This window comes from Pseudomonas helvetica (assembly GCF_039908645.1).
Taxonomy (GTDB): domain Bacteria; phylum Pseudomonadota; class Gammaproteobacteria; order Pseudomonadales; family Pseudomonadaceae; genus Aquipseudomonas; species Aquipseudomonas helvetica.
In genome coordinates, this window is the sequence record NZ_CP150917.1 from 4,849,343 (window position 1) to 4,964,685 (window position 115,343).

At 59.0% G+C, this 115,343-nt stretch carries 98 protein-coding genes and 1 tRNA gene (1 of these 99 cut by a window edge); 42 read left to right on the forward strand and 57 right to left on the reverse strand.

The features are described 5' to 3' along the window. A protein-coding gene (locus AABM55_RS22565; protein WP_054593675.1) for a MaoC family dehydratase crosses the window boundary here: on the forward strand, positions 1–218 show its final stretch. The gene continues 253 nt to the left of window position 1, outside the view; the window shows 218 of its 471 coding nt (coding positions 254–471); its start codon lies off the left edge, out of view; it ends in the stop codon at positions 216–218. 67 nt (positions 219–285) lie between these two features. Here the strand turns inward: AABM55_RS22565 and AABM55_RS22570 are convergent, their stop codons facing one another. Further along, positions 286–753: a PA2169 family four-helix-bundle protein gene (locus AABM55_RS22570; protein ID WP_347927813.1), complete on the reverse strand. Its 468-nt coding sequence runs from the start codon at positions 751–753 to the stop codon at positions 286–288. 203 nt (positions 754–956) lie between these two features. On the opposite strand from AABM55_RS22570, the gene AABM55_RS22575 reads away from it, so the two are divergent. After that, positions 957–1,193 (forward strand): DUF3820 family protein, encoded by a 237-nt coding sequence (locus AABM55_RS22575; RefSeq protein ID WP_019693207.1) that lies wholly within the window; start codon positions 957–959, stop codon positions 1,191–1,193. 21 nt (positions 1,194–1,214) lie between these two features. Continuing rightward, positions 1,215–2,396, forward strand: a complete 1,182-nt coding sequence (locus AABM55_RS22580) for an aminotransferase class V-fold PLP-dependent enzyme (RefSeq protein WP_347927814.1) — start codon at positions 1,215–1,217, stop codon at positions 2,394–2,396. A 24-nt stretch (positions 2,397–2,420) separates the two neighbouring features. Here AABM55_RS22580 and AABM55_RS22585 read toward each other — a convergent pair whose 3' ends face one another. The 4 genes from AABM55_RS22585 to zwf all read right to left on the reverse strand — a co-directional run bounded on the left by AABM55_RS22585 (position 2,421) and on the right by zwf (position 6,364). Then, positions 2,421–3,146 carry an intradiol ring-cleavage dioxygenase gene (locus AABM55_RS22585; RefSeq protein ID WP_347927815.1) on the reverse strand — a complete coding sequence of 242 codons (726 nt, stop codon included), beginning with the start codon at positions 3,144–3,146 and terminating at the stop codon, positions 2,421–2,423. 365 nt (positions 3,147–3,511) lie between these two features. After that, positions 3,512–4,177, reverse strand: a complete 666-nt coding sequence (locus tag AABM55_RS22590) for a bifunctional 4-hydroxy-2-oxoglutarate aldolase/2-dehydro-3-deoxy-phosphogluconate aldolase (protein WP_024264889.1) — start codon at positions 4,175–4,177, stop codon at positions 3,512–3,514. 17 nt (positions 4,178–4,194) lie between these two features. Then, positions 4,195–4,908, reverse strand: coding sequence for a 6-phosphogluconolactonase (gene pgl, locus AABM55_RS22595; protein WP_347927816.1), 714 nt, complete (start codon positions 4,906–4,908; stop codon positions 4,195–4,197). Next, entirely contained in the window at positions 4,895–6,364 is a 1,470-nt protein-coding gene (gene zwf, locus AABM55_RS22600; protein WP_054593680.1) for a glucose-6-phosphate dehydrogenase, read from the reverse strand. The genes pgl and zwf overlap by 14 nt, the downstream gene beginning before the upstream one ends. Before the next feature lie 206 nt (positions 6,365–6,570). Here zwf and AABM55_RS22605 point away from each other — a divergent pair, with 206 nt between their 5' ends. Next, a complete protein-coding gene (locus AABM55_RS22605; protein WP_173859948.1) occupies positions 6,571–7,431 on the forward strand; it encodes a MurR/RpiR family transcriptional regulator in 861 nt (286 codons plus the stop codon). A 72-nt stretch (positions 7,432–7,503) separates the two neighbouring features. On the opposite strand, the gene AABM55_RS22610 is transcribed toward AABM55_RS22605, so the two are convergent. The 11 genes from AABM55_RS22610 to edd all read right to left on the reverse strand — a co-directional run bounded on the left by AABM55_RS22610 (position 7,504) and on the right by edd (position 21,119). Beyond that, positions 7,504–8,358, reverse strand: coding sequence for a D-hexose-6-phosphate mutarotase (locus AABM55_RS22610; protein ID WP_054593681.1), 855 nt, complete (start codon positions 8,356–8,358; stop codon positions 7,504–7,506). Positions 8,359–8,654: 296 nt separating this feature from the next. Next, entirely contained in the window at positions 8,655–10,001 is a 1,347-nt protein-coding gene (locus tag AABM55_RS22615) for a carbohydrate porin (RefSeq protein ID WP_347927817.1), read from the reverse strand. A gap of 105 nt (positions 10,002–10,106) precedes the next feature. Further along, on the reverse strand, positions 10,107–11,267 hold the full coding sequence (locus AABM55_RS22620; protein ID WP_019693216.1) for an ABC transporter ATP-binding protein: 1,161 nt from the start codon (positions 11,265–11,267) through the stop codon (positions 10,107–10,109). Positions 11,268–11,270: 3 nt separating this feature from the next. Further along, positions 11,271–12,116, reverse strand: a complete 846-nt coding sequence (locus AABM55_RS22625; protein ID WP_054593683.1) for a carbohydrate ABC transporter permease — start codon at positions 12,114–12,116, stop codon at positions 11,271–11,273. Then, entirely contained in the window at positions 12,109–13,017 is a 909-nt protein-coding gene (locus AABM55_RS22630; RefSeq protein WP_019693218.1) for a carbohydrate ABC transporter permease, read from the reverse strand. Before AABM55_RS22630 ends, AABM55_RS22625 begins: the two co-directional genes overlap by 8 nt. 122 nt (positions 13,018–13,139) lie before the next feature. Continuing rightward, positions 13,140–14,447 carry an ABC transporter substrate-binding protein gene (locus AABM55_RS22635; protein ID WP_347927818.1) on the reverse strand — a complete coding sequence of 436 codons (1,308 nt, stop codon included), beginning with the start codon at positions 14,445–14,447 and terminating at the stop codon, positions 13,140–13,142. A 117-nt stretch (positions 14,448–14,564) separates the two neighbouring features. Next, positions 14,565–15,824 (reverse strand): AGE family epimerase/isomerase, encoded by a 1,260-nt coding sequence (locus tag AABM55_RS22640; RefSeq protein ID WP_347927819.1) that lies wholly within the window; start codon positions 15,822–15,824, stop codon positions 14,565–14,567. A gap of 130 nt (positions 15,825–15,954) precedes the next feature. Further along, on the reverse strand, positions 15,955–17,376 hold the full coding sequence (locus tag AABM55_RS22645) for an ATP-binding protein (RefSeq protein ID WP_347930080.1): 1,422 nt from the start codon (positions 17,374–17,376) through the stop codon (positions 15,955–15,957). Positions 17,377–17,407: 31 nt separating this feature from the next. Then, positions 17,408–18,139, reverse strand: a complete 732-nt coding sequence (locus AABM55_RS22650; protein WP_103314995.1) for a response regulator — start codon at positions 18,137–18,139, stop codon at positions 17,408–17,410. 206 nt (positions 18,140–18,345) lie between these two features. Next, on the reverse strand, positions 18,346–19,296 hold the full coding sequence (locus AABM55_RS22655) for a glucokinase (RefSeq protein WP_347927820.1): 951 nt from the start codon (positions 19,294–19,296) through the stop codon (positions 18,346–18,348). Beyond that, the gene (gene edd, locus AABM55_RS22660; protein ID WP_054593688.1) at positions 19,293–21,119 is read right to left on the reverse strand and encodes a phosphogluconate dehydratase; all 1,827 of its coding nucleotides are present in this window, start codon (positions 21,117–21,119) and stop codon (positions 19,293–19,295) included. Before edd ends, AABM55_RS22655 begins: the two co-directional genes overlap by 4 nt. Positions 21,120–21,343: 224 nt before the next feature. Between edd and gap the strand changes: the two genes are divergently transcribed. The 7 genes from gap (at position 21,344) to AABM55_RS22695 (ending at position 29,392) form a co-directional block, all read left to right on the forward strand. Beyond that, the gene (gap, locus tag AABM55_RS22665; RefSeq protein WP_054593689.1) at positions 21,344–22,345 is read left to right on the forward strand and encodes a type I glyceraldehyde-3-phosphate dehydrogenase; all 1,002 of its coding nucleotides are present in this window, start codon (positions 21,344–21,346) and stop codon (positions 22,343–22,345) included. 38 nt (positions 22,346–22,383) lie between these two features. Continuing rightward, positions 22,384–22,848 carry a methylglyoxal synthase gene (locus tag AABM55_RS22670; RefSeq protein WP_347927821.1) on the forward strand — a complete coding sequence of 155 codons (465 nt, stop codon included), beginning with the start codon at positions 22,384–22,386 and terminating at the stop codon, positions 22,846–22,848. A gap of 75 nt (positions 22,849–22,923) precedes the next feature. Then, complete coding sequence (locus tag AABM55_RS22675; RefSeq protein WP_347927822.1) at positions 22,924–23,442, forward strand: sigma-70 family RNA polymerase sigma factor; 519 nt, start codon at positions 22,924–22,926, stop codon at positions 23,440–23,442. Between the two features lie 118 nt (positions 23,443–23,560). Further along, a complete protein-coding gene (locus AABM55_RS22680; RefSeq protein WP_054593692.1) occupies positions 23,561–24,532 on the forward strand; it encodes a FecR domain-containing protein in 972 nt (323 codons plus the stop codon). A 120-nt stretch (positions 24,533–24,652) separates the two neighbouring features. Beyond that, complete coding sequence (locus AABM55_RS22685) at positions 24,653–27,217, forward strand: TonB-dependent receptor (RefSeq protein ID WP_347927823.1); 2,565 nt, start codon at positions 24,653–24,655, stop codon at positions 27,215–27,217. Positions 27,218–27,329: 112 nt separating this feature from the next. Beyond that, positions 27,330–27,938 carry a biliverdin-producing heme oxygenase gene (locus tag AABM55_RS22690; protein WP_054598163.1) on the forward strand — a complete coding sequence of 203 codons (609 nt, stop codon included), beginning with the start codon at positions 27,330–27,332 and terminating at the stop codon, positions 27,936–27,938. A 107-nt stretch (positions 27,939–28,045) separates the two neighbouring features. Beyond that, positions 28,046–29,392, forward strand: a complete 1,347-nt coding sequence (locus AABM55_RS22695) for a CoA transferase (RefSeq protein ID WP_347927824.1) — start codon at positions 28,046–28,048, stop codon at positions 29,390–29,392. Positions 29,393–29,443: 51 nt separating this feature from the next. Here the strand turns inward: AABM55_RS22695 and AABM55_RS22700 are convergent, their stop codons facing one another. Next, positions 29,444–30,307 (reverse strand): DNA-3-methyladenine glycosylase, encoded by an 864-nt coding sequence (locus AABM55_RS22700; protein WP_347927825.1) that lies wholly within the window; start codon positions 30,305–30,307, stop codon positions 29,444–29,446. 496 nt (positions 30,308–30,803) lie between these two features. Here AABM55_RS22700 and arcD point away from each other — a divergent pair, with 496 nt between their 5' ends. The 12 genes from arcD to AABM55_RS22760 all read left to right on the forward strand — a co-directional run bounded on the left by arcD (position 30,804) and on the right by AABM55_RS22760 (position 45,537). Further along, positions 30,804–32,231 carry an arginine-ornithine antiporter gene (gene arcD / locus AABM55_RS22705; protein ID WP_347927826.1) on the forward strand — a complete coding sequence of 476 codons (1,428 nt, stop codon included), beginning with the start codon at positions 30,804–30,806 and terminating at the stop codon, positions 32,229–32,231. A 42-nt stretch (positions 32,232–32,273) separates the two neighbouring features. After that, positions 32,274–33,530: an arginine deiminase gene (arcA, locus tag AABM55_RS22710; protein ID WP_103315005.1), complete on the forward strand. Its 1,257-nt coding sequence runs from the start codon at positions 32,274–32,276 to the stop codon at positions 33,528–33,530. 71 nt (positions 33,531–33,601) lie between these two features. Beyond that, a complete protein-coding gene (locus tag AABM55_RS22715) occupies positions 33,602–34,612 on the forward strand; it encodes an ornithine carbamoyltransferase (RefSeq protein WP_054593697.1) in 1,011 nt (336 codons plus the stop codon). A gap of 223 nt (positions 34,613–34,835) precedes the next feature. Then, positions 34,836–35,765, forward strand: coding sequence for a carbamate kinase (gene arcC, locus AABM55_RS22720; RefSeq protein WP_054593698.1), 930 nt, complete (start codon positions 34,836–34,838; stop codon positions 35,763–35,765). 57 nt (positions 35,766–35,822) lie between these two features. Beyond that, positions 35,823–36,179: a DUF5064 family protein gene (locus AABM55_RS22725; protein WP_054593699.1), complete on the forward strand. Its 357-nt coding sequence runs from the start codon at positions 35,823–35,825 to the stop codon at positions 36,177–36,179. Positions 36,180–36,361: 182 nt separating this feature from the next. After that, positions 36,362–37,870, forward strand: coding sequence for a sigma-54-dependent transcriptional regulator (locus tag AABM55_RS22730; RefSeq protein ID WP_347927827.1), 1,509 nt, complete (start codon positions 36,362–36,364; stop codon positions 37,868–37,870). Between the two features lie 495 nt (positions 37,871–38,365). Beyond that, positions 38,366–38,749 carry a glycine cleavage system protein GcvH gene (gene gcvH, locus AABM55_RS22735; protein WP_347927828.1) on the forward strand — a complete coding sequence of 128 codons (384 nt, stop codon included), beginning with the start codon at positions 38,366–38,368 and terminating at the stop codon, positions 38,747–38,749. A gap of 9 nt (positions 38,750–38,758) precedes the next feature. Beyond that, a complete protein-coding gene (gcvP, locus tag AABM55_RS22740) occupies positions 38,759–41,611 on the forward strand; it encodes an aminomethyl-transferring glycine dehydrogenase (RefSeq protein ID WP_347927829.1) in 2,853 nt (950 codons plus the stop codon). Between the two features lie 184 nt (positions 41,612–41,795). Continuing rightward, a complete protein-coding gene (locus tag AABM55_RS22745) occupies positions 41,796–43,172 on the forward strand; it encodes an L-serine ammonia-lyase (RefSeq protein ID WP_347927830.1) in 1,377 nt (458 codons plus the stop codon). Between the two features lie 41 nt (positions 43,173–43,213). After that, the gene (gcvT, locus tag AABM55_RS22750; protein WP_054593704.1) at positions 43,214–44,338 is read left to right on the forward strand and encodes a glycine cleavage system aminomethyltransferase GcvT; all 1,125 of its coding nucleotides are present in this window, start codon (positions 43,214–43,216) and stop codon (positions 44,336–44,338) included. A gap of 401 nt (positions 44,339–44,739) precedes the next feature. Further along, positions 44,740–44,952 (forward strand): cold-shock protein, encoded by a 213-nt coding sequence (locus AABM55_RS22755; protein WP_019693243.1) that lies wholly within the window; start codon positions 44,740–44,742, stop codon positions 44,950–44,952. Between the two features lie 96 nt (positions 44,953–45,048). Continuing rightward, positions 45,049–45,537: an RDD family protein gene (locus AABM55_RS22760; protein ID WP_347927831.1), complete on the forward strand. Its 489-nt coding sequence runs from the start codon at positions 45,049–45,051 to the stop codon at positions 45,535–45,537. A 164-nt stretch (positions 45,538–45,701) separates the two neighbouring features. Here AABM55_RS22760 and AABM55_RS22765 read toward each other — a convergent pair whose 3' ends face one another. The 21 genes from AABM55_RS22765 to AABM55_RS22865 form a co-directional block, all read right to left on the reverse strand. Further along, positions 45,702–45,833 (reverse strand): hypothetical protein, encoded by a 132-nt coding sequence (locus AABM55_RS22765; RefSeq protein ID WP_347930105.1) that lies wholly within the window; start codon positions 45,831–45,833, stop codon positions 45,702–45,704. 460 nt (positions 45,834–46,293) lie between these two features. Then, positions 46,294–46,428 (reverse strand): hypothetical protein, encoded by a 135-nt coding sequence (locus AABM55_RS22770; protein ID WP_285379968.1) that lies wholly within the window; start codon positions 46,426–46,428, stop codon positions 46,294–46,296. A 163-nt stretch (positions 46,429–46,591) separates the two neighbouring features. Next, positions 46,592–46,726, reverse strand: coding sequence for a hypothetical protein (locus AABM55_RS22775; protein ID WP_347930106.1), 135 nt, complete (start codon positions 46,724–46,726; stop codon positions 46,592–46,594). A gap of 759 nt (positions 46,727–47,485) precedes the next feature. After that, positions 47,486–48,544, reverse strand: a complete 1,059-nt coding sequence (gene nadA, locus AABM55_RS22780; RefSeq protein ID WP_054593706.1) for a quinolinate synthase NadA — start codon at positions 48,542–48,544, stop codon at positions 47,486–47,488. 263 nt (positions 48,545–48,807) lie between these two features. Next, positions 48,808–48,883, reverse strand: a tRNA-Lys gene (locus tag AABM55_RS22785). Between the two features lie 63 nt (positions 48,884–48,946). Beyond that, a complete protein-coding gene (queC, locus tag AABM55_RS22790) occupies positions 48,947–49,639 on the reverse strand; it encodes a 7-cyano-7-deazaguanine synthase QueC (protein WP_347927832.1) in 693 nt (230 codons plus the stop codon). 1 nt (position 49,640) lies between these two features. After that, on the reverse strand, positions 49,641–50,288 hold the full coding sequence (gene queE / locus AABM55_RS22795; RefSeq protein ID WP_054593708.1) for a 7-carboxy-7-deazaguanine synthase QueE: 648 nt from the start codon (positions 50,286–50,288) through the stop codon (positions 49,641–49,643). 169 nt (positions 50,289–50,457) lie between these two features. Beyond that, on the reverse strand, positions 50,458–51,291 hold the full coding sequence (gene ybgF, locus AABM55_RS22800) for a tol-pal system protein YbgF (protein WP_054593709.1): 834 nt from the start codon (positions 51,289–51,291) through the stop codon (positions 50,458–50,460). Between the two features lie 6 nt (positions 51,292–51,297). Continuing rightward, a complete protein-coding gene (pal, locus tag AABM55_RS22805) occupies positions 51,298–51,795 on the reverse strand; it encodes a peptidoglycan-associated lipoprotein Pal (RefSeq protein WP_054593710.1) in 498 nt (165 codons plus the stop codon). A 52-nt stretch (positions 51,796–51,847) separates the two neighbouring features. Beyond that, positions 51,848–53,128 (reverse strand): Tol-Pal system beta propeller repeat protein TolB, encoded by a 1,281-nt coding sequence (tolB, locus tag AABM55_RS22810; RefSeq protein ID WP_173859947.1) that lies wholly within the window; start codon positions 53,126–53,128, stop codon positions 51,848–51,850. Positions 53,129–53,145: 17 nt separating this feature from the next. Then, on the reverse strand, positions 53,146–54,225 hold the full coding sequence (tolA, locus tag AABM55_RS22815) for a cell envelope integrity protein TolA (RefSeq protein ID WP_347927833.1): 1,080 nt from the start codon (positions 54,223–54,225) through the stop codon (positions 53,146–53,148). After that, positions 54,225–54,677, reverse strand: a complete 453-nt coding sequence (tolR, locus tag AABM55_RS22820; protein ID WP_162174768.1) for a protein TolR — start codon at positions 54,675–54,677, stop codon at positions 54,225–54,227. Before tolR ends, tolA begins: the two co-directional genes overlap by 1 nt. A gap of 23 nt (positions 54,678–54,700) precedes the next feature. Further along, entirely contained in the window at positions 54,701–55,396 is a 696-nt protein-coding gene (tolQ, locus tag AABM55_RS22825) for a protein TolQ (RefSeq protein ID WP_019693256.1), read from the reverse strand. Further along, complete coding sequence (gene ybgC, locus AABM55_RS22830) at positions 55,386–55,853, reverse strand: tol-pal system-associated acyl-CoA thioesterase (RefSeq protein WP_347927834.1); 468 nt, start codon at positions 55,851–55,853, stop codon at positions 55,386–55,388. The genes tolQ and ybgC overlap by 11 nt, the downstream gene beginning before the upstream one ends. A gap of 139 nt (positions 55,854–55,992) precedes the next feature. After that, the gene (gene ruvB / locus AABM55_RS22835; RefSeq protein WP_054593713.1) at positions 55,993–57,054 is read right to left on the reverse strand and encodes a Holliday junction branch migration DNA helicase RuvB; all 1,062 of its coding nucleotides are present in this window, start codon (positions 57,052–57,054) and stop codon (positions 55,993–55,995) included. Next, a complete protein-coding gene (gene ruvA, locus AABM55_RS22840; RefSeq protein ID WP_054593714.1) occupies positions 57,055–57,663 on the reverse strand; it encodes a Holliday junction branch migration protein RuvA in 609 nt (202 codons plus the stop codon). A 118-nt stretch (positions 57,664–57,781) separates the two neighbouring features. Beyond that, positions 57,782–58,306 carry a crossover junction endodeoxyribonuclease RuvC gene (gene ruvC, locus AABM55_RS22845; protein ID WP_019693260.1) on the reverse strand — a complete coding sequence of 175 codons (525 nt, stop codon included), beginning with the start codon at positions 58,304–58,306 and terminating at the stop codon, positions 57,782–57,784. Between the two features lie 203 nt (positions 58,307–58,509). After that, positions 58,510–59,256 (reverse strand): YebC/PmpR family DNA-binding transcriptional regulator, encoded by a 747-nt coding sequence (locus tag AABM55_RS22850; RefSeq protein ID WP_054593715.1) that lies wholly within the window; start codon positions 59,254–59,256, stop codon positions 58,510–58,512. A gap of 129 nt (positions 59,257–59,385) precedes the next feature. Further along, the gene (gene aspS, locus AABM55_RS22855; RefSeq protein ID WP_054593716.1) at positions 59,386–61,161 is read right to left on the reverse strand and encodes an aspartate--tRNA ligase; all 1,776 of its coding nucleotides are present in this window, start codon (positions 61,159–61,161) and stop codon (positions 59,386–59,388) included. Between the two features lie 108 nt (positions 61,162–61,269). Then, positions 61,270–61,491, reverse strand: coding sequence for an FmdB family zinc ribbon protein (locus AABM55_RS22860; protein WP_010457489.1), 222 nt, complete (start codon positions 61,489–61,491; stop codon positions 61,270–61,272). Between the two features lie 167 nt (positions 61,492–61,658). After that, complete coding sequence (locus AABM55_RS22865) at positions 61,659–62,006, reverse strand: ribbon-helix-helix domain-containing protein (RefSeq protein ID WP_173859946.1); 348 nt, start codon at positions 62,004–62,006, stop codon at positions 61,659–61,661. 654 nt (positions 62,007–62,660) lie between these two features. On the opposite strand from AABM55_RS22865, the gene AABM55_RS22870 reads away from it, so the two are divergent. After that, positions 62,661–63,263 carry a cold-shock protein gene (locus AABM55_RS22870; RefSeq protein ID WP_054593717.1) on the forward strand — a complete coding sequence of 201 codons (603 nt, stop codon included), beginning with the start codon at positions 62,661–62,663 and terminating at the stop codon, positions 63,261–63,263. A gap of 92 nt (positions 63,264–63,355) precedes the next feature. Here the strand turns inward: AABM55_RS22870 and AABM55_RS22875 are convergent, their stop codons facing one another. Together AABM55_RS22875 and AABM55_RS22880 are read right to left on the reverse strand one after the other, a co-directional pair. Beyond that, positions 63,356–63,562 carry a SlyX family protein gene (locus AABM55_RS22875; RefSeq protein ID WP_019693266.1) on the reverse strand — a complete coding sequence of 69 codons (207 nt, stop codon included), beginning with the start codon at positions 63,560–63,562 and terminating at the stop codon, positions 63,356–63,358. A 3-nt stretch (positions 63,563–63,565) separates the two neighbouring features. Beyond that, on the reverse strand, positions 63,566–63,991 hold the full coding sequence (locus tag AABM55_RS22880) for an HIT domain-containing protein (protein ID WP_054598166.1): 426 nt from the start codon (positions 63,989–63,991) through the stop codon (positions 63,566–63,568). Positions 63,992–64,915: 924 nt separating this feature from the next. On the opposite strand from AABM55_RS22880, the gene AABM55_RS22885 reads away from it, so the two are divergent. Next, the gene (locus tag AABM55_RS22885; RefSeq protein WP_347927835.1) at positions 64,916–66,274 is read left to right on the forward strand and encodes an OprD family porin; all 1,359 of its coding nucleotides are present in this window, start codon (positions 64,916–64,918) and stop codon (positions 66,272–66,274) included. Between the two features lie 245 nt (positions 66,275–66,519). Here the strand turns inward: AABM55_RS22885 and AABM55_RS22890 are convergent, their stop codons facing one another. Both AABM55_RS22890 and AABM55_RS22895 read right to left on the reverse strand, forming a co-directional pair. Then, positions 66,520–67,356 (reverse strand): mechanosensitive ion channel family protein, encoded by an 837-nt coding sequence (locus AABM55_RS22890; protein WP_054593719.1) that lies wholly within the window; start codon positions 67,354–67,356, stop codon positions 66,520–66,522. Positions 67,357–67,495: 139 nt separating this feature from the next. Continuing rightward, a complete protein-coding gene (locus AABM55_RS22895) occupies positions 67,496–67,981 on the reverse strand; it encodes a YajQ family cyclic di-GMP-binding protein (protein ID WP_019693270.1) in 486 nt (161 codons plus the stop codon). Positions 67,982–68,124: 143 nt separating this feature from the next. On the opposite strand from AABM55_RS22895, the gene AABM55_RS22900 reads away from it, so the two are divergent. The 3 genes from AABM55_RS22900 to AABM55_RS22910 are packed head-to-tail and all read left to right on the forward strand — an operon-like array spanning position 68,125 to position 71,711. Next, positions 68,125–69,042 carry a putative 2-dehydropantoate 2-reductase gene (locus AABM55_RS22900; RefSeq protein ID WP_054593720.1) on the forward strand — a complete coding sequence of 306 codons (918 nt, stop codon included), beginning with the start codon at positions 68,125–68,127 and terminating at the stop codon, positions 69,040–69,042. Positions 69,043–69,087: 45 nt separating this feature from the next. Beyond that, positions 69,088–71,127, forward strand: coding sequence for a HAMP domain-containing sensor histidine kinase (locus AABM55_RS22905; RefSeq protein ID WP_054593721.1), 2,040 nt, complete (start codon positions 69,088–69,090; stop codon positions 71,125–71,127). 2 nt (positions 71,128–71,129) lie between these two features. Then, complete coding sequence (locus tag AABM55_RS22910; RefSeq protein WP_054593722.1) at positions 71,130–71,711, forward strand: cob(I)yrinic acid a,c-diamide adenosyltransferase; 582 nt, start codon at positions 71,130–71,132, stop codon at positions 71,709–71,711. A gap of 144 nt (positions 71,712–71,855) precedes the next feature. On the opposite strand, the gene AABM55_RS22915 is transcribed toward AABM55_RS22910, so the two are convergent. The 4 genes from AABM55_RS22915 to secA form a co-directional block, all read right to left on the reverse strand. After that, a complete protein-coding gene (locus tag AABM55_RS22915; RefSeq protein ID WP_019693274.1) occupies positions 71,856–72,797 on the reverse strand; it encodes a Nudix family hydrolase in 942 nt (313 codons plus the stop codon). After that, complete coding sequence (locus tag AABM55_RS22920) at positions 72,794–73,426, reverse strand: glutathione S-transferase family protein (protein ID WP_103315020.1); 633 nt, start codon at positions 73,424–73,426, stop codon at positions 72,794–72,796. The genes AABM55_RS22915 and AABM55_RS22920 overlap by 4 nt, the downstream gene beginning before the upstream one ends. A 96-nt stretch (positions 73,427–73,522) precedes the next feature. After that, entirely contained in the window at positions 73,523–74,740 is a 1,218-nt protein-coding gene (gene argJ, locus AABM55_RS22925) for a bifunctional glutamate N-acetyltransferase/amino-acid acetyltransferase ArgJ (RefSeq protein ID WP_054593724.1), read from the reverse strand. Between the two features lie 138 nt (positions 74,741–74,878). Further along, the gene (secA, locus tag AABM55_RS22930) at positions 74,879–77,614 is read right to left on the reverse strand and encodes a preprotein translocase subunit SecA (protein ID WP_103315021.1); all 2,736 of its coding nucleotides are present in this window, start codon (positions 77,612–77,614) and stop codon (positions 74,879–74,881) included. A 306-nt stretch (positions 77,615–77,920) separates the two neighbouring features. Here secA and AABM55_RS22935 point away from each other — a divergent pair, with 306 nt between their 5' ends. The 5 genes from AABM55_RS22935 (at position 77,921) to AABM55_RS22955 (ending at position 83,626) form a co-directional block, all read left to right on the forward strand. Then, entirely contained in the window at positions 77,921–78,376 is a 456-nt protein-coding gene (locus AABM55_RS22935) for a DUF721 domain-containing protein (protein WP_103315022.1), read from the forward strand. 315 nt (positions 78,377–78,691) lie between these two features. Next, positions 78,692–80,581 carry a methyl-accepting chemotaxis protein gene (locus tag AABM55_RS22940; RefSeq protein WP_347927836.1) on the forward strand — a complete coding sequence of 630 codons (1,890 nt, stop codon included), beginning with the start codon at positions 78,692–78,694 and terminating at the stop codon, positions 80,579–80,581. Positions 80,582–80,776: 195 nt separating this feature from the next. Beyond that, positions 80,777–81,865, forward strand: a complete 1,089-nt coding sequence (locus tag AABM55_RS22945) for a glycosyltransferase family 1 protein (RefSeq protein ID WP_347930081.1) — start codon at positions 80,777–80,779, stop codon at positions 81,863–81,865. Then, complete coding sequence (locus AABM55_RS22950) at positions 81,858–82,634, forward strand: polysaccharide deacetylase family protein (RefSeq protein WP_347927837.1); 777 nt, start codon at positions 81,858–81,860, stop codon at positions 82,632–82,634. Before AABM55_RS22945 ends, AABM55_RS22950 begins: the two co-directional genes overlap by 8 nt. Continuing rightward, entirely contained in the window at positions 82,631–83,626 is a 996-nt protein-coding gene (locus AABM55_RS22955; protein ID WP_347927838.1) for a lysylphosphatidylglycerol synthase transmembrane domain-containing protein, read from the forward strand. The genes AABM55_RS22950 and AABM55_RS22955 overlap by 4 nt, the downstream gene beginning before the upstream one ends. A 183-nt stretch (positions 83,627–83,809) precedes the next feature. Here the strand turns inward: AABM55_RS22955 and AABM55_RS22960 are convergent, their stop codons facing one another. Continuing rightward, positions 83,810–84,016 (reverse strand): hypothetical protein, encoded by a 207-nt coding sequence (locus AABM55_RS22960; RefSeq protein ID WP_054593731.1) that lies wholly within the window; start codon positions 84,014–84,016, stop codon positions 83,810–83,812. Positions 84,017–84,096: 80 nt separating this feature from the next. Then, positions 84,097–84,945 carry a formyltetrahydrofolate deformylase gene (gene purU, locus AABM55_RS22965; RefSeq protein WP_103315028.1) on the reverse strand — a complete coding sequence of 283 codons (849 nt, stop codon included), beginning with the start codon at positions 84,943–84,945 and terminating at the stop codon, positions 84,097–84,099. A 340-nt stretch (positions 84,946–85,285) separates the two neighbouring features. Here purU and mvaT point away from each other — a divergent pair, with 340 nt between their 5' ends. Next, positions 85,286–85,660: a histone-like nucleoid-structuring protein MvaT gene (gene mvaT / locus AABM55_RS22970; RefSeq protein ID WP_005790963.1), complete on the forward strand. Its 375-nt coding sequence runs from the start codon at positions 85,286–85,288 to the stop codon at positions 85,658–85,660. 100 nt (positions 85,661–85,760) lie between these two features. Here the strand turns inward: mvaT and sbcB are convergent, their stop codons facing one another. Next, positions 85,761–87,188: an exodeoxyribonuclease I gene (gene sbcB, locus AABM55_RS22975; protein WP_347927839.1), complete on the reverse strand. Its 1,428-nt coding sequence runs from the start codon at positions 87,186–87,188 to the stop codon at positions 85,761–85,763. A gap of 174 nt (positions 87,189–87,362) precedes the next feature. Between sbcB and AABM55_RS22980 the strand changes: the two genes are divergently transcribed. The 6 genes from AABM55_RS22980 (at position 87,363) to AABM55_RS23005 (ending at position 94,286) form a co-directional block, all read left to right on the forward strand. Continuing rightward, positions 87,363–88,088, forward strand: a complete 726-nt coding sequence (locus AABM55_RS22980; protein WP_347927840.1) for an RDD family protein — start codon at positions 87,363–87,365, stop codon at positions 88,086–88,088. Beyond that, complete coding sequence (locus tag AABM55_RS22985; protein ID WP_347927841.1) at positions 88,085–89,065, forward strand: stage II sporulation protein M; 981 nt, start codon at positions 88,085–88,087, stop codon at positions 89,063–89,065. The genes AABM55_RS22980 and AABM55_RS22985 overlap by 4 nt, the downstream gene beginning before the upstream one ends. Beyond that, complete coding sequence (locus AABM55_RS22990; RefSeq protein WP_347927842.1) at positions 89,052–90,590, forward strand: DUF4129 domain-containing protein; 1,539 nt, start codon at positions 89,052–89,054, stop codon at positions 90,588–90,590. Before AABM55_RS22985 ends, AABM55_RS22990 begins: the two co-directional genes overlap by 14 nt. After that, complete coding sequence (locus AABM55_RS22995; protein WP_347927843.1) at positions 90,587–91,744, forward strand: DUF4350 domain-containing protein; 1,158 nt, start codon at positions 90,587–90,589, stop codon at positions 91,742–91,744. The genes AABM55_RS22990 and AABM55_RS22995 overlap by 4 nt, the downstream gene beginning before the upstream one ends. Beyond that, positions 91,741–92,742, forward strand: a complete 1,002-nt coding sequence (locus tag AABM55_RS23000; RefSeq protein ID WP_347927844.1) for a MoxR family ATPase — start codon at positions 91,741–91,743, stop codon at positions 92,740–92,742. Before AABM55_RS22995 ends, AABM55_RS23000 begins: the two co-directional genes overlap by 4 nt. Positions 92,743–92,954: 212 nt before the next feature. After that, positions 92,955–94,286 carry a DUF58 domain-containing protein gene (locus tag AABM55_RS23005; protein WP_347927845.1) on the forward strand — a complete coding sequence of 444 codons (1,332 nt, stop codon included), beginning with the start codon at positions 92,955–92,957 and terminating at the stop codon, positions 94,284–94,286. Between the two features lie 31 nt (positions 94,287–94,317). Here the strand turns inward: AABM55_RS23005 and AABM55_RS23010 are convergent, their stop codons facing one another. From AABM55_RS23010 to AABM55_RS23025, 4 genes are all read right to left on the reverse strand, one after another. Beyond that, on the reverse strand, positions 94,318–99,015 hold the full coding sequence (locus tag AABM55_RS23010) for a hypothetical protein (protein ID WP_347927846.1): 4,698 nt from the start codon (positions 99,013–99,015) through the stop codon (positions 94,318–94,320). 63 nt (positions 99,016–99,078) lie between these two features. Continuing rightward, entirely contained in the window at positions 99,079–103,173 is a 4,095-nt protein-coding gene (locus tag AABM55_RS23015; RefSeq protein WP_347927847.1) for a neuraminidase-like domain-containing protein, read from the reverse strand. A 59-nt stretch (positions 103,174–103,232) separates the two neighbouring features. Then, entirely contained in the window at positions 103,233–106,886 is a 3,654-nt protein-coding gene (locus tag AABM55_RS23020; protein ID WP_347927848.1) for a Tc toxin subunit A, read from the reverse strand. A 155-nt stretch (positions 106,887–107,041) separates the two neighbouring features. Next, positions 107,042–110,191: a hypothetical protein gene (locus AABM55_RS23025; RefSeq protein ID WP_347927849.1), complete on the reverse strand. Its 3,150-nt coding sequence runs from the start codon at positions 110,189–110,191 to the stop codon at positions 107,042–107,044. A 461-nt stretch (positions 110,192–110,652) separates the two neighbouring features. Here AABM55_RS23025 and AABM55_RS23030 point away from each other — a divergent pair, with 461 nt between their 5' ends. Then, positions 110,653–111,042 carry a DUF6124 family protein gene (locus AABM55_RS23030; RefSeq protein WP_347927850.1) on the forward strand — a complete coding sequence of 130 codons (390 nt, stop codon included), beginning with the start codon at positions 110,653–110,655 and terminating at the stop codon, positions 111,040–111,042. A gap of 78 nt (positions 111,043–111,120) precedes the next feature. On the opposite strand, the gene AABM55_RS23035 is transcribed toward AABM55_RS23030, so the two are convergent. The 4 genes from AABM55_RS23035 to AABM55_RS23050 all read right to left on the reverse strand — a co-directional run bounded on the left by AABM55_RS23035 (position 111,121) and on the right by AABM55_RS23050 (position 113,402). Then, positions 111,121–111,567, reverse strand: coding sequence for a hypothetical protein (locus tag AABM55_RS23035; protein ID WP_347927851.1), 447 nt, complete (start codon positions 111,565–111,567; stop codon positions 111,121–111,123). A gap of 251 nt (positions 111,568–111,818) precedes the next feature. Continuing rightward, positions 111,819–112,178, reverse strand: a complete 360-nt coding sequence (locus tag AABM55_RS23040) for a PilZ domain-containing protein (RefSeq protein WP_347930082.1) — start codon at positions 112,176–112,178, stop codon at positions 111,819–111,821. 419 nt (positions 112,179–112,597) lie between these two features. Further along, a complete protein-coding gene (locus tag AABM55_RS23045) occupies positions 112,598–112,972 on the reverse strand; it encodes a tol-pal system YbgF family protein (RefSeq protein ID WP_103315042.1) in 375 nt (124 codons plus the stop codon). A gap of 127 nt (positions 112,973–113,099) precedes the next feature. Continuing rightward, positions 113,100–113,402: a hypothetical protein gene (locus AABM55_RS23050; protein WP_347927852.1), complete on the reverse strand. Its 303-nt coding sequence runs from the start codon at positions 113,400–113,402 to the stop codon at positions 113,100–113,102. A 245-nt stretch (positions 113,403–113,647) separates the two neighbouring features. Here AABM55_RS23050 and pyk point away from each other — a divergent pair, with 245 nt between their 5' ends. Beyond that, on the forward strand, positions 113,648–115,099 hold the full coding sequence (gene pyk, locus AABM55_RS23055; protein WP_054593742.1) for a pyruvate kinase: 1,452 nt from the start codon (positions 113,648–113,650) through the stop codon (positions 115,097–115,099). Positions 115,100–115,343 lie beyond the last annotated feature (244 nt).

A 115,343-nucleotide genomic window follows, 5' to 3' on the forward strand; every position in this document is an offset into this window, starting at 1 on the left:
GTCAGCAAATGAGCTTTCAGAAGCCGGTAAAAATCGGCGACACCCTGACCGTACGCCTGGAAATCCTCGAAAAACTGCCGAAGTTCCGCGTGCGCATCGCCACTCGGGTATTCAACCAGCGCGATGAACTGGTCGTGGACGGCGAGGCCGAAATCCTCGCACCGCGCAAGCAACAGACCGTGACCTTGCCGACACTGCCCGCGATCAGCATTGGCTGATGCCCATATATGATCGCTCCCACGCTCGCGTGGGAACGATCCTCTGAACCCGGCGTTTTTAACCGACTTACGACCGGGCACGAGCCTGATAACACAAGGCTTTGACCTGATCGTGGTTGCGTTGCGCCCCGTGATACTGACGTTCGACCAGATCACGAATCCCCAGCAGATTGTCTTCGTTGATCTTCTCGAGCGCTGCTTTGTAAGCCTTCAGGGCGTGGTCCTCACCACGCTTGGCTTCGTTGAGCACCACGTCTTCACTCTTTCCAGTGACCAATGATTTGACGCCGACCCAACGACGATGCCTATCACCGCCGACACGAGTCCTGGTCTCGGGATCGCCACCCATCGAACGCACGGTACGTTGAAGTTCGGCAGCGGCCGTGGCGCACTCGGCAGCGCGTTTGACAAACAGCGCCTTGAGTTCAGGATGCTTGATGTCCTGGGCACAGGTCTTGAAACCCTCCTGACCGTCCTTGCTGATCTCGATCAGGTCGTTCAGGACTGAAATCACTTCTCTATTGATGTCAGTCATTCTTCAATTCCTCGCAGACCAAGAGGGATACCTAAAACACTGCATCTCGTGTGCCAGCCCTCGAGTTGAAGTTTTTACGATAAATTTCAATACATTAACTTTTAAGCAAACATCTGCACCCGAGTTATTTGCATGATCTGTCAATTGGCCTGCATGCAGAATGCCTGTATTTTCCAGATTGTTTGAATCAAAACGAGCGATCGATGAATCCCGAAAAGCTTGAACTGCTGGTCACCCGCGAAATGCCCTTTGGCAAATACAAGGGGCGCATCATTGCCGACCTGCCCGGCCAATACCTGAACTGGTTCGCCCGCGAGGGTTTCCCCCACGGTGAACTGGGTGGCTTGCTGGCCCTGATGCAGGAAATCGATCACAACGGCCTGTCCGACTTGCTCGACCCGCTGCGCGCCAAACATGGCAAACCCAAACCACGCCACTGAACCACTGAACGAGTCGCCCCCATGCCCGAAAACACGCGCCGTGCCCTTGATGAAGCTTTTTGGCAGACGTTCGCCGACCGCTACGAAGTCCAGCCAGGCCCGATCAATCTGGAGAATGGTTACTTCGGCCGCATGTCGCGTACCGTGGTCGAGGAGTACCAGCGCAACATCGAGCTCATCAACCGCAGCAACTCGGTGCATGTGCGCCAGCGCTTCGAAAAACTCGAAAGCCTGGAAATACGCGGGCAACTGGCCGAGCTCTTGCAGGTGCCCGCCGAAGCGGTAGCCCTGACACGCAACGCCTCGGACGCACTGCAATCGCTGATTCGCAACTACAACGGCTTGCAACCGGGCGATCAGGTGCTGTTGTGCGACCTGGAATACGACACGGTCAAAAGTGCGATGCGCTGGCTAGCTCGCTATCGCGGTGTCGAAGTGATCGAGATCGAGCATGCTCATCCCGCCAGCTTCGAGACGTTGGTGGCGACCTACCGCGAGGCGTTCGTGCGTTATCCACGGCTCAAGCTGATGGCACTGACCCACGTCGCCCATCGCACCGGCCTGGTGATGCCGGTCAAGGCGATTGCCGCGGCGGCCAAAGAGCACGGAATCGACGTGATCCTCGACGGCGCCCACGCCCTCGGCCAGATCGAATTCAACCTCGATGACCTGGGCATCTCCTTTGCCGGCTACAACCTGCACAAATGGATCGGCGCACCGTTGACCCTGGGGTTCATCTACATCGCACCACAGCGTCTGGCCGATATTGATCCGGACATGGGCGAGTTTCACTTTCCGCCCACCGACATCCGCTCGCGCACGCCTTACAGCACGCCAAACATTCCGGCGTTACTGACCTTGCCGCTGGTGTTCGAAGAACATCGCTCCATCGGTGGCGCAGCCGCCAAGGGTGCACGGCTTAACTACCTGCGCAATTTGTGGGTCAAGGCTGTTCGCGATGTGCAGGGCATTGAAGTCATGACCCCGGATGATCCGCGCCTGTATTGCGGCATCACCTCGATGCGCTTCACCCGGCATGCCGACCAGCAAGCGATGGTCGAGCGCCTGCTCAATGACTACAACCTGTTCACCGTGGCCCGCAACGGTTCGGTGTGCGGCAGCTGTATTCGCATTACACCGGGCCTGACCAACACCTCACAGGAAATGCAGCTGCTGGCTCAGGCCCTGATCGAGCTGAGTTGAGGTGATGAACACCTAGGCTGGTGTTCACACGGTATAGATGTCGAAGTCTTCGGGTTTGATCTGCGCAGACATCGCACGCTTGTCGATCCCGATGGTCAACTGCCCGAAATAACCGTCTTCCCAGGAATCACGGGCAATGGTGTGGATTTTCAGGATCGAGTCTTCCCCATGCATTTGGGTAAAAAGCTCATCCTGATCGTTGCGCAACGGTGAGACGCCTCGCCCGGTATAGTCTTTGGCGCTCAGTACCGAACGCGATGTCACCTCGGGAAGGTACAGTTGACCGACCCAGGCAACATGCCGCGCCTCCAGGTGATTGCTGCCGGTTACGATTCGAACGGCAACGTGGATGTGCACGCTGCGCCCCGCATAAAACCCCGGATAAATCGTGGTAAACCTGACGGCGCCTTTGCGATCGGTGAATTGCCCACCGCGCAAATAAGTGTCGTCATCGGTACGTGGAACCGAGCCGATATCGCCGACATCGACCTCTTTATCCGGATTGATCTTGCTCCAGCCTGAATAGGCCCCTCGCGCATTGCATTGCCAGATATCCACCAGGGCATCCGTCACCGGTTCGCAGGTGCTGACGTCGACAAGGCTCAGTTTGAGCAGCAAGGGAATGCCACTGGCGCCTTCACTGATGTTCCTTCGGATCAACCTGGGGTTCCTGAAGTACGGGCCGGCAATCTGCTCGGGAGCCAATAAACAGACTGGCCCGGTTGCCTTGATTGTTGCGTGTTCTTCCATGAGTCGCTTCCTCCATAAGTTGCTCGAAGGATAAACAGATCTGCGGGGTGGGTTGCGGTAACTATGTATGCCGCTATAGGCGTTCCAACTCCCCGTAGCAGCTGTCGAGCCCGCGAGGCAGCGTTCGGCCGCGCAGCGGTCGTAAATTCAGGCGGCGCGTTCTTCCATGCAAACCGCATTCGCAGGATTTGCGAGGACTTCGCCCGAACGCGGTCCGCCTCTAACGCAGCCTCGCAGGCTCGACAGCTGCTACGGGGCAGCCACCTTTTCTACAGGCAAAAAAAACGGCGCACTGACCAAGTGCGCCGTAAAGCCGTAGAACACAACTACAACGATTCTGCGTAAAAAACAGCCGGTAAAACCAATCAGTCCAGCAGAGCCAGCGCCTCGGCGGTGCACTCCTGGATACGTGCCCAGTCGCCGTTCTTGATCCACTCCGGATCAAGCATCCAGCTACCGCCGACGCACATCACGTTTTTCAGTGCCATGTAACTCTTGATATTGGCCGGGCCAACACCGCCAGTCGGGCAGAAACGCACTTCGCCGAACGGGCCGCCAAGGGCCTTGATCGCCGCAACGCCACCGCTGACTTCCGCCGGGAACAGCTTGAAGCGGCGATAGCCCAAGGCGTAGCCCTCCATGATCCCGGAGGCGTTGCTGATGCCTGGCAACAGCGGAATCGGGCTGGCGACGCTGGCTTCCAACAGATCACGGGTAATGCCCGGGGTCACGATGAACTGCGAACCGGCAGCTTCAGCGGCGGCCAGCATGTTGCGATCGAGCACGGTGCCAGCACCGGTGACCAGCTCCGGACGCTGCTCACGCAGAACCTGGATGGCCTTGAGGCCGAACTGCGAACGCAGGGTCACTTCCAGGGCCGTCAACCCACCCGCGGCAAGGGCATCGGCCAGTGGCAGAATGTCTTGTTCGCGGGCAATGGTGATCACCGGCAGAATCCGCGCCTTGACGCAGAGGCTGTCGATCAGGGCAACTTTGTCCGCCATGGAAACGGTCGGTTGAGTGTTTGTCATAGCGGCTGATCCTTGGTTCATGGGCACCAGTAAATCTCTAACGTGGGTTTCAGAAACGCACGAATCGGCATTGCGGCAACATCGTCACCGGCCAGTGCGGCACTCAGGGTAGTCAACTTGGACTGACCGGAAATCGATAGCACGGTGAACTTTGCCGACGCCAGCAGCGCACGACTCATGGTCAGGCGCTGATGTGGCACCGTCGGCGCCAGCATCGGCCAGCAACGGCGCGTGCCGTCGGGCCGCAAGGCTTCGGCGAGGTTCGGGCTGTTGGGGAACAGCGAGGCGGTGTGACCGTCGTCGCCCATCCCCAGCACCAGCGCGTCGATTGCCGGCAACTCGGCGAGCAAGCGATCGGCCTGCTCGGCAGCCTGTTCAAGGTTGGCAGTGGCGCTGTAGAGGCTGAGGAACTTCGCCTTGGCCGCCGGGCCTTGCAACAAGTAACGCTTGAGCAGACCGGCATTGCTGTCGGCGTGCTCTACCGGTACCCAGCGCTCGTCGGCCAGGGTCACCACGACCTTGGACCAGTCCAGCGTCTGCTTGGCCAGATGCTGGAAAAACGCCACCGGGCTGCGTCCGCCGGAGACCACCAGCGTCGCGGCGCCTCGGGCATCGATAGCGTCGCTGAGTTGCTTGGCCACCTTCAGTGCCAGGCCTTCGGCCAGCAACACCGGGCTGCGAAACTCATGAGCGCTGACGCCCTTAGGCAGTTTGAATTCAGATATCGCCATACCACGACCTCCCGTCCCGCGTGATCAGTGCAATGGAACTCATCGGTCCCCAGGAGCCCGCCGCGTACGGCTTGGGCGCATCACCGGACTTCTTCCACCCGGCAATCAGCTGGTCACACCACTTCCACGCGGCTTCGATTTCATCTTTACGGACAAACAGGTTCTGATTGCCGCGCATCACTTCCAGCAACAACCGTTCGTAGGCATCGGGAATCCGCGCGCTGCGATAGGTATCGGAAAAATTCAGCTGCAACGGACCGCTGCGCAGCTGCATGCCCTTGTCCAGGCCCTGTTCTTTGGTCATCACGCGCAAGGAAATACCTTCGTCCGGTTGCAGGCGGATGATCAGCTTGTTGCTGATCTGCAAGCGCTGCTCGGGAGCGAAGATGTAGTGCGACGGTTCCTTGAAGTGGATGACGATCTGCGACAGTTTCTGCGGCATGCGTTTACCGGTACGCAGGTAAAACGGCACGCCCGCCCAACGCCAGTTGCGGATGTCGGCACGCAGGGCGACGAAGGTTTCGGTGTCGCTCTGGGTGTTGGAGTTTTCTTCCTCCAGGTAACCCGGTACCGACTTGCCTTCGCTGTGACCGGCTATGTACTGGCCGCGCACCACCTGGGTGGTCAGGCCTTCCGGACTGATCGGCGCCAGCGCCTTGAGCACTTTGACTTTCTCGTCACGGATGCTGTCGGCCGAAAGATCCGCTGGCGGGTCCATGGCGATCAGGCACAGCAACTGCAACAGGTGGTTCTGAATCATGTCGCGCAGTTGGCCGGCCTTGTCGAAGTAGCCCCAACGGCCCTCGATCCCGACTTTCTCGGCGACGGTGATTTCCACGTGGGAAATGTAGTTCTGGTTCCACTGGGTTTCGAACAGGCTGTTGGCGAAACGCAGGGCGATCAGGTTCTGGACCGTCTCTTTGCCCAGGTAGTGGTCGATACGGTAAGTGCGGTTTTCCGGGAAGTACCGCGCCACTGCGTCGTTGACCTTGCGCGACGACTCGAGGTCCGAACCGATTGGCTTTTCCAGCACCACACGGGTGTTTTCGGCCAGGCCGACCTTCGCCAGGTTCTCGCAAATCGCGCCGTACACCGCAGCGGGCGTCGCGAAGTAGGCAATCATCCGCTGCGTCGAACCGGCCAGCTCGGCCAAGGCGACGTAGTCGTCAGGCTGGAGGAAGTCGACATGCAGGTACGTCAGGCGTGCCAAGAAGCGCTCGACCACCGCTTCGTCGAGTTCCTTGGCATCAACGTAATGGCGCAGTTCACGGGCAATAAATGCCAGATGCTCTTGCTCGCTGCCTGGTTCACGGGCCAGTGCGATAATGCGCGTGTCCTCGTGCAGCAGGCCAGCGCCATCCAGTTGGTACAAAGCAGGAAACAGCTTGCGAAGGGCCAGATCGCCCAAGGCGCCGAACAAGGCAAAGGTGCACGGTTCAACCGTAATCGAAGGCATGATGTTTGTTCTTTTATCAAGTTAAGCTACAAATACCTTTTTTTAAGGCATCGCTCAAGGAAAAATGTAGTAATAACCACAACATTTTTCCAAAATACAGATTCCGAGTGGTGGTCGGTCGGGGCCATCAGTAGGATAGGCCACCATTATGGGCCGCTTCACAGGCCCAATCTGCATAGCCGACCTAAGGAACATAAATGGACCGCGTGCGAAATTTACTGGAACAAATCCAGAATCGCCTTGCAGACCTGAACAAGGCCGAACGCAAGGTCGCCGAAGTGATCCTGCTCAACCCGCAGCAGGCCACTCGCTTCAGTATTGCCGCCCTCGCCCAGGCCGCCTCGGTCAGCGAGCCGACGGTCAACCGTTTCTGCCGTTCGTTCGGTGTCAGCGGCTACCCGGAACTCAAACTGCAACTGGCCCAAAGCCTGGCCAGCGGCGCGGCCTATGTCAGCCGCGCCGTGGAAGCCGACGACAACCCTGAAGCCTACACCCAGAAAATCTTTGGCAGCGCCATCGCCTCACTGGACAGCGCCTGCCAGGCACTGGACCCGAACCTGATCAGCCGCGCCGTGGATTTGTTGATCCAGGCCCGGCAGATCCACTTCTTCGGCCTCGGTGCGTCAGCCCCGGTGGCGCTGGATGCGCAGCACAAGTTCTTCCGCTTCAACCTGGCGGTCACCGCCCATGCCGACGTGCTGATGCAGCGGATGATTGCCTCGGTGGCCCACACCGGCGAACTGTTCGTGATCATCTCCTACACCGGGCGTACCCGCGAACTGGTCGAGGTGGCGCGCATTGCCCGTGAGAACGGTGCCTCGGTGCTGGGTCTGACGGCCGAGGGTTCGCCACTGGCCAAGGCCAGCACCTTGAGCCTGAACATCCCACTGCCGGAAGACACCGACATCTACATGCCGATGACGTCGCGAATCATCCAGCTGACCGTGCTCGACGTGCTCGCCACCGGTATGACCCTGCGCCGCGGCGTCGACTTCCAGCCGCACCTGCGCAAGATCAAGGAAAGCCTCAACGCCAGCCGGTATCCGATCGGGGATGAGTTCAGCTGACGTCTGTCCAAGCCGAGTGCCCACTTGTGGCGAGGGGGCTTGCCCCCTCGCCACAGGGTTTGTGTGCCACCTCTACCCTCCCATCCGCGCCTGCAAACTCAAATGCGCCCGCTCCCCCGGTGCCAGGCTCAGGCTATCGGTGCCTCCGCAGGCTGCCTCTACACAGACAAACTCCGAGACCTCATTCCAGCTCACTCCCAGCAGCGGCCGTGACCCGGGATGCCAGACCACGGTGTCAGCGCTGTCACCGGTATCGATGCACAACTGGCGCTGCCAGGCGTGGTCCTTGAGCTGTAACTCGCCCTCATGCTGGAACACCCGCTGACAGCCACCTTCCACCCGCAACTCGCCCTTTTGCTCGCAGAACTCGCGCTTGAGCTGGTCATAACCTTGCGCGCCATCGAGTCCAGACAGCGCTATCTCAGCAACGTCGCCAATACGCCAATAGGCGTGCAATGCATGGCTCAACTGGCACGGCAGGCTGTCCTGATGCTCAGTGCTCAGGCGTAAATCCATACGCTCGCCCAAGTGCGCATGCAGGTCCACCTGCCAGTCACACAACTGCAATTGCCAATGCAGGCGCACGCCGTCGTCATCGGTGCTGCTGTCGATCAGCTTCCAGTCGATCAGCCGCGCCCAACCATGGGACGGCCAGGCATTTTCGCTGGGATGACGGCCAAACCACGGCCAGCACACCGGTACCCCACCGCGAATCGCGCCGACCTGCGGCCACTTCGCCGCGCACCAGAGCCAGGGCTTCTGGCCCGTGGGCTGGAAATGCAGCAACTGCGCGCCCTGACGACTGAACACCGCCTGACACAGCGGATGGTCGATCACCAGCACTTCACGCTGCTGATAGCGCTCCCAGGCAAACACCGGGCGCTCGCGCAGGGATTTGAAGAAGCGTTGTAGCGGATGCTCAAGCATGTGCCGCGGTCCTGAAAATCATGGATGTACTCATCACCATTGTCACAACAGCGCTTTTTTGTGGCGAGGGAGCTTACTCCCGCTGGGCTGCGAAGCGGCCCCAAAACCAGTCATCGCGCTGCTTCAGCTAAACCACATTTAGCGGATTTACGACTGCTGCGCCCAAGCGCGGACCGGCCGGCGGGAGCAAGCTCCCTCGCCACAGAAAACCGTCGTGTGCGCCGCCCCAAAAAAAAGCGGACAGCCTTGGCCGTCCGCAAAAATGCGCACATGGAGAGGAGCTTATCGCAGCTGCGTTAGAACACCGACTGAATTTTCAAACCGGCGACCAGCGCGTTGTCGACTTCATCAACACCGCCCGGGTGAGTGATGTATTGCAGGTTAGGACGCACCGTCAGCCAGTTGGTAACGTGGAAACCGTAGTTGATCTCGTAGTTGTACTCGGTGGAACGCAGTGGCGAGAACAGCGGATTGTCGTAGTCGCTGACACCATTGGCGGCGTTGACCAACTCGGCATTTTTCTTCACGTCATCGTTGACATGGATACGGGCAAAACCGATTCCGACGTCATCTTTTGGACGCGCATCGAATGGGCCCTTGTACACAAACATCAGCGACTGGTAGTTGTCGACGACGTTAGTGTCCTTGTCGTGGAACGTCGCGTTGGCCGCGACGTTCAGACCGCGAGAAGCATCACCGTTGTGGGTGGTGAGTTGTTGCTGCGCCACAAACCAGTAGCCGTGCTTGCTGTCGTGGCTACGGAAGGCCTTGCCTGTGGTCGCTGCATCATCGCCATTGTCGTCTTTACGGACGTCATTGGCGTCGGCAGTGCTCTTGTAGTAACCCACGCGGTATTCGCCCGGCAGGTTGTTGACCTTCGGCGACCAGACCAGTTCGACCGGCAAGACGGTGCCTTTGGTACCACTGCCACTGAGCTTGAAGCCGTTACCGTGTTCCAGTTGCGATGGGTTCTGGTTGTATGCGCCGATCTGCGCATAGAACTCAGGCGTGATGTTGTACTTCACGCGAACCGCCGCCTGCATGACTGGCCAGTTGAACCAGATACCGGTCGCCCAGTTACCCGCCTGGGAACCGCAGAACGCCAGGTTCTGGAACTCGCAAGGGAAGGTGTTGAAGTCTTCGCCTTCACCGAAGTAACCGGCTTTGACGTCCAGTTTACCGTCGAGGAACTGGTGCTGGACCCACAATTGGGTCAGACGGACCATATGGCCACGGCCGTAGACTTCCTGGGAGGAACTCAAGGTGCCGGCACGCGGGTCGCCGACACGGTCATTGGAAATGTTCTGACCGTTACGGTTGGTGAGCTGGATCTTGGCCTGGGTGTTGTCCCAGCCCCACAGTTTTTGCAGGTCCAGCGCCACGCCCAGACCAAACTGGTCGGCGTAACGTGCGGTCTTGTCGTGGTTGTAGCCGCCATGGAGGTTGGCGCCCACTTCACCGACGTAATCCGCCTTGATGTCGATACCTTGGTCGATCAGCTTGGTCCGCTCGCCCCCCCAGTCACCCGTCATCCACTTGGAGTCGGCGCTGAATGCATCAGCTGCGTGTACGTTACCGGCCATGGTCAGCACCGCAACAGCCGACAATTGGCAGATAAGCTGAGCGTTGTTCTTCTTTTTCATCCCTACATCCTCGTCTTTATTGTTATTAACTGTTTTTATCTAACGCGGTTTACAGCGGTTGCGACGGATGTCCCCATCCGCCGCGAATCCCCCACAACTTGATCTTCAGCGCCCTTTGAACTGAGCGACGTTGTCGCTGTGAGTCCCGGTTTTCGCTTGACCGGCCGTCCCCAGGCGTTCGCCCGTCTTGGCATCGAACAGCAGCACTTTCGATGGGTCGAATTGCAAGGTCAGGGTCTCGCCCACGGCCGGCGCAACATCCGGCGCCAGACGGCAGCAGACTTTGGTTTCGTTCAAATTGACGAACACCAACGTATCGGGACCGGTCGGCTCGGTAACCTGGACTTCGGCGCGAATGGTCGGCAAACCATTGGCCTCGCCGTTCGCCAAGACAATTTGCTCCGGGCGCATGCCGAGGATCACTTCGCGGTCCTCAAGACCGGCGTCCTGCATGCCCAGCGGCAGCTCGCAACGCGCCTGGCCGCTATCGAGCAACGCCAACAGACGGCCGTCCTTGCGCTGCAAACGCAGTGGGATGAAGTTCATTGGGGGCGAGCCGATGAAGCTGGCAACGAAGAGGTTGGCCGGATCGTTGTAGATCTGCTTCGGCGTGCCGAACTGCTGGATGATCCCGTCCTTCATCACCGCCACTTTGTCGCCCAGAGTCATGGCTTCGATCTGGTCGTGAGTCACGTAGACCGTGGTGGTTTTCAGGCGTTGGTGCATCAGTTTCATTTCGGTGCGCATCTCGACCCGCAGCTTGGCGTCGAGGTTGGACAACGGTTCGTCGAACAGATAAATCTTCGGCCGCCGCGCCAGCGCACGGCCCATGGCCACGCGCTGTTGCTGACCACCAGAGAGCTGGCCGGGCTTGCGGCTGAGCAGGTGTTCGATTTGCAGCAGCTTGGCGACCCGCGCCACTTCTTCGTCGATTTCAGCCGCCGGCATTTTGCGGATCTTCAGGCCGAAGGCGATGTTGTCGCGCACGCTCATGGTCGGGTACAGCGCGTAGGACTGGAACACCATGGCGATGTCGCGATCCTTGGGGCTCATGCCGCTGATGTCAGCGTCATCCACCAGAATCGCCCCGCCACTGATGTTTTCAAGGCCGGCGATGCAGTTCATCAAGGTCGACTTGCCGCAACCGGACGGGCCGACGAGGATCAGGAATTCACCGTCATCGATCTTCAGTTCGATGTTTTTCAGGGTGTCCGGCAAGCCGCTGCCGTAGGTTTTGTTGACGTTGCGTAATTCGAGAGTTGCCATGTTCTACCCCTTGACCGCGCCGGACGTCAGCCCACGCAGGAAATACTTGCCAGCGAATATGTAGACCAGCAGTGTCGGCAGCCCGGCGATCATCGCCGCCGCCATATCAACGTTGTATTCCTTGACCCCGGTGCTGGTGTTGACCAGGTTGTTCAGGGCCACGGTGATTGGCTGGGCATCGCCACTGGCGAAGACCACACCGAACAGGAAGTCATTCCAGATTTGGGTGAACTGCCAGATCAGGCAGACCATCACGATCGGAATCGACATCGGCAGCAGGATCTTCCCGAAGATCGTGAAGAAGCCCGCACCATCCAGCCGCGCCGCCTTGACCAGCGCATCCGGAATGCTCACGTAGTAGTTACGGAAGAACAGCGTGGTGAACGCCAGCCCGTAGACGATGTGCACCAGCACCAGCCCTGTGGTGGTGTTGGCCAGGCCGAGTTTGCCGACGGTGAACGAGGCTGGCAGCAGCACGGTCTGGAACGGCAGGAAGCAGCCGAACAACAGCAGGCCGAAGAACAACTGCGAACCACGGAAGCGCCACATCGACAGCACGTAGCCGTTCATTGCACCGATGAAGGTCGAGATCAGCACCGCCGGCACGGTAATTTTCACCGAGTTCCAGAAGTAGCCACCTACCACGTCCCAAGCCTTGATCCAGCCAATGCCATCAATCACTTGCGGCCAGCTCAAGAGGTTGCCGGTGCGGATGTCTTCCGGGGATTTGAAGCTGGTCAGCAACATCACCACCAGCGGAATCAGATACACCGCAGCGGCCAGCAACAAGGTCGCGTAGATCGCAATGCGGCTAAAGCTCAAGGCTGGTTTGCCAAGTTGATTACTCATGGCGTTTGCCTCGCAGTTCGGAGTACAGGTACGGCACCAGAATCGCCAGGATCGCGCCGAGCATCATCATCGCGCTCGCCGAACCGATGCCCATCTGGCCACGGCTGAAGGTGAAGGAATACATGAACATTGCCGGCAAGTCGGAGGAATAACCCGGACCGCCCGCGGTCATCGCCGCCACCAGGTCGAAGCTCTTGATCGCGATGTGCGCGAGGATCATGAAGGCGCTGAAAAACACCGGACGCAGGCTTGGCAGGACGATCTTCAAATAGATGGTCGGCAGGCTCGCACCGTCGACTTGAGCGGCACGGATGATCGACTGATCGACACCGCGCAGGCCGGCCAAAAACATCGCCATCACAAACCCGGAGGCTTGCCATACGGCAGCGATCACCAGGCAGTAAACCACGCGATCCTGATCCACCAGCCAGTCCAGGCGAAAGCCTTCCCAGCCCCAGTCACGCAGCATCTTGTCCAGGCCCAGGCCTGGGTTGAGCAGCCATTTCCAGGCAGTACCGGTGACGATCATCGACAGCGCCATCGGGTACAGGTAGATGGTGCGGATGAAGCCTTCCTTGCGAATGCGCTGATCGAGCAGCACCGCCAGAAACACCCCGAGCACCAGGCTGATACCGATGAACATGCCGCCGAAGACCGCGAGGTTCTTGCTCGCGACCCACCAGCGGTCGTTCTCCATCAACCGGACGTATTGCTGCAGGCCGACCCACTTGTAGCTCGGCATGAAGCTGGAGTTGGTGAAGGACAAAACGAATGTCCAGATGATGTAACCGTAAAAGCCAACCAGGACGATCAGCATACTCGGCGCCAAAACCAGTTTGGGAAGCCAGCGCTGCAGTGCGTCGAACGGTGAGGCTTTGCTGAAAACCGCCACAGAGCTCATCGGGATAATCCAGTTGAAGAAGTGAAATCCGGACCGAGCGCCCCCACAACACGAGCCATGGCCCGTGCAGGGAGACGAAGATCTGGGGTTGGCCGCAGGTCGGGCCCGCGGCGGTCCTGGTGTTACTGGGCGGCTTTGATGGCCGATGCCAGTTGGGCGCTGGCCTTGGCCGGGTCAGCGCTCTTGTCGTTCATGAAGTTGGTCACCACATCGAAGATCGCGCCTTGCACAGCCAGGGAAGTGGCCATGTTGTGCGCCATGCTCGGTTGCAGGCCGCCGGTCTTCTCGTCAGCCAGGAAGTCCTTGGCCGACGCCTGGGCGCAGGAGTCGAAGCCCGACGCGCTCATGTCATTGAGCATGTCGGTGCGCACCGGGATCGAACCTTTGTTGATGCTGAAGACCTTCTGGAAGTCTTTACCCAGCGCGACCTTGGCCAGGTCTTGCTGAGCGGCGATATCGCCGGTGCGATCAGCCTTGAGCTTGAACACCGCCAGAGAGTCGATGTTGTAGGTGAAGGCTTTTTCAGTGCCAGGGAACGGCACGCACTGATAGTCCTTGCCCGCTACCTTGTGGGCGGCGGTCCATTCGCTCTTGGCCCAGTCACCCATCATCTGCATGCCGGCCTTGCCGTTGATCACGTCGGCGGCAGCGATGTTCCAGTCACGGCCCGCGCGGTTGGGGTCCATGTAGCCGGTGAGTTTTTTCAGCTCGGTGAAGGACTTGACCATTTCCGGGCCGGACAGGGTTTTCTGGTCCAGATCGACCAGGGCTTTCTTGTAGCCCTCAGGGCCCATGACCGAGAGCACCACGTCTTCAAACACGGTGCTGTCCTGCCAAGGCTGACCACCGTGGGCCAGGGCAATGAAGCCCGCAGCTTTCAGTTTGTCGCCAGCGGCATAGAACTCTTCGAGGGTGGTCGGGGCTTTGTCGATACCGGCTTTCTTGAAGACCGCCGGGTTGATCCACAGCCAGTTGACGCGGTGAATGTTCACCGGAACGGCGACGTAATCGCCTTCGTATTTGACGGTATCGGAGACTTTCTTCGAGAGCAGGCCGTCCCAGTTTTCAGCTTTGGAAACGCCTTTCAGCGCATCGGTGCTGAGCAGGCCAGTGCTGCCCCACTCCTGGATATCCGGACCTTTGATTTGCGCAACGCCTGGCGGATTACCCGCTACGGCGCGGCTTTTGAGTACGGTCATGGCCGTAGCGCCACCACCGCCGGCGACTGCACCGTCCTTCCAGGTGAAGCCGTCTTTTTCGACTTGAGCCTTGAGGACATCGACCGCTGCTTTTTCACCACCCGAAGTCCACCAGTGCACGACTTCCACGGAACCTTTGGAATCGGCGGCAAGGGCGCTGAGAGGAAATGCAGTCAGGGGAAACAGCGTGGCAAGAGAAACGACAGTGGCGAGGCGAGAAATCGCATTCATCTAGCAGTACCTTTCTTGTTGTTATGCATGCAAGTCTGGTGCTTGCGCTGCAAATGAGTTTAAACAGCGTAGATCGCTTGGCAGGTAACGAAGCGACGGCAAAATGTCACCGCATGGTTACATAAGTACCGAGACAGAGCCTTGAGCCAATGCACTGGCCATGCTCGGCGCCAGCGGCAAGCGTGGAATCAACACCGCTTGCCAGGCGTGATAAAGATCTGGTTTGCCACCCCAGATCTCGGCGCTCGGACGGTTTTGCGGGTCGAGTTCGTGGTGCCAGCTGCCGTGAATCCGGTCGATCAAGTTGCGGTCGCTGAACTCCCAGAAACGCCGGTACCAGGTTTCGTATTGCGCCTCACCGGTACGCTTGAGCAAGGCACTGGCGGCGGCACTGGCTTCGCAGTGAACCCAGTGCAAACGCTGGCGCACGACCGGGCGATTGTCCCAGTCGAGGGTGTAGACAATGCCTGGCGCGCCATCGACGTCCCATCCGTGAAGGCAGTTGTTGGCGAAGAGTTGTTGCGCGTCGCTCACCAGCCAACCGGGGGTTAACATCCCGGCCTGCCCGCGTGCAGCCTCCAGGTGCAACAGCAGTCGTGACCATTCGAAACCATGGCCCGGCGTGGTGCCGTACGGTCGGAAGTGGTCAGCCGGATTGGCCTGGTTGTAGTCGCGCAACGGTTGCCAATCGCGATCAAAATGCTCGACCACCAAATGGTCGTTGGACGCTGCGTGCCGGTGAATCACCCGTTCGACAATCCGCAGGGCGCGGTTCAGCCAACGGCTGTCCTGCGTGACATCGGCCAGCGCGAGAAAGGCTTCGGTGGCGTGCATGTTGCTGTTGGCACCGCGATAGGGTTCCTCTTCGCTCCAGTCGCGATTAAAGGATTCGCGCATCGCGCCCTCCTCTTCGCTCCAGAAATGCTGCTCGATAATCGCGATGGCATCGTTGAGCAACGCCTCTGCACCGGGCCTTTGGGCAATCACCGCAGAACTCGCCGCGAGTGCCACGAAAGCATGCAGATAAGCGGCCTTGCCGGTATCGCCATCACGGTGATCGGGGGCCGCAAACCAGCCACCGAATTCGGCGTCACGCAGCGGGCCATTGAGGGCATTGATGCCGTGATCCACCAGCTCGGCAAACCCCGGTAAGCCTTGGATGTGGGCCATGGCGAAGCTGTGGGTCATGCGGGCGGTGTTCATGGTGTGGGCCTGGGCGTCAGCCGATAATTGGCCGTGTTCGTCCAGGTTGCCGAAGCCTTCGGACAGCTTCGAGGCCTTGGCGAAAGCCAGCAGGCGCAAGCCTTCATCGGCCAGCCATTGCTGATGGGCAGGTGCGTTCAGCCAACTGCTGAAAGCAGGAGGGGCGGTGTTCATGGGATGCCTTTTTTGTTGTTATGACTGAGGGGAGTCTAAACAACGGGCGGTGGCGGGCAGGTAACGAAGGGGGCCGGGTATGTCACTGACTTGTGACATTGATCGTTCCCACGCAGAGTGGGAACGATCATCAATCTCTGGGTAGCTGCAACGTTACCCGCAGTCCGCCCTCGCGCAAATTCTGCAGGCTGACTTCTCCACCATGGCTATGGGCGATATTGCGCGCAATGCCCAACCCCAACCCGTAACCCTGCTGCTGTCCGGCCAGACGAAAGTGCGGCTCGAACACTTGCTCCAGTCGCTGCTCAGGCACGCCCGGGCCTTCGTCGTCGACGTGCAAGATAAACGCGCTGTCATCATCATCGATGTGCAGATGGGCGTTCTGCCCATACTTGAGGGCGTTGTCGATCAGGTTGCCAATACAGCGCTTGAGCGCCAGCGGCTTACCCGGATACGGCGCCAGCGCCCGGCCTTGCTGGGTTACGCGACCATTGCCGTTGGGCGCCAGGTAAGGCTCGACCAGGCAATCGAGTACATGATTGAGGTCCACCGGCTCGATGTTTTCGTGAATGTCGGTGTCCTTGACGCATTGCAGCGCGCCTTTGACCAGCAGCTCCAATTCATCCAGATCACGCCCGAACTTGGCTTGCAGCCGCTCATCTTCCAACAACTCGACCCGCAGGCGCAGACGCGTGATGGGGGTGCGCAAGTCATGGGAAATGGCGCTGAACAACTGGCTGCGCTCCGTCAGGTAGCGGCTGATGCGCTCGCGCATGGCGTTGAAGGCGCGGCCGACTTCGACCACTTCACTGCCACCGCCCTCGGCCACCGGCTCCACTTCGGCGCCCAGCGACATGTCCCGTGCGGCCCGTGCCAGACGCTTGAGCGGCCGGCTCTGCCAGTGCACCAACAGGCCAATAAACAACAACAGAAAACCGCTGGTGAGCACGATGAACCAGACCTGCTGCGACGGCAGGCCCTGCTCTTCCAGACTGGTATAGGGCTCGGGCAACAGCGAAGCGATGTACAGCCATTCGCCTTGGGCCAGTTTGATTTGGGTAACCAGCACTGGTGGATTGACTGGCTCCAGGGTCAGCGCGTAATGCGCCCAGGACCTCGGCAATTCGTCGAGTTTCAAACCGCCATTGAAGATCCGCAGATCGTCCGGGCTGACGAATTGCACCGAGATATTGGTGTCCGCGCCCAGCGATTCGCGCAACACGTCATCCACCGCCGCCAACACTGCTTGTTTGCGCGGGGTCGGCGGCAACAGCTGCATTTCCAGCGGTTTGTCGTTGAGCGTCACCACGAAACGAGTACCGCCCATGCTGCGCAACTGGTCGAGAACCAGCGGCCGGTACGCCACCGGCAAGGAACGAAAGTAACTGACGCTGGCGGTCATCGAATGCGCCAGGCTGCGGGCCGCGGTGACCAGTCCTTCCAGCTGCGTTGCACGCAATTGCGAAACCCAGATCACGCTCGACAGCGTCTGCGCGAACAACACCGCCAGCAGGGTCAGCAACAGCATCCGCCCAAGCAGCGAACGCGGCACCGGCACCCGCCGTATCAGGCGAGTGAAGAACTCAGTGGCCATTGCTGGCGACTACATTGGCGGCCAGTTGATAACCACTGCCGCGTACGGTGCGGATCAGGCGAGGAGGTTTGTCGGTATCGCGCAGACGCTGACGCAAACGGCTAACGGCCATGTCGACGATGCGATCGAGCGGCATCAGGTCGCGGCCACGAGTGGCATTGCCGATGGTGTCGCGGTCGAGGATTTCCTGCGGGTGATCGAGGAAGAGTTTCAGCAGTGCGAAATCGGCGCCGGAGAGAATCACCTCTTCGCCATCGGTGTGAAACAGCCGGTGGCTGACCATGTCCAGCCGCCATTCATCGAAGGCCAACACCTCGCCGCCAGAGCGCTCCTGACCGAACTGGGCACGTCGTAGCAAGGCTTTGATTCGCGCCTGCAACTCACGAGGGCTGAAGGGTTTGCCAAGGTAATCGTCGGCGCCGAGTTCCAGGCCAATGACCCGGTCGGCCTCGTCGGAACTGGCGGTGAGCATGATGATCGGCACCTGGGCCTGACGCGGGTGCTGGCGAATCCAGCGACACAGGCTGAAGCCGTCTTCGTCGGGCAACATCACATCAAGGATCACCAGATCACTCGGCGCCTCGTTCAACGCCTGGCGAAAACCGGCGCCGTCGGGCGTGGTCCGCACCTGAAACCCTGCGCGGCTGAGGTAGGTGTCCAGCAACTCGCGTATCTCTTGATCGTCATCGACCAACAAAATCGACTTGTTGACTGAGCTCACGGGGCGGCATCCTTGTTGTTAGTGTTGGGGCGGATTATGCCTGATCAAAAATGCATCGCGAACGAGCTTTTGTGGCGAGGGAGCTTGCTCCCGCTGGAGTGCGAAGCGCTCCTGAACCCGGCGAACGCGGATTATCCGAGAACCGCAGTGTCAGGTTTTGCGACTGCTTCGCCGCCGAGCGGGAGCAAGCTCCCTCGCCACAGGTATCAAGCCTGTTCCAGTGCCACTCCCGCGCCGGTCAAACCGGAATACGGTGCGGTCACCAGCCAGACCGGAATGCCCTTGAAGTACTCACTCATGCAGCCCTTGTCGGCGAAGCAGCGGGCAAAACCGCTCTTGAGAAAGAAATCGGCAAACCGTGGAATCACTCCGCCGACGATGTAGACACCGCCACGCCCACCGACGGTCAGCACGTTGTTGCCGGCCACCCGACCGAGCCAGCAGCAGAACTGCTCAAGCACTTCCACGGCAATCGGGTCGCCCGCAAGTCCGGCGGCGGTGATGGCTTCCGGGGTATCGAGCACAGGTTCATGCCCGTCGACAGCACAGATCGCCCGATAGACGCGCGGCAAACCGCTGCCGCTCAGCGCTGTTTCGGCACTGACGTGACCGATCTCGTTGTAGATGTGCTGCCACAGTTGGGTTTCTCGCGGACTGCTCAGTGGCAGGTCGACATGTCCACCCTCCCCTGGCAATGCGGCCCAACGGCCTTCGCCAAGATCCAGCAAGGTGCCGACCCCAAGGCCAGTACCGGGACCGATCACCACGGCCGGGCGCAACGGCTCCGGCGTGCCTTCGCAGACCACCCGGAACTCGCCTGGTTGCAGGCGCGTCATGCCCAGCGCCATGGCCGAAAAATCGTTGACCAGCAATAGCCGGTCGACCTGCAAGGTCTGGCAAAAGGCCTTGCGGCTCAGCCGCCAGTGGTTGTTGGTAAAACGGAACTCGTCGCCGCTGACCGGGCCGGCTACCGACAAGCACACCGCGCCTATCGAACCGGGCGCCAGGCCGAGGCCGCTCAGGTAGACGCCGATGGCGTCTTCCGGGCAGGCATAGTCGGCCGTCGCCAGCACCTGGATCGACTCCAGTTGCTGGTCTTTCCACAACGCAAAACGCGCATTGGTTCCACCAATGTCACCGACCAGCGCTAGTTTCACTTAAGGGTCTCCAGGGCAGAGGTAAAGGCGCTGGCGCCCTGCTCTGCCGAGCTGAAGGCCATGCGCATGAAGCCAAACAACTCGCGACCACAACCAATGCCGTTGTCCAGCAGGCCTTTGGCCGGTGTGCGAGCGGCAAATTCATCGGCGTCCACCAACAGCTGCAAGGTGCCTTTGACGCCATCGACGCGGATGATATCGCCCTCTTGCACGCGAGCCAAAGCACCACCGACAAAGGCTTCCGGGCTGACGTGAATCGCCGCAGGGATTTTCCCCGACGCGCCGGACATCCGCCCGTCAGTCACCAGCGCAACCTTGAAGCCGCGGTCCTGCAACACGCCAAGGAACGGCGTCATCTTGTGCAGTTCCGGCATGCCGTTGGAGCGCGGGCCCTGGAAGCGCATCACCGCGACAAAGTCCTTCTCCAACAGGCCGGCCTTGAACGCATCGGCCAGGTCCTGCTGATCCTGGAAGACCATCGCCGGTGCTTCGACCACTTGATGTTCCGGTGCCACGGCCGAGACTTTCATCACCCCGCGACCGAGGTTGCCTTCCATCACCCGCAGGCCGCCTTCTGGCGAGAACGCACGGGCGACCGGACGCAGGATGTTTTCATCGAGGCTTTCGATCGGACCTTCGCGCCAGACCAGCTCACCGTTTTCCAGGAACGGTTCCTGGGTGTAGCGGCTCAGGCCATGGCCGGCCACGGTGTTGACGTCTTCGTGGAGCAGACCGGCTTCCAGCAGTTCGCGGATCAGGAACGACATGCCGCCCGCGGCCTGGAAGTGGTTGATGTCGGCCTTGCCGTTCGGGTAGACGTGGCTCAGCGTCGGTACAACCTCGGAGAGGTCGGCCATGTCCTGCCAGGTCAGTTGAATACCGGCTGCCATGGCGATGGCCGGCATGTGCAGGGTGTGGTTGGTCGAGCCGCCCGTAGCGTGCAGCGCAACAATCGAGTTGACCAGCGAACGCTCGTCGACAATTTCGCCGATCGGCATGAAGTTGCCGCTTTGCTTGGTCAGGCGGGTGATCTGGTGCGCAGCTTCACGGGTCAGGGCATCACGCAACGGGGTGTTCGGGTTGACGAAGGACGCGCCCGGCAAGTGCAGGCCCATGACTTCCATCAGCAACTGGTTGGTGTTGGCGGTGCCGTAGAAGGTACAGGTGCCAGGGCTGTGGTAGGACTTCATTTCCGACTCCAGCAGCTCTTCGCGGCTGGCCTTGCCTTCGGCGTAGCGCTGGCGCACGTCGGCTTTTTCCTTGTTGGAAATGCCCGACACCATCGGCCCACCCGGAACGAAAATCGTCGGCAGATGACCGAAACGCAGCGCGCCCATCATCAGGCCCGGCACGATCTTGTCGCAGATGCCGAGCATCATTGCCGCGTCGAACATGTTGTGCGACAGCGCGACAGCGGTCGACATCGCGATCACTTCACGACTGGCAATGCCCAGTTCCATGCCCGGCTCGCCCTGGGTCACGCCGTCACACATGGCCGGTACGCCGCCGGCGAACTGGCCGACCGAACCGATCTCGCGCAATGCGTGTTTGATTTGTTCCGGGTAGTGCTCGTACGGCTGATGCGCCGAGAGCATGTCGTTATATGACGAAACAATCGCCACGTTGGCGGCGTTCATCATCCGCAGGCTTTGCTTGTCTTCGGTGCCACATCCGGCCACGCCGTGGGCGAAGTTGGCGCATTGCAGCTTGCCGCGCATCGGGCCATCGCTGGCGGCGCCGCGAATCAGTGCAAGGTAGGCCTCACGGGTAGCGCGGCTACGGGTGACAAGCCGTTCAGTGACCTCAAGTACGCGGGGATGCATGTGTAGAACTCCAGGCTAACGGATGTGGCGACCTGTTCGTGTCTATGCTGATCAAGAGGCATCGACGCGTGACGCGCTGACGGTTTTCTTGACCACTCGGACCAGTTGATTCAGGTCACTCGTTGTAGATAAAACAAAATATTGCCACTAAAAAGGCTTGTTTTCTATTTTTTTGCGAATAATCTTGTAATTCCAACAACAAATATGACGAAGGCGCTTTTCATATGACTCTACGAATTGCAATCAATGGTTTTGGCCGCATTGGCCGCAATGTCCTTCGCGCACTGTATACCCAAGGCTACCGTCAGGATTTACAGATCGTCGCCATCAACGATTTGGGCGATAGCTCGATGAACGCCCACCTGCTCAAGTACGACACCGTGCACGGCACCTTCGATGCCGACGTGCAGCACGATCAGGAAAGCCTGACCGTCAACGGCGACCGGATTTCGGTCAGCGCCATTCGCAACCCGGCCGAATTGCCGTGGGCTGCTGAAAAGGTCGACGTCGTGTTCGAATGCACCGGCCTGTTCACCGACCGTGCCAAAGCCGCCGCCCATATTAGCGCTGGCGCGCGCAAAGTGATTATCTCGGCCCCGGCCAAAGGCGCCGACGCCACCGTGGTGTACGGGGTCAACCACGACATCCTGCGCCAATCGCACCAGATCATTTCCAATGCGTCGTGCACCACCAACTGCCTGGCCCCGGTGGCTCAGGTGTTGCACCGCGAGCTGGGCATCGAGAGCGGTCTGATGACCACCATCCACGCCTACACCAATGACCAGCATCTTACCGATGTCTACCACGTCGACCCGTATCGTGCGCGTTCGGCCACCCAGAACATGATCCCGAGCAAGACCGGCGCCGCCGAAGCGGTGGGCCTGGTGCTGCCGGAACTGGCCGGCAAACTGACCGGGATGTCGGTGCGCGTGCCGGTGATCAACGTGTCGCTGGTGGACCTGACCGTGCAGCTCAAGCGTGAAGCCAGCGCTGGCGAGGTCAACGCATTGCTCAAAGAAGCCAGCCAGCACTCGAAGATCCTTGGTTACAACACCCTGCCGCTGGTTTCCAGCGACTTCAACCACAACCCGCTGTCGTCGATTTTCGATGCCAATCACACCAAGTCCAGCGGCAAGCTGCTCAAGGTGCTGGCCTGGTACGACAACGAATGGGGCTTCTCCAACCGCATGCTCGATAACTGCCTCGCCCTGTGCAACGCCGAATAAGGCCGATTGCCCCTACAGTAACGCGGGAGCAGCAGCCGATGATCGGTATCAGCTTTACCCAAAAAACCATGGCGGCGCGCAAACGCATCGCCCTGGTTGCCCATGATCACTGCAAAGTGTTCTTGCTGGACTGGGCCGAGCGGCAGAAGGACAAGCTCGCCCAACACGAGCTTGTGGCCACCGGCACCACCGGGATGCTGTTGAGCAAACGCCTGGGCCTGCCCGTTGAAAGCATGATCAGTGGCCCGTTGGGTGGCGACCAACAACTGGGGGCGCGAATCGCCGAGCAGCGGGTCGACATGCTGGTGTTCTTCTGGGACCCGTTCGAGCCGCAACCTCACGATCCGGACATCAAGGCATTGCTGCGGGTCGCGGCGGTCTGGAACATTCCAGTGGCCTGCAATGAATGCAGCGCCGATTACCTGCTCAGCAGCCCGCTGATGGATCAGCCGCACGCGTACCGGATCCCCGATTACCCGGTGTACCTGCAAGGCCGCAAATAATTCTCACCGGTAGCGCTTGACCTTTCAAGCAGATGATAAGCATTATCATTCGCTTGAAATGGATCAGGTCCTACTGTGAGTCAATCGCGCTTCAACCATGTCTTCCTCGCGCAGCGAGTCTCGCTGCTGCGGACCCTGGAGCGGATGGTCAACAACCACAGCACCGCCGAGGACCTTTTGCAGGAAACCTACCTGCGAGTGGCCCGCGCGTTGAGTGAACGGGCCATCGATCACCTCGAACCTTTCGTGTTTCAAACTGCCCGCAACCTGGCGCTGGACCATTTGCGCGCACGGCGCATTCAGTCCCGAACGATGCTCGAAGACGTTCCGCTGAACGTCGTGCAAAGCATCGCGGCGCCGCTCAGCAGTGCCGAGGACGCCGCCCATGCCGAACAGTTGCTCGAACGCTTGAACATCAGCCTCAGCCAACTCAGCCCGCGCCAACAGCAGATCTTCATCCTCAGCCGCCTGCACGGGCACAGCTATCTGGAGATCGCCGAACAGCTCAGCGTGTCCTTGAGCACCGTGCAAAAAGACCTGAAGCTGATCATGGCAATCTGCGTCGGTGTCGCTGATCGCCTCAACGAGCACTGAGTCTGCCAGCCATTATTTTGCACAACGACGTCATGACTCAGGCTTTGCTACCCTTAGCCGTCGTTTGCACTCCCCCTATCAAAAACCAGCCGCGCGCAGACGCAGCCGAGGAACACCCGTGACGGACAGCCCACCTTCCCACCCGCCACTCCCGGCGCGGGACTCAGCCAGCACCAGCGCCATGGACCAGGCGCTGGACTGGCTGATCGTGCTGGACAGTCCGAGCGAGCAACAAAGCCGCGAATTCCACGACTGGCTTGCTGCCGACCCGCGCAACGCCGAAGCATTCGCCAAGGCCCAGGCGATCTGGGACGGGCCGCAGGTCGCGCAAGCCGCGCTGGGTTTGAGCACGACCAAACGCAAGGTCTCAAAACTTGAGCGCCTGCGCCCGCACTGGAAACCGCTGGCCATGGCGGCAGTGTTGATCCTCGGGCTGTTCAGCTTCAGCAACCTGCCGATGCGGATTCAGGCGGATCATCTGACTGTGGTCGGCGAGCGTCAGCGCCTGCAACTGGAGGACGGTTCAAAAGTCCTGCTCAATACCAATTCGGCGTTCTCCAGCACCATCAACGACCAGCAGCGCATTGCCCGCCTGTATCAGGGCGAGGCCTATTTCGAGGTGGCGGCCAATCGCGGCCTGCCACTGGAAATCGACGCCGGCCCGGTCACGGCCAGCGTGCGCGACACCACGTTCGCCGTGCGTTACCTGGACGGCATTGCGCAGGTTCGCGTGCAACGCGGCGACGTCGACTTGCGCACCACCCACAGCAACGCCCGCGTGCGCCTGAGCGCGGGCGAAAGCATTCGTATCGGCCCTAATGGCTTCGATCAACCGGCCAGACTCGACCCGGCGACCGATCTGGCCTGGGTCCAGGGCCGACTGGTGTTTGAAAACTGCCCATTGAGCCAAGTGCTGGCCGAGTTGCGCCGCTACTACCCAGGCTGGATCATCAACACCAATGAACAGTTGGCCAACGTCGCGGTGACCGGTAATTACCGTCTCGACCAACCGCTGGACGTGGTGCGCTCGCTGGCCCACATCACCTCGGCCAGGCTCGAGGAATTTCCGGCACTGGTGATCCTGAACTAAATGAGAATTATTTTTACTCGATAGCGTTTCATCGTTCGTCTCGTTATAGCCAATGCAATTGATTCGCATCTCTGATGTGAGTCTGCACCTATAAGATTCGTGCGACACGGAGCGCTATCGATGTCCTCTCGCCTTACCCGCCGGTCCTCTTCACCTTCCTGCGTGCTGCCCCTGCTGACTGCCGCCATTCTGTTGGCCGGCACGGCACAGGTCTCGGCCGCCACCGTCGAACAACCGAGCCGCAACATGGGCGACTACTCGTTCGCGATTGCCCAGCAGCCATTGGTGTCGGCACTCAATGCCTTTACCGCCGTAACCGGTTGGCAGGTCGGCTTGCCGGCCGAACTGGCCGAAGGCGTTGCCTCGCCGGGCGTACACGGCTCGCTGCCCCCGGATAAGGCCCTCGATCGCCTGTTGGTGGGGACCAACCTCCGCTATCGCAAGTTGGGCAATCACAACATCGTGCTGGAAAAACGCAGTGTCGACGGCACCCTCGCCCTGCAACAAATGACCATCAGCGCCACCCGTCAGGAGCAGAGCGTCGACAGCGTACCGAGCACCGTCACCGTGCACACGCGCGAAGAGTTGGACCACGACAACGTCAACACCATCAAGGAACTGGTGCGTTACGAACCGGGTGTTTCGGTCGGCGGTACCGGCACCCGTGGCGGCATCAGCGGCTACAACATTCGCGGTATCGACGGTGACCGGATCCTGACCCAGGTCGATGGCGTCGAAGTGCCCAACGGTTTCTTCAACGGTCCGTACGCCAAGACCCAGCGCAACTACGTCGACCCGGAAATCATCAAACGCGTGGAAATCCTCCGCGGCCCGGCGTCGGTGCTCTATGGCAGCAACGCCATTGGCGGCGCGGTCAGCTACTTCACCCTCGACCCGGACGACATCATCAAGCCCGGCAAAGACGCCGGCGCCCGCCTGAAAACCGGCTACAACTCTGCCGATGACAGTTGGCTGAAATCCGCAACCGTCGCCGGGCGCGCCGAACAGTTCGATGGCCTGCTGCACTTCAGCCGGCGCGACGGCCATGAAACCGAATCCTTCGGCAGCAACAACGGCACGGGGCTCAATCGCACCGCCGCCAACCCGGAAGACGTGCGCACCACCAACGTGCTGGCCAAAGCCGGCTGGAACTACGCCGATGATGCGCGCCTGGGCCTGACCTATGAGAAGTACAAGGACGACCGCGACACCGACCAGCAAAGCGCCGTCGGCGGTCCTTTTGACAAAGGCAAGCCAGTGGGCATGTACCGCTCGCGCACCGGCAACGACACCATCACCCGCGAACGTTTCGGCCTGGAAAACAGCTTCGCCCTCGATGCCTTGCTGGTCGATCACCTCAAGTGGAGCCTGAACTACCAGATTGCCAAGACCGATCAGAGCACCCTGGAAAACTACTTCCCGTTCAGCCGCAACGTGATGCGCAGCCGCGAAACCCTCTACGAAGAAAAGCAGTGGGTATTCGACGCCCAACTCGATAAGGCCTTCAGCCTCGGTGAAACCGACCATTTGCTGACGTACGGCACCACCATCAAGCAAGAGAAAGTCACCGGCTCGCGCAGCGGCAGCGGAACCTGCCTGGCCGTTGGCCGTGGTTGCACAGCGATCGGCGCGATCAGTCCTAGCGATGTGCTAAAGAAGTCCAGCGACTTCCCGGACCCGACCATCAACACCTACAGCCTGTTCGCCCAGGATCAGATCCGCTGGAACAAATGGACCTTCCTGCCGGGCCTGCGCTACGACTACACCCAGCTCAAGCCGCATATCACCCAGGAATTCCTCAACACCGTGGCCGCCGACGGCAAAGGCTCAGTTAGCGACGAGAACAAAACCTGGCATCGCGTATCGCCCAAGTTCGGCCTGACCTACGCCCTGACCGACAACTACACTTGGTACGGTCAGTACGCCGAAGGTTTCCGCACCCCGACCGCCAAGGCGCTGTATGGCCGTTTCGAAAACACCACCACCGGCTACCGCGTGGAGCCGAACCCGAATCTGGGGCCGGAAAAAAGCCAGAGCTACGAGACCGGCCTGCGTGGCAACTTCGAGTCCGGTCACTTCGATGTGGCGGTGTTCTATAACAAGTACCGCGACTTCATCAACGAAGACGCCGTCACCCCGGGCTACAACGAGCTGACGTTCCAGAGCAACAACATCAAGCACGCGACCATCAAGGGCATTGAGCTCAAAGGCCGTCTGAACCTCGACACCTTCGGCGCACCGCAAGGCCTCTACACCCGGGGTTCGGTGGCTTATGCCCACGGTCGCAACAACGACACCGGCGAGCCGCTCAACGCAGTCAACCCGCTGACCGGCGTGTTCGGCCTGGGTTACGACCAGGACAACTACGGTGCCTTGCTCAGCTGGACCCTGGTGCAGAAGAAGAACCTCGTCGACAGCAGCAGCTTCAAGTCGCCGGATGGCGTCAGCAGCCAGTTCAAGACGCCGGGCTATGGCGTGGTCGACCTGAGCGGTTTCTACAAAGTGACCGACGACGTCACCGTCAGCGCTGGCGTGTACAACCTGGCCGACAAGAAATACTGGCAGTGGGACAACGTGCGCGGTTACGACAGCGTCGGTGAAGCCGCCGTGATCAGCCCGGCCAACCTTGATCGCCTGACCGAGCCGGGCCGCAACTTCGCGATCAACCTGATCTGGGACATCTGACTGATGGAGCCTTGCTGCGCTTTTGGACGAAAGCGCAGTGAGGATTTTTTACGCTGCCGCGTCGTCTGGTTCGTCCAGTTACAACGCGCCTTTCATTCTCAAGGACCTCTTCATGACCGCTGCCCACACCTCTGAACGCCCGAGCCTGCGCTCGCAACGCCTGAACCAGATCACTAATGAGCCACACAGCAAGCTCGACGCGCTGGTGAAAGCCCATGCACCGTTCGAATCCCAAGCCAACTTCGCCCGCTTCGTGGTTGCCCAGTACCTGTTCCAGTCAGAACTGGTGTCGCTGTACAACGATGCCGAGCTGATCGCCATCGTCCCGGACCTGCCGCAGCGTTGCCGTGCCGACGCCGCCAAGGCTGACCTGGCTGACCTGGAAACCGACGTCCCGGCCCCGGTGGCCGGTGCCGTGAAAAACCCGGGCAAGGCCGAAGCCCTGGGCTGGATCTTCGTCTCCGAAGGGTCGAAACTCGGTGCCGCGTTCCTGATCAAGCGTGCCGTTAGCCTGGGTTTGAGCGAAACCTTTGGTGCCCGTCACCTGGGAGAACCTGCCGGTGGCCGCGCCGAAGGCTGGAAACGCTTCGTCAAAACCCTCGACGGTCTTGAGTTCAGTGCCGAAGAAGAAGCCGCAGTCGAGAAAGGCGCCATCGACGCCTTCAACCGCTTCACCGTGCTGCTGGAACAGGCTTACGCCACAACCCCTGAATTGGCCTGATTCAATCTTCCAGGCTCAACTGGCCTTGCTTTCTGTAGGAGCGGGGGGGCGCCTACAGATTGTGATCTTTTGTTCTATTATCGGTGCTCTCTTCCGGAGGGCCTTCGATGACTGATTTCCTGACGTCCATTCAAGCCGCGCTCGGCTTGCCCGCTACTGCGATCACCTTTACCTCCAAAGGCGCCCTGCCCTCGGTGTTTGCCGTGACGGACCTCGCCAGCGCCAGCATCGCGGCTGCCGGCCAGGCCGCCTGCGAATTGCTCCGGCAACAGACCGGTCGGTTACCGGCCCTTGAAGTCGACCGTCGTCTCGCCTCCTTCTGGTTTGCCACATCGATCCGCCCGATCGACTGGAACGTGCCACCGCTGTGGGACCCCATCGCGGGTGACTACGCGACCCAGGACGGCTGGATTCGCCTGCACACCAATGCCCCCCATCACCGCAGCGCCGCCGAGCAGGTGCTGGGACACTGCTTTGATCGTAGCGCGATGGCCGCCAAGGTCGCTCAATGGAGCAAAAGAGATCTGGAACACGCGATAGTCGAGGCTGGTGGTTGCGCCGCTGAAATGCGCTCATGGCCACAATGGCAGTCACACCCTCAAGGGTTGGCGGTCAACGCCGAGCCACTGATTGATTTTTCCGCCGGCAACAGCGAACGCTCGAAAGCCTGGCAAGGTTCGGTCGCACAACCGCTGGCGGGCATCAAGGTGCTGGACCTGACCCGCGTCCTCGCCGGGCCCGTTGCCAGCCGCTTCCTTGCGGGACTGGGTGCCGATGTGCTGCGCATTGATCCACCGCAGTGGAACGAACCAGGTGTGATTCCGGAAGTCACCCTGGGTAAACGCTGCGCCCGCCTCGACCTGCACAACAGCGTCGATCGCGGGGTATTCGAAAGCCTGCTCAAGGACGCCGACATCCTGCTCCACGGTTACCGCGCCAATGCCCTCGAACACCTCGGCTACGGCACCGCCGAGCGGCAGGAACTCGCCCCCGGCCTGATCGACGTTTGCCTCAATGCGTACGGCTGGAGCGGCCCTTGGCAAAACCGTCGTGGTTTCGACAGCCTGGTGCAAATGAGCAGCGGCATCGCCGAGGCCGGGATGGGGTGGAAGCAGGCGGACAAACCGACACCCTTGCCGGTTCAGGCGCTGGACCACGCCACCGGTTACCTGATGGCGGCCAGTGCGATCAAGTTGTTGGCTGAGCGGTTGAGTAGCGGACGCAGTGGCTCGGCACGATTGTCTCTGGCGCGCACGGCAAAGTTGCTGGTTGAACAGGGTCCGGGAACGGATGAGGCCTTGCGGCCTGAAGATGACAACGATCAGGGAATGGTGATCGAACAGACACCCTGGGGCCCGGCGCATCGGTTGCATGTACCGCTGAAAATAACCGGCACGCCGTTGCAGTGGGCCATTCCGGCCGGGGAATTGGGGTCACATCGGGCGCAGTGGTGAGCTCCCATGATTGTTCCCTCACTCTGCGTGGGAACAATCATCCAACCGGTTTCAGTCAGCCCGACTCAACGACGTCCACAGCAGCTGCGCCGCATACGCCCGACACGGTCGCCAAGCCTCGGCACGGGCCAACAACTCGCGCGGCGTCACCGGCCCGCCTTCCAGCGCCGCCAGCGCGTTGATCAATCCCACATCGCCTGACGGAAACGCATCCATCTCGCGCATCTGTCGCAACGCGATGTACTGCGCCGTCCAGTCGCCAATCCCCCACAATGCCAGCAATCGCGCAATACCGTCGCCCCGACCCGGTTCAAACAACAAGGGATCGTCAAGCAATGCCTGCGCCACGCCAGACAGCGTCCGCCCACGGCTTTTCGGCATTCCCAACGTTGCCAGATCCGCTGTCGCCAGCACCGCCGCTTGAGGAAACACATGAGTCAATCCTGACAGCGGCGCAGACAACGGTTCGCCATACTGCGCCACCAACTTACCCGCCAGCTTGATCGCGGCGCCGACCGTGATCTGCTGGCCCAGCACTGCACGTATCGCCAGCTCCAGTCCGTCCCAGGTCCCCGGCACCCGTAAACCAGGACGCTCGGCAATCAACCTTGCCATCAACGGATCAACCGCCAGTTGCTGGTGGATAAGCGGCAAGTCCACGTCCAGATCGAACATCCGCCGCAACCGCGTAATGATCTCGGGCACGACTGACGCATCGGGGAAGCACAGCCTCACCTCCAGCGCATTATCAGCCGCTGGCGTAATCGAAAACGTGCCGTGCACACCGTTCAGGCTGATGCTGCGCGAGTACACACCATCGACCACCGACTCCATCCCGGCAATCGCCCGCGCCGACAAAAAGCCGAGCATCGCCGGCCAGTCATAAGGCGGCTGATAGTCAAGCAACAACCTCACAGCAACAGCCCGCCGAGTCGAAGCGTTTGCGCCGGTTGCGACATCCTTACCTCTCATCTCGAGTCGACTGTTTGTCATGTTTTGAAACCATAACAAGTGTTCAATTCATTAAATAGGCAACGTGATATGACGCTAATAAAATAACGGCAAAAAACAATGCTTATTCAGAATGCTCTCATCTATGCCATGAAGGCACTTTGCCGGTTTTGTGGGGCATTCCAGATACATAAATTCTGTACTGAAAACAGATGTGCAAAATTTGCGCACTCTGGAAAAACAACTAGCTTCAAGGCTCGCAGCGATTAGCAGCCATCCCCGGTTAATTTATAGAAAGCCCTCTGGAACAGGCTTCTTGTGGCACACACGCTCTATTCAGGAAGTATTCACACATCAGTCATTAACAATGGAATGTGGCCATCAACTGATCCAGATCAGCTGTCCTGTCAGCGAGCGGATTTAGAGTGTGGCTCTCTCTTCTCCGGCAATGGAGTCATGCATGTCTGAATCTTCCGGAAAACTACGACTCGGCGCCTTAGTCGCCCTGGTAGTAGGTTCCATGATTGGGGGCGGGATATTCTCTTTACCGCAAAACATGGCCGCCAGTGCCGATGTCGGCGCAGTGCTGATTGGTTGGGTCATTACCGCCGTGGGCATGTTGACCCTGGCGTTCGTCTTCCAGACCCTCGCCAATCGCAAGCCTGACCTCGATGGCGGTGTCTACGCCTACGCCAAGGCCGGTTTCGGCGACTACATGGGTTTCTCGTCCGCCTGGGGTTACTGGATCAGCGCCTGGCTGGGTAACGTGGGGTACTTCGTACTCCTGTTCAGTACCCTCGGCTACTTCTTCCCGCTATTTGGGGAGGGAAATACGCCTGCGGCGGTGATTGGCGCTTCGCTGCTGCTGTGGGCCGTGCACTTTCTGGTGCTGCGCGGGATCAAGGAAGCGGCGTTCATCAACCTGGTGACCACCGTCGCCAAAGTCGTGCCACTGGTGCTGTTCGTCTTGATCGCGATCTTCGCCTTCAAACTCGACATCTTTACCGCCGACATCTGGGGCCTGAAAAACCCTGATCTGGGCAGCGTGATGAACCAGGTGCGCAACATGATGCTGGTCACCGTCTGGGTGTTCATCGGCATCGAAGGCGCGAGCATCTTTTCGGCCCGGGCGGAAAAACGTTCGGACGTCGGTAAAGCCACCGTCATTGGCTTCATCACCGTGCTGTTGTTCCTGATGCTGGTGAACGTGCTGTCACTGGGCATCATGACTCAGCCGGCGTTGGCCAAACTGCAAAACCCGTCGATGGCTGCCGTACTCGAGCACGTCGTCGGTCACTGGGGCGCGGTGCTGATCAGTGTCGGCCTGGTCATCTCGTTGCTGGGCGCATTGCTTTCGTGGGTGCTGCTGTGTGCGGAGATCATGTTCGCCGCCGCCAAAGACCACACCATGCCGGAGTTCCTGCGTAAGGAAAACTCCAAACAGGTACCGGTCAATGCCTTGTGGCTGACCAACGCGATGGTGCAGATTTTCCTGGTCATCACCCTGTTCTCGGCCAGTACTTACCTGTCGCTGATCTACCTCGCCACTTCGATGATTCTGGTGCCTTACCTGTGGTCGGCGGCCTATGCCCTGCTGCTGGCGGTGCGCGGCGAGAGCTACGAAAACGCCCTGGCCGAACGCCAGAAAGACCTGGTCATCGGCGCCATCGCGCTGATCTATGCGATCTGGCTGCTGTATGCAGGCGGCATCAAATACCTGCTGCTGTCCGCCCTGCTCTATGCCCCCGGCGCAATCCTGTTCGCCAAGGCCAAGCGCGAGTTGGGCAAAGCGGTTTTCACCAACGTCGAGAAGCTGATTTTCACCGCGGTAGTCATTGGCGCCCTGGTGGCGGCCTATGGACTCTACGACGGCTTCCTGACCCTGTAGCACCTGAACCATTCGACTGTTTTGTTATCTGGAGGATCTGAAATGACCACGGAAAAAGTGAAGTACGGCGTACATTCCGAAGCCGGCAAACTGCGCAAAGTCATGGTGTGCTCCCCCGGTCTGGCTCACCAGCGGCTGACCCCGAACAACTGCGACGAACTGCTTTTCGATGATGTGCTGTGGGTGGCCCAGGCCAAGCGTGACCATTTCGACTTCGTCACCAAAATGCGCGAGCGCGATATCGACGTGCTGGAAATGCACAACCTGCTGACCGACATCGTCGCCAACCCAGAAGCGCTGGACTGGATTCTGCAACGCAAGATCACCGCCAACTCGGTGGGTGTCGGCCTGGTCCACGAAGTCGACGCCTGGTTGCGCAGCCTCGAGCCGCGCAAGATCGCCGAATTCCTGATTGGCGGCGTGTCGGCCGATGACCTGCCCAACAGCTTCGGTGGCAAGACTATCGAAATGTTCCGCGACTTCCTCGGCCACTCCAGCTTCATTCTGCCGCCGCTGCCGAACACCCAATTCACCCGCGACACCACCTGCTGGATCTATGGCGGCGTCACGCTGAACCCGATGCACTGGCCGGCGCGCCGTCAGGAAACCCTGCTGGCCAGCGCCATCTACAAATTCCATCCGGAGTTCACCAACGCCGACTTCCAAGTCTGGTACGGCGACCCGGATCAGGAGCACGGCAACGCCACGCTGGAAGGCGGCGATGTGATGCCCATCGGTAACGGCGTGGTGTTGATCGGCATGGGCGAACGCACGTCCCGTCAGGCCATCGGTCAACTGGCGCTGAACCTGTTCAAGCACAAAGCGGTCGAGCGGGTAATCGTTGCCGGCCTGCCGAAATCCCGCGCGGCGATGCACCTGGACACGGTGTTCAGCTTCTGCGACCGCGACCTGGTGACGATCTTCCCGGAAGTGGTCAGCCAGATTGTGGCCTTCACCCTGCGCCCTGACGAAAGCAAACCGGGCGGTATCGATATCCGCCGCGAAGAAACCAGCTTCCTCGACACCGTGGCCGCCGCGCTCAACCTCAAGGCCCTGCGCGTCGTCGAAACCGGCGGCAACAGCTTCGCCGCCGAACGCGAACAGTGGGACGACGGCAACAACGTGGTGGCCTTGGAACCTGGCGTGGTAATCGGCTACGACCGCAATACCTACACCAACACCTTGCTGCGCAAGGCCGGGGTCGAGGTCATCACCATCAGCGCCAGCGAACTCGGCCGTGGCCGTGGCGGCGGCCACTGCATGACCTGCCCGATCATCCGCGACCCGATCGACTATTAACCTTCAAACCAGGGCCAGCGCTTATAAAGCGCCGGCCTTGGGGATAACCGAAATCCAAGGAGATCCACATCATGGCTTTCAACATGCGTAATCGCAGCCTGCTCTCGCTGATGCACCACACCAATCGCGAGTTGCACTACCTGCTGGACCTGTCCCGCGACCTGAAACGTGCCAAGTACACCGGCACCGAACAGCCGCACCTCAAAGGCAAGAATATCGCGCTGATCTTTGAAAAAACCTCGACCCGCACCCGTTGCGCCTTCGAAGTCGCGGCCCATGACCAAGGAGCTCACGTCACCTACATCGACCCGGTGTCGTCGCAGATCGGCCACAAGGAAAGCATGAAAGACACCGCCCGCGTTCTCGGGCGGATGTTCGATGCCATCGAATATCGCGGCTTCGAACAGGAAATTGTCGAAGAGCTGGCCACGTTCGCTGGCGTGCCGGTGTTCAACGGCCTGACCGCCGAGTTCCATCCAACGCAAATGATCGCCGACACCCTGACCATGCGCGAGCACAGCGACAAGCCGCTGCATGACATCAGCTACGCCTACCTTGGTGATGCGCGCTACAACATGGGCAATTCGCTGCTGATGATCGGCGCCAAACTCGGCATGGACGTACGCATCGGCGCACCGAAAGCGCTGTGGCCCCATCAGGACTTCATCGATCAGTGCAAAGCCTTCGCAGAAGAAAGCGGCGCACGCATTACCATCACCGAAGACCCTGCCGAGGCGGTCAAGGGCGTGGACTTCATTCATACCGACATCTGGGTGTCGATGGGTGAGCCGGTCGAAGCGTGGGACGAGCGCATCGAACAACTGCTGCCGTACCAGGTCAACGCTAAAATGATGAAAGCCTCGGGCAATCCCCGGGTGAAATTCATGCATTGCCTGCCGGCGTTCCACAACAGCGAAACCAAGGTCGGCAAGGATATCGCGGCGCGCTACCCGCACCTGGCCAACGGCGTTGAGGTAACTGAAGAAGTATTCGAATCGCCCGCCAACATCGCCTTCGAGCAAGCGGAAAACCGCATGCACACCATCAAGGCGATCCTGGTCTCGGCGCTGGCGGATATCTAACAGGCTGACGCTTCCTTCTTGTGGAAGCAGTTTTTGTGGCGAGGGAGCTTGCTCCCGCCGGCCGGTCCGCGCTCGGGCGCAGCAGTCGTAAAGGCTTCAATCGTGTCGCACCAGTTGCGCCGTATTCTGCCTGATTGCGACCGCTGCGCGCTCGAGCGCGAGCAAGCTCGCTCGCCACAAAAGCAGCTCCTACGGGATCACCGAATTTCAGAAGGAATGCATTATGCGTATCGTCATTGCACTGGGCGGTAACGCCCTGCTCCGCCGTGGTGAACCCATGACCGCGGACAATCAACGCGGCAATATCCGCGTCGCCACGGAACAGATCGCCAAGATCCATCCCGGCAATCAACTGGTGATCGCCCACGGCAATGGCCCGCAAATCGGTCTGCTGTCGTTGCAAGCGGCCGCCTACACCTCTGTCAGCCCTTATCCGCTGGACGTGCTGGGGGCTGAAACCGATGGGATGATCGGCTACATCATCGAACAGGAACTGGGCAATCTGCTGGACTTCGAAGTGCCCTTCGCGACCCTGCTGACCCAAGTCGAAGTCGACCCCAATGACCCGGCGTTCCAACACCCGAGCAAGCCCATCGGCCCAGTCTATTCCAAGGCCGAAGCAGAAAAACTCGCCGCCGAAAAAGGCTGGGCCATCGCCCCGGACGGCGACAAATTCCGCCGCGTGGTGGCCAGCCCGAAACCCAAGCGCATCTTCGAAATCCGCCCGGTCAAGTGGCTGCTGGAAAAAGGCAGCATCGTGATCTGCGCAGGCGGTGGCGGCATTCCGACAATGTACGACGAGCACCGCAAGCTCAAGGGCGTGGAAGCGGTGATCGACAAAGACCTGTGCTCGGCGCTGCTGGCCGAACAACTGGAAAGTGACTTGCTGGTGATCGCCACCGACGTCAACGCCGCGTTTATCGACTTTGGCAAGCCGACCCAGAAAGCCATCGCCCGGGCCCACCCGGACGACATCGAAAAACTCGATTTTGCCGCCGGCTCCATGGGGCCGAAGGTCCAGGCTGCCTGCGAGTTCGCCCGCAACACTGGCAAAGTCGCGGTGATCGGTTCACTCTCGGACATCGAAGCGATCGTCCAGGGTAGGGCCGGCACCCGAATCAGCACGGCTGAACCTGGTATCACTTACCTGTAAAACCAACCGGGCAGGACTTGAACCTGCCCCGTTTCAACGCCTTTGAAGGAGATGTCCATGGCCATATTTGAGCCCGGTCACTTGCACATCGAGCGCCATGCACTGAACAAGGACGACTTCAGCTACAACCTGTGCATCGACTATGCGATCGCCACCGACCCCAAGGAAGGTATAGGCATGCTTTTCACGGTGCATGGTTCGGTCGAGGGCAAGGACCTGAAGGAAGACTTCTTCCTGGCCAAAGACCAGGCCTTCGACTTTGCTCGACACGCCACGCGCATCGCACAGAAATACGGCATGCCCAAGACTGCCAACATCAGCTCGTTGCACAAGTACTACGACGAAATGTTCGAAGACGTACGCAAGCAGCTCGATGTGAAATCCGGAGATCCGGTGAAGCCCGAACACCTGTAATAACCCATAACCTGTGGGAGCAAAGCTTGCTCGCGATGCAGGCACCGTGGTGTAACTGATACACCGCGTTATCGTTCATCGCGAGCAAGCTTTGCTCCTACAATTTGATTACGAATTTCACCTGACACCCCGCTCCAAGGCATACTTGCCACCCTCCGCACTCCAGAACACTGAACCGTCCCATGCGTATCCACGTCAGCTTCATCGACCGCGTCGGCATCACCCAGGAAGTCCTGGCCTTGCTCGGTGGGCGCAATCTCAATCTGGATGCGGTGGAAATGGTGCCGCCGAACGTTTACATCGATGCGCCGACCCTTAGCCCGCAAGTGCTCGAAGAACTGAGCGATGCGCTGTTCAATGTGCGCGGCGTGCAAGCGGTGACGGTGGTCGACATTCTTCCCGGCCAACGTCGGCACCTGCAACTCGACGCGTTGCTGGCGGCGATGACCGACCCGGTGCTGGCCCTCGATAGCGCCGGCAACGTGTTGCTGGCCAACCCGGCACTGATCGCCTTGTACGGCCGTGAACCGGCCGGGGAAAGCGTCGCCGAGTTGTTCAGCGATCCGGCGCTGCTGGACACGTTGCTGGAAAACGGCTTCCGCCTGCCGTTGCGCGAGATCACCGTCAACGGCCAGACCTTGCTGCTGGACGCCACGCCCATCACCGATGCCGGCGCCCTGCTGACCTTGTATCAACCCAATCGCATCGGTGAACAACTCTCGGCGTTACACCACGATCACGCCGAAGGTTTCGATGCGTTGCTCGGCGAATCCCCGGCGATCCGCACCCTCAAGGCCCGTGCGCAACGGGTGGCGGCGCTCGATGCTCCGCTGCTGATCCAGGGCGAAACCGGCACCGGCAAAGAACTGGTGGCCCGTGCCTGCCATGCCATCAGCGCCCGACACAGCGCGCCGTTTCTGGCGTTGAACTGCGCAGCACTCCCGGAGAACCTCGCCGAAAGCGAGCTGTTCGGCTACGCCCCCGGCGCCTTCACCGGCGCTCAGCGTGGCGGCAAGCCAGGCCTGATGGAACTGGCCAACCAAGGCACGGTGTTCCTCGACGAGATCGGCGAAATGTCGCCGTACTTGCAGGCCAAACTGCTGCGTTTCCTCAACGATGGCAGCTTCCGTCGGGTCGGTGGCGATCGCGAGGTCAAGGTCAATGTGCGAATCCTCAGCGCCACCCACCGCAACCTGGAAAAAATGGTCAGCGAAGGCGCGTTCCGTGAAGACCTGTTCTACCGCCTCAATGTACTCAACGTCGAAGTCCCGCCGCTGCGTGAACGCGGTCAGGACATCCTGTTGCTGGCGCGCTATTTCATGCAGCAGGCCTGCGCACAGATCCAGCGCCCGGTCTGTCGTCTGGCGCCCGGCACGTACCCGGCCCTGCTCGGCAACCGCTGGCCCGGCAATGTGCGGCAATTGCAGAACGTGATCTTCCGCGCCGCAGCCATTTGCGAAAGCAGCCTGGTGGACATCGGCGACCTGGACATCGCCGGCACCTCGGTGGCCCGCGAAAGTGACGTGGATGTCGACAGCCTTGAACAGGCCGTGGAAGCGTTCGAGAAAACCCTGCTGGAAAAGCTCTACGTCAACTACCCCTCGACCCGCCAACTGGCCAGCCGCCTGCAAACCTCCCACACCGCCATCGCCCATCGATTGCGCAAGTACGGGATTCCCGGCAAGCCCTGACCCCCGATAACCGCCCCGTGGCGAGGGAGCTTGCTCCCGCCGGCCGGTCCGCGCTCGGGCGAAGCAGTCGTAAACCAGCAAACGCGAAGTATCTGCAGCAACTCAATTGCAAGTTTTAGGGCCGCTTCGCGCCCCGGCGGGAGCAAGCTCCCTCGCCACAATCGACCGCAAGGCACCCATTCTTCACGCCAAAAGCGACCTCCACCTGTACTGAATGCGCTACAGCGGAACGATTTCGCTACACACTCGATTAAACTGCGCTACGCAAGGCTTTGATCCCCATAGGCTTTTTTACACGCCTCAATCTGTAGCGATTTCGCTACAGTCGTGTTTTTCACCTCGCCCGCAATAATCATCAACCTATTGATTTATAACGAATAAAAAACGTTGGCCGCGTTCTTGCTACGTTCTTGTCAAGTCACTGAACATTCAGCTCTGCCCTGCACGAGCATTCAATCGCGTCCACCAGACGAATCTGGCCCCCTAGGAGTTTCCATGAGCGAGTTGCGTTTTACTGAAGATCACGAATGGCTGCGCACCGAAGCTGACGGCAGCGTTACGGTCGGCATCACCGCCTTCGCACAGAACGCCTTGGGCGACGTGGTTTTCGTACAACTGCCTGAGCTGCAGTCCTACGAACAAGGCGCTGAAGCGGCTACCGTGGAATCGGTAAAAGCCGCCAGCGGCGTGTACATGCCACTGGACGGTGACGTGCTGGAAGTGAACCCGGCGCTGGACAGCAGCCCTGAACTGGTCAACGAAGATCCGCTGGGCGAAGGCTGGTTCTTCCGCTTCAAGCCTACCGACGCCTCGGCTGTCGCCAAACTGCTGGATCAAGACGCTTACGACCGTCTGATCAAAGCCAACGCCGAAGCCTGAGGAGCCGCCATGACTCAAGTAAATCTAAGCACCGCCAACGAATTCATCGCGCGCCACATCGGCCCGCGCGCAGGCGATGAGCAAGCCATGCTCAACAGCCTCGGCTTTGACTCGCTGGAAGCCCTGAGCGCCAGCGTCATCCCCGACAGCATCAAAGGCACCAGCGTTCTCGGACTGGAAGACGGCTTGAGCGAAGCCGAGGCCCTGGCCTCGATCAAAGCCATCGCCGCCAAGAACCAACTGTTCAAGACCTACATCGGCCAGGGCTACTACAACTGCCATACGCCGTCGCCGATCCTGCGCAACCTGCTGGAAAACCCGGCCTGGTACACCGCCTACACCCCGTACCAGCCAGAGATTTCCCAGGGCCGCCTGGAAGCGCTGCTGAACTTCCAGACCCTGATCAGCGACCTGACCGGCCTGCCGATCGCCAACGCCTCCCTGCTCGACGAAGCCACTGCCGCTGCCGAAGCCATGACCTTCTGCAAACGCCTGAGCAAGAACAAGGGCAGCCACGCCTTCTTCGCCTCGATCCACAGCCACCCGCAAACCCTCGACGTGCTGCGCACCCGTGCCGAGCCGTTGGGCATTGACGTGGTGGTCGGCGACGAACGTGAACTGACGGATGTCAGCGCGTTCTTCGGCGCGCTGCTGCAATACCCGGCGAGCAACGGCGACCTGTTCGACTACCGCGAACTGACGGAACGCTTCCACGCGGTTAATGCGCTGGTCGCAGTCGCTGCTGACCTGCTGGCCCTGACCGTGCTGACCCCGCCGGGCGAGTTCGGCGCCGACGTGGCCATCGGCAGTGCGCAACGCTTCGGCGTGCCGCTGGGCTTCGGTGGCCCGCATGCGGCTTACTTCTCCACCAAGGATGCGTTCAAGCGCGACATGCCGGGCCGTCTGGTCGGTGTCTCGGTGGACCGTTTCGGCAAGCCGGCCCTGCGCCTGGCCATGCAGACCCGCGAGCAACATATCCGCCGCGAGAAAGCCACCAGCAACATCTGCACCGCCCAAGTGCTACTGGCCAACATCGCCAGCATGTACGCCGTGTATCACGGCCCCAAAGGCTTGAAGCAGATCGCCAACCGCATTCATCACCTGACCGCGATCCTCGCCAAAGGCTTGAGCGCACTGGGTCTGAACGTTGAGCAAGCAAACTTCTTCGACACCCTGACCCTGGCCACTGGCGCCAACACCGCTGCCCTGCACGACAAGGCCCGCGCCCAGCGCATCAACCTGCGTGTCGTCGATGGTGAGCGTCTGGGTCTGTCCCTCGACGAAACCACCACCCAGGCCGACATCGAAACCCTGTGGAGCGTGCTGGCTGAAGGCAAAGCCCTGCCGGACTTCGCCGCGCTGGCCGCCTCGGTGCAAAGCCGCATCCCGGCTGAACTGGTGCGTCAATCGCCGATCCTCAGCCACCCGGTGTTCAACCGTTATCACTCGGAAACCGAGCTGATGCGCTACCTGCGCAAGCTCGCCGACAAGGACCTGGCGCTGGATCGCACCATGATCCCGCTGGGTTCGTGCACCATGAAACTCAACGCCGCCAGCGAAATGATCCCGGTGACCTGGGCCGAATTCGGCGCCCTGCACCCGTTCGCTCCGCCTGCGCAAAGCGCCGGTTACCAGCAACTGACCGATGAACTGGAAGCGATGCTCTGCGCCGCCACCGGTTACGACGCGATCTCGCTGCAACCGAACGCCGGTTCCCAAGGTGAATACGCCGGCTTGCTGGCAATCCGTGCCTACCACCAGAGCCGTGGCGAAGAACGCCGCGACATCTGCCTGATCCCGTCGTCGGCCCACGGCACCAACCCGGCCACCGCCAATATGGCCGGCATGCGTGTGGTCGTCACCGCGTGCGATGCGCGCGGCAACGTCGACATTGAAGACCTGCGCGCCAAAGCGATCGAGCACCGCGAACACCTCGCCGCGCTGATGATCACTTACCCGTCGACCCACGGCGTGTTCGAAGAAGGCATCCGCGAAATCTGCGGGATCATTCATGACAACGGCGGCCAGGTGTACATCGACGGCGCCAACATGAACGCCATGGTCGGCCTCTGCGCACCGGGCAAGTTCGGCGGCGACGTGTCGCACCTGAACCTGCACAAAACCTTCTGCATCCCGCACGGCGGTGGCGGCCCGGGTGTTGGCCCGATTGGCGTGAAATCGCACCTGACGCCGTTCCTGCCGGGTCACGCGGCCATGGAGCGCAAGGAAGGCGCGGTCTGCGCGGCACCGTTCGGCAGTGCGAGCATTCTGCCGATCACCTGGATGTACATCCGCATGATGGGCGGCGCTGGCCTCAAGCGGGCTTCGCAATTGGCGATCCTCAACGCCAACTACATTTCCCGTCGCCTCGAAGAACACTACCCAGTGCTCTACACCGGCAGCAACGGTCTGGTCGCCCACGAATGCATCCTCGACCTGCGCCCGTTGAAAGACAGCAGCGGCATCAGCGTCGATGACGTCGCCAAGCGCCTGATCGACTTCGGCTTCCACGCCCCGACCATGTCGTTCCCGGTGGCCGGCACGCTGATGATCGAGCCGACCGAAAGCGAATCCAAAGAAGAACTGGACCGCTTCTGCGACGCGATGATCCGCATCCGCGAAGAAATCCGCGCAGTAGAAAACGGCACCCTGGACAAGGACGACAACCCGCTGAAAAACGCCCCGCACACGGCTGCGGAAATCGTTGGCGAGTGGACGCACCCGTACAGCCGTGAGCAAGCGGTGTATCCAGTGGCTTCATTGATCGAAGGCAAATACTGGCCACCGGTCGGTCGGGTCGACAACGTGTTCGGCGACCGCAACCTGATTTGCGCTTGCCCGTCGATCGAAAGCTACGCTTGATCTATGCAGGGGGGCGGATTCACCCGCCCCCCTCCGTAGGGACACGCCTCCCCCTGTAGGAGCAAGGCTTGCCCGCGATAGCCGTTACAGGGTCCACCTGATTGACCTCATCATCGTTCATCGCGGGCAAGCCTTGCTCCTACAGGTTAGCCCTGCGCCTATAACAAGAAACCGGAGAACAACCATGTCGTTAAGCGTGTTCGACCTGTTCAAGATTGGCATCGGTCCCTCCAGCTCCCACACCGTTGGCCCGATGCGCGCCGCTGCGCGCTTCGTCGAAGGCCTGCGTCGTGAAAACCTGTTGGCAGCCACCACCTGCGTCAAAGTCGAGCTCTACGGCTCGCTCGGCGCCACTGGCAAAGGCCACGGCAGCGACAAGGCCGTGTTGCTGGGTCTGGAAGGTGAACACCCGGACACCGTGAACACCGAGAACATCGCCGCTCGCCTGAATGAGATTCGCAGCAGCGGTCGCTTGAACCTGCTCGGTGAGCACGTCATTGAATTCAACGAAAAACTCCACCTGGCGATGATTCGCAAGCCATTGGCCTATCACCCCAACGGCATGATCTTTCGCGCCTTCGATGCGGCCGGCATCCAGATCCGCAGCCGCGAGTATTACTCGGTCGGTGGCGGTTTTGTGGTCGACGAAGATGCGGCCGGCGCCGACCGCATCGTCGAGGATACGACACCCCTGACCTTCCCGTTCAAAAGCGCCAAGGACCTGCTCAGCCATTGCGCCACTTACGGGTTGTCCATCAGTCAGGTGATGCTGACCAACGAAAGCGCCTGGCGCCCGGAAGCGGAAACCCGCGCCGGTCTGCTGAAAATCTGGCAAGTGATGCAGGACTGCGTGGCCGCGGGTTGCCGTAACGAAGGGATTCTGCCCGGGGGCTTGAAAGTCAAACGCCGCGCCGCCGCCCTTCATCGACAACTGTGCAAGAACCCGGAATCGTCGCTGCGCGATCCGTTGTCGGTGCTCGACTGGGTCAACCTGTATGCGCTGGCGGTCAACGAAGAAAACGCCAACGGCGGGCGCGTGGTCACGGCGCCCACCAACGGTGCAGCCGGGATCGTCCCCGCGGTATTGCATTACTACATGCGCTTCATCCCCGGCGCCAACGAAGACGGTGTGGTGCGATTCCTGCTCACCGCCGCCGCCATCGGCATTCTGTACAAGGAAAACGCTTCGATCTCCGGCGCCGAAGTCGGTTGCCAGGGCGAAGTCGGCGTGGCCTGCTCAATGGCTGCCGGCGCGCTCTGCGAAGTGCTCGGCGGCACGGTGCAGCAAGTGGAAAACGCCGCCGAAATCGGCATGGAACACAACCTCGGCCTGACCTGCGACCCGATTGGCGGACTGGTGCAAGTGCCGTGCATCGAGCGCAACGCCATGGGCTCGGTCAAAGCCATCAATGCGGTGCGCATGGCCCTGCGCGGCGACGGTCAACACTTCGTCTCCCTCGACAAGGTCATCCGCACCATGCGCCAGACCGGCGCCGACATGAAAAGCAAATACAAGGAAACCGCCCGTGGCGGTTTGGCGGTCAACATTATCGAGTGCTGATGCGAACGCATCTGCATCAGTGCAATTTTCAGGAGCTGCATATGTCCACCGAACAACTGTTGAAAACCCCTCTGCACGCGCTGCACATCGAACTCGGTGCGCGCATGGTGCCTTTCGCCGGCTACGACATGCCGGTGCAATACCCGCTGGGCGTGATGAAAGAACACCAGCACACCCGTGATCAGGCCGGGCTGTTCGATGTCTCGCACATGGGCCAGATCCGTCTGACCGGTGCCAACGCCGCCAAGGCCCTGGAAACCCTGGTGCCAGTGGACATCATCGACCTGCCGGTGGGCATGCAGCGCTATGCGATGTTCACCAACCAGAACGGTGGCATCCTCGACGACCTGATGGTCGCCAACCTCGGGAACGACGAGTTGTTCCTGGTGGTCAACGCCGCCTGCAAGGACCAGGACCTGGCGCACCTGCGCCAACACATCGGCGATCAATGCAGCATCGAGCCGTTGTTCGAAGAACGCGCCCTGCTCGCCCTGCAAGGCCCGGCCGCGGTGACCGTGCTCGCGCGCCTGGCCCCTGAAGTGGCGAAGATGACGTTCATGCAGTTCACCCGCGTGACCTTGCTCGGCGTCGACTGCTTTGTCAGCCGTTCGGGCTACACCGGTGAAGACGGTTTCGAAATCTCCGTGCCTGCCGCCGATGCCGAAGCCCTCGCTCGGGCCTTGCTGGCCGAACCGGAAGTCGCGGCCATCGGCCTCGGCGCCCGTGACTCGCTGCGCCTGGAAGCCGGCCTGTGCCTCTACGGCCACGACATGAACACCGACACCACACCGATCGAAGCCAGCCTGCTGTGGGCCATCTCCAAGCCACGGCGTGCCGACGGGGCGCGTGCCGGTGGTTTCCCGGGCGCCGAGACCGTATTCGCCCAGCAACAAAACGGTGTCAGCCGTAAACGCGTCGGCCTGCTGCCTCAGGAACGCACCCCGGTGCGCGAAGGTGCGGAAATCGTCAACGAAGCGGGCGAAATCATCGGCAGCGTCTGCAGCGGCGGCTTTGGGCCGACCTTGGGTGGTCCTTTGGCCATGGGTTACCTCGACAGTGCTTACATCGCACTCGATACCCAGGTTTGGGCGATTGTACGTGGGAAAAAGGTGCCTTTGCTTGTAAGCAAAATGCCATTTGTTCCACAACGCTACTATCGTGGTTGATTGACTGTTCCTATAAGTAACGCGGTTGCGTAACAGTGCACTAATCTGTAACGCAACCGCCATAAAACAGTGCATACCTGGATCAGGCACTTCGATTGTGAACTTGACTTATATCAATCGAAAACAATTGAACAACACTATCGAATAAGCCGCACTATCCATCCTGTGAAACAGTCATCAAGCCAAGCAATACGCGGCTTCCACGGGGCTTGTTTTTTCTCCCGTAGTTGGCGTAGAGTTTGTTCACTGTGTTTGCATGGGTCGCTTGGAATCGTGACCTGGGCAGTAGCCTACAAGTTAGCTACATCCCGTTCGACGCCTCTTACTCTCCTGCAACCAGCTCCAGTACTCTTTCATGAGAAAGAGGCTGTCATCAATTTTTGCGTCAAAGGAAATAAGAAATGTCCCAACGTCAGAGCGGCACCGTCAAGTGGTTTAACGACGAGAAAGGTTTTGGTTTTATCACTCCAGAAAGCGGTCCGGATCTGTTCGTGCATTTCCGCGCCATTCAAGGTAGCGGCTTCAAGAGCCTGAAAGAAGGCCAGAAAGTCACTTTCATCGCTGTGCAGGGCCAGAAAGGCATGCAAGCTGACGAAGTACAAGCAGAAGGCTGATCTTCTGTAACGAAAAAGCCCCTGATGCTGACATCAGGGGCTTTTTTGTGCGCGCAATTCCGTAAAATGGCTTCTTTTTCAGCCGAGAGCCACCCCATGTCGAAACACCTGCTAAGCCCTCAGGGTGAATTCCCCATCGCCGGCCTGGGCCGTCGCCTGGCAGCGATGTTCTACGACTTCTTGCTGTGCACTGCCCTGCTGATCGTTACGGGCGGTATCTACAAGATGGTGCAGATGGCAATCATCGGCGAAGAGCAGATGCGCGCCCTGACCGAGGCCGGCGCGCTGGATGGCGATCCGCTGTTCTCGACCATCCTGCTGTTCGTGCTGTTTGGCTTCTTTGCCAAATTCTGGACCTGGTCCGGTCAAACCCTCGGCATGCAGGTCTGGTGCATCCGTGTGCAGAACGCCGATGGCTCGGCGATCAGCCTGTGGCAGGCGCTGTTGCGTTTTGTGGTGTCGATCGCATCCTTGCTGTGCGCAGGCCTGGGGTTCTTCTGGGTACTCTTCGACAAACAGCAGCGCAGCTGGCACGACATGTACTCCAACAGCCAGTTGGTGCGGATTCCAAAGAAGAAAAAATAACCTGCCGAAACGCCAAACCCTGTGGCGAGGGAGCTTGCTCCCGCTGGGGCGCGAAGCGCCCCTAAAACTGCCAACTCGATTTGCCGGTTAAAAGTGCATGCAGGACGTTACGACGGCTGCGCCGCCGAGCGGGAGCAAGCTCCCTCGCCACAGATGATCAGGCGTTACCCGCCAGCTTCATTCATCCGCGCTGCCGCGGTGAAGTCGAGCATGCGCTTGAGCAGGCGAATCGCCTGAGGGATCAGTGCCGGCTCGACAAAGATCTCGCCCAGTTGGTACGGATCCCGAAGAAGCAAAAATAACCCGCCGAAACGCCAAACCCTGTGGCGAGGGAGCTTGCTCCCGCTAGGGCGCGAAGCGCCCCTAAAACTGCCAACTCGATTTGCCGGTTAAAAGTGCATGCAGGACTTTACGACGGCTGCGCCGCCGAGCGGGAGCAAGCTTCATCGCCACAGATAATCAGGCATTACCCGCCTGCTTCATCCGCGCTGCCGCGGTGAAGTCGAGCATGCGCTTGAGCGGGCGAATCGCCTGAGGGATCAGCGCCGGCTCGACAAAGATCTCGCCCAGTTGGCACGGATCCCGAAGAAGAAAAAATAACTCCCCTAAACGTCAAACCCTGTGGCGAGGGAGCTTGCTCCCGCTGGGGCGCGAAGCGCCCCTAAAACTGCCAACTCGATTTGCCGGTTAAAGTGCATGCAGGACTTTACGACGGCTGCGCCGCCGAGCGGAAGCAAGCTCCCTCGCCACAGATGATCAGGCGTTACCCGCCAGCTTCATCCGCGCTGCCGCGGTGAAGTCGAGCATGCGCTTGAGCGGGCGAATCGCCTGAGGGATCAGTGCCGGCTCGACAAAGATCTCGCCCAGTTGGTACGGATCCCGAAGAAGCAAAAATAACTCCCCTAAACGCCAAACCCTGTGGCGAGGGAGCTTGCTCCCGCTGGGGCGCGAAGCGCCCCTAAAACTGCCAACTCGATTTGCCGGTTAAAAGTGCATGCAGGACGTTACGACGGCTACGCCGCCGAGCGGGAGCAAGCTCCCTCGCCACAGATGATCAGGCATTACCCGCCAGCTTCATCCGCGCTGCCGCGGTGAAGTCGAGCATGCGCTTGAGCGGGCGAATCGCCTGAGGGATCAGCGCCGGCTCGACAAAGATCTCACCCAGTTGGTGCGGATCCCGAAGAAGCAAAAATAACTCCCCTAAACGCCAAACCCTGTGGCGAGGGAGCTTGCTCCCGCTGGGGCGCGAAGCGCCCCTAAAACTGCCAACTCGATTTGCCGGTTAAAAGTGCATGCAGGACTTTACGACGGCTACGCCGCCGAGCGGGAGCAAGCTTCATCGCCACAGATAATCAGGCATTACCCGCCAGCTTCATCCGCGCTGCCGCAGTGAAGTCGAGCATGCGCTTGAGCGGGCGAATCGCCTGAGGGATCAGCGCCGGCTCGACAAAGATCTCGCCCAGTTGGCACGGATCCCGAAGAAGAAAAAATAACTCCCCTAAACGTCAAACCCTGTGGCGAGGGAGCTTGCTCCCGCTGGGGCGCGAAGCGCCCCTAAAACTGCCAACTCGATTTGCCGGTTAAAAGTGCATGCAGGACTTTACGACGGCTACGCCGCCGAGCGGGAGCAAGCTCCCTCGCCACAGATGATCAGGCATTACCCGCCAGCTTCATCCGCGCTGCCGCGGTGAAGTCGAGCATGCGCTTGAGCGGGCGAATCGCCTGAGGGATCAGCGCCGGCTAGACAAAGATCTCGCCCAGTTGGTACGGATCCCGAAGAAGCAAAAATAACCCGCCGAAACGCCAAACCCTGTGGCGAGGGAGCTTGCTCCCGCTGGGGCGCGAAGCGCCCCTAAAACTGCCAACTCGATTTGCCGGTTAAAAGTGCATGCAGGACTTTACGACGGCTACGCCGCCGAGCGGGAGCAAGCTTCATCGCCACAGATAATCAGGCATTACCCGCCAGCTTCATCCGCGCTGCCGCGGTGAAGTCGAGCATGCGCTTGAGCGGGCGAATCGCCTGAGGGATCAGCGCCGGCTCGACAAAGATCTCGCCTGAGCCCTCACGCAGGCACTGAAGCGTGCGCTCAAGGGTGTTCATCGCCATCCACGGGCAATGTGCGCAACTGCGGCAGGCCGCGCCGTTGCCGGCGGTAGGCGCCTCGATGAAGACCTTGTCCGGGCACAGCTGCTGCATCTTGTAGAAGATGCCACGGTCGGTCGCCACGATCAGGGTCTTGTTCGGCAGGCTTTGCGCAGCGGCAATCAGCTGGCTGGTGGAGCCTACCGCGTCGGCCAATTCGATCACCGCTGTCGGCGACTCCGGGTGCACCAGAATCGCGGCGTCCGGATACAGGGCCTTCATGTCTTCCAGCTGCTTGGCCTTGAACTCTTCGTGAACGATGCAGGCACCGTCCCAGAGCAGCATGTCGGCGCCAGTCTTGCGCTGAATGTAGGTGCCCAGGTGTTTGTCCGGGCCCCAGATGATCGTTTCGCCGTTATCCATCAGGCTCTCGACAATCTCCAGCGCGCAGCTGGAGGTCACCACCCAGTCTGCCCGCGCCTTCACCGCTGCCGAGGTGTTGGCATATACCACCACCGTACGCTCCGGGTGCTGATCGCAAAACGCCGAGAACTCGTCGACCGGGCAACCCAGGTCCAGCGAGCAGGTCGCCTCCAGGGTCGGCATCAGTACGCGTTTTTCAGGGTTGAGGATTTTTGCGGTCTCGCCCATGAACTTCACACCGGCAACCACCACGGTCTTGGCCGGGTGAGCGTTGCCGAAGCGGGCCATTTCCAGGGAGTCGGAAACGCAGCCACCGGTTTCTTCGGCCAGGGCCTGAATGATCGGATCGCAATAGAAGTGGGCAACCAGCACCGCGTCCTGAGCCTTGAGCTCGGCGGCGATGGCGGCGCGGTAATGGGCTTGCTCTTCGGCGCTCAGCGGTTTGGGCTGTTTGGCGTCGAGGTGGGCTTGTACCAGAAGGCGTTCTGAAATTTGCGTCATGATCGCAAGACCTACGGGCGCTTTCGCGCGAAAGTCGAGTATACACCCGGCTCCGGACCACAGAAGGTACCGCCGGGAGAGTGAGTATTCATCAGGCATGGACAGCATTGAAGCTGCGCAAGGCTACAGAATATCCCCGAGATGCAAAAGATCATTCTGACCTGCGTCACGCGGTGCAACACCCGGATTGAGCCAGGCTCAAATCGCAGGCAAAAAAAAACCCGGAAATCCTCACTTACGTGGGCCTTCCAGATTTTTTAAAATGGTGGGTCGTGTGGGATTCGAACCTACGACCAATTGGTTAAAAGCCAACTGCTCTACCAACTGAGCTAACGACCCGCTGTGTGGTGGCGCGTATAATACTGATTTTTAAGGACTATTCAATACCTAATTTGAAATAAATCAAAAATAAACGGTTGGGTCGCTGATTCCGGCCGCCAGGAAGCCTTCTGCACGCAGACGGCAGCTGTCGCACCTGCCGCAGGCACGGCCGTTATCGTCCGCCTGATAGCAGGAAACCGTTAGTGCATAGTCGACGCCAAGCTTCACGCCCGCCTGGACAATTTGCGCCTTGCTGAGGTTTTGCAGCGGTGCCTGGATACGGAAACCGTTCCCCTCTACCCCGGCCTTGGTCGCCAGATTGGCCATGCGCTCGAAGGCTTCGATGAACTCGGGACGGCAATCCGGGTAACCGGAATAATCCACCGCATTCACGCCGATGAAAATGTCGCGCGCGCCGAGCACTTCGGCCCAGCCCAATGCCAGAGACAGGAACACGGTATTGCGGGCCGGCACGTAAGTGATCGGGATACCTTCACTCGGCGCCTCAGGCACATCGATGGAGCTGTCGGTCAATGCCGAGCCACCAATGCCGTTCAGGTTCAGGCCAATCACCTTATGCTCGATCACGCCCAGATCGCGCGCTACACGTTCGGCAGCCTGCAACTCGGCGCGGTGGCGCTGACCATAGTCGAAACTCATGGTGTAGCAGCTGTAGCCCTCAGCACGGGCCATCGCCACGACCGTTGCCGAGTCCAGACCGCCGGACAGCAGGATGACCGCGCGTTTTTCAGTAGTGTTCAGTTGTTCAGTCATTTCAGCGCCCCGGCTCGTCGTTCCAAAGATATTTGTGCAGCTGCAATTGCAGGCGCACCGGCAGGTTGTCCGCAACAATCCAGTCAGCCAGCTCGCGCGCGCTCAAGTCGTGGTGACTCGGCGAGAACAGGACTTCGCCGGCACGCTGGTCGAGACCGTACTGAATCAGCTTGGAGACCGCCCAGTCGTAGTCCTCGCGAGAGCAGATCACGAACTTGACCTGATCGTTGGCCGTCAGCAGGGCGATGTTCTCGTAGAGATTGCGGTGCGCTTCTTTCGACCCGGGTGTTTTCAGGTCAAGCACTCGGCTGACCCGTGGATCGACCGCTGAAATATCCAGGGCGCCACTGGTTTCCAGCGACACCTGGTAACCGGCGTCACACAGCTGCTTGAGCAAAGGGATGGCATTAGGTTGTGCCAGCGGCTCACCACCAGTGACACAAACGTAGCGCGGACGAAAACCGGCCACTTGCTCGAGGATATCCTCGAGCGGGCGAACGGTGCCGCCAGTGAAGGCATAGGCGCTGTCGCAGTATTGGCAACGCAATGGACAACCGGTCAGGCGCACAAATACAGTGGGCAGCCCGGCAGTCCGCGTTTCACCCTGCAACGAGTAAAAAACTTCGGTAATTCTCAATGTGTCTTGCATAGTCGCCACGGGCGTAACAGCTAAACAGGCTGTCCGCCTCCGTCAGGCACTTAAAGGAACCCCGCCAACGCGCAGATCCCCAAAAGCGGTGTTTCATAAAAAAGGGGGGTGAATTCTAACGAAAAAACCCGCGGCAAGCGCGGGTTTCTTGTAAACGGGTCAAACAGCCTTACATGCGCTGCAGATCGCGTTGGGCCAGCTGAGCGGCGGAAGTACCCGGGTATTGGGAAACCACCTGCTGCAGAATGCCTTTGACCTTGTCGGTATGACCCAGGCGGCGCTCTACATCAGCGAGCTTGTACAGCGAGTCAGGCACTTTGGCGTGCTTGGGGTACAGCTGCGAAACCTTGGCAAAAGCCTGACCCGCACCTTGCAGGTCGCCCTTGGCCAGGTTCACTTCGCCCAACCAGTATTGGGCATTGCCCGCGTACTGACTGTTCGGGTATTTGCGCAGGAATGCCGCAAACGCCTGGCTGGCCTTGTCGAAATCCTTGGCTTTGATCAGGTCGAAGGCCGCATCGTAATAGAGCTTTTCCTTCGCCGGATCACCCGGTTCGCTGCTGGCCGCAGGGGCTTGAGTAGCAGCACTCGCACCTGCAGCTGCACCGGCGGCATTATTCATATCGCCACCGGCTGGAGAATTTTGAGGAGCCGCAGCGGGTGCACCGCCGGTTCCAATACGCCGATCAAGATCCTGGTATCGCTCCAGGTTTTCCTGCTTCATGCGCGCTACATCATTTTGCAGAACTTCGATCGCACCTTGTTGGCGCGCGATTTGTTCCTGCATTTGTTGCAGTTGGTTGAACAGCACGCCCTGTGCCGAGGCAGGGGCCGTAACCCCTCCCCCGGCATAGGCGCCGTTCGTACCGTAACCCGCAGGCGGATAACTGCTCCCGCTATTGTTATAACCGGAGTTGTCATCGACCACAGGAACCGCAGCCCACACCGCAAGCGGTGCGAGACTGAGAGCCAGAACAGTTACAGCACGACGGCACGTTCGCATGACGAATTACTTACGCAGTTCGACGCGACGGTTTTGAGCCCAGGACTGCTCGTCGTGGCCAGTAGCAACTGGACGCTCTTTACCGTAGGAAACCAGTTCCAGCTGAGCTGGGGAAACACCTTGCAGTACCAGGTAGCGTTGAACGGCTTTCGCACGACGCTCGCCCAGTGCCATGTTGTACTCACGAGTACCACGTTCGTCGGTGTTGCCTTCCAGAACAACGCGAGCGCCGTTTCCTTTCAGGTCTTTGGCGTGAACGTCCAGAGCGCGCATGGCTTCTGGCTTCAGGTCCGAACTGTCGTATTCGAAGTAGAAGGTGGTGATTGCGCGCAGAGCAGCTTCTTCGCTCAGGGAGCCGTCAACTGCACCAGTGTTAGCGCCGTAACCAGCGTTTGGATCTACAGCGCCTGCACCGGCGTTGTCGCCGCCTTTGGACGAGCAACCTACAGCTACAGCCATGGCCAGGGCCAGCGCAGCAAACTTACCAAACTTCAGCATTTCCATCGTGAAACTCCTAATGAACCCCAATGTGTTAAGTAAAACGTGTAGCGCCGCGTCAGTTCAGGTAAGGGGACCAGGAAGGTTCTCTGACTTCGCCTTGAGCGGTAGGAAGCGGGAGCCTTACGCGTCCATTGATGGACACGAGCATCAAGACTCCCCGGCCCTGCTGGGCGGTGGCGTAGATTACCATGGTGCCGTTGGGCGCAACAGTGGCTGACTCATCTAGGTTGGTGTCTGTCAGGATCTTTACACTACCGCGCTGCAAATCCTGAGCCGCCACCCGGAAATTGGTGAAGCCATCCTGACGGTGAATCATGACAAGCGTCTTTTCGTCAGCCGACAGTTTCGGGTTGGCGTTGTAGTTACCGATAAAGGTCACACGCTCCGCACCACCACCATTGACGTTGGTCTTGTAGATCTGCGGCTTGCCGCCACGGTCGGAGGTGAAGTAGATGGTCGAACCATCCTTGCCCCAGAACGGTTCGGTGTTGATGCCAGGACCAGCCGTCACGCGATTGATCTGACGCGACCCCAGGTTCATCACGTAGATGTCCGGGTTGCCGTCCTTGGACAGCACAAACGCCAGGCGAGTACCGTCCGGAGACCAGGCTGGCGCGCCGTTGAGGCCTTCGAAGTTGGTGATCTGCTCGCGGCGACCGGTGTCGATGTTCTGCATGAAGATGCGCGGACGCTTCTGCTCGAACGACACATAGGCGATGCGCTTGCCATCCGGAGCGAAACGCGGCGACAGGATCGGCTCACGCGATTGCAGCAGGGTCACGGCACGAGCACCGTCGTAGTCCGAACGCTGCAGGGTGTAGCGCGTGTTGTTCACCGAAAAGCGCTCGGCCGTTACATATAGCAGGCGTGTGGAGAACGCGCCCTTGATGCCGGTCAGCTTTTCGAACGACTGGTCGGAGATGTAGTGCGCCATATCGCGCAGTTGATCGACGCCACCCGACACGCTACCGGTCAGCACTTGCTGCTCGGTCGCGACGTTGAACAGTGCGTATTGCACCTGCAGGCGACCGCCCGCCGGAACGATGCTGCCGACCATGATGTACTGGGCGCCCAGGGCCTTCCAGTCACGGTAGATGACTTCGCTGGCCGAAGTTGGCTGGCTGATCATGTTCTGCTTTGGAATCGGCGAGTAGTAACCCGAGTTGCGCAGGTCGTTACCGATGATTTCCGCCATGTCGTCCGGCAGGACGCTACCGCCCTGCCAGCCAAATGGAACAACCGCAATCGGTGTTGCCCGGTCACTGCCGCTGGTGACCAGAATGTTCTTTTCATCTGCTGCCGCTATCCCTGCCATGCAGCAAATAACGACAAGCATTCCTCGAAGAAGGTTTCTCACAAGGCTAGATCCTCAGGTGTGAATGTCATCTTGAATGAACGATAGGGAGCGAAATCGCTCGGCTTCATTCCCTGCATTTCTGTCAAACGTCCAATATTCTTGACCGCCGCTACAGCCGAAGCGTCAAACGGACCATCGCCACTGGACTTGGCCACGCTGACCGAAGTCACCGTACCATCGGGCAACATGCCGATTTGCAGCACAACCGTCATGCCTTTGCGTGCCGAAGGAGGACGAGCCCAACCTTCCGCTGCCCGAGCACGAATCAGATCATCGAAACTGCCCGCGGTTTCATCGCCCTGCTCATCGGCCAAGGCTTGCTGACGCTGCGGCGTGTCGGAAAGCAAATCAGCCAGGGCCTGAGCCTTTTTCTCTTCGGCAGATTTACGCGCCGCTTCCTGCGATTTTTTCTTCGCAGCATCGGCAGCAGCTTTCTTCTTCGCTTCCTCGGCGACTTTTTTCTTCGCCTCGTCCGCTTCAGCTTTCTTCTTGGCGTCTTCCGCGGCTTTCTTCTTCGCGTCTTCGACTATCTTTTTCTTCGCTTCTTCAGCGGCCTCTTTCTTGGCCTCTTCTTCAGCGGCTTTCTTGGCTTCTTCTTCAGCTTTCTTCTTGGCTATATCAGCCAATTGTTTCTGTTCGGCCTTTTTGGCTTCGGCGGTCTTCTTCGCTTCATCGGCTTTCTTGGCTTCATCAGCCTTTTTCGCCTCTTCCGCTTTCTTCGACTCGTCGGCCTTCTTGGCTTCCTCGGCTTTTTGAGCCGCCGCTTCTTTCTTTTGTTCCGCAGCCTTCACCGCTTCCTGCTCGACCTTCTTCTGTTCCATCTGTTCGACTTCGGTCTGGCGCGCAGCGGATTTCTGCGCTTCACCCGCAATCTTCTGATTGGTCTGGGTGGTCGCCCGACTTTTCGATTTCAGTTGGTACAGGGTCGCCTGGACGATCGGTTTGGCCGGCGGCAATTCCGGTGTCATGGAAAAACTGACGAACAGCATGCCAAACACCAGCACGTGCAGGCCGATCGCCCAGACACTAGGCCAGAAATAGCTTTCCGAGGCTGTCGGCTCTCGCTGTTGCTGCATCAGGGCGCCTCGGTAATCAAGCCAACATTACCGACCCCGGCTTTCTGCAACCCACCCATGGCGCCCATGACGGAGCCGTAATCGACGCTCTTGTCGCCACGAATGAAGACCTGGGTGTGCTTGCCGTTTTCATTACCGGCGCTGATGATCTTGGTCACGGCGCTGGTCATCTGCGGCAGGGTCATGGCCCTGTCCTGCTGCTTATCGGTGTCGACTTCGCTGCCAAGGTTCCAGTAATAGGTCTTGTCAGCCTTGATCGAAATGGTCAGGACCTGGGTGTTGTTGTCTTGCGGCAAGGCTTCGCTGGAAACCTTGGGCAGATCAACTTTCACGCCCTGATTGAGCATCGGTGCGGTCACCATGAAGATAACCAGCAGTACCAGCATCACGTCGATGTAAGGCACCACGTTCATCTCGGCAACCGGCTTGCGCTTTTTGCGAGCTCGAGCGATTAAAGCCATTGGGAATTACCTGCTTATTCTTCGCTGGTGTGCACTTTGCGGTGCAGGATCGCCTGGAACTCGTCGGCGAAGGTGTAGTAACGGCTAAGCAAGGTTTCGCTGCGGGCAGAGAAACGGTTGTAAGCGATAACGGCCGGGATCGCCGCGAACAGGCCGATGGCCGTTGCAACCAGTGCCTCGGCAATACCTGGAGCCACGGTGGCCAGGGTTGCTTGCTGGGCAGTTGCCAGTCCACGGAAGGAGTTCATGATGCCCCAGACTGTACCGAACAGGCCGATGTACGGGCTGACGGAACCGACGGTCGCAAGGAACGGCAGGCTCTGCTCGAGCTTTTCTTCTTCGCGGGAAATGGCCACGCGCATGGCGCGCGCCACACCTTCCATGACCGCTTCCGGATCAACGCCTGGCTGCTGACGCAGACGGGAGAACTCCTTGAAACCTGCACGGAAGATCTGCTCTACGCCGGAATCCGGGTCAGGGTTGCTGCCGGCCTGACGGTAGAGTTTGGACAGGTCGATGCCGGACCAGAAGCGCTCTTCAAAGCTCTCCAGGGCACGTCGACCGGCGCGCAGCAAATTGCTGCGCTGAAAGATCATGATCCACGAGGTCACCGATGCGGCTACCAGGATCAGCATTACCAACTGCACCACAACGCTGGCATTGCTGACCAGGCTCCACATGGAGGAATGGTCGACGACGTTAGCTTCCACGCTTTATCTCCTGCTCTGAGTGTGTACCCGCGCCGCTCACGTCGGCAAAGGCCGCACGTAGAGCTTCGGGAATGGCCCGGGGTTTCAAACTATGGGTGCGCACACAGGCCACCAAAAACTGCCCTTCGCAGAGCAGTGCATTATCCGCGGCTCGCCTGACCTGCTGTTTAAAGCGCAGGCTGACGCGGTTCAATTCGATTACTTCTGCACTTACCAGAAGCTCGTCGTCCAGTCGCGCCGGCGCGTGATAGCGCGCTTCGCTGGAATGCACGACGAACAACAGGTCCTCACCAGCAAGCTGCGATTGGGCAAAGCCCAGATCCCGTAGCCGCTCGGTTCGAGCCCGCTCCATAAACTTAAGGTAATTAACGTAATACACGATGCCGCCGGCATCGGTGTCCTCGTAATAAACGCGACAACGATGTGCGAACGACTCAAGCCCGTTTTGCGCGCGCATACTCTAGTGGTTACTCCTCAGGTTGCCAATCCGGCCAGGCAACTGTTTTTTCATTCTCGAACGACTTTCGTGCGAAAGATCGGCAATCGCAGTCCCCTAGGACCGCACAAAGCCGAAATAAATCGGCACGCAGAGGTCGTCATTCGTCTACTGCATCAAGAAACTCGTCTGGCACGGGCATTTCACCTAACCGCGACGGGATATTCAAACCGAAATGCAGGTACGCATGCCGGGTCACGACCCGTCCACGCGGGGTCCGCATGATATAGCCCTGCTGAATCAGATAGGGTTCCAGCACATCCTCGATGGTGTGCCGCTCTTCGCTGATCGCCGCCGCGAGACTGTCCACCCCGACCGGGCCGCCATCGAACTTCTCGATCATGGTCAGCAGCAGACGCCGGTCCTGGTGATCGAAGCCACGCTCATCGACGTCCAGCAGGTTCAGCGCCAGATCGGCAATCGGTTTAGTGATATGCCCCTTCGCCCGGACTTCGGCAAAATCGCGCACCCGGCGCAACAAGCGGTTGGCGATACGCGGCGTACCACGGGCCCGACGGGCGATTTCAAAGGCACCCTCCGGGTCCAGCGGCAAGCCGAGGATGTTCGCCGAACGGCTGACGATGGTCGCCAGATCCGCCGTGCTATAGAACTCCAGGCGCTGAACGATGCCGAAGCGGTCACGCAACGGGTTGGTCAGCATCCCGGCACGGGTGGTGGCGCCGACCAGGGTGAACGGTGGCAGGTCGAGCTTGATCGAACGCGCCGCCGGCCCTTCACCGATCATGATGTCGAGCTGGAAGTCTTCCATGGCCGGGTACAGCACTTCTTCGACAATCGGCGACAGTCGATGGATCTCGTCGATGAACAGCACATCATGCGGCTCGAGGTTGGTCAGCAACGCCGCCAGATCCCCCGGACGCTCGAGGACCGGCCCCGAGGTGCTTTTGATCGACACGCCCATTTCCTGGGCAATGATGTTGGCCAAGGTGGTTTTACCCAGCCCCGGTGGACCGAAGATCAGCGTGTGATCGAGGGATTCGTTGCGCCCGCGGGCAGCCTGGATAAACAACTCCATCTGCTCGCGAACGGTCGGCTGGCCGATGTATTCGGCCAGGCTGACGGGACGAATCGCGCGGTCCTGGACTTCTTCGCGGTCACGGGGGCCACCCGTGGCGGCGATCAGACGATCAGCTTCAATCACTTAAATCATTCCCTTCAGGGCGCGACGAATCAGGTCTTCACTGCTCAAGCCTTTCTCCTTGATGGCAGAAATCGCCTTGCTGGCCTCCTGCGGCTTGTAGCCCAGGGAAATCAACGCACTCACCGCGTCATTTTCGGCGGTGGCCACGGGTATTGGCGCATCCGGCTGATTCGGCACCAGGGCGAACATGCTTGGCACGGTCTCCCAGGCCTTGAAACGATCCTTGAGCTCCACCAGCAAACGCTCGGCGGTCTTCTTGCCGACGCCCGGCACCTTGGTCAACGCCGATGTGTCCTGCGCCTGCACGCAGCGCACCAGCTCATCGACTTCAAGGCTCGACATCAAGGCCAGCGCCAACTTGGGGCCCACACCATTGAGGCGGATCAATTCACGGAAAAAATCGCGCTCACGCTTGCCAATGAAGCCGTAGAGCAGCTGGGCGTCTTCACGCACAACCAAATGGGTGTGCAAGGTGATCGGCTCTCCGACCGACGGCAGTCGATAAAGCGTGGTCATCGGCACTTCCAGCTCATAGCCCAGACCATTTACATCCAGTATCAGGTGCGGCGGCTGCTTCTCAGCCAAGGTGCCGCGCAAACGTCCAATCACGTTTCAAATCCTTAAGCGTTGGCCAGATCTGGCTGACGAGTACCAAAGTGAGCGTGGCGGCCGGCAAAACAGGCGCAAAACGCTCAACGGATAAAATGAGTGGGCTGATGCTATCAGATCAGAGGCGAAGGCGACCGCCACGACTGCGAGCCGTCCCCAGACCATGGGGTAACAGGCTGGAACGGGTGTGAGCATGACAAATGGCGATTGCCAGGGCATCCGAGGCATCGATTTGCGGTTTGCTGGTCAGTTTCAGCATGTGCATGACCATCATCTGCACCTGCTCTTTATTCGCCGCGCCCGTCCCGGTCACCGCCTGCTTGACCTGGGTTGCGGTGTATTCGGCAATTTCCAGGTTTTCTTCGGCGCCGGCAACGATGGCCGCGCCACGAGCCTGGCCCAGCTTCAGGGCCGAGTCGGCGTTACGGGCCATAAAGACCTTTTCGATCCCCATGGTGACCGGGCCGTAGGTCTGGATGACTTCACGCACACCGCGATAAACAATTTGCAGCCGTTCATGCAACTCGCCGCTGCCGGTACGAATGCAACCCGAGGCGACATACACGCAGCCACGGCCGGTATCGCGTACCACGCCGTAACCGGTAATGCGCGAACCGGGGTCGATACCAAGAATTAAAGTCATAACGCCTGCGGGTTTAGAGAGTTAGGCCAGCACAGAGCAGGCTGTGCCGAGTGCACATTTTGCGGCCCTGCCGAAAACCCTGTGGGAGCCGGGCTTGCCCGCGATAGCGGTAGAACATTCAACATCAATGTCGAGCCTGCCGACGTCATCGCGGGCATCGGAACGCCGCCCGGCCCGCTCCCACACCAGATCTGCGTCGCCCATCAGCCCAGCTGCGCGGCCACCGACTCTGGAATATCCGCATTGGAATAAACGTTCTGCACGTCATCCAGGTCTTCGAGCATGTCGATCAGCTTGAGGATCTTCTCGGCGCCTTCCAGGTCCAGTTCGGCACTGGTGGTCGGCAGCATGACGATTTCCGCGTCATGACCTTTGAAGCCAGCAGCTTCCAGAGCATTACGAACCGAGTAGAAGCCGGCGAACGAAGTGAACACGTCAATCGAGCCGTCTTCGTGGGTGACCACGTCATCGGCGTCAGCTTCCATGGCCGCTTCCATCAGCGCGTCTTCGTCGACGCCCGGCGCGAAGGAAATCTGCCCCTTGCGCTCGAACAGGTAGGCCACCGAACCGTCGGTCCCCAGGTTGCCGCCGCATTTGCTGAAAGCGTGACGGACAGCTGCTGCAGTGCGGTTGCGGTTGTCGGTCATGCACTCGACCATCACCGCTACGCCGCCCGGACCGTAACCTTCGTAGCTCAATTCGACCATGTCGTCGGTGTCGGCAGCGCCAGCACCACGAGCCACCGCGCGATCGATGATGTCACGGCTCATGTTCGCGCCAAGGGCTTTATCCAGCGCCAGACGCAAACGCGGGTTGGAGCCCGGATCACCGCCACCCTGACGGGCTGCGACAGTCAGTTCACGAATCCACTTGGTGAAAATCTTGCCCTTCTTGGCATCCTGACGTTCTTTGCGGTGCTTGATGTTCGCCCACTTGGAATGACCCGCCATAACTCGCTCCGAATTCTCTTTAAAACAATTCTCTATAAAACAATGCCCGCACGCCCATGAAGGCGAGCGGGCAACACAATCTGGATCTGACACCCTGGCGCATCGCTTGATGTGCCAGGGTGCTCGGTCTTACTCAGCCTTAGGCTGTTCGCGCAGGCGAATGTGCAGCTCGCGCAGCGCCTTGGCGTCGACCAGGCCAGGTGCCTGAGTCATGACGCAGGCAGCGCTCTGGGTTTTCGGGAAGGCGATCACTTCACGGATCGACTGGGCGCCGGTCATCAGCATCACCAGACGGTCGAGACCGAAAGCCAGACCACCGTGCGGCGGCGCGCCGTATTTCAGGGCGTCGAGCAGGAAGCCGAATTTCTCTTCCTGTTCCGCTTCGCTGATACCCAGCAGACGGAAGACCGACTGCTGCATTTCCTTGCGGTGGATACGGATCGAACCGCCACCCAGCTCGGTGCCGTTCAATACCATGTCGTAGGCACGGGACAGAGCGGTCGCCGGGTTGGCTTCGAGCTCTTCTGGCGTGCACTTCGGTGCGGTGAACGGGTGGTGCAAGGCGGTGAAGCTGCCGTCGTCGTTCTCTTCGAACATCGGGAAGTCGACAACCCACATCGGTGCCCACTCGCAGGTCAGCAGGTTCAGGTCGTGACCGACCTTGATCCGCAGTGCGCCCAGCGCTTCGCTGACAATCTTGGCCTTGTCGGCACCGAAGAACACGATGTCGCCATCAACCGCGCCAACGCGATCGAGGATCACATTGAGGTTGGCTTCAGGGATATTTTTGACAATAGGCGATTGCAGCCCTTCAACGCCCTTCGCGCGCTCGTTGACCTTGATGTACGCCAGGCCCTTGGCACCGTAGATGCCGACGAACTTGGTGTAGTCATCGATCTTGCTGCGCGGCATGCTCGCCCCGCCTGGAACGCGCAGAGCGGCGATACGGCTTTTCGGGTCGTTGGCCGGGCCACTGAAGACCTTGAAATCGACTTCCTTGAGCTGGTCGGCAACGTCAACCAGTTCCAGCGGGTTACGCAGGTCCGGCTTGTCGGAACCGTAACGACGCATGGCCTCGTCCCAGGTCATGTGCGGGAATTCACCGAATTCCAGACCCAGCACTTCCTTGAACAGGTTGCGGATCATGCCTTCGGTCAGACCCATGATCTCGGCTTCGTTGAGGAAGCTGGTCTCGATGTCGATCTGGGTGAATTCCGGCTGACGGTCGGCACGCAGGTCTTCGTCGCGGAAGCATTTGGCGATCTGGTAGTAACGATCGAAACCGGCAACCATCAGCAGTTGCTTGAACAGCTGCGGCGATTGCGGCAAGGCGAAGAAGCTGCCAGCGTGAGTACGGCTCGGCACCAGATAGTCACGTGCGCCCTCTGGGGTGGCACGAGTCAGGATCGGCGTCTCGACGTCGAGGAAGCCGTTCTCGTCCAGGTAGCGACGGATGCTGGTGGTCATGCGCGAACGCAGACGCAGCTTCTCGAGCATTTCCGGACGACGCAGGTCGATAAAGCGATAACGCAGGCGGGTTTCTTCGCCAACGTCGGAGAATTCGTTGAGCGGGAACGGCGGGGTTTCCGCTTCGTTCAATACTTCCAGCTCGTAGCCCAGCACTTCGATCATGCCCGAAGCCATGTTGGCATTACCGGCACCGGCTGGACGCAGGCGCACCTTACCGGTGATCTTGACCACGTATTCGCTGCGCACACGGTCGGCGGCGGCGAAGGTTTCGGCGCGATCCGGATCGAACACCACCTGGGCCAGACCTTCACGATCACGGATATCGAGGAAGATCACCCCGCCGTGGTCACGACGACGGTGGACCCATCCGCAAAGGGTAACTTCCTGACCTTCCAGGCTTTCGTTCAGTTGGCCGCAATAATGGCTGCGCATCATGGTAGTGGTTTCACTTCTCGTAATTCGAAATTCGTTTGGAGGCCTTGCCGCACCACCGCACTTCAATAAGGTGCCTGATGATGCAAGAGCTCACGCGTGTCGTTCAACTTAGTCAGCTTTGTCGCCGCCGGCCAGATTCTTCTTCGAACCGGTTTTGAAATCGGTCTCGTACCAGCCGGTGCCGCTGAGGCGGAAGCCTGGCATGGACAGCATCTTTTTCAATTCGGGTGCCTGGCAGGCAGGGCAGTCGACCAACGGTGCTGCGCTGATCTTCTGAATGGCTTCCAACTGATGACCACAGGAAGCACATTGATAGTCGTACATCGGCATGGGGTTGTCTCGGCAATCAGATTATCACCGCGCAAACGTCGGGTTTCGCGGCAAAGGGCGGGATTATATCCATTAAATCGAGCCTGTGCAGCCGTAACGCTGCACAGGCACGTGCTCATTCGGATGACGCCTGGTCACACGAGCCGTCCCCAACACCGAGCGGCACGTCATTCAACGCTACAGGCGTCCTCATTCAAACTGTGTACGACGCACACCACCCGTACCAGCCCGCTGAAATTTTTCACCCCGCCATGACGCAGGTGCACCTCTCTATCAACGTAGGAAAGCAAAGCGCTCACCGAGCAACAGTTGATTTTCGCCATCCTGGCCAAAATATCCCAATAGACCTGCTCAAGGCGCAAACAGGTGGCAAATCCATTCAAACGCACTGATCGGGACAATGGACGCGCCAACCCCATATCAAACTCCCGAACAAAAGGATCTCTCTTCCCCTCCTGCTTTCCATCTTGAAACCGAGCGACTTCGATTGTCCCTTGCCCTATTCCTCGACTCATACTGCTGACACTCCTTTGTCATACTTGCTTTCAACAAGAGCAACCCTCTGTTTCCTTATAGAAACGCAGGCGGATAGTTATATCCAGATGACTTTATGACCATCAACGTAGGACAAGCCAACAACCGTAGGGAGACCGTTAACACGGTCCTACATCTGCCTATAAAGCGGAATTTCAGCGCGGGAAAAGTCAGAACCACCGAGCGAATAAAGCCGAAAAAGGCTCGGACATCGCCCTATCAGAGAAGCATCTCAGACCACGGACAGGAGAAGCACTGACGGCGCCGGGCACCCTCTGACACTCGCGCACCTCTTTCCCCTCTATAGAAGAAAACACCCTGAATCCACGAACTCAAGGCGTTTTCTCTGCCCGCAGCAGGCCAAAAAACCGATCGAGCTCTCTAGAACAAGCCTTCAGGCAACACCTGCGACCAGCACGCACAAACCGCCATCCGCCTCCGCCGCCATGCCCCCTGCACTTGATTTGAGAAGGCCTGGGCTTTGCTGTTAAATAGAGGCGTGTCGCTGCCTCTATTTTCCTGGGTGCAGCGCATAGGCTGATAGCGGGTACGTGCCCAGCGCCTCCCATTGTTCAGAAGCGAACCGTGCTCAATCAGCTCTTCCTTGTGATCCGTCTTAACGTGAGTCAATCAAAATGTTGAAAATCGTCCACCTGCTAACGGGCGCAGCGGCTTTGCTGCTGTCCTTCATCCCTAGCTTGCGAACCGAAGCCGCACCTTACCTGCAACAACCTGACGCGCTGTACCTGGCGTTCTTCGGCTTGCTCAACCTGACCCTCGCGCCGGTTATTCCTTACTGGAACAAAGGTCCACGTCACCAACTGCAAAATCTGGTCAGTGCCTTGCTGGTGCTTGCCGTCGTCGTGCAAACCCTGACCCTCCTCGCACCGATGCCGGTCATTGGTGGTCAGCCCGCAGTCCTGCTTAGCCTCATCGTCGCCCTGATCGCCGTACTTCTGCACCTGGCCATCAGCTTTTATAAATCCTCTCCTGCTGCCGCTACGCAAAATTACGACATGACCAATCGTGATACCGGCACCGTCAAATGGTTCAACACCTCCAAAGGCTTCGGCTTCATTTCTCGCGATTCCGGAGACGATATTTTTGTGCACTTCCGTGCAATCCGTGGTGAAGGTCACCGCGTCCTGGTCGAAGGCCAGCGCGTGGAGTTTTCTGTCATGAACCGTGACAAGGGCCTGCAAGCTGAAGACGTGATCGCCGCGTTACCGCGTCGCTGATGTAAGTTCCACGCCCACACTAAAAAACCGCGATGCAGCCTGGCTGCATCGCGGTTTTTTATCGACTGCCGATGTGTCGCCCCGGCCGGCACTCAGTAATGCGGTGGTGGAGCCTCTTCTTCGAAGGACTCGAACTGCCCGGCCGCTTCTTCCTGGCGCTTGAGCAACGCTTCCATTTGCAACTGCAAGCGCTCGACCACCCGCTGCTGTGTCACCAGCACATCATTCATCGCTTCAATCGTGTCATCCTGAAACGCCAGACGACTTTCCAGTTCGGTAATGCGCTCTTCCAGGCTCATGGTTCAGCCCTCCAGAAACGTGAAGTCATCGGTCAAGACCAAACGCAGCCGTTCGCGAATTACTGCCACTTCTTCGGCACTGTAAGGCTTGGCCGGGTGTTTGCCCCAAACCGGGGCTGGCCAGGCGGCATCATTGCGCTTACGCACAATGACATGCATGTGTAGCTGACTGACAACATTCCCCAGGGTCGCGATATTCAACTTGTCGGCGTCGAACGAATCCTTGAGCGTTTCGGCCAACTCGGTTGTTTCCCGCCACAACTGCTGCTGGTCGGCGACATCCAGTTGAAACAACTCGCTGATATCCTCACGACGCGGCACCAGGATAAACCAGGGGTAATTCGAATCATTGGACAGCAACAACCGACTTAGTGGGAAATCCCCAATCGGCAGGGTGTCTTGTTCAAGTCGTGGATCTAAGGCGAACACCGCGCGCACTCCCGCACTTTGCATGAGACTCAGTTTAGCGCCCAGCCCGAAGGCTAATCGCCCGTATATAACAGCAGCATACCCGCGAACGCCGCACGGATCACTGCGAAAAAACAGGGCACACAGCCCCGAGCCGGACGACCCGATACAAACGCTCAACGCACGAACGCCCCGGTACTGAACATTTTCATTCTCGACGCACCACCTCAGCACCAGACCTCGGCGCTTCGTCAAAAAATCAACGACCTATCAGTGGATGTAGATCTGCATTCGAGGTCTTCGCTGTACGAATTTCGTACAGTCTTGAAAATTTTTTGCACCAAATCTGCACACTGCGTCTACGCTGAAAACGTCGAGCATCCGCCGTCTACTCACCCGCGAGGGTGGAGCAGTAACATTTGTGTGCTAATACTCATGCTCTTTGATGGTGCAACACTAGAAGAACCGCGGCGTCAAGCTCAAACAGATCAGCCCTGAAAGCCCCGGTTTTATGCGGCTTTAGTCATTAAGGCAGGTTTTTTTGAAAAAACCGGCAACAAAAAGCCGATTTGTGCACGCTTGTTGCATTCATACACACATCGCCTGTAAGGCATCCGCTGGAAGTCGGAACCTAAAGGCTCATAACAATAGCGGCATGGCTGCCCAGGGAGCTTCAAGTGCAAGACAGGGATTTCTTTTTCTGATACTGAAGCCTTGGAAAACAACGCTGAAGTTGTCAGTCCGAAGGCAAAAAAATTGTGAAATTACGACCTCTACAGCGCATTTTGCGACAGGGCCGTAAAGAAGCTGAAAGGTTAGATACGCAAGTATCGCCAACATTGTCGGCGTGATATAAGTTTGCGCCGACACAAAAAGAAAGAGCCGCCCAGATAATAAATCAGGTGGGACGGCAGTACTCTTCTAAAACCAAAGGAGCAAATCACGATGCGCGTGATGAAGTGGAGCATGATCGCCCTGGCTGTTACTGCAGCTACCGGCGCCCAAGTCGCTATGGCCGACCCGTTTGTAACCGACCAGGCTGACGCAAAAGGTTTCGTTGAAGGCGCCTCCGCTGGCGTGGTACTGAAGAACTACTACTTCAACCGTAACAACAAAAATGGCGCTGAAGACCAGAAAGACTGGACTCAGGGCGTACTGGGCAAGTTCAACTCTGGCTATACCCAGGGTACGGTTGGTGTGGGCGTTGAAGCCTACGGCGATGCCGCCTTTAAACTGGACGGTACTGACGCGCAATCGGGTACGGGCAACATGAGCCGCACCACCTTCCGCGACGCAAACGGCAAAGTTATTGGCCACGACGTCAATAGCCAAATGGGTAAAGCGGGTGCAGCACTGAAGGTTCGCATCTCCAAAACCGAGCTGAAAGTGGGTGACTTCACACCTTCCACCGCCCCGGTATTCGCTGTTGGCGGCTCCCGCATGTTCCAACAAACCGCTAGCGGTTTCCAACTGCAGAGCAGCGAGATTAAAAACCTCGATCTCGAGGCCGGTCACTTCACCGGTGGTAGCAGCCAGGACCAAACCCGTCACAATGGCGAGCTTTGGACCCAGTACGCTGGCACCAAGGTCGAAGCTGCTGATTACTTGGGTGGTAAATACGGCATCAATGACAACCTGAGCGTTTCGCTCTACGGTGCCAAGTTCCAGGACACCTGGACCCAGTACTACGGCAACGCGAACTACACCATTCCGTTGGCGACTGACCAGTCCCTGAACTTCGACTTCAACCTGTATCAGACAAACGATACCGGTGCAGCGAAAGCAGGCAAAATCGACAACACCACCTACTCGCTGGCAGCGGCCTACTCCTTCCTGAAGGCGCACACCGTTACTCTGGCGTTCCAGCAAGTTCACGGTGATACACCATTCGACTACATCGGTGTAGGCGATAACAACCGCGGTGGCGACTCGATCTTCCTGGCCAACTCGATTCAGTACTCTGACTTCAACGGCCCTGAAGAAAAATCCATCCAGGTACGTTATGACCTGAAAATGGCTGAGTACGGCGTACCAGGCCTGAGCTTCATGGCTCGTTATGCTCACGGTCAAGGCATCGACGGCACCAAGATGGCTGCTGACAGCCCTTACCGCCTCTACGGCTACGGCGAAGACGGTCGTCACAACGAGACCAACCTGGAAGCCAAATACGTTGTCCAGAGTGGTCCTCTCAAAGACCTGTCCTTCCGTGCTCGCCAAGCTTGGCACAGAGGCAACAACGACCAGGCCGAAGGCAATATCGACGAGTTCCGCCTGATCACCGAGTACCCAATCAACATCCTGTAATCGCTACGACTACAGTTGTTCGGTTGATATAAAAAAGGCCCATCAGTGATGGGCCTTTTTTTTATGACTGCTTGATGACAACATGAAATTAGCTACCAATAAATAGCCTGCTAATAATAAGCCCGCACTCTATTCCGCTTTCAGAACAACAAAACAGCAGACTGTAAAAACACTCAAGGGGCTTATCGCCCCTTGAGTTCGTTACCGATACTTGACCAACAGGCCAAGTAATAATCCGCTACTTGTTACGCCGTTTCCTGAACCATACGAATCATTCGTTGCGGGTACGGGATATCAATACCTGCCGCCTTCAGACGATCACGGGCGTGTTCATTGAACATGAACATCACATCCCAGTAGTCCGCCGTTTTCACCCAAACGCGCAGGGAAACCGTAATCGAGCTATCGCCCAGGGTCGACACTACCGCTACCGGCGCAGGATCAGCCAACACGCGCTCATCCTTGGCCAACTCCAACAGCACCTCACGCGCCTTCTGCAAATCGGCGTCGTAATTCACAGCGATGTCAAACACCACTTTACGGGTCTGTTGACGGTTGTGGTTGGTGATGATGCCGTTCGACAGATTACCGTTAGGCACGATGACGGTTTTGTTGTCACCGGTGCGCAGCAGGGTATGGAAGATCTGAATGCTGTCGACGGTGCCGGTAATGCCCTGTGCTTCGATCACATCACCGATACGGAACGGACGGAACAACAGAATCAACACCCCGCCAGCGAAGTTCGCCAGACTGCCTTGCAACGCCAGACCGATCGCCAGACCGGCAGCACCAATGGCGGCCACGAACGAGGTGGTCTCAACACCGATCATCGACGCGACGCTGACCATCAGCAGCACTTTGAGGATGATGTTCGCCAGGCTGCTCATAAACCCCTGCAACGCCAGATCGGCGTTGCGCAGGGCCAGCAGCTTGCCAACCTTGTGGGTCAGCTTGTTGATCAGCCACCAGCCAATGGCCAGGGTAATGGCCGCCAGCAGCACACGGCTGCCGTATTCCATGATCATCGGGATCCAGGCCTGGGAAGCCTTGACCAGGTTGTCCACTTCAGCATTTATGTCCATCTATCTCTCCTGATTCCCGGCTACCCGGCACGTAAAAACTGCACGGCAGAAAGACCGAGCCAAGGATGATGGCTCAATCGTTTCTGCCGTTACATGGGCCTCGGACGTCATTAACGCCCGGAGGTTCCCTGAAGACTGATCAGTCGCGGAAGTTGTTGAACTGCAGCGGCATGCCAAATTCCTTGGCGCGCAGTGCCGCAATGGCTTCCTGCAGGTCATCACGCTTCTTGCCGGTGATCCGTACCTGCTCGCCCTGGATGGCGGCCTGGACCTTGAGCTTGGCGTCTTTGACGTGAGCAACGATCTTCTTCGCCAGCTCCTTGTCGATGCCTTCCTTGAGCACGGCATCCTGCTTCATCAGCTTGCCGGAAGCATAGGCGTCTTTTACCTCAAGGCACTGCACATCGATCTTGCGCTTGACCAGTGCCAGCTTGAGGATCTCGATCATCGCTTCCAGCTGGAAGTCGGCCTCGGCAGTCAGATTGACAGTCAGGTCCTTTTCCTTGAACTCGAAGCTGCCCTTGCCTTTCAAATCATAACGACGGTCGAGTTCCTTGACGGCGTTCTCGACCGCGTTGGTGAGTTCGTGTTTGTCCAGTTCGGATACCACGTCGAACGACGGCATGTAATCTCTCCAATAAAAAAGGGCGCGCTCAATAGCGATGGAACACGCCTGGCTTGCGGTTAAAATCCGCGCTGATTATAACGGGTCTTTACCTTCCTACGCTGCGAGCCTCACATGCGCCTGCCAATCCGAGCAAAAAACTGATGTCGACCACCTGGCACGTCCTTGGCGCCGGCAGCCTGGGCACCCTGTGGGCCACGCGCCTGGCACGGGCTGGCCTGCCGGTGAAACTGATTCTGCGCGACACGGCGCGCTTGCAGGCCTATCAGGCCGCTGGCGGGCTGACCTTGGTCGAACAGGGCGAAGCGCGGCAGTATGCGATCCCCGGCGAAACTGTCGACAGCGCGGGCCCGATAGACCGCTTGCTGGTGGCCTGCAAAGCCTACGACGCCGAAAGTGCAGTCGCGCAACTGGCAGCGCGTCTTGCACCCAATGCCGAGCTGATTCTGTTGCAGAACGGCCTCGGCAGTCAGGACGCCGTTGCCGCACGTGTCCCGCAGGCACGCTGCATCTTTGCCTCAAGCACTGAAGGCGCGTTTCGCGATGACGACTGGCGCGTGGTGTTTGCCGGCCATGGGTACACCTGGCTCGGCGATGCCAGCCACCCTACCCCGCCGATCTGGCTGGATGACCTGAGCGCCGCCGGCATCCCGCACGAATGGAGCACAGACATTCTGACCCGCCTGTGGCGCAAACTGGCGCTCAATTGCGCAATCAACCCCCTGACCGTGCTACATGACTGCCGCAACGGCGGTTTGCAACAGCATCATTGCGAGGTCGCCACTCTCTGTGCCGAGCTGAGCGAGCTGCTGGAGCGTTGCGGTCAACCTGCCGCCGCACACAACCTGCAGCAGGAAGTCGAGCGGGTGATTCAAGCAACTGCGGCCAACTACTCGTCGATGTACCAGGACGTCGCCAGTCAACGCCGAACCGAGATCAGCTATCTGCTGGGGCATGCCTGCACTGCTGCGTCGAGACACCAACTGGTGCTGCCGCACCTCAATCAATTGCAGCAGCGGCTGATTACGCACCTGCACGCACGCGGATTGCCCAGCGACTGAGCAACGGCTACGCTGCCTTCCTGTTCCTTTTTAGCGACGACACCGATGCCATTGCGCCAGCGCCTTGAAAACCTGCCGGTCGGCCAGAAACTGCTGGCCGCCCTGTTGGTGCTGTTGACCACCGTGTTGCTGGTGGCCAACCTGACCTTTATCAGCGCCGCCTATTGGATCTCTCAGGAAAGCATGGCCCCGCAGGCCTTGCAGACCATCGGCCGGCTGGTGGCCAACCCGTCCATCGCCGACCAGGCGCTCAACTCTCCCGAAGAAGCCCAACGGCTGCTCAACGAACTCAACAGCTATTCACCGCTGCGAGCCGCAGCGCTGTATGACGGCAAAGGCCTGCGCCTGGCGCAGGTGCAGCACGGCGACAAACTCAAGCTGCCCGAGCACTATCGAAATATCGAAGCCTGGCAGGCCTCCGAGTTTCGCAGCAATCAGCTGATCACCCTGTTGCGCCCGGGCGAGGCGCCGGGTCATCTGCTGCTGGTGGCCAGCAGCGAATTGCCGATGGCGTTCTACACCGGCACCCTGACCGCCAGCCTCGGGATTCTGATTTTCAGCGTGCTGCTGTGGCTGGTGATTGCCCGGCAGATCAAACGCCTGATCACTCGGCCGATTCATGAACTCGAAGAATTGTCCCGACAGGTGACTCGCGAAGAAAACTACGCCTTGCGTGCGTCACGCGGCAACCACGACGAAATCGGCAGCCTTGCCGAAGCCTTCAACACCATGCTCTCGCGCATCGAAGCCCGTGAACAGCAACTCAAGCGCGCGCGGGACGACTCCCAGGCCGCCTACGACCAGGCCCAGGGCCTGGCCGAAGAAACCCGTCATACCAACCGTAAACTGGAACTGGAAGTCCAGGTGCGGAGCAAGATCGAGAAGAAACTCACCGGTTTTCAGAACTACCTCAACAGCATCATCGACTCGATGCCTTCGGCACTGATTGCCCTTGATGAACAGCTCTATGTGACCCAATGGAACCAGGAAGCCAGCGCACTTTCCGGTACTCGCCTGGACGAAGCGCTGAACCAGCCGATCTTCCTCGCCTTCGAACCGCTGAAACCGTTCCTGCCGCAACTCAGGGAAACCGTCGAGCAGCACAGCGTGGTCAAGATCGAGCGCGTTACGTGGGTCAAGGACGATGAGCCCAAGCATTACGCGCTGACCTTCTATCCGTTGATGGGCGGTGCCGGACGCGGCGTGGTAATCCGCATCGACGACATTACCCAGCGCCTGTCCCTCGAAGAAATGATGGTGCAGTCGGAGAAGATGCTCTCGGTCGGCGGCCTCGCCGCCGGCATGGCCCACGAAATCAACAATCCCCTGGGAGCGATCCTGCACAACGTGCAGAACATTCGTCGGCGCTTGTCGGCCGACCTGCCGAAGAACATCGAAACCGCCGAACAGATCGGCATCGAACTGGACAGCGTCAATCGCTACCTGCAAAACCGCGAAGTACCGCAACTGCTCGACGGCATTCAACAGGCCGGCGCCCGAGCCGCAAAGATCGTCACCCACATGCTTAGTTTCAGTCGTCGCAGCAACCGCCAAATGGCTCCGTGCGACCTGCCGGCACTGATCGATCAAGCCGTGGAGATCGCCAGCAACGACTTCGACCTGGCCATCGGCTTCGACTTCAAGGGCCAAGCCATCATTCGTCAGTTCGACCCGCAACTGGGGCCAGTCCCCGGCACTGCCAACGAGCTCGAACAAGTGCTGCTCAACCTGCTGAAAAACGCTGCTCAGGCGATTCACCAGCGTGAAAACGCCACAGAGCCGGGACGCATCATTCTGCGCACCCGACTGAACCCGCCGTGGGCGGAAATCCAGGTCGAGGACAACGGCGTGGGCATGAGCGAGAACGTGCGCAAGCGCACCTTCGAACCGTTCTTCACCACCAAGGAAATTGGCCAGGGCACCGGCCTCGGACTGTCGGTGTCGTACTTCATCATCACCAACAACCACAAGGGTCAGATGGAAGTGCAATCGACCCTCGGCCAAGGCACGTGCTTCACCTTGCGCCTGCCATTGGCGGGCACTACTCCGCTCGCCTCTCACGAACTCAAACAACTGGAGCGCTAAGCATGGGTTTTCGCTTGTCGAAGATTTACACCCGCACCGGCGACAAAGGTGAAACCGGGCTTGGCGATGGTCGCCGCGTACCGAAGGACCATCCACGGGTCGAAGCCATCGGCGAAGTCGATACGCTGAACAGCCAGCTCGGGTTGCTGTTGGCTGGCTTGGCCGAGCAACGCCACGCTCATCCTGGCCTGGCCGAGGTGATTGAGGTGCTTGAACCGTGTCAGCACCGGTTGTTCGATTTGGGGGGGGAACTGGCTATGCCGGTGTATCAGGCCTTGAATGCCGCAGAAGTCGAACGCCTGGAAGCGGCGATCGATGTCTGGAACGAGGAGCTGGGACCGCTGGAGAACTTCATTCTGCCCGGCGGTTCAGCCTTGATTGCCCAAGCCCACGTCTGCCGCAGCCTGGCACGCAGCGCCGAGCGACGTTGTCAGCATCTGAACGCGCTGGAGCCATTGGCCGGGGTTGGCCTGGCGTACATCAATCGCTTGTCGGACCTGTTGTTTGTGGCGGCTCGGCTGATTGCCAAGCGCCAGGGGATTGCCGAGATTTTGTGGCAAGCGGCGGCGAAGCCTGAGGCTTAACCAAGCAGAATTCCATCGCCTGTGAGGCCGCCATCGCGAGCAAGCTTTACTCCTACGGATTGATGTCGTTCACTAGTCTTGTGAACAACTCTGCCCTGTAGGAGCAAGGCTTGCCCGCGATGAGGCCCTCAGAATCACCGCCAATCAATCAGGCCAAAACGCCCGAATCCCCGCCACGCCCTGTGCACCCGCTTCCCAGGCTTTTTGCCGTTCGGCAGGCCCCACACCACCCAGTAGAAACACCGGTTTGCTGAACCCTGCAATCAACTGCGAGGCCTGCTCCCAGCCGAGTGGTGATGCATCTGGATGAGTCTGGGTCGGCTGAACCGGTGACAGGGTGACGAAGTCCACGCCCATCTGTTCCGCCAGGCTCAGCTCTTCAGCGTTGTGGCAGGACGCCGCCAACCAGCGCGAGGCTGGCACCGGACGCCCGGCACTGGCGTATTTGCGCAGTTGCGCAGCGGTGATGTGCCAACCGGCGGCCGGGAAATCTCCCAACCACTCAAACGGCCCCTTGAGCATCAGTTGCGCCTTACCGGCACACAAACCCACGGCATCCACCGCCAGATCGCGGTATTGCGGGTCATAGCCATTCGGAGCGCGCAACTGGATCAGCTTGATCCCGCCGGCGATGGCTTTCTGAATACCGCGCAGCAGGGCTGGCGTTTCCAGGCCTTCCGGGGTAATCAGGTAGTCGCCCGGCAGACGCGCAGCCGCCACGATCGGCTGGTTGGCGGCCGGGAACTCGTAGTCGCGCAGTTCACGCGCCGTCACCCATGCCAGAGGCTGGCCTTCGGCGCCATGCGGTTCGCCGGTAAACGCCGAGACCTCCCAGACATCCAGCAACACTTGCTTGTCTGGATAGTCATGCTGAACCTTGATCAATGGCCGAGCGGCACTGACCACGATGCCCAACTCTTCCTGCAGCTCGCGAGACAGCGCGGCTTGCACCGCTTCGCCGTCCTCGACCTTGCCGCCGGGAAACTCCCACAGGCCGCCCTGATGCTGGGTATCGGCGCGGCGAGCGATGAGGATCTTGCCGCTGGCATCACGGATAACAGCCGCTGCTACATGAACTCGTTTCACCGCACTATTTCCTCTAGACCGGCTTTCTGCCAGGCCTTGAAGGCTGGCCATTGGTAAATCGCTTCAACATAGGCCGCATCCACCGCCGGTAGCGCGACTTGATAAGTACGCAGGCGCACAGCTATGGGTGCGAAGAAAGCATCTGCCAGGCTTACGCGACCAAACAGGAACGGGCCGGGTTCGGTTGCGACCGCGCGGCATTCAGCCCACAACGCCAGCATCCGCTCGATCTCCACCTGCACTTCAGGCGGCATTGGCGACAACGGCGCATCGTGGCTCAGGTCAAACGGCATGTTGCTGCGCATGGCGAAGAAGCCGCTGTGCATCTGCGCACACGCCGAGCGGGCCTGGGCGCGGGCGGCAATATCCTTCGGCCAGAGGTTGGCGTTCGGGAAACGCTCGACCAGATACTCGGCGATGGCCAACGAGTCGGCAATGGTCCCGTGTTCGGTTTTCAGCAACGGGACTTTGGCGGTCGGTGAATGCTTGAGCAGGCGTTCACGGGTGTCCGGCTGGTTCAGTTTGATCAGTTCTTCGGTGTAGGTCGCGCCGGCCAGTTCCAGCGCCAAAGCGCCGCGCAGGGACCAGGAGGAATACAGTTTGTCGCCGATGATCAGGTGGTAGCTCATGTTCAGGCGCCTTTTGATGAGGGACAAGCGGGAGGCCTGCGGCCTCCATCGCGGGCAAGCCTTGCTCCTACAGAAGCATGACTTGCCCACCATGAATTACGTGCGGTATTCGGCGTTGATTTTCACGTATTCGTGGGACAGGTCGGTGGTCCAGATGGTTTCGCTGCAATCGCCGCGACCCAGTTCGATACGAATGGTGATTTCTTCGCGCTGCATTACAGCCGAGCCCTGGGCTTCGGTGTAAGTCGCGGCACGGGCACCGCGGCTGGCGATGCAGACTTCACCGAGGAACACGTCGATCTTGCTCACGTCCAGGTTCGGCACCCCGGCACGGCCAACGGCTGCCAGGATACGACCCCAGTTGGGATCGGAGGCAAACAGCGCGGTCTTGATCAATGGTGAATGCGCCACGGTGTAACCAACGTCCAGGCACTCCTGGTGATTGCCGCCGCCGTTGACTTCAACGGTGACGAACTTGGTCGCGCCTTCGCCGTCGCGAACGATGGCCTGGGCGACGTCCATGCACACTTCAAACACTGCCTGCTTCAGCGCCGCGAACAGTGGACCGCTGGCGGAGGTGATTTCCGGCAGCGCGGCTTTACCGGTGGCGATCAGCATGCAGCAGTCGTTGGTCGAGGTGTCGCCATCGATGGTGATGCGGTTGAACGACTTGTTGGCGCCGTCCAGCAGCAAGTTCTGCAACACCTCGCGGGAAACCTTGGCGTCGGTGGCGATGTAACCGAGCATGGTCGCCATGTTCGGGCGAATCATCCCGGCGCCTTTGCTGATACCGGTGACGGTGATGGTCACGCCTTCATGCTGGAACTGCCGGCTCGCACCCTTTGGCAGGGTATCGGTGGTCATGATCCCGGTGGCCGCAGCCTCCCAGTTGTTCTCCGACAAATCGTCGAGGGCAGCTTGCAGCGCGCCTTCGATCTTCTCGACCGGCAGCGGCTCACCGATCACGCCAGTGGAGTACGGCAGCACAAGGCTGGCGTCGACGCCGGTCAATTCAGCCAGCTTGGCGCAGGTGCGCTCGGCGGCAGCCAAACCAGGCTCACCGGTACCGGCGTTGGCATTGCCGGTGTTGGTCAACAAATAACGTACCGGGCCCTGTACACGTTGCTTGGCCAGAATCACCGGCGCAGCGCAAAAGGCGTTCAACGTGAACACACCGGCCACCGTGGAACCTTCGGCGCAGCGCATGACCACGACATCTTTGCGCCCGGGGCGCTTGATGCCGGCCGAAGCGATACCGAGTTCAAAACCGGCAACCGGGTGCAACGTTGGCAAAGGACCAAGACCAACAGCCATGAAAGCGCTCCTCTTAATGTAATGTCTGCACCGTCGTCGCCCTGTTCTTTTTAACCTGGCATCGGTGTTTTAAATGGTAAAACGCCGCGACGGCTGATGCCGGTCGCGGCGCGGGTATTTCAATGTCTGGCAGAAATCTTAGTTGATCTGGCCGTGACAGTGTTTGAACTTCTTGCCCGAACCGCAGTAGCACAGCTCATTGCGGCCCAGCTTCTGCTCGTTGCGCACCGGAGCGGCAGCGAGCGCCACATCGACCTCTTCACCCAACAATTCCGGTTGCTCGAGGCCTGGGGCTTCGTCGTGCTGGAATTGCATGCGTGCGGCCAATGCCTCGGCTTCCTGACGCAGGCGCGCTTCTTCTTCGACCGGATCTTCGCGGCGAACCTGAACGTGCGACAGCACACGGATCGAGTCGCGCTTGATCGAGTCCAGCAGTTCGGAGAACAGCGTGAACGACTCGCGCTTGTATTCCTGCTTCGGGTTCTTCTGCGCATAGCCACGCAAGTGGATGCCGTGACGCAAGTGGTCCATGGTCGACAGGTGGTCTTTCCACAGGTCGTCCAGAACGCGCAGCACGATTTGCTTCTCGAAGGTGCGCAGCGCTTCGGCGCTCGCCTGCTCTTCTTTCTCGTTGTACGCCGCCAGCAGCTCGTGCATCAGCTTCTCGCGCAGGGTTTCTTCGTACAGATGATCGTCTTCGTCGAGCCATTGCTGGATCGGCAGTGTCACGCCGAAGTCGCTTTGCAGGGCAGCTTCCAGACCGGCAACGTCCCACTGCTCTGGCAACGATTGCGGCGGAATGTGCGCGCTGACCGTTGCGTTGAGCACGTCCTGACGGAAGTCGGCAATGGTTTCGCCGATGTTGTCCGCGGCCAGCAACGTGTTACGCATGTGATAGATCACTTTACGCTGTTCGTTGTTGACGTCGTCGAACTCGAGCAGTTGCTTGCGAATGTCGAAGTTACGGCCTTCAACCTTGCGCTGAGCCTTTTCGATGGCGTTGGTCACCATGCGGTGCTCGATCGCTTCGCCAGGCTGCATGCCCAGGGCCTTCATGAAGTTCTTCACCCGGTCAGAGGCAAAGATGCGCATCAGGCTGTCTTCCAGCGACAGGTAGAAACGGCTGGAACCGGCGTCACCCTGACGACCGGCACGACCACGCAGCTGGTTGTCGATACGGCGCGATTCGTGACGCTCGGAGGCGATCACCTGCAAACCGCCCGACTCGAGCACTTGCTGGTGACGCTTCTGCCAGTCGGCCTTGATCTGGGCGATCTGCTCAGGCGTCGGATCCTCAAGGGAGGCGACTTCCACTTCCCAGTTACCGCCCAACAGGATGTCGGTACCACGACCGGCCATGTTGGTGGCGATGGTGAGTGCACCCGGACGACCGGCCTGAGCGATGATTTCAGCTTCTTTTTCGTGGAACTTGGCGTTCAGAACCTTGTGTTCGATGCCTTCCTTCACGAGCAGGCTGGACATGTGCTCGGACGTTTCGATGGTCGCGGTGCCCACCAGTACCGGCCGGCCCTGAGCCATGCTTTCCTTGATGTCGGCAACGATGGCCGCGTACTTCTCGTCCGCGGTGAGGAACACCAGGTCGTTGTAGTCCTTACGTGCCAGCGGTTTGTTCGGTGGAATGACCATCACCGCCAGACCGTAGATCTGGTGGAATTCGAACGCTTCGGTGTCCGCCGTACCGGTCATGCCGGACAGCTTGCTGTAAAGACGGAAGTAGTTCTGGAACGTGGTCGACGCCAGGGTCTGGCTTTCGGCCTGGATGTTCAGGTTTTCCTTGGCTTCGATGGCCTGGTGCAGGCCTTCGGACAAACGGCGACCCGGCATGGTACGACCGGTGTGTTCGTCGACCAGTACGACCTGACCGTCCTGGACAATGTATTCAACGTTGCGGTGGAACAGTTTGTGCGCGCGCAGACCGGCATAAACGTGGGTCAGCAGGCCCAGGTTGTGCGCCGAGTACAGGCTCTCGCCTTCAGCCAGCAGGCCGATACCGGTCAGCACTTCTTCGATGTACTGGTGACCGGCTTCGTTGAGCTCGACCTGACGGGTCTTCTCGTCGACGGTGTAGTGACCGGCCTGGGTCACTTCGCCTTCGACTTCCTCGACGTGCAGCTTCAACTGCGGGATCAGCTTGTTGACCTCGATGTACAGCTTGGAGCTGTCCTCGGCCTGACCGGAAATGATCAGCGGGGTACGGGCTTCGTCGATGAGGATCGAGTCGACTTCGTCGATCACGGCAAAATTGAGTTCACGCTGGAATTTTTCTTCCATGCTGAACGCCATGTTGTCGCGCAGGTAGTCGAAACCGAATTCGTTGTTGGTGCCGTAGGTGATGTCGGCGGCGTAGGCAGCACGCTTCTCTTCCGGCGGCTGGAACGGCGTCACCACGCCGACGCTCAGGCCGAGGAATTCGTAGAGCGGACGCATCCAGTTGGCGTCACGACGAGCCAGGTAGTCGTTCACGGTAACAACGTGCACGCCCTTGCCGGACAGCGCGTTCAGGTAAACCGCCAGTGTCGCCACCAGGGTCTTGCCTTCACCGGTACGCATTTCGGCAATCATGCCTTCGTGCAAGGTCATGCCGCCAATCAACTGAACGTCGAAGTGGCGCATACCCATAACCCGCTTGCCGGCTTCACGGGCAACCGCAAAGGCTTCAGGCAGCAGTTTGTCGAGGCTTTCACCTTTGGCGATGCGGGCCTTGAACTCATCAGTCTTGGCGCGCAGCTGATCGTCCGAAAGGGCCACCATTTGCTCTTCGAAGGCATTGACGATCTGTACCGTCTTGAGCATGCGTTTGACTTCACGCTCGTTCTTGCTTCCAAAAAGTTTCTTTAACAAAGGCGCAAACATATCGGCAGGATCTTCCACACAAAGGGATGGAGGGCGGCCCCGTGAGTCGCCCGTGCAGCCCTCATGGCCGCATGCGAACGAGCATTCTACCCGGAAACGATGGTGAGGAAAGTGGCGTTGTTCCACGATGCATGCACAGCGCTGTTACGGGGCTCACTTAAAATAAGGGCATTTTGCTGAACTTCAAGCCATTCACGCCAGAAGTTACTCGTTGATTTAATGAGTAAAGCGCTCACAAAGCAATGGCTCAGGCGCATCAAGTGCTTTCTGCTACCATGGCGGCTCTGTTACTTCAGGTGTCTGATCATGGCATTTCGCCCTCTTACGGCCAGAGCACCCGCCGTTCTGCTTCGCGAAGCCAAACCGTTAAAAGCCATTTTCGGCCACGCACAACGCCTGGGTCATTTACAGCGTTTGCTGGAAAGCCAGCTGCAGCCGGCCGCCCGTGAACATTGTCATGTGGCGTCGTGGCGCGAGGGCAGCCTGTTGCTGATCGTCACCGACGGTCATTGGGCAACCCGTCTGCGCTATCAGCAGAAGCGTCTGCAACGGCAATTACAGATGTTCGACGAGTTCGCCAGCCTGACGCGAATCCTGTTCAAGGTACAACCACCGACCGTGCAACAAGGCGCCGTCGGCCACACCATGGATCTGTCGAGCGATGCGGCGGCGACCATTCAGGCCACCGCCGACGGCATCAGCGATCCGAAATTGCGCGCAGCGCTGGAACGCCTGGCGGCGCACGCCAAACCCAAGACCTAGAAGCAAGATCAAAAGATCGTCCGAATGCGGCCCGAACCTGCGGCCGCTCCTACACCATTGCATGCAAGCGGCGGCAGGCTGCGATCTTTCGCATTTTAGCGGCGCGATTGGCCGCCTGTCGCGTCGCCGATTTCAAGCCCCTAAGTTTTAGTCCTGCGCAGCCGATAGATACAAGCAAGAGACCAGACAGAGAATCAGGTCCGATAATTCCCGAAGGACAGACGGAAATATCAGCTTATGTGCGACAGCGCCTGGTTTGCGCGCTTTTCAAAGCAACACGCCCCAACAATAAGACATTAGCGGACACCCCAAGCCATGAACAAAAACCTGCGCTTCAGCCACAAAATCCTGCTTGCAGCCGCGCTCATCGTCATTGCCGCCTTCGCTTCGTTCACGCTGTACAACGACTATTTACAGCGCAACGCGATTCGCCAGGACCTGGACAATTACCTGCATGAGATGGGCGATGTCACGTCCTCCAATATCCAGTCCTGGCTCGCCGGGCGGATTCTCATGGTGGAAAACCTGGCCCAGAACATCGCCCTCAACCCCGAACAAGGCAACGTTGCCAACCTGCTTGAGCAGAATGCCCTGGCGTCGACCTTCATGGCCCGGTACCTGGGCGATGCCAGCGGTACGTTCATCAACCGCCCCGATTCCAAGATGCCGGACGGCTACGACCCACGCGTTCGTCCCTGGTACAAAGGCGCGGTAAACAGCAATGGCTCGACGCTCACTGAACCGTATATCGATGCGGCGACCGGCCAGACCATCATCTCCATCGCCACCGCCTCGAAAAAAGCCGGGCAAAGCGTGGGAGTGGTCGGCGGTGACCTGAGCCTGCAAACCCTGATCGACACCCTGACCGCGCGTGACTTTGGCGGCATGGGCTACGCCTTCCTGGTCAGCGCCGACGGCAAGATCCTGGTTCACCCGGATAAAACCATGGTGATGAAGTCCCTCAGCGAGGCTTACCCGACGAACACCCCGCGTATCGGTGGCGGCATCAGTGAAGTCGAGGTCAATGGCAAAACCCGTATCGTCACCTTCACCCCGATCAAAGGCCTGCCATCGGTCAACTGGTACGTCGGTCTGTCGGTGGACAAAGACAAAGCCTTCTCGATGCTCAGCAGCTTCCGCACCTCGGCGATCATTGCCACGATCATTGCCGTGGCAATCATCATCGCCTTGCTCGGCATGCTGATCCGTATCCTGATCCAGCCGCTGCACGTCATGACCCGCGCGATGCAGGACATTGCCGACGGTGAAGGCGACCTGACCCGCCGCCTGACCATCCAGAGCCAGGACGAGTTCGGCATCCTCGGCAGCGCGTTCAACCGCTTCGTCGAGCGGATCCACGGTTCGATCCGCGAAGTGTCGTCGGCGACCGAGCACGTCAACGAAGTCGCTCTGCGAGTGGTCAGCGCATCGAACTCGTCGATGCTCAACTCCGACGAACAATCGAGCCGGACCAACAGTGTGGCGGCCGCGATCAATCAGCTGGGCGCTGCAGCTCAGGAAATCGCCCGTAATGCGGCGCAAGCCTCGCACCAGGCCAGCGATGCGCGCAGCCTGGCCGAAGACGGCCAGCAAGTGGTCGACCGCAGCATTGCGGCGATGAATCAGCTGTCGAGCATGCTCAGCGCCTCCAGCACCAACATCGAGTCGCTGAACAGCAAGACCGTGAACATCGGGCAGATTCTCGAAGTGATCACCAGCATCTCCCAACAAACCAACCTGCTGGCCCTCAACGCGGCGATTGAAGCGGCGCGGGCCGGTGAGGCTGGGCGTGGTTTTGCGGTGGTCGCCGATGAAGTGCGTAACCTGGCGCACCGCACCCAGGAGTCGGCGCAGCAAGTGCAGACCATGATCGAGGAGCTGCAAGTCGGCGCCCGCGAGTCGGTCAGCACCATGAGCGACAGCCAGCGTCACAGCCAGGACAGCGTAGAGATCGCCAACCTCGCCGGTGAGCGCCTGAACAGCGTGACCTTGCGCATCGGCGAGATCGACGGCATGAACCAGTCGGTGGCCACCGCCACCGAAGAGCAAACCGCCGTGGTCGAGTCGATCAACGTCGACATCAATGAAATCAACACGCTGAATCAGGAAGGCGTGGAAAACCTGCAATCGACACTGCGCGCCTGTTCCGACCTGGAGCAGCAAGCGGCGCGGTTGAAGCAGTTGGTCGGCAGTTTCAGAATCTGACGCGCCCTTGAAGGCCCCATCGCGAGCAGCCGGGCGACGTTCCGTCTGCTCGCGATAGCGGCCTGTCAGCCACCACAACACTTCACTGACACCCCGCCACACATCCCCATCCGAACATCTATTCTTCATAAGGGTCATCCCTAAGGAGAACAATGGATAGAACGGAGGGTTATCGTGCATATCGCTGACATCACCATGTTCTACGCACCGGCCAGCGGTGGCGTGCGGACTTATCTGGATGCCAAGCACCGCCGCCTGGGCCGTAAGCCGGGGATTCGTCACAGCTTGCTGGTCCCAGGAGCACGGCGGAGCGAGCAGGACGGTGTCTACACGGTGCCCGCCCCGGCCCTGCCCTTCGGCAAAGGCTATCGCTTCCCGCTGCGACTGACGCCCTGGCGCAATGCCCTGCACGACCTGCAACCGGACCTGATAGAAGTCGGCGATCCTTACCTGACAGCTTGGGCAGCGCTGGATGCGCGGCGTGAACTGGATGTTCCAGTGATTGGCTTCTATCACTCCGACTTACCGCTTTTGGCGAGCAACCGTGTGGGCAACTGGGTCACGCCGAATGTCGAAGCGTATATCCGCAAGCTGTACGGCAACTTTGACCGGGTGCTGACGCCGAGCCAGATCATGGCCGACAAGCTCATGGGGCTTGGGGTCAAAAACGTTTACGTCCAACCCTTGGGCGTGGACCTGCAAACCTTCAATCCAGACGCCCGTGACCCGGATCTGCGGGCGAAGCTGAAGATCGCCGAAGACATTCGACTGCTGATATTCGCCGGGCGAGGTTCCAAGGAGAAAAACATTCCCGTCCTGCTCAATTGCATGAAGCGTCTGGGAAACCGTTATCACCTGCTGCTGGTCGGTACCTCGGTGTCGGCACAGGTACCGGATAACGTCACGCTGATCGATGAGTTCTGCCCTGCACCACAGGTGGCCCGGCTGATGGCCAGCGCCGATGCCTTGCTGCATGCAGGCGATCAGGAAACCTTTGGCCTGGTCGTTCTCGAAGCCATGGCCTGTGGCATTCCGGTGGTTGCCGTGGCAGCGGGTGCCTTCAACGAAATCATCAATGAGCACTGCGGCATACTCTGCGCCCCCAATAATCCAGTGGCGATGGCCAACGCTGTGCGCGAACTGTTTGCACAACATAACGATCTCGGTCGATCCGCCCGCCGCCATGTCGAACAGCATTACGCCTGGGATTCAGTGGTCAACAGCCTGCTGGGTCACTATTACGCAGTCCTCGGCGCCCCTTTGCCGCGGCTGAGCAATGGCTGACGCCATGAACACGCCCAGCCTGCTTCTGGTACTGCACGACGTCACCCCGCAAAGCTGGGCCGACTATCAGCCGTTTGTCGAAGCGGTGGACGCGCTCGGTGAAGTGCCGATGACCTGGCTGGTCGTTCCCGACTTTCACAAACACCACCACCTCGATAGCCATCCGGTTTTTCGGAGCGTGCTGACCCGCCGCATCGAGCTCGGCGACGAACTGGCACTTCACGGTTACTACCATTGCGATGACAGCCCGCTAACGGCGCACCCCCGTGACTGGTTCATGCGCCGGGTCTACACCCACGAAGGCGAGTTCTACAGTCTTTCGCAACCGGCTGCGCTGGCCCGCCTGCTCGCCGGGATCGAATTGTTCAGCCGTTACCACTGGCCACTGGAGGGGTTTGTTGCACCGGCCTGGCTGATGAGCGAAGGCACGCGTCAAGCCCTGCGCCAGTTACCGCTGAGCTACACCAGTGATTCGCAGCACCTGTATCGCCTGCCGGATTTCTCCCGGGTCAACGCCCCAGGCTTGGTCTGGAGCGCGCGCAGTACCTGGCGTCGTGGCGTGTCGAAAATTATCAGCGCTCAACGCGAACTGCGCTGGCAGCACGCCCCGGTGATTCGCCTGGGCGTACACCCGGTGGACCTGCGCCATGAGTTCTCCCGCACTTACTGGCTGCAGACCCTCGAACGCTTGCTCAATAACGGCCGAGTACCAATGACCAAGGCTCGGTGGCTGCGCACGCAAAGCGCTCAGGTCGGTCGCGCCGCATGAGTCGCGTCCTGTGGCTGGTCGCCGCCCTGCTCTGCGCGGTGCTGATCCCGCTATTGCTCGGTGCCAATGAACTATGGCCACGACTGCAGCACTTCCCGCCGACATTGTTGCTGGCGATGCCGGGCATGATCCTGCTCTGCTGGTTCACCAACTCAATACGCTTGCGCTTGTTGCTGGGTGAACAGCGCAGCCGGATAGGCCGCCTGAAATGCCTTGGGGTGGTGATGTCCACCGAGTTCGCGATTTGCGCGACCCCGGGCGGCGGCGGTGGACCGCTGACACTGATGGCCCTGCTGGCGCGCAATGGTGTGCGCCCAGCCCATGGCAGTGCGGTGTTCGCCATGGATCAGTTGAGCGATTTGCTGTTCTTTCTCTGCGCGCTGATCGCCATCGTGGTGTATGCACTGTTTCAGCACTTGAGTCAGAACCTGGAGTGGATGTTGACACTCAGCGCCATTTCGATGGTCGGCGGCCTGTTCAGTTGCGGGGTGGTGGCACGCTACCATCGCCTGCTGATTCGCCTCAGCGGTCGCGTGCTCAAGCACTTCAAGCTCAACGCTGCCACCCGGCGCCGTTGGGCACGCAAGCTGCTGCACTTTCTTGCGGCCTTCACGGAAACACTCAAGTTGCCTGCGCGCACACTGATCAGCGTATTTGCGTTGACTTGCGTGCACTGGTTACTGCGCTACAGCGTGTTGTATCTGGCCTTGCGGGGGCTGGGCACGGATCTTCAGTGGGCCTGGAGCTTTTTGATCCAGATGCTCTCACTCAGCGCCGGGCAGTTCAGCCTGTTACCGGGCGGTGCCGGCGCGGCGGAATTGACGTCGGCAGCGCTGTTGGCGCCCATGGTAGGGAAATCGACGGCGGCGGCCGCGATTCTGATCTGGCGCGCGGTGACCTATTACTTCTACTTGCTGGCCGGCGCACCGGTGTTTCTGGTGATGGCCGGTAAACCACTGCTGAACAAGCTGATGAAGATCAAACAGGCTTAGGGGGAGCACCCGTCAGTTAAGCCAGTACGCAATCCGTAGCAGCTGTCGAGCCCGCGAGGCGGCGTTCGGCTGCGCAGCAGTCGTAAAATCAGGCACCATGTTTTTTCAGGTTAACCGTGGCGTCAGGATTTACGACTGCTGCGCCCGAACGCGAACCGAGCCGAACGCAGGCTTCGCCAGCTGCTACAGGTTATGTGTTGTGCTCGGAATCTTTTCAGGGCTCGCAGTTTCATCGTCAGCGACTGGCTTCAACTGCTCCCACAATTGCGCAGCGCCGGGAAACTCCGTGCCGTCTTCAGGGCTCAGCTCATCCGGGTCGTACCGACTCAGACAGCCCTCGCCCAATGTCGCGGGGGCTTTGGATGTTGCCTTATCCAGCGGATCAGCCATCTCCCCTACCTCACTCCGAAAAAAAGGGCCTGAAGCGATTGAACGCTCAGGCCCTGTTTTTTTCAATCAGCACTCGGCAATCAGAACACTACGGTTTTATTGCCATGCACCAGCACGCGGTCTTCCAGGTGATAGCGCAGCCCGCGGGCCAGCACCATCTTCTCGACGTCACGGCCGAAACGCACCATGTCTTCAATACTGTCGCTGTGGCTGACACGCACCACGTCCTGCTCGATGATCGGACCGGCGTCCAGCTCTTCGGTCACGTAGTGGCAGGTCGCGCCAATCAGCTTCACGCCACGCATCGACGCCTGGTGGTACGGCTTGGCACCGACGAACGATGGCAGGAAGCTGTGGTGAATGTTGATCACCTTGTGGGCGTACTCGGTGCACAGTTCCGGCGGCAGGATTTGCATGTAACGCGCCAGCACCACCACTTCGGCGTCGTGCTGTTTGACCAGGCGCGAAACGTCGGCAAAGGCCGGCTCTTTGTTCTGCGGGTCCACCGGCACATGGTAATAAGGAATGCCATGCCACTCGACCATGCTGCGCAGGTCGTCATGGTTGGAAATCACGCAGGAGATTTCGCAGTCCAGCTCGTCGCTGTGCCAGCGGTGCAGCAAGTCGGCCAGGCAGTGGGATTCGCGGCTGGCCATCAATACCACGCGTTTTTTCTGCGCGGTGTCGGTGATGCGCCAGTCCATCGAGAACTCTTCGGCGATCGGTGCAAAGGCCTCACGAAACGCCTCAAGGCCGAACGGCAGCGAATCGGCACGAATTTCGTGACGCATGAAGAACCAGCCACTGAGCGTGTCCGAGTGATGGCTCGCTTCAGTGATCCAGCCATTGTGTGACGCCAGAAAGTTACTGACTTTAGCAACGATACCGACGCGGTCCGGGCAAGCAATCACTAGCCGAAAAGTGCGCATGGGGGGGGAACTCCAGAACTTCGCAAAGGCCGCTATTCTAGCGATTGCGCAGCAAAACTGCAGTATTCCTGACACCAGGCCCGGTAATGCACGGCCTCGCCCTACCGATTGGCGGCCTCTGAACGCTCAACAATGTTCTATTGGCGAAATACGCAAGCGGGCTTTTGTGAGTATCTGTGATGAAACCCTGACAAGTTTTAACAGCGGCATGAGGCTTTTTTCACTGAGCACTCTAATTAAATTAAATAAAAGCCGGCTTAAATGTTTACTTGATGAAACACCCTGACTATTATTGCGCCACTGTACCCTGTCATCCAGCGCCCAACATAAGGTAGTCCTCATGTCCTTGATCAACGAATACCGTGCCACCGAAGAAGCTATCAAAGAGCTGCAAGCCCGTTTGAAGAACCTGTCCCAAGACGACAAACTGCAAACCGAGCTGGAATTCGAAGGCAAACTGCGCACCCTGATGGGCGAATACTCCAAGTCCCTGCGCGACATCATCGCCCTGCTGGATCCAGAGTCCAAAGTTAAAGCGCCACGCGGTGCTGTAAAAACTACCGGCACCAAGCGCGCTCGCAAGGTTAAACAATACAAAAACCCGCACAACGGCGAAGTCATCGAAACCAAAGGTGGCAACCACAAGACTCTGAAAGAGTGGAAAGCCAAGTGGGGCGGTGACGTGGTTGAAGGCTGGGCTACCCTGCTGGGCTAAGCCGCAACCCGCTTCGCAGGTTCATTTGCGAGCACCCAAAAACGCCAGCGTCCGCTGGCGTTTTTTTATGCCCCGCCTTCAGGTATTTGTACAGCTTGTTTCAAAGCTCCAAACGCTTGCGTAATGAGTCGACATACTCGCGCCACTCGTCCAGTACCTGTTGCTGAATCGCTGTAGCACTAAGCGAGCATTGCGCCATTGCCTCATTAAACCCCTGCAAGGTATTCGGCGCGCCCCATCCGGCGTCTGACAAACGTTGCTGACAGAATAATCTCCAGCGCTCGTGCTCCTCGTGACTCAAGGTCTCGGGAAAGTTACGCGCACGATAACGAAATAATAATTCCGGCAAACGTTCATCATCGAACGGCCATTGCTCTTGCGCTAATTGCATCGGGTCCGCATGTCGGACTTGTTCGCATAAACGCCGGTCCCGATCGCCAATGAAGCCGTCGTATAACTGTTGTTCAGGGTCCTCGATTGGCGTGAAATCCTCGCGGGCATAAATGGCCAGAACTTTATCTCGCCATACTTCCTGTGCGTCACTTAGACGCAGTGCGCGCGCTTCATACTGCGCCATGTCCAGTTGCAATCGTTGCCGGTCTTCGGCGCGCAACACCGACAACGGTGCCACCACCGGGCAACGGTTGATGTGAATCAGTTTGAGCGGCACCGGTAATTCGCCTTCGGCCAGATCTTCGCGGCGAGTATACAAACGCTGACGCAAGGTCTCGGCGTCTTGGTCGAGTAGCCCCTGCGGGTCGAGATGCAGGTCGCAGACAATCAGTGCATTGCGATTGCGCGGGTGCCAGGCCAACGGCAAGACCACCCCTACATAGCTGCGGGCTGCCGAGAAACGCCCGGAGATATGCACCATCGGTTGCAACAGCCGGATCTGATCCATGACCTTCTGCTTGCTGCGCAGCTTGAACAGCCAGTCGTAGAGTTTTGGCTGCTTGTCACGGATCAACCGCGCCAGGGCAATCGTCGCGCGCACATCGGACAACGCATCGTGAGCCTGGCCATGGTCGAGGCCATTGGCGGCGGTCAGGCGTTCGAGTTTCAACGTGACGCGATCATCTTCTTCAGGCCAGACGATACCGTCCGGGCGCAACGCGTACGCCGCGCGCACCACGTCGATCAGATCCCAGCGACTGTTGCCGCCCTGCCACTCCCGCGCATACGGATCAAAGAAATTCCGGTACAGGCTGTAACGGGTCATTTCATCATCGAAGCGCAAGGTGTTGTAACCGGCACCACAGGTTCCGGGGGCCGCAAGTTGCGCATGTACCCGGGTCATGAAGTCGGCTTCACTCAGGCCTTGCTCGGCCAGGCGGCCGGGGGTGATGCCGGTAATCACGCACGCCGCCGGGTGCGGCAGGATGTCGTCGCTCGGCTGGCAGTAGAGATTGACCGGATCGTCGATCTCGTTGAGGTCAAGGTCGGTGCGAATCCCGGCCATTTGCAGCGGACGGTCGCAGCGCGGTGAGATGCCGGTGGTTTCGTAGTCGTACCAGAAGATGGAGGTCACGGGGCGTTCCTGAACTTGAGACGGGCAAAGTCTAGGCGCTCAAGCGCGGCGCCGACCAGCAATCTTGCTATTCAAGCATTTCTGGTTGATACCTTGTCATACATAGTTATGTCGTTAGCACGACGAAGGCTGCTAGCATCGAATCGTTATTGAATCCCAACCATCAGGTTGATCATGCGCAAGACTTCAGCATCGCCAAGGAAAGCAACGCTGCCCCCGCCACTGGACACGCGGCATCAGGTTGAAACGCCGGAAGGCATCGATCTGCCGCTGCGACCTGCCGGGTTGATGCCCCGTGTACTGGCGTTTGCCATCGACCTGGGGGTGCGCGGGCTGGTGCTGGGCTTGCTGTTTATTGTCCTGGCCTTGCTGGGGAGCGTCGGCATCGGGCTGGGCTCGGTGCTGCTGTTTCTGGTCAGTTGGTGGTACATGGTGCTGTTCGAGGTCCTCAATCAGGGCCGCTCGCCGGGTAAACAGCTGATGGGGTTGCGCGTCGTACATGACGATGGAACGCCCGTTGGCTGGCCGGCCTCGCTGATCCGCAACCTGCTGCGGTTCGTCGACATGCTGCCGTTCGGCTACAGCCTCGGCGCCATCAGTTGCCTGCAGCATCCGACCTTCAAACGGCTGGGCGATATTGCAGCCGGCACACTGGTGATCTACCGCGAACAGGCGGTCACCCGACCACAGATTCCGCAAGCCCTGGCACTGCACCCGCCCTTTGCGCTGAACCTCAATGAGCAACGCGCGGTGCTGGGTTTCGCCGAGCGTCAGACGGAGCTCTCCAGTGAACGGGTCAATGAGCTGGCGGCCATCCTTGCCGAGCCGCTCCATGTCTCACCGCCCCACGCAGTCGCCAAACTCAATGGCATCGCCCGCAGTTTGCTGGGGCCGGCATGAAGCAGAGCCTTTTCGAAAATCGCCATCGAGTCGAATGGGATCAATTTGCCCAGCGGCTCGATCTGCTTGAACGCGGCAAAGCCAATGCCCTCGATGGCACCTCGTTCCCCAAGGATTACCGACGGCTGTGCCAGCACCTCGCGCTGGCACAGGAGCGCGGCTACAGCAGCTACTTGATCGACCCCTTGCAACAGCTGGTACTGCGCGGGCACCAACAGCTTTACCGGCATCGCGGTCGGGTCGGCGCCCATCTGCTGGCCTTTGTCCTCGCCGGCTTTCCTCGACTGGTCCGTGAGCAATGGCCTTTCGTGCTGGTCTCAAGCCTGTTGTTTTTCGGCTCGCTGGCGGGCATCGGTGTGCTGGTGTACCTGTACCCCGAGCTGGTTTATAGCCTGGTCCCGGCCGGACAGGTGTCCGAGATGCAAAGCATGTACGACCCGGCAGCCGGTCACTTGGGGCGCTTGGGTGAACGCGCTGCCAGCGACGACTGGGTCATGTTCGGTTACTACATCATGCACAACATCGGCATCGCCTTTCAGACCTATGCCAGCGGATTGCTGTTTGGCCTGGGCAGCGCGTTTTTCCTGTTCTTCAACGGTTTGATGATCGGTGCGGTTGCCGGTCACCTGACGCACATCGGCTACGGGGAAAACTTCTGGTCATTCGTCATCGGCCATGGCGCCTTCGAACTCAGCGCCATCGCCCTGGCCGGTGCGGCTGGCCTGCAACTGGGCTGGGCGCTGATCGCCCCCGGGCGCTTGCCACGCGGTGAAGCCCTGCGCCGTGCGGCTCATAAAAGCGTGTTGATGATCTGCGGCGTCATGCTGTTTCTACTGCTTGCTGCGTTTATCGAGGCCTATTGGTCATCCCGCGCCGGACTTGCACCGCCGATCAAATACCTGGTGGGCGGCGCCCTCTGGGTGGTGATGGCGATTTACCTGATATTTGCCGGACGTACACGCCATGCGCCTGAGTGACGCCAGCGTGGTCATCCGCCCTCGCACCACTTGGGAAGCCATGGACCTCGGGGTTCTGCTGAACCAGCAACATCGCCGCCTGCTGATGACCAGTTGGGCAATCGTCACGCTGCCGGTGTTTGCCCTGCTGAGCCTGTTGCTGTGGGACTCGCCCTCAATGGCCGTGCTGCTGTTCTGGTGGTTGAAACCGGCGTTCGAACGATTGCCGCTGTACATCCTCTCGAGCGCCCTGTTCGGCGAAACCCCGACCTTGAGACAGGCGCTGCGCCAATGGCCGCGACTGCTCAAACCGCAGTTGCTGGCCAGCCTGACATGGCGGCGCTTTGGCCTGAGTCGCAGCTTCATCATGCCGGTCGTGCAACTTGAAGAACTCAACGGTCTGGCACGCCAGCAGCGCCTGGCCGTGCTGCAACAACGCGATCGCGGCGCAGCACGCTGGCTGACGCTGATTGGCGCGCATCTGGAAGCCGCCTTGTGGATCGGCCTGATGGTGCTGTTCTATTTTTTGCTGCCAGCGCAAATCGAACTGAACTGGAACTGGCAAACGCTGATCGCTACCCCTGAGCAGGACTGGCTCTGGCTGGACCATCTGATCAATGCGCTTTACGCGCTGATCCTGATCATCTGGGAACCGATCTATGTCGCCTGCGGTTTCAGCTTGTACCTGAACCGTCGTACCCGACTCGAAGCCTGGGATATCGAACTGGTGTTTCGCCGCCTGCGCCAGCGCCTGAGCAGCGTCGCCGCCTGCCTGCTGATGCTCGGGCTACTGTGGTTGCCCGCCACGCAGCCACTCTGGGCCGCCGAACCCGCCAACGCCCCCGACAGCCCGCGCCTGCTCCAGCAACCGCTGACCAGCCAGGCCGCCAGTAACAGCATCAAGGCCATACTCGACACGCCACCGTTCAAGAATCCGCAGACCGTCACCCACTATCGCTTTGGTAAAGAAACGCCCGATCAACCTGCCGAGCCGCAAACACCGGGTTGGCTCAAAGCGTTTTTCGCACTGCTCGACAGCCAGCGCTTCGCCGGTCTGGCGCAGGTCATCGAGGTGCTGCTGTGGGCGAGTGTCATCGGCGCCATCGCGTTGCTGATCTGGCGTTACCGCGACTGGCTACGGACCTTTGTCAGCCGCCGTCCAAAACTGCGCCAAACGCCCGCACACCCGGCGCCGGCCCAACTGTTCGGCCTTGATCTCGATCGGGAAACCCTGCCGGACGATATCGCCGCCTGCGTCGAAAACCTCTGGTCGACCCAGCCCCGCGAAGCCCTCGGCTTGCTCTATCGGGCCTTGCTCAGCCGTTTGCTGCACGACTTCAACCTCCCGCTGAAAAGCGCCGACACCGAGGGCCAGGTGCTGGAACGGGTCCAACAGCTACAAGAACCGGCTCTGCATACCTTCAGCAGCACGTTGACAGTCCACTGGCAGAACATGGCCTATGGGCATCGCTTGCCACCGGCACACCTGCAACAGGAACTGTGTGACGGCTGGCGGGCGTTGTTCGGCCCGGGAGCTTCGCGTTGAATCGGCGCCTGATCCCTGGCCTGCTGATTGCCGGGCTGCTCGCGGCATTGGCGGTTTATCTGTACCAGCAGGCCACGCCCTATCAGGAAGTCATCGACCACGGTCCGTCCCCCGAAGCCCGAGCCAACCCGTACCTGGCGGCCGAACACTTTTTGCGTCAACAAGGGCTGACCGTGACTCACGCCAACAGCCTCGACATCCTGCAGTTTCTGGAACCGCATCAACAGAGCCTGTTACTGCTCGGTGATCGCGCCAACATGACCCCGCGCCAGGCCGATCAGCTGCTGAACTGGACGCGTGCGGGTGGACGTCTGCTGTTTGTGGCCGAAGCCCTGTGGAATGAAAAAACCGGCAAGAGCGGCGACCTGCTGCTCGACCGGGTGCAACTGCATCAATCCATGAGCAAGGATCTTGGCAACCCACCACCCGATGCCGAAGCAGACCCTTACCCGAACCTGACCAAACTCTATCTCGAAGACGAAGACGCTCCGGCCTACGCCAGTTTCGATCCGCAGTTCCATCTCGAAGACCCGAAAGACCTCGCGCAGTCCTGGGCCAACAGCGCGCTGGCCACTCACATGATGCAACTCGGTTATGGCCTGGGTTCCATCACGGTGATCACCGACGCCGAATTGTGGAAGAACCCGAACATCGGCCAATACGACAATGCCTGGCTGCTCTGGTACCTGTATTCGGACACCGGCGTGACCCTGCTCTTCAATATCGATCACGACAACCTGCCGACCTTGCTGCTGCGTTATTTCCCGCAGGCACTGGTGGCGCTCGTCGCGTTGATCGGCCTGTGGATCTGGCATGTCGGGTTACGTCAGGGCCCCGCGCAGGCACCGGCACCCAAAGCCCGTCGGCAACTTCAGGAGCATTTGCGTGCCAGTGCAGACTTCATGCTGCGGCGCAACGGTCAGCACAGCCTGCTGCTGGCTCTGCAACACGATGTGCTGCGCCGCGCCCGACACCGTCACCCAGGCTTCGAACAACTCGGCGTTGCCGAACAATGGCAGGTGCTCGCGCGCCTGACCGGCCAACCGACCCGCGCCATCAGCCAGGCACTCAGCCCACGGCCCGAACAGCGGCTCTCCAGCGCTGAGTTCAGCCGTCAGGTCGCCCACCTGCAAACCCTCAGGAATGCCTTATGAATGACTCCACCGAACCTGCCGGCCTGACCCATGCCGCCCAACAACGCCAGCGCGCCAGTCAACTGGCGCAAGCGGTGCGCCTTGAATTGCAAAAGGCCGTCATCGGCCAGGACACGGTGATTGACGATGTACTCAGCGCACTGATCGCCGGTGGCCATGTGCTGCTCGAAGGCGTTCCGGGGTTGGGCAAGACCCTGCTGGTACGCGCCCTAGCCCGCTGCTTCGGTGGCGAGTTTGCGCGCATTCAGTTCACCCCGGACCTGATGCCCAGCGACGTCACCGGGCACGCGGTGTACGACCTGCAAACCGAGCAGTTCAAACTGCGCAAAGGCCCGCTGTTCACCAACCTGCTGCTGGCCGACGAAATCAACCGCGCACCGGCGAAAACCCAGGCTGCGCTGCTCGAAGCCATGCAGGAACGCCAGGTCACCCTTGAAGGCCGCGCCCTGCCCATCGCGCAACCGTTCATGGTGCTGGCGACGCAAAACCCCATCGAACAGGAAGGTACTTATCCGCTGCCCGAAGCGGAGCTCGACCGTTTCATGCTCAAGGTGCGCATGGACTACCCGGATGCTGCTCAGGAGCTGAACATGGTCCGTCAGGTCAGCCGCTCGACCCGCGCCGACATGCTCGATGTGCAACCGCTGCGTACCGTCCTGCAAGCCAAGGATGTACTGGCCTTGCAGCGAATCGCCAGCGACCTGCCACTGGATGAACAGGTGCTAGACTATGCCGTGCGCCTGGCGCGCACCACCCGCAACTGGCCCGGCCTGACCCTCGGTGCCGGCCCACGGGCAACGATTGCCCTGGTGCGGGTCGCACGGGCACGGGCGCTGCTGCGCGGTGGCGAGTTCGTGATTCCGGATGACATCAAAGGCTGCGCGCTGGCCGTGTTGCGCCATCGCGTGCGCATCGCCCCGGAGCTGGACATCGAAGGTCTGGAGGTCGACCAGGTGCTCAGGCAACTGCTCGATCAGGTTCCGGCGCCAAGGATATGAGTATCGCGATCTTGCTGTCACCGCCCCCTGTGGCGAGGGAGCTTGCTCCCGCTCGAGCGCGAAGCGGTCGCAATCAAGCTGATACGCAATACCTGAAAAAAACCGCGGCAGGTTTCAGGACTGCTGCGCAGTCCAGCGGGAGCAAGCTCCCTCGCCACAATTCGTATGCCTTTCAAACAGGTGGGTGACCCTATGACCAGGAGCCCCATGCCATGAAACCCACTCGCCTCTTGCTGATCTGGCTGGCCGCCCTGCTGGGCCTGAGCATCGTGCTCGGCACTTGCAGGGCCTTGGGCTTCAGCGTTGCACCGAGCCTGCTGTCGATCAACTGGGGTTTGCTGCTGGCGCTTGTATTGCTGGCGCTGCTCGATGCCGTCCGGCTGCTGCGCCTGCCGTCACCCGGCGTGCACCGTCAGATGCCCGGTAGCCTCGCGCTCGGGCGCTGGAGTGACGTCCATGTGGAGATTGCGCACGACTATTCGCAACCACTGAACGTGCAACTGTACGATCACGTCCCCGACGGCCTGAGCTTCGAACACCTGCCACAATCGGTCGAACTGCAACCCGGCCAGCACAGCCTGATCAGTTATCGCCTGCGCCCTCTGCGGCGTGGCCATTTCAGCTTCGAGCGCTGCGAAATCAACCTGCCCAGCCCCTTCGGTTTATGGTCCGCCCGGCGCTACCTGAACGTCACCGACAGCACCCGCGTCTACCCGGATTTCGCCCGTCTGTACGGTGCGCAATTGCTGGCCGTCGACAACTGGCTGAGCCAGCTCGGTGTGCGCCAGCGCCAGCGTCGCGGGCTGGGCCTGGAGTTTCATCAACTGCGTGAGTTTCGCGAAGGCGACAGCCTGCGCCAAATCGACTGGAAAGCCACCGCCCGCCAACGCACACCGATTGCCCGTGAGTACCAGGACGAGCGCGACCAGCAAATCATCTTCCTGCTCGACTGCGGCCGCCACATGCGCAGCCTGGACGGTGAACTGGCGCATTTCGACCATGCGCTCAATGCCTGCCTGCTGCTCAGCTACGTGGCGTTACGTCAGGGCGATGCCGTGGGTCTTTGCACCTTCGCGGGCGATCAACCACGCTACCTCGCCCCGGTCAAAGGTACCGGCCAACTCAATGTGTTGCTCAACACCGTCTACGACCTGGACAGCAGCCAACGCCCGGCCGACTACCAGGCTGCCGCCAGCCAATTGCTGGCCCGTCAAAAACGTCGGGCGCTGGTGGTGCTGATCACCAACCTGCGCGATGAAGACGATGACGAATTGCTCAGCACGGTCAAACGCATCGGCCGCCAACATCGGGTGTTAGTGGCGAGTTTGCGCGAAGGAATACTCGATCAGGTACGGCAGTCACCCGTGCAAACCCTGGATGAAGCCCTGGCTTACTGCGGCACGGTGGATTATTTGAATGCCCGGGCCGAACTCCATGAACGGTTGAGCGCTCATGGAGTGCCGGTGCTGGATGTGCGGCCCAGTGAACTGGGCGCGGAGTTGGTGACGCGGTATTTGAGCTGGAAAAAAGCCGGGGCTCTTTGAACCCCAATCAACCAACCACACCGCAGTCCTGTTACGGGTTACCTTGAGTGGGCTCATCGTACTCAATGCTCACTTCATCAGAATCGGCAGCTGATGCTGTGACGGTGAAACGTATGCCTGTAGATCCATCAAAAACAGGTGAGGATATGGCAATTCTAAATGATGACTCAGGCAGTGCCCCGACGTTCATCACCCACGAAAGCTCTGTCTCGATAGCACGGAGATCTCCAACTCTCGGTTCGAATTGCACATCGTTACGAGTGCAATAAATAGCAAGCTTCTGGCCACGTAGTCTGGAGCCATCAAGTAGTTTTAATCGGATTGTGATGTCTTTATTTTGACTCACCTTTCCCGAGGCCACTAACGGAAAAATAACAAGCGTCGTATTCACCCATAGCTCAGTTTTTCCTAGCGCAGGATTTTCACTGCTTTTATTGACCCAGACATCATTCGACAACGTCGATTCGACATCAGTCCCCGCATGCACCGTAGCGCTCACGTTCGCGAAGTTGTCGGCCGGAATCTGCGTCGGTGCAAACGTGCGAGTTGCCCATCCCTCGGCATCGGTTGAAGACGTGCTGTCCGGCATCCCGGTAAATTTCCAGAGCACCTCGGTCCCCTGTGGCGCGCCTTTGACATGAGCATCTGCAGTCAAGTCAGAGCCAAGAAGTACCAGCGAACTGGACACCTTTATCTCGGTTATTTCGTAAAGTTTCACAACAGCGAAAACCAACGACTTGCTGGCACCAAAACCAACCGTCGCCGTCAGCTGATGCTCCCCCGCCTCTGTCGGTGTGAAAGTTATCCGCGATGTTCCATCCTCCTCGGTGGCGGTTGGCGGCAAGGTCAATCCCGGGAACGCCCACCAGACTCTTATCCCCTCAACAGGCTGTCCATTCGCACGGGAAACCACTGTCACCACAGCATCTGTTTCTTGCCCCAGCTGAATACTCTGCTCAGAACTGGTCAACGACTCGATCACCGGGACCAGCCCGCCGTACAGCAACTGTGCCGTGTCCCAGCCACCCACACCGCCTCTGACCGTAGCCATCAGCACTCCGTTACCTCCCGCAGTCAGCGCGAAGGTCAACGTTGCAATGCCGTCCTTGTCGGTGACTGAGGACGGCAACGCTTGACCCGAGAAGTCCCACATGACCTCGACGCCTTCCAGCGGCTCTCCGGTACGACTGGAAACGACCTTTGCTTGTGCGCGAGCCTCTGACTCCTCAGCAACACCATTTTCAATAGTATTGACCTCAATGAGTTCAAGGATCTTGCGTGGCTCGTTCAGCGTAAAGGTCAAGGATGCGGACTCGGAGTGATCCTGATCCCCCACCGTCGCGGTCAGCTCACCGGCTCCTGTGGTGACCGGTTTGAAGCTGATTTTTGCCACGCCGTAAAAATCGGTCACAGTTTTCACCACCCCAAGGTCGCGGCTGCTCCAGGTCACGATCCGGCCGACCATCGGCTTGCCACTAATGGCAGACACCACCTTGATCTGTTCAACAAGCTCCTGTTCCCAATCGAGCGTTTGATGAACGCGGTTGTTGACGATGACTTTCAGCACCTGCGAATCTGTCCCCAACGACATGGCATTGGCCGGTGACAGGTTCTGCAGCCTCGACGCCGCCAAGCGCAGCGCGAAGCTCCCGTCCATCAGATCATCACATACTAGTTTGTAGCTTAATTTCCCCTCACGAAACCGCTGCGGCACACCGAGGTCCGACGAGAATTTCAGGCCAAGGGCAGTAGGGCCAGTCCCGGTCAATCCAAGCGTCAGCTCTTGATCAAACAGCGCGCTGTCCGCGTCCACCTGCAGGTTGATACTGTGCTCGCCTTTGCGGCGCGGGAAATACGTTTTGGCACCCCAAGGCTGGAGAGGTTGCCGATCAAACTGAACGACAAGCCCCTTCCACGGATCGCTCGGCAGCACGTTGACCATCATGGTGTGTTTGTCCTCGTAACCGTCATAAGGGCTGGCAACGAGTGCCTCGACGTTATGCGGTTGCGCGGTCGTCGGCAACAAGCCATAGCCGGACCACCCATTTTCATCGGTATCCACCCTGCTCGAAGTACTCGCCGTCCACTGCACAGGCACCTGCGCTACCGGCTGCCGGGTGAAGCTGGAGATCACCTGCACCCACTGCCAGGCACGATCCTGCCCGACCACCGGGTCCACGGCCGCTTTGCGCTGGTCGTCAATCCTGACTTTGTTATGCCCCAGCTGCATCACATTGGCCGTGGACGTCAGCTTGAGCTGAGGCAGCTCCAGCGCCAGTGCAAACTGACCGTTGTTCTGACTGATGGTGAAGTTCAACGCCCAGGGCGCGCCCCCAGCGCTGATCACCTGAGGCAGGTGCAACGCAGGCTCCACGGTGGCGCCCAATTCCTCGGCCGGCGTGCCCGACCAAGTCAGCATGACATCCAGCCCGATCAGCGGGCTCAGGGCATTGGGCAAGAAGTTGTAACGATGAACAGCCCCCAGACACGGGAAAAATGTCCCATCCTCCTTTGCCGACACCTGATCAAGCCGCGCACTCGCTTCATCTGCCAACTCGCTGGACAGCAAACGCCCGGACAACCCCCGTGTTTCAGGCAACGCGTCGCTCTTGAGCGACAACTCAAACAACCCGCTGTGGCTGGAACCGAACACAGAGCTCAACCGCCACTCCCAGCCTCCTTCCGGCGTGGCGGTCGGCGCCCCGATCGTCAGCCCCAGGCCTGGATCGGCAGCACGCCAGGTCAAGGTCATGGGTTTATCTTTTAGCGGACTCCCGGCCGTCGGCGTCACGCGAAAGGTAGGCGATCCCCCCCGCAGGCAGGCGATGCCAACGGTGGCCAAATCCACTGGTACGCCATCCAGATCAAACTCGGCTTTACCACGCCAGGAACTGGTTGCCTGTGGCGTCACCTCAAACTGACGCTCAATCGGCGGCATGTCCGCATGTGCCCGGACCTGTACGGTGATGCTGTAAGGATCCGCACTTTCCGGTGTGTCCAGTACACTGGCCCAACCACCGGCCCCCGTGACGGTAGAAACCGTGCCGTTGGGTCCCAGCCACTCAACCAGTGCATTGATCACCGGATCACCGAGGCCGCTGGCAAGGACGTGCAACACCTGCACCATCAACAGCACTCGGCCCTCCTCGTCCACCACCGGGGACGTGTTAAACGTTCGCACCTCGCCGATCTCGACCACATTGCGCGCCAGCGACATTGGTTTTTTACGCGAAGGTAGCAACAGCTTCGAGCAGCCCAGCAGCAGTTCGAATTTGCCGTCGAGACGATCATCGCAGGTCAGCCACCAGATCAGCTCGTCGACGGTGACCGGCACCGGCTCCTTGAGTCCAGGACTCACCGCCACCCCCAATTCGGCAGGCGAATCGCCTTCCCATTGAAGCCACAATTGAGTTCTCAGTAACGGACTGTCGGCAGGCAGTTTCAGCGTCACCGGGTATTGGCTGCCACGATTTGGGTAACCGGTCTTCTCGGCCCAAAGGGTTTCCTTACCGTCGACGACCGCCATGACCTCTTCCCAGGGATCGGTCGCCAGCACCTGAACGTCAAACGATTGAGTGATCACTGCGCTGGCGTAGTACAGGCTCTCCACCGACGCCTCGATGACGTACTGACCAGCGCCCGTCGGCACATGGTCATAATAAGCCCAGCCATTGTTCTCAGTGAGGACAACGGCCCCCGGTTTTTGCCCGTCGAATCTCCAGGTCACTGCCAGCCCGGCCAGCGGTTCACCGGTGTAATACGACACCACCTGAACACCCAGCTGAACACTTTGCCCGTATTTGAAAACCGGATAATAGGCCGCCTCCTGCGTCTGACCGAACTTGAGTCGATGATGCCCAAGCGAAGCCTTGATCGGGTAAGCCTCGGCGGTGTATTTACTCAGCAGGTTGAACCAAAATTCATAGGGCGCGTCAGCACCCTCGATCACTGGGCAATCGAGCGACCACAGTTTATCGAGCGGATGATCAACACCCAGAGCCGGCGTCGTGACCACCGCGCCTTGTGGGTTGTCGTCGCTGATCAAGGAGGCATGGGTGTCCAGCCAGGGGTTATTTTCGACAGGCACAAAACCAAGGCTGTGCGGCAAATCCCCGGTCGCCCCCAGACACAGGTACAACAGACGATCTGGCGACTGTGGCATGCAGTCAAACGTCACCTCCTGCAACTTTAATTCCCCCAGATGCAGGTGGACGTTGATCCGGGTGATGTAGATGAGCTTCGAATACTCACCGTCCTGGTTTTTTGGGCTGAACACGCTGACACGAACCTTGTCGTTTTGTTTGAGCGGCAGCGTCAGCTCGACCTCGTACTCGACAGGCTCGAATGCCAACAGTTGCCCATCAGCGCGGTGCGCCTTGTTCACCTGGTTATTAGTCCGCTGACCAGGAGCAAGTGTGATCACCTGTGCAGGCTCCGAACTCCCTTCAATGCTGACTTCCAGTCTGCCGGCTTTGTCATGCCACGATTCGCAGAGAAAGCTGATGACGTAACGAGCATCAGCGCGAGGGTCCTTTGGCGCCTCGATAATCTGACTGACCGACGCTTCATTCCCGACCGTCAGACAATAAACGTCTTCACCCTGATAGCTGACTATTACGCGATCGACCCAGTCTGAATTGATCGGACATTTTACCCAGGGAGAATACCCTTCGCGAAAATCACCATTGAGTACCAGGCTCGCATTGGCCTGGATGACCGGTTCACTCATGACTGCCAACTCCTGTCCCTGTTTGGTTTAGCCGCTGTGTATCAGTGTTCGATCCGCCATCTATCAATCGACACGATTGACCAGCTCTTCGACTTTTCGGGTGAATGTCGGGTCGCCCACCTTGGCGGTGTAATGAACGCGCAGGATGATGTCGGTCAGCGAGGCCAACATGGATTGTTGTGGCTCCTTGAGTGGCCACGGGAAGTGCAGTGTCCAGCGCGAGACTGCCCCGGTGCATTCGAAGGGGTTGAGCAAACCTTCATCGGATTTCACCGTGATCATGCCGGTGTCACCAATGCCCACCGACAAAGCGATTTTCTGGCCACTGCGCAGGTTGAACCGCACATCCGCCGGAGCTATCTTTTCGAGGTTATGCAGGTACTCCACCGAACGGGTCGAGGCCTTGGTGGCGGTGATACTGCTGACCTGCAACAACGTAGCTTTGATATTTTCGTGAGGCCCTATCAGCGCGGGGATATCGACATCCAACCTGCCGATCTGCCGGCAGTAGTGGCCCGGGTGGTCGCGATCGAAGAGCAACTGCGTGAGTTTGAAATCCAGCGTGCCAGTGCGTTGCAGCTCCACCAGCGCGTCCTCCCAGTTTTTAAAACCTTCTTGCGGATCCACATCCTCGTCATTGAACAATTGCCGCAGGGAAATCGTCTTGACCAGCTCCAATCGTCGCTCATGGCGATGCAAGTATTCATGCTCCATGCGCAGCAGGTGCACCCGCAGATGTTCACCCGCAGTAAGACCGTGACGCTCGTCCAGCCAGACCTGTGGCAGGAGAATCTGCGAATCGTAGTCTCCGGTCTCAAAGCTCAACGAGGCCTGCGCACTCCTGCACAAACTGACGACGGCGTCATGGGCCTGATAATGCAGGGCCTTGAGTTGGCCCAGCAGCCAGCCGAACAGCTCGGCGTTGGTCGCGCGTTTTTTGATGAAGGTGTAGAGCGTCAGCGCGTGGGCATTGGCCCGCAGGGTTTGCCGCAGGTTGGCCCTGGCGGCTTCGACGGCATGATTTTGCGCGGTGATTTGCTCAGTGAGTGCACGCTCTTCAGCCCGTGCCTGTTGACCTTGCAGTTCCCATTCGCCACGACGACGGCGGTAGGTTTCGTTGGTGGCGGTTCGCTCGGCTTGCAGGGAATGCACAGCGGCAACAATATCGAAAGCGCTACCAATCCCTTCGAGTATCCCCCCGGGGTTCGCCACACCGAATGACGTACCGGCTTTATTCGGGACGACTGTTTTAGCGACTGCTCCCGCCGCTTTGAACCCTGTACCCACACCGTTGAAGATTTTCGCCAACAACAGGGCATCCATTACCTCATATTCCGCAGCACTCACATTGCTTTCAACCTTTGCCTCATACGCAACAGCACGCTCAGTCGCCACCGCCTTGCTCTGCGTCAACGCGGCCACGCTCGCTGTCATCTGCTCGATGATTTGCTCCTGCAAGGTCTGGGCGTACGCCCCCAGGTCCACCAGATGACTGTGCCGCAACGTTTCCATTTCAGCCCGATCACGCTGTTCGAGCAGGCGCAGTATCTGGTTGCCATAATCCTGCAACGTCTGCACCGCCCGCAGCGCGGCTTCGAACATGACCCGCCAACGGAACGCCACGACTTGCACCTGCCCGCCCATTGGCCGTGGCGAACCAGCGCCGCCAGCCGCCAGATCCTGCAGCAACCGTTTGGGGTCCGTCGGCGGGCTGAAGAGCAGAATATCCAGCGTTTTACCATCGATAGTGAGATTGGCGCGCAGGTTACTCAGGCGCATGCCGGACAAGGCGAACAGTTCGAGCAACTGCTCATTGATCGGTATATCAAAACCTTTGATGCCGAGCATGCCCAGCATGGGTGCCACCTCGGCCTTGGCTGGCAGATCCGCCAGAGTGAACGCGAGTTTTTTCTCGAACGCTTCCAGCGCAGGTCGGGAAGAGGTATCAGCCAACAACTGGCCGACGGTTTTCGTCGTCCAGCGGTTGACGGTTCTCCCCGTAGGGGGCTTCCCCATCAAAAACTCGGCCTGCACATAACACAACCTCGCCGCTACCAGGCTGTCACGGGTAAGTTGGCGGTAATACCAGTCACCCCAGGCGATCAGGTTTTTTACATACTCGGTGAACGCCACAATCCGAAAATGCCTGGGTGTCGAATAACCGATCTGATCCGGGTCGGTAACCGCCTCGGCTTCCCAGCCCGGGTTGTCGGGCCCCGTCAAGGGGCGGCAGCGCCAGTAAAGGGGTTTGTGTGGGTCGGTTGTAGAATCTACCGGGGCCTGAGGATCGAACAGGTAATGCAGCCATTGCTGCGCCTCCAGAAAACGGTTTTCAGCGTTCAACCGTGACGCCACCAGGTGCGGCAGGTGGAAAAACAGTTCCCAGAAGAACAGCCCGTTGGCGCCATCGAACGGCCCGTTTGGCTCGTCGAAAGAACCGGATGCCGGGTTCGGCTCTTTCAAATGCTGGGTCAGCCAGTCCAACACGGCCTCGACCGAAATATTGGCGCGCTGCACCAGATCGGGACCGAACAGCGAGTTCAGACGCACCTGTTTGAGGTACGGTACAGGCAGGTTGAGCGTGAGAAATTGCGCGCCCTGGGCGTTGGTCTTGTCCAGAGACGGTGGGTCAAAAGAGGCAACCTTGCCCACTGTCACTACATATTTTTGGCGCCCGAGGCGATCCTCTGGGGCAGAACCACCGAATGTATAAGTGATAGGTCCGGTAAAATCGTCCGCCCCCCGGCGAAGAGGCATCCAGGGAGTACTCCAGCCACCGCTATCGGAAAAAAGTCCTTTGATCAGAGCAGGATCCCCTGGTGCCGGATTGAGCAATGTCAAATCGAAGGCCTTGTTCGTCCCGGCGAAATCAGGCTTCACCGCGCAAAGCCCCCTGACCAGAAGAACATCGTCCTTGCCAACACGCAAAACAACCGCTTGCAAGGAGTAGTAAGGCGTCAACGTACCGGTAGGGTCGCTGGACTCGACAATAGTCGGAAGATTTTGTCGCAAGATCGGATGTTGCACGATGCCTGAATCGACAAAGCGATAGTCTGCCAATGGCCCCAACCAACGCCCATCTTCAGTAACCTCACGGAACAGGACATCGCGTACCAGGTACACATCGACAGGATTCGCGGGAGCCGTCGTACCCTGGCGGCTACGGTTGGTCAACAACACCCCCAACTTGCCTTTGGGATGCTGCTCATCGACCAACACCGTCGCGATCAAACGGCTGCCGAGCGAGACGTCGGTATTCTGCTCCTTGCTGTGCAATAAAAACGGTGCTGACCAATGACCGTTCTGAGCCATGAACGCCAATTTGATCTCCAACTTGGGAAGCACGGGAGGAACGAAGTCCACACTCGCTGCAATGCCTTCACGCCACTCGCCCCACACCACACACAAACGTCCGCCCCAGAACACCAGCCGTATATCCAGCACCTTATCCCCGACTGGAATCTCGAGCGGCTGCCACTCACGCCACGCGGCCGGGTTGATAGCCCGGCTACTGGACGTCAGTTCAACCTCGGCCTTGCGCCAGAAATACTGAAAAGGCTGAATCCGCTGCCGGGCAACCAAGTAATAATCTGCTTTCGTGGGTGTAAGGGGCGCTGTGAGCGAGGTGCCGTCCATATAGCAGCTGATGACATTCAGGTTGCAGGTCTGCTCGAACTCTTGCAGGTATTCCTGCAATGCCACCTGCACGGAATCAGTGCTCAGGCGCGTCTGGTTCAGGTTGTCCTCAAGGGTTTTGAACAGGCTGGTCTTGCGCCGACGTACATAGGGGGTGATGTAGTTTTCCGGGTACAGGGCGATCATCATCAACGCCGCCCAATCCGGGTAGTTGTTGTAGAGCTCCCAGGTTTGCAGATCCCGTTTATCGAACTCGCAATCTGAATACCCCGGTTCCAGCTTGCGATACGCCGCATGGATGAATTGCTGGGCACTACTGATGGCTTGGGCGACCCAGGAACTTTGCACCGAGTAGCTGTCCAGCGGATCCATGCGCAGGAGTTCAAGCAGGTCCGCCGGTGTTCTCAGGAAATTGAACTTATCGTCAGCAGGAGGTGAGCCCTTTCTCACCTGCCCGATGCAATACTCAAGCAATGCCATGCGACGCTGTTCGAGCAGCCCTGCGATCTTGTTGTTTTCCATAACCCTTGCTCCTGAGGTCTCACCAAGGTGTACGCGTCGGTGCAGAGGGCACCTGACCGTCAAGCATCCGCTTCAACGACGGGAGGAGCGGCGAAGGTAATAGCGTCAAAAACTGCTGTTACAGAACCGTCCCGGCTGGTGACGCCGACCTCGAATGTCCCGCCTGTGGGACTGGAGACGAAGACTCGCGTGATCCCCTCCTGATTGGTTACACCCTCGTCTGGCCGGATAAACAAGAAAGGCATGATCCCGGGATCAGACCTGACCTTACTGGTCCACTTCACTGGCATGCCAATACCCCGATTGCCATAATGGTCCTGCATCACGGCATACAACTCGACTTGCGCACCAGCCTTCACGACGCCATCCGGCACCTGGGACTTGAGCGGCCCCGGAAAAAACATTGAGGTTTCATCGGCACCGATTTTCACACTCTGCGCTGTCTGCTCCTCATACAGGTCCAGCCAGAAGCGTGGCGTTGCCGTGCCCATGACCTTGTCCGGAATAAACTCGGCGGTCGCCACTCCATCTGTCCAGGTAGCGGTCTGCTTGATGCTGCCCAGTGAGGTCTTCCAGTACACGTTGACCCCGCTCAAGCCCTTGCCTGCATGGTTCTTGACGGTCACTTTGAAGGTGGCTTTTTCCCCCGGCTTATTAGCCACCAGCACCCTAGGATCCACCTCGCTGGTAAGCGTGACCATATGTTCCAGGGCTTCATCTTCATTGGGGATCAATGGCGCGGGCGAGGCATTCAGGCTGAGCAGTGCATGCTCGGCAGCCAGTGCGTAAGCCGGTTTGTCGATTTCTGCCGGGAGCATGCCCATCAGGAAAATCGTCTGGGCATCCATGCCACTACGGGCTGACAGCTCACGGACGCGGATCAACAGATCCAACTGCGCGAGGTTCTTGATCAGCATCTTTTCCGGGTCGACCCGTCTTGCGCACTCGCGCACTTCCTGGACGCTCCAGGCGAAAAAAATCGCCAGCCTGATCGCCGCAGTCTCTTGGGCCAGCGCCAGGGCATCGTCAGAGAGAGGCTCAGGTAGTGCGTTGACCTGACGCAGGTAATCAAGCAGTTTTTCCGGTGGCTGCTGACCCAACGCAAAGGCCTGGTTGAGCACCGTCAGGTAATAAAGGGTACTCAGCGTGAACTCATGTTTGTTGTCGCGGCTCAGCCACGATATATAGCCGTAGGCCAGGTAGTCCTCCAGCAGTTCGACGCTAAGGTCCAGCTTCACCACCACCGCACTGCGGCGCTGCACATCGGCCAATAGTTCGAGCAGCGGATCAGCTTCGTCTGCTTGTTGCCGCCGACGTCCACTTGCGGCGCCGTCATCGTGCCTTGCACCTTCGAGCGCAGACTTGAGCACCTGATAAACCGTCCCGCCTGCCCAGGTGAGTACCGTTAATACCAGCTCGGACTTCAGACCGGCATAGACCGCCAGGCATTCCTTGATCACCGACACCTGGCCAGCCCTGGCTTGCAGCAATACGCCGAGCATTTTTTCGACGATCAGCGCATGCGACTCTTTATCGCCTTCGCCAATGCCGATTCTCACCGCCTCATCGAGCCTCTCGCGGGCAAAGGTCAGGTAATCGAGTTCAATCGCCTCCGACAGCACTTGAACCAACCCGTTGCTGTCGACCAGAGCGGTCAGTAAATCCAGCCAGCTCGCACCGCCCGCCAGCGGCGGGACACCGGCCATCAGTAATGCAGTTTCGGAAAACAGGGCCGCAGACAGCAGACTTCGCAGTTGTTCGAACAACTCCTGCTCATTCGACGATACCGCCGATACCACAACCGGTGAAGCGTGTTGCAGCATCCAGAGCACCGACAGCTCACGCTCATTGCACCAGCGAACACAGGCCTCCATGGCCTGGATGATGTTCAGCGCATCCGGTACGCCTTCGTGTTTGTTCGACTTGAGCTCGGGCACGCCGGCCAACGCCTTGAGCCAACTGTCGCCCCCCAGAATAATGAGCAACAGAATGCCCTCGACCGGACTGATGCCCAACATTCGGGGCAGTTTCACCATGCGGTAAAAGCTTGAGAGGGTTGCCAGGTCGCAGATCAGCGTGTCCTCGCGACCATGGGCATGGGCAATTGCCTGTGCCAGGTGACGGTAGGTATGCAGGTCAATCTTCAGGCCACTGCAGAGTTGATTGACGGTTAACGCGTCCTCGCCCGGCACCGGAAACACCGGAAACTCGTGGCCATCGAGTTGCAGCGGCTTGGGGAAATGCACCGAAGCATTAAAAATGCGATCGAACTGCGACAGCACTTCGCCACGGCCGAAAATCGACAGCACGTAGATAAACACCGCGAAGTCCTCGGCGGTACAGCCATAACGCTCGCGTAACTCTTGAAACAGGCCGATGGCCTGCAGGGTGTTTTCTGATATCCAGCACTCGGGCTCAAGCACCCAAGGGGTCACATTGGCATTGATTGCCGCCATCAGCAGGCAATCCACTTGCTCGCTGGGCAGACCTAGCCAGTTGTCCAGGCGCAGCTTGCGGTTCATTCGGTCGAATCGGGTGTGGCTGTAATCTATCAATCGGTGAAGGTTGCCACCACCTCCCAAGCTGAAATCGATGTTGACAGCAGGCGTCTTACGCGCATTGAGATAGACTGAACCTGACTGTGCTCCGCTGGGAGGCAACTCCTCGTCACCTTTCAGAGGAACATTGGCAGACCGCACCGGAGCAAAACTTCGAATCGAAATCAGATCCTCAAGCCCCAGGCTTTCGAGTTTTGTCCTTTCACAGAAAAACTCCACTTGGTTGATGTTCTGATCAGCCGTGCCCACAGTGCCAAAGTTCAGGCGATAGAAGAGCTCCTGCTTCTCTTTGGATTCTTCGGAGTCATCGTCGGGAACCGGATCCTCAATCAACAACGCCCGCTGATAAGGCCCCAGCCGAGACGCATGAAGCAAGGCCCGCTCCCCATCACAGCCTTGGGCATTGAGTTGCAGAAAGTACGGAAAGGACCGATCGACCACACGGGCCACAGCCCCTACCGACAGGTCATGGTGCCGGGCGACACAATCGATCGTCTTCCAGTCCTGGCAATGGGGCAGCCCGTTGGGATAACGGGCCTCGCGCAGGGCATCATCGATATCACTGCCCGCCTGACCGTGGGCCTTGATAAACGCTTCCAGCACCCGGACGATAATGTCCACCGATGACACCGATTGATGCACCGCCTTGTGATCGATGGGCAACGGCAGTAGATCCGTGCGCCGCTCCATGAGTGGTATTTTTTCTTTATCACCACGAGATTCGATTTTGTCTCTGATCCACATCAGCAGCTCAATCAGATACGCGACCGGCGAAGTCACCGACTCCAGGGCATCAGGCGGGCATAACCTATCAAAGGGAGGATAAAAAAGTTTTTCAAAACTGGGTCCCGGCACCAATGATAAAAGCCCGCTCATCGGCCTGATGTGTTCTGTTTCATCGCCGGTCAACTCCTGCTCGATAAACTGCCGTCGCACATAGATTGCCAAGGCATTGGAACGCCACAGAAACACTTGCGCGTCATCCCGGTTCAAGCCGAAGTCACGTACCAGACCTTCCACACCCTTTGCCACCAGAGGGAAAACCGATCCATCCTGTTCGATGTATTGGCTCAGCAAATCATTAACCTTGCGCTGTTTCTCACTGAACACTTCGCAGTAGATCTGCCGAAGGGGGCTATGCGGTGAGGCAGCCATGATGACACTCCTTGTATGGATGACAGGACGCTGAAACCCTGGTGAGGGCGTCGCCGGGTTCAATTCACTGATTGAATTTGGTGCCAGAGCGAAGCCTGCGTCTACTGTCATAACTGACAGTAACGCCGACCGCTCGTCGGAAGCCTTGAAGGCTGTTACTCAGACGAAGGCTCCGGCGGGCCAACCTCAAAGCGTGCGCTTTCGGCCCAGCGAGATGACTCCGTTCCACCCGCGAGGCGTTGCTGAAAGCAGACCCAATTACCCCCCGGCCTCAGCTTCACTTGAGCCGTAGCCCTCCAATCCGTCTCCGCGATCTCGATGCCGTCAACCAGCGTTTGATCAGGGTTGAACCAGGCAACCAGCTCACCCACACCGTCCTGGCCTTTGCCTTCGAACGCTACCGGTTCAGGGACCCAGCGACCCTCTGTCGGCACATTGACCTGTGGCTGATAAGCGCCCAACTGAATCTGTCGTTCAGGTGACGGCGCAGAAGCGAAGCCATCGCGCGATTGCACAGCGATCAATTTATGGATGCCGCCCGGACGGGCGAGCGTGATCCGCATTGACCAGCTCCGGTCAGCAAGAACCTGGACTTGCCCCAGCTCCGTTTGCGGAGCATCGGCGAACGCCACTGTGACCGTATCGCCCGTATTGTCCGTATAACCAAACCCGGAACACACCACCTTGTTCTGTACGAATGCGTCAGGGGCGGGGGTTTCCATGAACGGCGCATTCGGCACCACGTTACAGGTCAGCAGGGGACTGTCTTTTGACGTCTGCTGCTCAAAGGTTTGCGTGGCCCAGATGACTATTTTTCCGACAAAAAACTCCATCAGCGGGCGCTCCCAGTGACCCCGGTCGTCAACGAGAATTTCGCGAAGCCAAGGCTCCGGATTGCCTTGGCGCCATACCGAAACCTGGGCACCGGGCAGGCCTCGGCCTGAAATGATTGAGTTGCGCGGTAGATCGCCTTCTGGCTGCGGCACCTCGAACGATGGCGGCAACAGCAACACCGTGAACGTGCACACCTCACTACGCTCCGACTCCCGCACGCTGTTGCTCTGCGTCGCGTCAATGCTGTATCGACGAAACGCCGGTAGCTTATCGAAAGTCACTGACCAAGGGCCGTCTTCGGTTAGAAGCCTGGAACCCACTATTGAGCTGTCTTGAGCGTCCCGGATCTTCACCGTGGCGCACTTCACCCCGTTGTCACCTTTAACGATCAGGTCAGGGCCAACCTCTTCGTCTTTACCTGGCTCAGGTGATGTGATGACCGGTTTGGGGAGCGGGATAGTGAACATCTTGCTCGCCGATTCCGACGTTTGCGAGCCGACCGTCTGGGTCACGGTGACTGTATGAGTGACATCGTGGTCAAAGGGAAGGGTGCGTTGAAAGGTCCAGGTGTCGTCCGTGAGGGTAGGTTTATGTACGGTGGCGCTGTCGCTGTAGGTCAGATTGACCACGGCCCCAGGCCAGCAGTTGCCGGTGATGATCGGCGACAATCCATCGTCGGTAATAGTGATCTCTGGCGCCAAGGGCGCAATGGTCACCTCGACGGTAATCCATGGATCAGACCACAGGTCATTCAGGACCTGCCTGATATGGACGTTGCGCTTGTGGGTAGGTCCCCACGGTGTCAAGGCTGTGCTTGTCCATGCGCCATTCCTCACGGTGGTATCCGGAAGAGCCGGGGTTGCCCCCAAATCGTTGAGGAGAACGACCGTCGCCCCGGTATAACCCTTTCCGGAAAAAGTCGGCGTGTAGTTCGCCACCGTATGGCTCACTTCGGTCGGGATGGGTAGTGCCCGGGTAAAGACAAACTGAACCGGCTCCGATGTAATCCACCCGTCAGGGTTATAGGAAACCTTTTGGATCGCCGACATCGTGTAATTGCCTGGTGGCCAGTTACTGACGGTCGCCTTCCATCGACTCGCTGCGACCGTAGCAATGGTCAACGGTGGCTCACCCGGCCCGCTGAGTTTTCTGATTTCAACCGTGGCATCGGTAAACCCGGCGCCGGAGAACTCCATGGTTTCATCGTCCCCTTGCGTCACGGTGACGACCAGTTGAGCGGGACGGATTTTGAAGAAGCGGGAGGCGCTATTCTCTGATGTAGCCCCATCCAGTTTTTGTAACGCAACAAGCCCTTTTCGCCCAGGCGGTACGACGGCTTGAGCGACCCAGTTCGCCCCTGTCAGCACGCCACTTTCACCGAGTTTAATGCTCCCAAAGCCCTCGTAAATCTCGACGGTTGCGCCGGCCATCCCCCCGACACCTGAGAGGGTGAAGGTTTGATTCTGCTCGGTATCGGCGCCAGGAGCAGTGATGGCTGGAATAACCATAGGGGTAAAAAGAGTAAAGGAGCGTACCGCTGACCATCCTTCGTTGCCAGATTCGACGTGCCGGACCGTAATCGATAAAGGGCCAACTATGTGTCGTAAATCAAGATACTTACTCCAATAGCCATCGCTATTTGCAGGCTCGGTAAGTCCAAAATCAGCAGTTCCGCCTTTATTCATAATATGAACGGGATAACCAGGAGCGGCGGTTAGTCCTGCAACCAGCACCAAGTCATTATTTGCCACATTGCTATTTTGAGTGGGCACGATGATAGTCGGTACGACGCGGTAGGTAATTGTTTGACGCAAAGAATACCGCGTTAAAAATCCGGAGACACTTTGCTCGATAGTGATCGTGTGCGTACCCAATGCTGTGCCCGGAAGCAACCCGATCCCCCACCGACCATTTGAAGCCGTAAAGGGCCGACTCATTGCAGTGCCAGTGTCGGGCACTACAACCCTGAGCGTAGAGGAATCGCCACCACTTCCCGTTATTTTGGTAAACACACTCTGCGCATCGATAACGGGTAAATCAGAAAAATAAATGTAAGTGCTCTCTTCCCCATACCAAGTAATATGCGTACGCCAGTTCCGAACGATCACCGCCGCTCCTCTACGAGACGTAGTGAACTTTATTTCATGCCAATTGCCATCAGTAATTAGACCTATGAAAATTGCGACAGAGTCCCCATCAGGTAAATCCATACGCATTTGGACATCGCACTTGGCAGAGTTATTACGTAAGCGGAATTTAAATGAAAACGACGGACTCACTATGCTTTTCGATGCAAGGTCAATCTCCAGAGGATTATCCGTGATCGGGGAGTCGGATAAATCGTTCATACCTTCTGAAGCCAAGGGCATCACTTCCCCCTCAAGCGGACGCTCCATGCAATTGTCGGGTCCCTGATCTGCAGAGCTATCATCGTTACGTTCTGCGCCACTGAACTCGCCATCGTCTGACATGATCCCGCTCCGCTTGTCGTTGAATACCCCACAGCTTTGTTTCTACCTCGCGCACCGGGCGTTTTCTACCTGTAAAAAATGACAGTCACGACGAACGGCAACCCTGCTCACCTCGGCACTCCTCCGTGTTTTCAACGCCTCAGTCAGCGGCTACACCGCCTTGCGCAGCGCCCTACAGTTACGCCAGAATCCGCCGGCTTGTGCACCTTGGCCCCGGCTTCTATTGTTCTCGTGTCGCTGCCCATCAGCGATCGGGTTTAGTCGCTCGGAGGTTACACGTAGGTGCACTGCGCTCCAGATGGTCAGGTATTCCCTATCCCTGAACGTTATGGTGGCTGTGCGCAGGGCGCCCTCGGGCGCGCCGGTTTTTCGTGTTTCCTCCCGGTCGACTAACCTGCGTTCAGCCGCCACCCCTCGTTTAGTCGCGAGTCGGTGGCAGCCCCACTCAAGGAAACAACAGAATGTTCAAAGCCACTCCGAATCCCCCCGAATACGACAACGTTTCCCCCTACGATTCCCCCGACTCGAAAAAGCTCCACGCCGCCGCCCACAAGGCGCTGGACCACTACCTCAAACCCGGCACCGGCAACCCGCGCGACTATGAACGGCGCTCACTGAAATTCTTCTCCGTGCTCCCCGACATCAACAACGAAGCCTTGATGGCCTATACCTACGAGACCTTCTGCTCGGTGAGCACATTGATCCTCGACCTGTCCGACGACCTGGAAGACAAGCACCGCAACCTGGCGCTGGCGATCCATCAGCTGACCGAGCACGGGTTGTTGTTGGTCGAGAAGGCGCTGGACAACGAGTACCCGATCCAGCCGATCGAGTACGGGCTTCAGCTGTAACGCGTTGAACGGCAAAAGATCGCAGCCTTCATCGATCAAGTCCAATGCCTCTGTGGATAGAGGCATTGGTGGTAATACTCAATCCAGAGCAAGTGGTGGGTGCGCCCCGGACTTAGTTGCCACCACCAAGTCGAATGAGCCGTTTTGAATTCTTTTGCCTGTATACGTAGTAAATTGGAACGTGCCTTCCACACGCGTTCCATCTGCACTCACTATGATGGCGACCCAACCTGATACACCCATCTGGAGTAAATAGGTGCCATCTGGTCTTGTAAGCATATACGTGGCGGTTGCTTCGGTACCAATAACGTAACGTTTCGTCTTCACATCCGGAGGTAACACGATGCTTACCTCACTCTCGCCTAATGAATGGCCTTGTTTGGCATACACGTAAAAATTGCCATCCGACTGTTTTCCACAAATGAATTTTTCTCCAGAAAACCTCCCAGGTGGATCTGGTAGATCACAGGTGTATGCCTGCAAGAGCTTGGCTTCTTGCGACAAACCTTCGACTCTGGTGTTCATGATAGTGCTCCCTTTCATTCAGTAAACTTCAGATGACCTCGTAACGGCGTCAATCCAAAACTAAACAAAAAAAACGGGCGCGAATACTGTCACTTATGGCAGGTATAAAAACAGATTTTTTATCGCCAATTGATTAACCAGAATGCTGTTTTCGAAATAACATGCCTCCGATCCTGGCAACACTTCTTGTGTCGTCCAACGTTCGGAGAAGCTCATGCTGGGGATCCAGTCGCAGGCGATCTTTTGCTGCATCAGACCGAAGCCGGCATCGGATAAAAGCTGAAGTACTGGTGCAAGGCACTCACCAGTTGCCCGTATTCAGCCGGTGCGCGTTGCACCTCGAAACCGGCGTCGTAGTGGTGGGGAGTGGCGTCTTCACGACACCACAGGCAACGGGCACGCAGGTCGATGACCTGCAAGACACCTTCGCTGGCCGGGATTTTCAAGCGCAGGTCAAACGCTGCGCCGACCATCATCGGCAACGGGCAAATGAGCATCAGGCCATCATCCGTGACATTGCCGATAAAGCCGACAGGCTTGTCGGTGACACTGTTGAACACTCTCAGAAAATACGGCAGTTGATGCCGCTCGATCCGACGGTCAGTGAACAGGCTGTTTATCACTTTGGAAAGCCCCTTGAGCAGGGTCGTACTGATACTTCGGAACGTGCCTGACAGACAGGAGCGCTCTCCCCGATTCCGTTGCCGGTCACAGGTATCAACATGGTTTAGGTTGAACATTCTAAAACACGCTAATCGAAGATTAGCTCAAGGCGGGCACACACACCCTGATGCTCGTCAGTTAACGAATATCTATCGACGGGTGATCAATTGTGGCGAGGGAGCTTGCTCCCGCTCGACCGCGAAGCGGTCGTAATCCGGTTAATCGCGTTCCATCTGAATATTCGCGGTGGCTGATTTCAGGGTCGCTTCGCCCGAGCGCGGACCGACCCGCGGGAGCAAGCTCCCTCGCCACAGGTTTTGCGTTCGGCACGCTTGTCTCTTGGCTGACGGGGATCAGGCACTTACCATTACAGAGGCGCGGGCATACTTTTGGCGCTGCTGCGCGGTGGGTACCAACCCAGCGACTGCAAGGTTTCCAGCCGCGCGCGGGCACGGTACGCGTACTCGTTGTCCGGGTACTGGGCGATGATGAACTGGTAAGTCTGGGCCGCATCGACATAGAGCTTCTGACGTTCCAGGCACTGGCCGCGCAGCATCGACACTTCCGGCTGTATATAGCGCCGCGCCCGGCTGTTGCGATCGACCTGGGACAATTCGAGCATCGCGTCCTCGCAATTGCCTCGGTCGTAAGCGCGGTAGGCGTTGTTCAAATGATGGTCCATTGACCAACGGGTGCAGCCCGTGGCACTGAGGGCAAGGGCGGCAATGAGCACGAATCGCATGAGGGTTCTCCTGTCTTGTGCTCTGTATCGACCCGTTGGGAAAAATCTTCAATAACCGGATCAAGCGAAAAAAGCCCACTGAGCCGCCAAGGCTCAGTGGGCTTTTTAATGAACGACAACATCCTGGTCAGTCGACCGTAAATGTTCGAGCCGGTGACCAAGGGCCGGTGCCGGTGCCACGGATCAGGCGTGCCGTAATCATATGCACACCCTTGGGCAGATCTTCGTCCAACGTACCTGACCAATGACCGTCCTCTGACACCTCGCGTCTCAAAAGAAAATGGCCGCTCCCTGCTTTTGCGATTTCAACAACGTCGCCTTTTTCAGTTTTAGAAGCGATGCCCGATACCTTGACCTTGTTTTGCTCTGTTGCGCCCTCTACCGGTTGCACGATTACCGGAATAATCAGTACCTGGGTGTCCGTGGTCATGTTGTCATCTCCTTGACTCGTCACCTTTTGACGAGCCTCCAGAGCATTCAACCCCGCCCCCTAATGCCTGCCTACCTGTTAAAACTAACAGCGCCGACAAACGGCAGGTGCTTATCAATGGACGGATCCGAAAATTTTCAGGAATGTTCGTTTAAAGAAACAAATGAAAAGTAGTGCAAACGAACAATGACTACAGCATCGGACCATAGTAGCCTCACCCAGCGCTTGAACTCAGGAGTCTTTGCATGTCCGTCCGTCGTACCAAAATCGTCGCTACCCTTGGCCCGGCCAGTAACTCGCCGGAAGTTCTCGAACAGCTGATTCTGGCTGGCCTGGACGTTGCCCGCTTGAACTTTTCCCACGGCACCCCCGACGAGCACAAGGCTCGCGCCAAGCTGGTGCGTGACCTCGCTGCCAAGCACGGGCGCTTCGTTGCCCTGCTGGGTGACCTGCAAGGCCCGAAAATCCGTATCGCCAAATTCGCCAACAAGAAGATCGAGCTGAAGATCGGTGATCAATTCACCTTCTCCACCAGCCATCCGTTGACCGAAGGCAACCAGCAAGTGGTCGGCATCGACTACCCGGACCTGGTGAAAGACTGCGGCGTGGGCGACGAGCTGCTGCTCGACGACGGCCGCGTGGTGATGCGCGTTGATACCGCCACCGCCACCGAACTGCATTGCACCGTGACCATCGGCGGCCCGCTGTCGGACCACAAAGGCATCAACCGTCGCGGTGGCGGCCTGACAGCTCCGGCCCTGACTGAAAAAGACAAGGCCGACATCAAGCTCGCCGCCGAAATGGAAGTCGACTACCTCGCCGTGTCCTTCCCGCGTGATGCCGCCGACATGGAATACGCCCGCCAACTGCGCGACGAAGCCGGCGGTACTGCCTGGCTGGTGGCGAAGATCGAGCGCGCTGAAGCCGTGGCCGATGACGAAACCCTCGATGGCCTGATCAAAGCCTCGGACGCCGTGATGGTCGCCCGTGGTGACCTGGGCGTGGAAATCGGCGACGCCGAGCTGGTGGGTATTCAGAAGAAGATCATCCTGCACGCACGCCGCCACAATAAAGCGGTGATCGTCGCGACCCAGATGATGGAGTCGATGATCCTGAACCCGATGCCGACCCGCGCTGAAGTGTCCGACGTAGCCAACGCCGTACTCGACTACACCGACGCCGTGATGCTCTCGGCAGAAAGCGCCGCCGGCCAATACCCGCTCGAAGCGGTCCAGGCCATGGCACGGATTTGCATCGGCGCTGAAAAGCACCCGACCAGCAAAACCTCCAGCCACCGCATCGGTAAAGTGTTCGAAAGCTGCGACCAGAGTATTGCCCTGGCCGCCATGTACACCGCCAACCACTTCCCGGGCGTGAAGGCGATCATCGCCTTGACCGAAAGTGGCTACACGCCGTTGATCATGTCGCGCATTCGTTCTTCGGTGCCGATCTACGCGTTCTCCCCGCACCGCGAAACCCAGGCCCGCGCGGCCATGTTCCGTGGCGTCTACACCGTACCGTTCGACCCGGCATCGTTGCCGCCCGAACAAGTCAGCCAGGCTGCGATCGACGAGTTGCTCAAACTCGGTGTGGTCGAGAAAGGCGACTGGGTCATCCTGACCAAGGGCGACAGCTACCACACCATCGGTGGCACCAACGGCATGAAGATCCTGCACGTTGGCGACAAGATGGTCTGAGTAAAAGAGCGCTGAAACGCAAAAGCCCCGCCATGTGAATGGCGGGGCTTTTTTTCGTTTAAAAATAATCAGATAGACGATTTAAGCGTTTCTCACCTGTCAGATCTGACAGTAGACGCCCTTCCGTTCACCCCCTTTAATCGATTCCGTCCACCGCTGCTATCGCTGTCATCAAGGCATTCTCACGCTTGACTGTTGCGGCTCGTCATTGGCAGCCCTTGACGGACAACCCACTCCAATTAAA

Bases quoted from the DNA above. Each gene is read 5' to 3' on its own strand.
- AABM55_RS22875 (WP_019693266.1), bottom strand. From the start codon at position 63,562: ATGAGCCTGGAAGAGCGCATTACCGAACTGGAAAGTCGTCTGGCGTTT.
- AABM55_RS22890 (WP_054593719.1), bottom strand. From the start codon at position 67,356: ATGGACATAAATGCTGAAGTGGACAACCTGGTCAAGGCTTCCCAGGCC.
- AABM55_RS23010 (WP_347927846.1), bottom strand. From the start codon at position 99,015: ATGAGTGAACCGGTCATCCAGGCCAATGCGAGCCTGGTACTCAATGGT.
- AABM55_RS22865 (WP_173859946.1), bottom strand. From the start codon at position 62,006: ATGAGTCGAGGAATAGGGCAAGGGACAATCGAAGTCGCTCGGTTTCAA.
- AABM55_RS22575 (WP_019693207.1), top strand. From the start codon at position 957: ATGAATCCCGAAAAGCTTGAACTGCTGGTCACCCGCGAAATGCCCTTT.
- AABM55_RS22900 (WP_054593720.1), top strand. From the start codon at position 68,125: ATGTCGACCACCTGGCACGTCCTTGGCGCCGGCAGCCTGGGCACCCTG.
- AABM55_RS22985 (WP_347927841.1), top strand. From the start codon at position 88,085: ATGAAGCAGAGCCTTTTCGAAAATCGCCATCGAGTCGAATGGGATCAA.
- AABM55_RS22590 (WP_024264889.1), bottom strand. From the start codon at position 4,177: ATGACAAACACTCAACCGACCGTTTCCATGGCGGACAAAGTTGCCCTG.
- AABM55_RS22690 (WP_054598163.1), top strand. From the start codon at position 27,330: ATGACCGCTGCCCACACCTCTGAACGCCCGAGCCTGCGCTCGCAACGC.
- aspS (WP_054593716.1), bottom strand. From the start codon at position 61,161: ATGATGCGCAGCCATTATTGCGGCCAACTGAACGAAAGCCTGGAAGGT.
- AABM55_RS23045 (WP_103315042.1), bottom strand. From the start codon at position 112,972: ATGCGATTCGTGCTCATTGCCGCCCTTGCCCTCAGTGCCACGGGCTGC.
- pal (WP_054593710.1), bottom strand. From the start codon at position 51,795: ATGGAAATGCTGAAGTTTGGTAAGTTTGCTGCGCTGGCCCTGGCCATG.
- AABM55_RS22990 (WP_347927842.1), top strand. From the start codon at position 89,052: ATGCGCCTGAGTGACGCCAGCGTGGTCATCCGCCCTCGCACCACTTGG.
- ybgC (WP_347927834.1), bottom strand. From the start codon at position 55,853: ATGCGCGCGCAAAACGGGCTTGAGTCGTTCGCACATCGTTGTCGCGTT.
- pgl (WP_347927816.1), bottom strand. From the start codon at position 4,908: ATGGCGATATCTGAATTCAAACTGCCTAAGGGCGTCAGCGCTCATGAG.
- AABM55_RS22685 (WP_347927823.1), top strand. From the start codon at position 24,653: ATGTCCTCTCGCCTTACCCGCCGGTCCTCTTCACCTTCCTGCGTGCTG.
- AABM55_RS22945 (WP_347930081.1), top strand. From the start codon at position 80,777: ATGTTCTACGCACCGGCCAGCGGTGGCGTGCGGACTTATCTGGATGCC.
- AABM55_RS22760 (WP_347927831.1), top strand. From the start codon at position 45,049: ATGTCGAAACACCTGCTAAGCCCTCAGGGTGAATTCCCCATCGCCGGC.
- AABM55_RS23015 (WP_347927847.1), bottom strand. From the start codon at position 103,173: ATGGAAAACAACAAGATCGCAGGGCTGCTCGAACAGCGTCGCATGGCA.
- AABM55_RS22745 (WP_347927830.1), top strand. From the start codon at position 41,796: ATGTCGTTAAGCGTGTTCGACCTGTTCAAGATTGGCATCGGTCCCTCC.
- AABM55_RS22895 (WP_019693270.1), bottom strand. From the start codon at position 67,981: ATGCCGTCGTTCGACGTGGTATCCGAACTGGACAAACACGAACTCACC.
- AABM55_RS22610 (WP_054593681.1), bottom strand. From the start codon at position 8,358: ATGCTTGAGCATCCGCTACAACGCTTCTTCAAATCCCTGCGCGAGCGC.
- AABM55_RS22920 (WP_103315020.1), bottom strand. From the start codon at position 73,426: ATGAGCTACCACCTGATCATCGGCGACAAACTGTATTCCTCCTGGTCC.
- edd (WP_054593688.1), bottom strand. From the start codon at position 21,119: ATGCATCCCCGCGTACTTGAGGTCACTGAACGGCTTGTCACCCGTAGC.
- ybgF (WP_054593709.1), bottom strand. From the start codon at position 51,291: ATGCGAACGTGCCGTCGTGCTGTAACTGTTCTGGCTCTCAGTCTCGCA.
- AABM55_RS22620 (WP_019693216.1), bottom strand. From the start codon at position 11,267: ATGGCAACTCTCGAATTACGCAACGTCAACAAAACCTACGGCAGCGGC.
- AABM55_RS23025 (WP_347927849.1), bottom strand. From the start codon at position 110,191: ATGTCAGACGATGGCGAGTTCAGTGGCGCAGAACGTAACGATGATAGC.
- AABM55_RS22950 (WP_347927837.1), top strand. From the start codon at position 81,858: ATGGCTGACGCCATGAACACGCCCAGCCTGCTTCTGGTACTGCACGAC.
- AABM55_RS22725 (WP_054593699.1), top strand. From the start codon at position 35,823: ATGGCCATATTTGAGCCCGGTCACTTGCACATCGAGCGCCATGCACTG.
- AABM55_RS22850 (WP_054593715.1), bottom strand. From the start codon at position 59,256: ATGGCGGGTCATTCCAAGTGGGCGAACATCAAGCACCGCAAAGAACGT.
- AABM55_RS22870 (WP_054593717.1), top strand. From the start codon at position 62,661: ATGTTGAAAATCGTCCACCTGCTAACGGGCGCAGCGGCTTTGCTGCTG.
- AABM55_RS22960 (WP_054593731.1), bottom strand. From the start codon at position 84,016: ATGGCTGATCCGCTGGATAAGGCAACATCCAAAGCCCCCGCGACATTG.
- AABM55_RS22940 (WP_347927836.1), top strand. From the start codon at position 78,692: ATGAACAAAAACCTGCGCTTCAGCCACAAAATCCTGCTTGCAGCCGCG.
- arcA (WP_103315005.1), top strand. From the start codon at position 32,274: ATGACCACGGAAAAAGTGAAGTACGGCGTACATTCCGAAGCCGGCAAA.
- AABM55_RS22640 (WP_347927819.1), bottom strand. From the start codon at position 15,824: ATGAACACCGCCCCTCCTGCTTTCAGCAGTTGGCTGAACGCACCTGCC.
- tolA (WP_347927833.1), bottom strand. From the start codon at position 54,225: ATGCAGCAACAGCGAGAGCCGACAGCCTCGGAAAGCTATTTCTGGCCT.
- AABM55_RS23020 (WP_347927848.1), bottom strand. From the start codon at position 106,886: ATGGCTGCCTCACCGCATAGCCCCCTTCGGCAGATCTACTGCGAAGTG.
- AABM55_RS23000 (WP_347927844.1), top strand. From the start codon at position 91,741: ATGAATGACTCCACCGAACCTGCCGGCCTGACCCATGCCGCCCAACAA.
- argJ (WP_054593724.1), bottom strand. From the start codon at position 74,740: ATGGCTGTTGGTCTTGGTCCTTTGCCAACGTTGCACCCGGTTGCCGGT.
- AABM55_RS22570 (WP_347927813.1), bottom strand. From the start codon at position 753: ATGACTGACATCAATAGAGAAGTGATTTCAGTCCTGAACGACCTGATC.
- AABM55_RS22625 (WP_054593683.1), bottom strand. From the start codon at position 12,116: ATGAGTAATCAACTTGGCAAACCAGCCTTGAGCTTTAGCCGCATTGCG.
- pyk (WP_054593742.1), top strand. From the start codon at position 113,648: ATGTCCGTCCGTCGTACCAAAATCGTCGCTACCCTTGGCCCGGCCAGT.
- AABM55_RS22935 (WP_103315022.1), top strand. From the start codon at position 77,921: ATGGCATTTCGCCCTCTTACGGCCAGAGCACCCGCCGTTCTGCTTCGC.
- AABM55_RS22715 (WP_054593697.1), top strand. From the start codon at position 33,602: ATGGCTTTCAACATGCGTAATCGCAGCCTGCTCTCGCTGATGCACCAC.
- AABM55_RS22615 (WP_347927817.1), bottom strand. From the start codon at position 10,001: ATGAAAAAGAAGAACAACGCTCAGCTTATCTGCCAATTGTCGGCTGTT.
- AABM55_RS22670 (WP_347927821.1), top strand. From the start codon at position 22,384: ATGATCGGTATCAGCTTTACCCAAAAAACCATGGCGGCGCGCAAACGC.
- AABM55_RS22860 (WP_010457489.1), bottom strand. From the start codon at position 61,491: ATGCCGATGTACGACTATCAATGTGCTTCCTGTGGTCATCAGTTGGAA.
- AABM55_RS22730 (WP_347927827.1), top strand. From the start codon at position 36,362: ATGCGTATCCACGTCAGCTTCATCGACCGCGTCGGCATCACCCAGGAA.
- arcC (WP_054593698.1), top strand. From the start codon at position 34,836: ATGCGTATCGTCATTGCACTGGGCGGTAACGCCCTGCTCCGCCGTGGT.
- AABM55_RS22905 (WP_054593721.1), top strand. From the start codon at position 69,088: ATGCCATTGCGCCAGCGCCTTGAAAACCTGCCGGTCGGCCAGAAACTG.
- gap (WP_054593689.1), top strand. From the start codon at position 21,344: ATGACTCTACGAATTGCAATCAATGGTTTTGGCCGCATTGGCCGCAAT.
- tolB (WP_173859947.1), bottom strand. From the start codon at position 53,128: ATGCTTGTCGTTATTTGCTGCATGGCAGGGATAGCGGCAGCAGATGAA.
- gcvT (WP_054593704.1), top strand. From the start codon at position 43,214: ATGTCCACCGAACAACTGTTGAAAACCCCTCTGCACGCGCTGCACATC.
- AABM55_RS22580 (WP_347927814.1), top strand. From the start codon at position 1,215: ATGCCCGAAAACACGCGCCGTGCCCTTGATGAAGCTTTTTGGCAGACG.
- gcvH (WP_347927828.1), top strand. From the start codon at position 38,366: ATGAGCGAGTTGCGTTTTACTGAAGATCACGAATGGCTGCGCACCGAA.
- nadA (WP_054593706.1), bottom strand. From the start codon at position 48,544: ATGACGCAAATTTCAGAACGCCTTCTGGTACAAGCCCACCTCGACGCC.
- gcvP (WP_347927829.1), top strand. From the start codon at position 38,759: ATGACTCAAGTAAATCTAAGCACCGCCAACGAATTCATCGCGCGCCAC.
- AABM55_RS22885 (WP_347927835.1), top strand. From the start codon at position 64,916: ATGCGCGTGATGAAGTGGAGCATGATCGCCCTGGCTGTTACTGCAGCT.
- queE (WP_054593708.1), bottom strand. From the start codon at position 50,288: ATGCAAGACACATTGAGAATTACCGAAGTTTTTTACTCGTTGCAGGGT.
- purU (WP_103315028.1), bottom strand. From the start codon at position 84,945: ATGCGCACTTTTCGGCTAGTGATTGCTTGCCCGGACCGCGTCGGTATC.
- zwf (WP_054593680.1), bottom strand. From the start codon at position 6,364: ATGCCTTCGATTACGGTTGAACCGTGCACCTTTGCCTTGTTCGGCGCC.
- AABM55_RS22755 (WP_019693243.1), top strand. From the start codon at position 44,740: ATGTCCCAACGTCAGAGCGGCACCGTCAAGTGGTTTAACGACGAGAAA.
- secA (WP_103315021.1), bottom strand. From the start codon at position 77,614: ATGTTTGCGCCTTTGTTAAAGAAACTTTTTGGAAGCAAGAACGAGCGT.
- AABM55_RS22630 (WP_019693218.1), bottom strand. From the start codon at position 13,017: ATGAGCTCTGTGGCGGTTTTCAGCAAAGCCTCACCGTTCGACGCACTG.
- queC (WP_347927832.1), bottom strand. From the start codon at position 49,639: ATGACTGAACAACTGAACACTACTGAAAAACGCGCGGTCATCCTGCTG.
- AABM55_RS22955 (WP_347927838.1), top strand. From the start codon at position 82,631: ATGAGTCGCGTCCTGTGGCTGGTCGCCGCCCTGCTCTGCGCGGTGCTG.
- AABM55_RS22695 (WP_347927824.1), top strand. From the start codon at position 28,046: ATGACTGATTTCCTGACGTCCATTCAAGCCGCGCTCGGCTTGCCCGCT.
- AABM55_RS22910 (WP_054593722.1), top strand. From the start codon at position 71,130: ATGGGTTTTCGCTTGTCGAAGATTTACACCCGCACCGGCGACAAAGGT.
- AABM55_RS23005 (WP_347927845.1), top strand. From the start codon at position 92,955: ATGAAACCCACTCGCCTCTTGCTGATCTGGCTGGCCGCCCTGCTGGGC.
- arcD (WP_347927826.1), top strand. From the start codon at position 30,804: ATGTCTGAATCTTCCGGAAAACTACGACTCGGCGCCTTAGTCGCCCTG.
- AABM55_RS22635 (WP_347927818.1), bottom strand. From the start codon at position 14,447: ATGAATGCGATTTCTCGCCTCGCCACTGTCGTTTCTCTTGCCACGCTG.
- mvaT (WP_005790963.1), top strand. From the start codon at position 85,286: ATGTCCTTGATCAACGAATACCGTGCCACCGAAGAAGCTATCAAAGAG.
- AABM55_RS23035 (WP_347927851.1), bottom strand. From the start codon at position 111,567: ATGAACACCAGAGTCGAAGGTTTGTCGCAAGAAGCCAAGCTCTTGCAG.
- AABM55_RS23030 (WP_347927850.1), top strand. From the start codon at position 110,653: ATGTTCAAAGCCACTCCGAATCCCCCCGAATACGACAACGTTTCCCCC.
- AABM55_RS22585 (WP_347927815.1), bottom strand. From the start codon at position 3,146: ATGGAAGAACACGCAACAATCAAGGCAACCGGGCCAGTCTGTTTATTG.
- AABM55_RS22980 (WP_347927840.1), top strand. From the start codon at position 87,363: ATGCGCAAGACTTCAGCATCGCCAAGGAAAGCAACGCTGCCCCCGCCA.
- AABM55_RS23050 (WP_347927852.1), bottom strand. From the start codon at position 113,402: ATGACCACGGACACCCAGGTACTGATTATTCCGGTAATCGTGCAACCG.
- ruvC (WP_019693260.1), bottom strand. From the start codon at position 58,306: ATGACTTTAATTCTTGGTATCGACCCCGGTTCGCGCATTACCGGTTAC.